Here is a 115,343-nt window from a genome sequence, read left to right as displayed (position 1 = left end):
CAGCTTTTTCTTACAGTCTTTCTTCTAGTTGCCCAGGTAGCCGCCTGCTGTAATAATAATGGCGAGAACACGTTCACAATTAAATATTAAATATAATGCAAACAGGTGTAGTAAAATTTTTTAATGAAGCTAAAGGTTTTGGATTCATTAAAATCGAAGGTTCAGGACAAGAAATTTTTGTTCACGTATCTGGTATCAAAGAAAGCATCGGCGAAAATGACCGCGTAGTTTTTGACGTGGAAGAAGGTAGAAAAGGCCCGAATGCTGTTAACGTAAGACTGGCATAATTTATTTTATAATAGTTCTTTATAAACCGCGCTGGCTTTGCCAGGGCGGTTTTTTTTATGCATAAACTTTTACGCATAAAACAGGAATGAACAGCCCCTTGCCTGTTCATTTTGTTCACTCTCTTTCCGGTGTCCTGCCAGCCAGCCTGTTTTCGTATTTTTAAGGAAACAATTTTTAAGAAAACAGGTGTATTAAACAATGGCAAAACAAACAGGTATCGTCCTTTTTACCGGTAAGCTGGAAAACCAGGTAGGTTACCGGAGAAATGGCAATTATTTTATCCGCGCAATGGCGCAAACAGTGCGGCAAACCAGCGCTACCAGGCGGTCTGCCCGGGAGTTTGGCATGGCCAGCCAAAAGGGAAGGCTGATCCGGCATGCCATCAGTCCGCTGTTGGATATGATACCGGACAATACCTGCGTAAACCGCCTCAATAAAGCACTGATCAAGGCCGGTAATAACCGCCTGCAGGATCTCGAAGGGTTTCGCTTCAACAGGTACACCCCGGTGTCACAATTTTTTTGCCGGCAGCCGCAGTTAACGCCCGCAGGAAGCTGGGATATACCCGCACAGGAGCTGCTTCCCCAGGGGAGTGCCACACACCTCCATCTCACCGCCATCGCTGTCCGCATCAGCTTTCTACAACGGCGCATCATCAGCAGCCGTACCAGTACCGTCACCATCGACCTCCATAAGCCTTTCAACGGCACAATACTCGATAATCACCTCCGGGGCAATGGCGCCCTGTTGCACGTTTTACAAATAATTACCTCCGAAGACGGGGCTATATTGGCGAACCGCCGCAATTCGGCCGCCGATATCATGCACGTGGTACCCGCGATAACCGGCAAACAAAAAATCGCCAAAACCCTTACTGCCAGTACAGTTCCTGATCAAGTCCACGTCACCTCCACGTGAACTCCGCCTTTACTCCATGTCATCCCCATTCCCACCGTATTTCCTATCCCATCGCCACGTAATATCCCTGCTATAGCCATGTATATCCAATAACAGTCCCTTTCTCGCCGGAATAATCAAATCAGTGAAATCAGCGTAATAAGTTTAATCCTGCTCCAAGACAATTTAAAAGCGCCGAAGGCGCCCGGCAATCCCCACCTCCGGGAAATAAAAAACCGCTCCACAAGGGAACGGTTCTCTTATACAAGAAGCTAAAAAACGGGTTATCTTAAAGCTTTGTAAACGGTGTAAATGAGTTGCAAAGATAACCGGTCAGCCGGATTTGCCGCTTTTATTTATGGCCGGTCAGCCAAAACCCGCAACCAATCGTGTTTTTTTATTTGTATGATAATTTAGTTTAAATTATCAAGTCCGGGAACCGTCGCTCCGGAACGCTTATCCATCGCGCCTTCACGGTTTTTCCTGGAGCCATACTACTTTTTGCACCGGCGTATGCGCCGCCGCAATCACTTCTCCATACAAATCAGGACGGCGTGCCAGTCGATACCGGTACCCACCGGCCTCGGTCAGCTTATTTCGTGTAAGCGTAGCCGTTACTACATCATTGTCCAGTTTCCGGCATTCTGCTATCACATCACCAAACGGATCAATGATCATAGAGCAGCCGTTTTTCAACTGGTCGTCGTCCATACCGATAGGATTGGAGAAAACAGCATACACCGCATTATCATACGCACGCGCCGGCAGCCACTTCATCAGCCAGGAACGGCCCTTCATGCCGTCAAATTCCAATCGCAGCGAAGTAGGATCTTCCCGGCGTTTTTCCCACAGTGCCGGATCCACGAAACCCGCGCCGGGCCGCGTAGATGGCGTACACATAGTTACATGCGGCATGAAAATGATTTCTGCACCCAGCAGGGCCGTTGCGCGTACATTCTCTGTAATATTATTATCGTAACAAATCAATATGCTGCATTTCCATCCCCTCAGGTCAAAAATTACATATTCATTTCCCGGTTGTAAATGCGGATTGATAAACGGATGCAGCTTGCGGTACTTCGCCACCAGCCCGTTTTTATCTACACATACATAGGCTTTGAACAGGTTATCGTCCGCATCTTTCTCAAATAATCCCGCCAGCACGGCAATATTATTTTCAGCGGCAATATCCTGTAATACCTTGATAGACGGGCCATCAGGGATTATTTCCGCCAGCTCCAGCATCAGCTCCCGCGACAAACTCCTGGCAAAGGTATATCCTGTCACTGAACACTCGTGAAAGGCCACTGCATCTGCACCATCAGCGGCAGCCTGCCGCGATAACTCCCGGATAACCCCCAGGTTATACGCTTTATCATTGCTCCTGTTTTCAAATTGCGCGGTAGCAATTTTCAGATCGTTCATATGAGAAAATTTTTTTGTTGGCAGAAAGTAAAACGAAGATACTTTACATTTGGTTACACGCAATATCTCCGCTATTTTCGCCGCTTTTTCTGTATATTCGCCCTTTCAATTTAACAGCAAATGCCCCAACCGGATAATACAAATACTATCTTTCACCTGGCGGCAGATTTCATAAACCACACACACCGCCATATCTTCCTTACCGGTAAAGCCGGTACAGGGAAAACTACGTTCCTGAAATACATCAAAGAACATACGCGTAAAAACACGGTAGTAGTAGCGCCTACAGGAGTAGCCGCTATCAACGCCGGTGGTGTTACCATGCACTCCTTTTTTCAGTTGCCCTTCGGACCCTTTATCCCCGGCACTAAAAGAGGATTTGGAATGGATGAAATCAGCAGTACAGATAAACACGGCCTGTTCCGCAATATTCGTTTTACCAACGATAAAAAAGTATTGCTGCAGGAAATGGAACTCCTCATCATCGATGAGGTAAGCATGGTGCGCTGCGATATGCTCGATGCTATCGATGTGATCCTCCGCCATTTCCGCAATAAACCACTGCTGCCTTTTGGCGGTGTGCAGGTATTGTTTATCGGAGATCTGTACCAGCTCCCGCCGGTAGTGCCCGACGCGGAATGGCGGATGCTCTCGGAATATTACAACAGCACCTTTTTCTTTGCGGCCAAAGTAATAGAACAGGCGCCGCCACTGTATATCGAACTGAAGAAAATTTACCGGCAGAATGAACAGCATTTTATTGATGTGCTGAACAGGATCCGCAATAATGAAGTGCTGCACGAAGACCTGCAGCTGCTCAATGAACATTATCAGCCGAATTTTACGGGACAGGATGAAGAATACATCGTACTCACCACCCATAACCGGAAGGCCGATGAAATCAATGCCAGGCGCCTGGCAGATATGCCCGGAAAAGTATATCGCTTTGAAGGAAAGATAGAAGGGGATTTCAGCGATAAGGCATTGCCCACGGAATTACTGCTGCAACTGAAAATAGGCGCGCAGGTAATGTTCCTCAAAAACGACCTGGCACAGCCACGCCGCTATTACAACGGCAAAATTGCCACCGTAAAGGAAATTAACGACGAAGAAATTGTACTGGTGCTGGCAGGCTCCCATGAAGAGCTTAAACTGGGAAAGGAAACCTGGCGCAACATCCGCTATTCCTATAACCAGGACGAGAACAGCATCGAGGAAGAAGAGATCGGCAGCTTCACCCAGTTCCCGATACGGCTGGCATGGGCCATCACCATCCACAAAAGCCAGGGACTTACCTTTGAACGCGCCATCATCGACGCAGGATACGCCTTTGCACCCGGACAGGTATACGTGGCGCTGAGCCGCTGTACTTCGCTGGACGGACTGGTACTGCATTCCCGCATCGGGCACGGCAGCATCAGAACAGACCGCCAGGTGATTGAATTCGCAGAAAAGGAAAACGAAGCCAATGAACTGGTAGTGCTGCTGGAAATGGAAAAGAAGAAGTTCCAGGCCACGTCCCTGCTGCAGCTGTTCGACTGGTACCGTATGCAGGCCACCATCCGCAGCCACGCCGTATGGATCCAGGATAAAAAGATCCCCGACTTCGATGCCGCCATTAAACTCAGCCGCGCCATGTCTGCCAAAGTAGAACAGCAGCAGGAAGTAGCGGCCAGGTTTGTGACACAGCTGCATCAACTGCTGGACACCGCCGTGCAAACAGGCGAAATGGAACAGCTGAAGCAACGCGTAAATAAAGCCATCGGCTACTTTACCCAAAGCATTTATGAAGACCTCATCCAGCCTTTGCAGGCGCACATTGCTGATGTGAAGAAAGCAAAGTCGAAAAAATATCTCCTCCAGCTCATGGCCCTTGAAGCCGATTGCTGGAACAAGCTGCGTCACGTTTGGGAAGTATCTTACGCGGACCTGGATTTTACCACCGGCCTTAAAGACTACACCAAACTCAGAGATGCAGATGCTGCTGCCGCCGCAGCACCTGCCGCCGCCGCAAAGGAAAAAGCCGCCAAAGGCAAAGTGGAAAAGGGCAGCAGCCGTCGCGGCACCCTGGAACTGTACCTCGCCGGTAAATCTATCCCCGACATCGCCACCACACGCCAACTCGCTGTCAGCACCATTGAAAGCCACCTGGCCCAATGCGTGGAAGCCGGCGAAATGGACATCAACCGCTTTGTTACAGAAGGCACCATGCGCCTTATCCTCCGCCATATTGGCGAATTAGGCGCTACCGCCGCAGGCCCCATTAAGGAAAGGGTTGGCGATGCCGCCACCTTCGCTGAAATCCGCGTGGTCCAGTGGTACCTCAAAAAGAAACAGGAAGAACAGATTATGAACGACTAGGAGGTTGTCTTACTCAGGATTACGCTGATTTTGCTGATTTATTTGATTTTACTTTTTGGATTTTTAAATGATTTTAAAGATTATGGGAGATATGAGCGAAAATATCCGCTTATATCTCCCATAATCATTTATAAATCCAAAAAGTAAAATCAAATAAATCAGCAAAATCAGCGTAATCCTGAGTAAGACAACCTCCGCACCGCGCCGAAGGCGCGCAACAGGACAGACCGGGTTGCCACTCTCCAAACACTGCTTTAATTTGTATCAGTGAAAAATAAGCCAGTAACCGGTAAAAAAGAGGTAGGATTACTGTCAAGTTGCCCGCTAAATTTGCAGGTCAGCAATGATCATTTAAATTACTTCACCCGTGAAAGTAGGATTATTTATACCATGTTATATTGACCAGTTCTACCCGCAGGTAGGTATTGCCACCCTGCAACTGCTGCAGAAGCTGGGTTGTGAAGTGGAATACCCGCAGGGGCAAACCTGCTGTGGCCAGCCAATGGCCAACTCAGGATACGAACATCTTACACACCAGTGCAATAGCCTGTTCATAAAAAATTTTGCTGACTACGACTACATTGTAGGCCCCTCCGGCAGTTGTGTGTTACATATCAAAGATCATCTGCACGATCCGGCAGCAGAAACAGCTGCTACACATATCCGTGAACGGATCTACGAACTCACCGAATTCCTGACGGATGTACTCAAAGTGGAAAACCTGCCGGCACGTTTCCCCTGTAAGGTAGGACTGCACCAGAGCTGCCACGGGCAGCGCGGCCTCGCCCTTGCCCAGATGAGTGAACTGGTGGCGGCGCCTTTCTCCAAACCGGAAAAGCTGCTGCGTATGGTGGAAGGAGTGGAGCTGGTACCGCTCGACAGGCAGGATGAGTGCTGCGGCTTTGGCGGCACTTTCTGTGTGACCGAAGAAGCAGTATCCGTAAAAATGGGTAAAGATCGTGTAGCCGATCACGTTAAACATGGCGCAGAGGTGATCACCGGAACGGATGTGAGTTGCCTCATGCACATGGAAGGTATCTTACGCCGGCAGCATGCAGGCGTAAAAGTGATGCATATTGCAGAAATTCTCAATCAGAATATCCATGAACAGGCAAACAGCTGATCACGCCACGCTGGCAGATAAGTTCAACGAGAATGAGCCGCGGGTCGACTGGCACGACCAAACCCTCTGGTGGGTACGCGCCAAAAGGGATAAGATGGCCTGGACCATCCCCGAATGGGAACAGCTGCGGGAAGCCGCTTCCCGCATTAAGCTGAACGCCCTGGGCAACCTGCATGATTATCTCGTACAGTTTGAACAACAGGCCATACAAAATGGCGCCACCGTTCACTGGGCCGCGGATGCAGCAGAGCATAACCGGATCGTGACAGACATATTAAAGAAACATGGGGTACACCACCTCGTGAAAAGTAAGTCCATGCTCACGGAAGAATGCCACCTGAATCCCCATCTCATCGCCAATGGCATCGATGTTATTGATACCGATCTGGGCGAACGGATTGTGCAACTCGCCAAAGAGCCGCCCAGTCATATTGTACTGCCCTGTATCCATAAAAAGAAAGAAGAGATAGGAGAGCTGTTCCACGAACACCTGGGAACGCCCGCCGGGAATGCCGACCCGCAGTTTCTCACCGCTGCCGCCAGGCAACACCTGCGCAGGGAGTTCCTGCAGGCCAAAGCGGCTATCACCGGTGTGAACTTCGCGGTAGCGGAAACCGGTGAAATGGTGGTGTGCACCAACGAAGGCAACGCCGATATGGGCGCACACCTGGCCGATGTGCATATTGCCTGTATGGGCATCGAAAAAATAATCCCGCAACGTAAGCACCTGGGCGTATTCCTGCGTTTACTGGCGCGCAGCGCCACCGGGCAGCCCATTACCACCTATTCCAGTCATTTCAGAAAGCCCCGGCCTGGCCAGGAGCTGCATATTGTACTGGTGGATAATGGCCGTTCCAGGCAGTTGGGCAGGGAAGACTTCCGCAATTCATTGAAATGTATCCGCTGTGGCGCCTGCATGAATACCTGCCCCGTATATCGCCGCAGTGGCGGGCATAGTTATCATACCGCTGTAGCAGGGCCTATTGGCGCTATCCTGGCGCCTAACCTGGATATGAAGGATTATGCCGACCTGCCCTTTGCATCAACGCTGTGCGGCTCCTGCTCTAATGTATGCCCCGTGAAAATAGATATTCATCAGCAATTGTATAAGTGGCGGCAGGTATTGGTAAAAGAGGGGTATACTACGGCCGCAAAAACAGCCAGTATGAAGGCTATGAGCGGTGTATTATCCACTCCCCGTGTTTACCGGACAGCGGGCAAAATGGGACGATGGGTAATGCGTGCATTCCCCGGTATGGTGAATAACCGTTTAAACCCCTGGTATAAACAAAGGGAGATGCCTGCGCCGCCGGCGCAATCATTCTCCCAGTGGTATGAAAAAAATAAAAAGTCATGAGCAGCAGGGACCAGATATTAGCCGCCGTTAAGCAAAATCAGCCGGAGGCATCCGTATTACCTTCCCTGGAAGGGTTATCCGGCAATATGCCCGGTACGCTGGAAGCTTACCGCAAAGTACTGGAAGGATTAGGCGGCAGTTTGTTTGAGATAAAAGATGAAAGTGAGATACCGGCATTACTGGCGGAGCATTATCCGCATCTGCAACGTATTATCATGGTAGGCAGTGAACAACGTGCATGGATACACGAAGATCCGCATTTGCTGGAGGATGTGGATATGGCGGTTGTGCCCGGTCAGTGGGGGGTAGCGGAGAATGGCGCCATATGGCTTACAGAGGCGGAAATACCGGTAAGGGTGCTGCCGTTTATATGTCAGCACCTGGCAATTGTACTGCCTGCGGATAAGCTACTTCCTACTATGCATGAAGCTTATGAAAAGATAGGCGCTCCGCAAACGGGTTTCGGGGTATTTATTGCGGGTCCTTCCAAAACCGCTGATATCGAGCAATCGCTGGTACTGGGCGCGCATGGAGCGAAAAGCCTGGTCGTATTTATTACAACAGCATAATATCTTTTACGTATACACAAGTACGTTACACTTTGTGGAAACGGCCTCACCAGTAACCGGTGAGGCCGTTTCTGTAGTGAAATCTTCTGGATGGGAATGCTAAAATTATCTACAGAATATTTTCGTTATTTTTCAATAATTGAAGCAGTATAATAAATACTTCACTAACTTTAGGCCGGGAAATTAAATAGATCCCCCGAAGTTGGTATGGTGTTTGTTCAATTGCGTGCGTTGCAAGAATCGATAGCGCAGTGATTTTTTAACCATAGTATTTATAGCCATATTTTTTAGTAGCTGCGTTAACCAGAAAAAAAGAAAGACCATGTTTCATCTACTTAACACTTTAGAGCGGCATCAGAACACGTCGTTACAGCAAAAGATCCAGGTGCATCACCACCAATGTAGCATCACGGGAGAAATCTCTTTAATAGTATGCAAAATGGACAGCATGATTGGCTGATCCGCATTTTTCGTTTAACCGACGGAGTTATTTGCCGTTATGTGCCAACTGATCAGTGTTTGAGCAAATAATCCATAGGAAAAAATGGTTGTCATAACCGCTTTGTTAGAGTGGTCGGGGAATGCGTGTGTTGTTGATCTTTCAGAAGAGTAGCAGCTGGAAATTTTTTTCAACAGTTTACTTTTTCATAACAGAACTTTTCACTTTTAGTACTTATCTTGCGCTAACTTTGAAAACCGAAAGAAAGATCGTAATCGTTTAATTCTCCGTCCTGTATTTTAACTAAGCGCCTCTATGAAAACCTTGAAACTTGCGCGACCTTAGTTGAACAGGCGAGCTTATATTTAATAACCATATCTTATTATTGAACCTATGGTGCGTAATTCATCATGGATTACCCCGTCGTGGCTAATCTTGCTATTAGACCTGGGGTGCTCTGTCATCGCAATCAATTTAGCATTTCTTCTCAGGCTGAACTTTGATGCTGAGTTATATGCAGCATTTCCTCTGGGAAAAATCGGAATGCTTGTTTTAGGTGTAAACCTTTTCCTCTCCTTATTTTTGCGTACTTATCGCGGTATTGTAAGATTTACAAGCCTCACGGATATTGGCCGCATAGCAGGATTGAATATTGTGAGTTGCCTCATCCTTTTCACCATTGGCTATAGTCATGTGATGGATCAGCAACAGAACCTCTTTCCCATTTCAGTAATCCTGATTAATTTCTTTATCAGCTCCTTCTGTTTATTATCTTATCGCCTGCTGGTAAAGTGGACGTTTAAGTACTACAACAATTTCAGGAGCCAAAGCCGGACGCGCGCCGCTATTTATTATACCGGGCATACCAGTCTTATGCTGCGCAAAGCCATCAGCGACAACCCTGAATCGGATGTGAGGATAACGGCGTTTCTGGCCGATACCAATGCCCATGCTGGCAAATCAATTGAAGGGCTGCCAGTGTATGCTTCCCGTAAGGGACAACTCTTTAAGATGGTAAAAGAGGGCAAAATTTCGTTGTTGCTCATTCCTGATGATCACCTGGATGCAGCGCATCTGAATGAACTCGTAGAAGAATGTATTGCATTGAACATAAGAGTGCAAAAAATTATTCCCGTGAGTCAGTGGACAGAAGGTTCTAACAATAACAGTATTCAATTGAAAGACATCAACATTGAAGATCTGCTTGATAGATCTGTTATCAGCATCAAAAATCAACAGCTCAGCAAAGAGCTGAAAGGTAAAAGCATTTTGGTAACGGGGGCTGCCGGTTCTATTGGCAGTGAGATAGTAAGACAACTGGTGAGTTATGAACCCTCTGTGATTGTGTTGTGCGATAAGGCGGAATCCCCGCTCCATGAGCTGGAGCTGGAAATGTCAGAAAAAGCAGTGAGCGTACCCATCATCCCATTCATCGGAGATGTATGTGATAAGGTGCGTATGCAACAACTGTTTGAAATTTACGCTCCTTCCATTGTGTATCACGCAGCAGCATATAAACATGTTCCAATGATGGAAAAAAATCCATCCGTGGCAGTGATGAACAATGTACTGGGAACAAAAATTGTGGCGGAGTTATCAGTAGAGTATGGTGCAGAGAAATTTGTAATGGTATCTACCGATAAGGCGGTGAACCCTACTAATGTAATGGGAGCTTCCAAAAGAATTGCGGAAATCTTCTCCCAATCCTTTAATAATCACCTGAACGAAAAATACCAGAAACTGGGCCCGGTGTACGGCACGCCACCAACACGTTTTATCACTACGCGTTTTGGTAATGTACTTGGTTCCAATGGATCTGTAATTCCACGATTTAAACAACAACTGGAAAAAGGCGGGCCGCTGACGGTTACGCATCCCGATATCACCCGGTATTTCATGACCATACCAGAGGCATGTCAACTGGTGCTGGAAGCGGGAGCAATGGGACAAGGCGGGGAAATATTTGTATTTGATATGGGCAAGCCCATGAAGATTGCAGAACTGGCCCGGAAAATGATCTGTATGACAGGTAAGGAGCCCGGAAAGGATATCCAGATCGTATACACCGGCTTACGTCCCGGGGAAAAACTCTACGAGGAACTATTGAACAATGCAGAAAATACATTGCCTACTTACCACGAAAAGATCATGATCGCCAAAGTAAGGGCATCTGATTTTACAGAGGTAAATGAGCAGATCAATCAGTTGATAGCTACAGCCAAAGAGCACTACCTGACGCCCACTGTTGCAAGGATGAAGGCGCTGGTACCAGAGTTCATCAGTAAAAACTCTGCTTACGAAGAATTAGATAAGGGAAAAATAACTACCTGATTCATCAGGGAATAATACCAAAACATATTTTTAATTAGTCTGTCTTAAAATGAGTATAATCTATCAGGGTAAACATTCAGCCCGACGTGTTCCAGCTCTGGCTGTATTGTTATTGAGTGTATTTAGCTTTTGTGTGAGTTCCTGTTCCGGACCTAAAAATATTACCTACTTCAGGGATGTTCCGGATTCTGTAAAGCGACAACTGGTAGATATGGCGGCTTATTCCATGCCCCTCATCCAGACAGATGATATTTTGCAGGTAACTATTCAAACACTGGACCCGGCTGCCTCCACATTGCTTAACCAGCAGAACACCGCACAGTGGCCGGTGGTAGGAACCGGAAGCGCTGCAGGGCTTTCCAATGCAGGTCCGGGAGTAAGCGGATATGTAGTAGATAAGGATGGATATATTACGTTGCCACTGGTAGGCAGGATCCTGGCAAAGGATAAAACAACAGACAGTGTAAGGAATGAAATAACAGGTAAAGTAAGCACCTACTATAAAGATCCGGTAGTAAATGTACGCTTCGCAAATTTTAAAGTAACCGTACTGGGGGAAGTAGCCAGGCCATCGTCCTATGTAATGCCCAATGAAAAGGTAACGATCATGGATGCAATAGGTATAGCCGGCGATCTGACCATTTATGGCAAGAGGGAAAATGTGTTGCTGATCAGGGAAACCAACGGGAAGAAAGAGTTTATACGTTTTAATCTCAATGACAGTAAGCTATTTACTTCTCCCTACCTGTTTCTGCACCAGGGAGATATTGTATATGTGGAACCAAACAAGGCTAAATCAGCCTCCACAGATATGGCACAGGTAAAACGTATTTCAATTTTAGCATCTGTACTTTCCTTGTTGATAGTAATTGCGACCAGGGTTAATTTTTAGAAAATGAGAGAAACATTTTATACTAACGGGAACGGGAAAATGCCTCCCAATGGGTTTATGCCTTCAGAGGAGCCAAAGGAAAACGGTTTCGAACTGAGGCAAATTGTGGATTGGGTGTGGCACTATTGGTACTGGTTTCTCATCAGTACCCTGGTTTGTGTGTTCGGCGCCTACCTGTACCTGAGATATGCCACACCAACTTATAAAATAAGTGCGAAGATTCTCGTAAGAGACGATCAGAAGGGGCCCAGCATCCCGGGAGGAGAAATCCTGGAGCAACTGGAAATATTTGACAGCAAAAGTAATGTGGATAATGAAGCTGAAATCCTCAAATCCCGCAGCCTGATGGAACGGGTGGTAAAGGATATGCAGCTGAATGTTGAATATTATGTGGAAGGAAGGGTAAAGAAAAGCGAACAATTCAATAATGTTCCCTTTGCATTTCATTGGATCACACTCCGGGATACGCTTAACAAAGAAGTAAATTATTCGCTGATCCCAGAATCTGAAACCGCTTTCCGGATCACAAGGGAAGATGGCCAGGCAAGGAAACTGAAATGGAACGATACTTTACATACCCGGGAAGGAATCTTACAGGTAACAAGAATGGCGTCTGTACCGCTGAATGAAGATGCATACCTGGTTAAAATCCGTTCGGTAGACAAAACAGTGGCCGATTACCAGAAGGTATTAAATGTGAGTGTGGCCAATAAGCAGGTAAGTACAGTAGATCTCAGTATTACCAGCTCCGTTCCCGGTAAAGGAGAAAAGATCCTGGATAAACTGATTGACGTATACCTGCACAACAGCGTGGAAGACAAAAACAGGATAGTAGACAGTACGATTGCTTTTGTGGATAACCGCCTGTCGGTGGTAAGCCGCGAACTAAGCGGGGTGGAGAAAGATATCCAGGAATTTAAACAAACGAATGAACTGGCAGATCTGACGGAACAATCCAAATTATTATTCTCCAATACCAATGATTTTGCCAAGCAACTGATAGATCAGCAGGTACGCCTGAATATAATAGAATCCCTGAACCAGTATGTGCAGGACGACAAGAACAATAAACGTATTGTACCTTCTGCCCTGGTAATGGAAGATCCTACTTTTGCCTCACTGGTAGAAAAATATAACAACCTGCAGCTGGAAAGGGAGCGGATGTTGCTGTCGAGTACCGAATCAAACCCGATGATCCGTAATATAGATCAGCAATTAAGCGGATTGCGGACAGATCTGAGCAGCAACCTGTCGTCCTTTAAACGTAATGTGGAGGTAAGTATCCGGGAGCTGAAGAGGAACGCAGATGCCGCCAACCAGCAGATCCGCCAGGTGCCGGCAAAGGAAAGAGTATTCCTGGATTACTCCAGGCAACAGGCGCTGAAGCAGGAACTGTACCTGTTTCTGCTGAAGAAACGCGAGGAATCGGCTATTTCAAAGGCATCCAACCTGGCCATTGCCCAGGTAGTAGACCCCGCAAAGAGCGACGCCCTGCCGTTTTCACCGAAAAAGCTCCTTATATTTGCGCTGGGTTTAATATTAGGCGCCGGTCTTCCTGCCTTGATATTATACCTGAAAGAAATGCTCAGCAGGCGTATCCGCTCCAGGGGAGATATTACCAATAATACACCGGTGCCTATCTTATCAGAGATCGGACACAGTGATAAACACGAAGCTGTGATCAGTAACAATACAAGAACCCCGCTGGCAGAACAGTTCCGGGCGTTACGCACTAACCTGCAGTTTGTATTGTCCGGCGCCAACGACAAAGTGATCCTGCTTACCTCCAGTATGAGTGGCGAAGGCAAGTCCTTTGTTGCCACCAACCTGGCAACTATGCTGGCCCTCTCCGGCAAAAAAGTGGTCCTGATGGAAATGGATCTGAGAAAACCCAAAATATCCACCATGCTGGGACTCAGTAACCAGGCAGGATTCAGCACTTATGCTATCGGAAAATCACTGATGGATGTTATTATCCAGCCATCAGGGTTACATGAAGGCCTTTATGTTATACCTTCCGGCCCGATTCCCCCAAATCCCGCAGAATTAATGCTGCTGGATAAAACAGAATCGCTTTTCAGGGAGCTGAAAGAAAACTTTGACTATATTGTTGTTGATACCGCCCCGATAGGTATGGTAACTGATGCCCAGTTGCTGGCCAAATGGGCAGATGCCACCCTCTACCTGGTCCGGCAGGGCTATACTTTCAAAGATCAGCTCCAGATCAGCAGGGAATTATATCTTCATAGAAAAATGCCTAAACTTAATCTCATTATCAATGACGTTAAAAGCGGCAGCACCTATGGTTATGGCTATGGATACGGGTATGGCTATGGCTACGGATATGAGGAAGAAAACAAAAAAGGCATCTTTAAAAGAATAGGAAAATCTATTTCACGAAGCTAATAAACAAGGACATAAACAGTAATTAAATTGGATATGAACAATAATGCTCCATCCGTAAAGGATGCCAGGATAGCCCTAATAGGACTAGGTTACGTAGGATTACCGCTGGCGGTTGAATTTTCAAAGAAGTACAAAACTATAGGCTTCGATATCAACAGCAGCCGGGTAAAGGAACTCAACGAAGGAACAGACAGAACACTGGAAGTTACCTCAGCAGATCTGAAAAATGTACTTACTGCAGACAACAATGCTCCGGCCGGACTTTACTGTTCCAGTACCCTGGAGGATATCCGCAGCTGCAATTATTATATCATTACAGTACCCACCCCGGTAGATAAATATAACAGACCGGATCTCACCCCCTTGTATAAAGCAAGTGAAACTGTGGGTAAGGTGCTGAAGAAAGGAGATATCGTAGTGTATGAGTCCACCGTATATCCAGGGGTAACGGAAGATGAATGTGTTCCGGTGCTGGAAAAGGTATCCGGACTTAAATTCAACGTTGACTTTTTTGCAGGATACTCACCTGAACGTATCAATCCCGGAGATAAAGAACATACGGTTGCTAAAATAAAGAAAGTTACTTCAGGCTCAACCCCTGAAATAGCAGATAAGGTAGACCAGCTATATAACTCCGTTATCACTGCCGGTACGCATAAAGCTACCTGTATTAAAGTAGCGGAAGCAGCCAAGGTAATCGAAAATGCACAGCGCGATATCAACATCGCATTTGTAAATGAACTTGCAAAAATATTTAACCGTTTAGGCATCGATACCGACGATGTACTGAAAGCTGCCGGTACCAAATGGAACTTCCTGAACTTCAAGCCCGGATTGGTAGGCGGCCACTGTATCGGTGTGGATCCTTACTATCTGGCGCAAAAGGCACAGGAAGTAGGTTACCATCCGGAAATTATCCTGGCTGGCCGTCGCCTGAACGACGGAATGGGAGAATATGTGGCGCATGAAGTGGTAAAACTGATGGTAAAGAAAGACATCGCTGTCAGAAATTCCAACATCCTTGTACTCGGTATTACCTTCAAGGAAAACTGCCCGGATGTTCGCAACACAAAAGTGGTTGATATCCTGCATACACTTAAAGGCTACGATACCAATATCACCATTTACGATCCGTGGGCAAACCCGGCAGAAGTGGCACATGAATACGGATGGGAGTCTGTTACAGAACTGAAAAATTTACAACAATTTGATGCGGTGATCCTTGCTGTATCCCACGACGATTTCAAAACACTGGATCTGGGTAAGCTCTGTAAGGAAAATAAAGTGATCTATGATGTGAAAGGGGTATTGAATGTAAACAGCATTGATGCCAGATTGTAATAACCGTCAATGGCGGTTCGGCAATTGCCTGCCGCCATTGTACATACATTGTATTCATCAGGCAGGAATTTTATCATTAAAGCAGAAAAGATAGTATTTACGAGATGATCAGTAATAGTAAAATATTAGTAACAGGGGGAGCAGGCTTTATCGGGTCCAATCTGATTGACCAGCTACTGGCGCAGAACAACACCGTGATCTGTTTGGACAACTTTGCTACCGGGAAAAAGACTAACCTGGAACCTGCACAGCAACAGCCCGGTTTTACACTCCTGGAGGGCGATATCCGCGATTATGAAACCTGCGTAAAAGCAGCGGAAGGTTGTGAATTCGTTTTTCACCAGGCAGCCCTGGGCTCTGTACCCCGTTCTATCATTGATCCCATGACTACCACAGACGTAAATATCGGTGGTTTTGTAAAAGTGCTCCATGCAGCAAAGGAAGCGGGTGTTAAACGGGTGGTATATGCCGCCAGTTCCTCTACTTATGGTGATCATCCTGATTTACCAAAAGTGGAACATAAAATTGGAAATGCACTGTCGCCCTATGCCATCACAAAATATGTAGATGAGTTATTTGCAAAAAATTTCTCCGATATCTATGGTATTGAAACAATAGGTTTGCGGTACTTCAATGTATTCGGCAGAAGACAAGACCCCAACGGGGCCTATGCCGCAGTGATACCCAAGTTTGTTTCGTCCCTGATCAACGGGGAGCAGATCGTTATCAATGGCGATGGTTCCTATTCAAGGGATTTTACTTACATAGATAACGTGATACAGGCGAACCTGCTGGCGGCCGCTAAACCATCTGCGGCATTGAAACAGGATCTGGCACGGTATTACGAAGGGATAGGCGAATCATATACCGCTGGTAAAGCAATATCAGAAGTGTTTAATGTAGCATTTGGCGAAAGAACCACTTTACTGGAGCTGGCACAGATTTTAAAAGATAACCTGTCTGCTTTTGACCCGGCTATCAGCCAGGCGGAGTTTAAACACGGAGGTAACAGGAACGGGGATATTCCTCATTCGCTGGCTTCTATAAACAAGGCAGGAACAGTTCTTGGATACCGTCCGGAATTTTCTGTGCGCGATGGACTGAAACTGGCTTGTAACTGGTACTGGGACAGCCGTCAGTAAGAAGAAGTATAATATTATTGTATAACCATATTTTTGAGTAATAGGAGAACCAGGAAGATTATCAGTTTTTGCGCTTCCTGATTCATTCTGTTGATACCATGTCTTTATTGAAACCATCACCGCCACTTCTCCCGGAGTGTGCCGGTGATGCGGTACACCAACAGAAATCCTTTCCATATTTTAAGTAAAAACTACGTACCGTATTCTTTTTTAATGACAGCACTTAGATATAAAGTACTTACAGGTACTTTTTGGTCAATGTTCGGACAAGTTGCTTACGTAGGAGTGATGTTGATTACCAACATCATTATGTCCAGGATATTATCCCCTTATGAATTCGGGCAGGTGGGTATTGTGATGTTCTTTATCGTGATCGCAAATGTGCTCACGGAAAGCGGATTAAGCGGCGCGCTGGTAAGAAAAAGTGATGCCAGTGAAACAGATTTTTCAACGGTATTCATCTTTAATCTTGTTGTAAGCATAGCGCTTTGCTTATTGCTGATCCTGTTTGCAGGAACCATTGCTGCTTTTTATAAAGATCCGTCATTGAAACGCATATTAATGGTACTGAGCACTGTACTGGTTATTAATGCGTTTCAAATGGTACAGAACGCAAAACTGGTTAAAGAGCTTTCCTTCAAAAGGAAATCAGTTTTCAATTTTGTTGCCATTGCACTGGCTTCGGTCATAGGTATTATTGCAGCATGGAAAGGGGCCGGTGTATGGGCTATGGTGTTAATCCAGATCCTTTCTTCCCTCTTCCTGACCATACTGTTATGGTACTATGAAGGACCGGTACGCAAATGGATTTTTAGCAGGGCGTCGTTTAAGGATTTATATGCTTATGGCGTAAATACCACGCTGGCATCTATTCTCAACACTGCCTTTGATAATATTTACCAGATAATAATAGGAAAGTATTTTTCAATTATGCAGGTCGGATTATATTACCAGGCAAAAAAATTACAGGATGTTCCCGGTAACGTGTTAAACTTAACCATACAGGGAGCCCTGTTTTCTTCTTTATCACAATTACAAAATGATAAGGAACAGTTTTCCCGTGCCTATAATAAAATTATTCTGTTGTTTACCGTGCTCATGGGATTAATAACATCAGTTACCTTCCTTTTTTCAAAGGAAATAATTGTATTCCTGTTTGGCGCTAAATGGTCAGACTCTACTTATTTCATCCAGATGCTGACACTGGGCTCCTTCTTTTTTCTCCAGGAAACCATGAACCGGAATATTTTCAAGGTATTTAACAGAACCAGGACCATACTGCATCTTGAACTTGTTAAAAAGGCGATACTCTGCGTCAGCCTTGTGATAGGAGTATTTTACAGGGACCTGCATATCATGCTCGTGGGTTTTGTTATTACATCAGCTATCAGTTACCTGATCAACTTCTACTATTCCCGTAAAATACTTGGAAGTGTTTCCGCGTATGAGCTGATAGTAGTGGCAAAGATCATTGTGATAGCTGCTTTTAATACACTCGCCTGGGGCCTGCTGTTTAACTACATAAATCTGAAAGGACCGCTGTTGTTGCTTTTAACACCGGTGTTTGCGGCTACTTACTTTGTGCTGCTCCGTGTTTTCAGGGTGTCCGATATTGTAAAGGAGGGTAAACAGGTATTGACGATATACAAAACAAAAAAATAACAGCAATGGCTATAGGTATTTATTTGGATAATCATAAAGATTGTAATAAATGATTGTTGAAATCATCCTGTTACTGGTATCAATTGTTATATACATGTTTGCACCCGGTGTGTATTCATACAACTATTGCGTGCTTACATTCGTCGTATTCCTGGTTTCATCGCTTTGGGTGATCCGGAAACGGTCTAATGGAAATTATTTCAATTTTCATGTGCTGTTCCTGATCAGCTACTTTTTTGTGAATTTTGTGTACCCGGTCTTTTTATTTCCTGTAGATAAGTATTATTTCCCTGTATTTAATTACGATTTTAACGAGAACCTGATCTCTAAATCTACCGCGCTCGCTATGCTGGGATCAAGCGCCTATACACTTGGCGCGGCCATGCTGAGAATAAAATCAGATTATACGTTTGAAGCGAACTACCGCCCAATGCAGTTTGCCCGGTTTACCGGGATTCTGAAGCTGCTCACATATGCCTTTTTTGGTTTGTTTCTGGCTTTTGTGGGGCGCGACTTCTTCTCCGGTATCTTCAACTCCGGCACCTCCAGTTCCAATTATTTCCTCATCGGGTTTCAGTCACTGGTCGCACTAACAGTAACAGTGGTTTGTTATACCGGCTATTACAGGTCTTCCGAAAAGATGACCTTCTGGAAATTCGTTGGGCAGTTCGATAAGGTTTTTTTAGGATTTATGTTCCTGTTCATATTGTTGTTCTTTTTTATCGGCGACAGGGGACCTGCGTTGCAGGTATTCCTGATCCTGGTAACGCTGTATGCCGTGTACGTAAAAAAAGTGAAGCTAAAAGTATTCCTGCTCGGAGCTTCTCTTGGCATGTTCCTCATGCTGTTTATTTCTTCCGCCCGCGTAACCAGAACATCCGGTTTTAACGACAGCAACTCCATCGGGGGATTTCTTGAGCGGGGTTCGAGCAATATGAAATTCAACTCCATTTTTGATTTGGGAATGGACCTGACGATGAACAACAGGAACCTGTATGTAGCGGTGGATTATGCCGACAAGAACGGCATCAACTACGGCAAAACCATGATCACCCAGGTAGTAGGGATCGTGCCTGGTTTACAACCTGTTGTATTGTCGGTGCTTGGGATGACGGAAGACGAGATGTCTTCAGGAAGGATTATCAATAAACTTACCATCGGCGATGATGCCACCTGGGGGGTAGGAACCAACCTGATAGGGGATATTTACCTGTCGTTTGGCGTGCTGGGAGTGGTGGCATTCATGTTGTTTTTCGGATATATACATACAAGATTTCAGCAGAAGATGCTTTATTCACAGGATATTAATTATGTGATCGCTTATGTGATCTCCATGTCGTTCGCGATTTATTATCCAAGAGCATCCTATTTCTCTGCGTTCCGTAATATTTTATGGCCCATTATTTTGCTGGCCATTATCAGGTTCATGACCTATAAGCGTCAAAGGACAACAACAAAATTGATATTCCATGAAGATATTAGTTATCAATAGTAATGCGATGTTTGAAGATAGTAAGGGGCTATATATCTATAAGGAAACAGGAAAATTTCTGAATGAACTGAATCATGTTTTCCAGATAGAGAACTTTCATTATAAGCGTCCTTTCAACGGGAATGACGCTATGGCCAATTACAATCTGAAAGAAACGCAAATACAGTTAACGGCATTAAAGATCAGGAAAAGTAAGGTACTGTCTTATGTAGTGGCTTATACCACCGGTTTAAAACGGTTAATGAGCAATGATTTCCTTTATCTGTTTTATCCCAACAGTTTCTTTTTACTGGGATTTGCAGCAGTGATACTAAGAAAACCTTTTGGCTTGTATGTGAGAGGAGAGAAGGGGATCAGCAGCTGGCCATCCACTTTTTTATTTAAACGTGCGGCTTTTATAGCTACCGTGTCTCCGCGGTTTACCAACAATACAAAGCCGTTCTGCGACCAGTCATATACCATCAAACCCATGATGGGGTTTGGGGCCGGGGATATCGTAACGGACAGGACTTATGAAGCAAAGCCGGTACTGCGTTTTCTGTTTATAGGAAGGGTGGAGCGCGACAAAGGTATTTACGAGCTGATAGAAGCGTTCGATAAACTGCTTGAAAGCGGCATCACCAATTTTGTAGTGGACGTGGCAGGGGAAGGAGCCGATATGGAGGCCGTAAAGCAAATGCTGCAAGGCAGCGTGCTGGCTGACAAGGTAATCCTGCATGGCCCGGTATATGATAAAGACCGTATCCGGGACTTTTACCTGCAGGCAGATGTATTCCTGCTGCCCACGCATCATGAAGGATTTCCGAGGGTACTCTATGAAGCGATGATCTTTGGTACGCCTATCATTACCACGTTTGTAGGGAGTATTTCGTACGTGATGAAAGACCAGGAGAACTGTTATGAAATACAGCCTAAAAACGGCGCAGATCTGTATGCGAAGATGTTGCCCTTTTTTAATAATTATAAAAAACACGCACAGGTGGCGGTAAACGGCACCGCTACCATAAAAAGATATCTGGAAGAGAATAGCAAATCCCACCTGGATATTGTTTTGGACGAAGTAAAAATGATTAGTAATGGCAAGGCTTAGCGGTTTTTGGAATAACAGGATAAGTGGCGTGGGAGGACTGGTAATGCTGGTGGCCTCCCGCTGTGTTGAGCAGTTCAAAGATAAGCTGGGTGGCGCCCTGGTACAAAAGAACCTGGGCAGCGTTGGAAAAGGAGTTACTATTCTCAGGGGATTCAAATACAGAAATCCCGGCAATATTTCCCTGGGAAACAATGTAACAATAGGTATGAATGTCATCTTCTCCTCAGAAATACCTGCAGGAAAAATCAGGCTGGATGATCATGTGGTGATTGGCCGGAATTGCAGGATCGATTTTAGCGGGGACATACATATAGGAGCAGGTACTTTATTATCGGAAGGCGTTATCATCCAATCTCATGATCATGGATTGGATCCCAGAAGTAAACCGGAGGGGAAGAAACTGGTGATCGGGAAAAATGTATGGGTGGGACTGAATGCCATGATCCTGTCGAATGTTTATGAAATAGGAGATAATGTAGTGATTGCCGCCGGCGCTATCGTAACAAAACCCGTTCCCGGCAATAGCATTGTGGGGGGCGCGCCGGCTAAATTAATCAAACATAAAACAGCAGTTGAATAGTATGGTGAATCAGGCGAAAATAAGTGTAATCATTCCGTTTTATACGAATGTTGACTGGCTGGCTCAGGCGATTGACAGTGTATTGGCCCAAACTTATCCGCATTATGAAATACTGGTCATTAATGATGGATCACCGGAAGATGATACCTACTTTTTGATGCAGTATGAAACTAAGATCAAATACATAAAAACAAAGAATGCAGGCCCTGCCAGCGCCAGGAACCTGGGCATAGAAATGGCAGAGGGAGAATATATCGCATTCCTGGATTCAGATGATCTTTGGATGCCGGAGAAACTGGAAGTGCAGCTTAATGCCATGATTGCGGAGAACGCAGTATGGTCGCATACCAGCTATACATCATTCTATGATGGCAGTGAAGCCGATTATAAACTGGTAGACATTTCTGACTTCAGCGGCGAAGTATTTAAGAGGGGTTTACTTTCTACGCCCATTGCCACTCCTTGTGTGATGATCCGGGCAAAATACCTGAAAGAGAACCCCGCATGCAGATTTTCAAATGTTATGAGACACGGACAGGACTGGTATTTGTGGATCATGATGGCCAGATTGTTTCCGTTGCTGGCTATTCCTGCATCTCTTACCAGGGTGCGGCTGAGAGGCGCCAATGCGGCGCTGCGGGCAAGGGTACAGATAAAGTCCAAGGCGCAGCTCTGGACGCTCTTTAATAATAACAACGCTATTAAACCGGAATTGCAAACGCTGAAGCCGGGCGTAAGGTTCAGTTATAAATTTTGTAAGGCCGGCAGCTCGCTGATTGATTTTACAGAGAAATATTTTATTAAGAACAGGAAAACACTGGAATTTATGTCAAAGGTAGTTTACCTGACACCCTATTTGATTTTAAAAATGTATTCATTAAACTATAAGAACTGATATGTTTAAAGATAAGGTATTACTGATCACAGGTGGAACAGGTTCATTCGGAAACGCTGTTCTGAATAAGTTTCTTCATACGGATCATTTCAGGGAGATCCGGATTTTTAGCCGGGATGAGAAGAAACAGGACGATATGCGCAACCAGTTGAAAAACGGGAAGCTCAAGTTTTATATCGGCGATGTGCGGGATTATAACAGCATCGAAAAGGCCATGCGTGGCGTTGACTACGTATTTCATGCGGCAGCGCTGAAACAGGTGCCTTCCTGCGAGTTTTTTCCGATAGAAGCCACCAAAACAAACGTGTTTGGAACGCAGAACGCCATCGATGCGGCAGTAGCCAATAATGTATCGAAGATAATTTGTCTCAGTACAGATAAGGCTGCTTATCCCATTAATGCCATGGGCATTTCAAAGGCCCTGATGGAAAAGGTAGCCATTGCAGCTTCCCGCAATATTCCCGAAAACGCTACCAGGGTATGTCTTACCCGCTACGGTAACGTAATGGGGTCCAGGGGCTCTGTTATTCCTTTGTTTCTTAAACAGATCAGAAACGGTGAAAGTTTAACGATCACAGATCCGAATATGACCCGTTTCCTCATGTCACTGGAAGAAGCAGTGGACCTGGTGTTGTTTGCTTTTGAAAACGGTAACCAGGGCGATCTCTTTGTAAATAAAGCGCCGGCTGGTACTATTGGCGACCTGGCAGCCGCTTTAAAAGAATTATGCCATGCGGATAACGAAATAAAAATAATAGGTACCCGTCATGGTGAAAAATTATATGAAACCCTTTGCACCCGCGAAGAAATGGTGAAGGCAGAGGATATGGGAGATTTCTACCGTATTCCTGCTGATAACAGGAACCTGAACTACAGCCAGTATTTCTCTGAAGGAGAAGTGAATGTAGCCACTGTAGATGATTATCATTCCCATAACGCGGAACAACTGGATGTGGAGGCTATGAAGAAGCTGTTGGCGAAACAACCGCTCGTGAAGGCGGAACTGATGAACAGCAAGGAAGCCGTGGCCAATATAGCATCATAGGAGAGAAACACGAACGTTCAATATTAAAAAGCAAAGGAATGATCCACTTGCCATTATATCCGCTGGTTGCCTTTAGTCTGGTTTTTGCATCTCCGGATGTAAATTCCGCCGTTGATAGCCATTGCCGGGAAACAGCAATATATAGTGTGGGTACTGCATCAGGTACACCGGATCAATCCGCCGCGTTTAATATAAAAGATGCTTTGCCACCGGGCTATGTGAAAGATGGTTCTGTCGATTATACGGATGTAATACAAAAGGCCATTGATACGCATGATGTAATCATCTTCCCTGGTTTTCCGGTATTGGTAAATGATAAGGGCCTGATCATTGGCAGCAATAAGCATATTACTTTTGAGAGTGGGGCGAAAATTATGTTGAAGCCAACCACCGCTGGGTCGTATGCGATATTAAGGATGCGTGATGTGAGTAATGTTACCATCGTAAATCCGGTGATCTATGGCGACCGGAAGCAGCATCTCGGAACAGGCGGTCAATGGGGTGCAGGAATTGGCATTTATTCCGGCAATAATATTACTATCAAAAACCCAAAGGTATACGATTGCTGGGGAGATGGTATTTATATCGGGGAAGATATGAAACTGGGCAGGGAAAGCCGGGACATCCTGATTTCCGGCGCCTATTGCAGGAATAACCGGAGAAACGGCATTTCTGTGGTGAGTGTGGACGGTCTTCAGCTGATATCGCCCTATGCGGGGTATACAAACGGCCAATCTCCTATGTGCGGTATCGACGTAGAGCCTAACAATGCAAAAAATGTACTGAAGCGCATCCGTATCACAGATGCGGTAACGGAAAAAAATGAAAGCTATGGTATCCTGATGAACATTACCCGCTTATATGGCGGGGGTAACAACCTGGTAGATGTAACCGTGCAAAACCATAATGATAATTATTCCGCCGGAGGGCTAAGGGTAGTTGCCTATCGGCTGCAGCCTGGCAACGGCGGTAATCTTGGCGGGAACATCTCGGTTATTAATCCACACTGGAACAGCAACTCAAAAAGAGCCCTTGATGCCATGGGTGTATATGAAAAGAACCTGAAGCTGAATTTCTCCGGTGTTAAAATATCCTCCGCCAACAGGAGGGTATTGGATTCCAGTCAGACCCGGAACTTAATCATCAACTCCGTTAGTAAAAAAACGGACCTTCAGTTTGTACATTAGCAATAAACAGGAAACAATAACATTGAATGAAAGAAGTAACACTCATAAAAGGAGCATCCTTCACTGATCACAGGGGAACGCTGAAATTTGTCAATGATTTCTCTTTTCCGGACGTAAAAAGATTTTACCAAATGTTACATCATGATGTCTCTGTTGTGCGTGCATGGCAGGGTCACCGGGTGGAGCAGAAATATTTTTACGTGGTAAAAGGAGCTTTTGTACTGGCATGGGTGAAAATAGACGATTGGGACAAACCCTCTCCCGGACTGAAGGCAGACCATGTGATATTAAATGAAGATGAGCCGGTAGTATTGAGTGTGCCCGCCGGATATGCCAATGGTATCAAGGCACTTATACCCGGATCAGTGCTGATGGTTTACAGCGATCTGACCCTGGAGGAATCGGCCGCCGACAGGTGGTCATTCCCGGAAGATCAGTGGTTCGATTGGCAGCATGCCAGGTTGTAAACAGACCGCATAACTATTATCATAAATCAAGTAGTTTATAAATGAAAAAAATTGGTATTACCGGACAGAATGGATTTGTAGGATCTTATTTGTTTAACAGGTGTTCGCTGTTAAAGGAAACATTTACATTGGTGCCGTTCGACAGATCCTTCTTTGATACCGCCGAAGCCCTGGAAAACTGGGCAGGGCAATGTGACGTTATCGTTCATCTCGCCGGCCTGAACCGGCATCCGGATCAGCAGGTGATCCATGATACCAATCTGGGTCTCGCACAGCAACTGGTAAATGCATTAAAGAAAACAGGCAATAAACCGCATGTCATCTTTTCTTCTTCCACTCAGGAAGAACGGGATAATCTTTATGGAAAATCAAAGAAAGCCGGCCGCGAATTATTACAGCAATGGGCTGCTACCAGCGGAGCCAAATTTACCGGGATGGTAATCCCCAATGTATTCGGGCCATTTGGGAAACCGTTTTATAATTCCGTGGTGGCTACCTTCTGCCATCAGCTCTGTAATAATCAAATACCCAAAATAGATCAGGATGGTTTTCTGAAACTGATTTATGTAGATGAACTGGCTACGGCCATCATCCATGCAGTGGAAACCGGCAACAACGACGGCGTATATGAAGTAGCGCCCACCAGTGAAATATATGTGTCTGAAATCCTGGCAAAACTGAATACCTTCAGGGAGTTATACCTGGAACAAGGTGTTTTCCCCGAAATGAAGGACCAATTCACCATCCAGCTGTTTAATACATTCCGTAGTTATATAGACCATAAAAACTATTTTCCTTTCCCCCTCAAAAAACACGCAGATAACCGTGGTGTATTTGTGGAAATGATCCGCCTCGAAGTAGGAGGGCAGGTGTCTTTCTCTACCACACACCCGGGAATCACCAGGGGGAATCACTTTCATACCAGGAAAATAGAACGTTTCCTGGTGATTAAAGGGAAGGCGCTTATCCAGCTGAGGAAATATAATACAGATGAAGTGCTGGATTTCGAACTGGATGGAGATACGCCTTCCTATGTAGATATGCCCGTTTGGTATACACACAATATTAAAAATACCGGTACAGAAGAACTGTACACAGTATTCTGGATCAATGAATTCTTTGATCAACAGGACCCCGATACTTATTTTGAAACGGTATAGCAACTAATTAATCATATAATTTTTATGAGCACGGTTACGAAGAAATTAAAAGTATTAACGGTAGTAGGCACCAGACCTGAGATCATACGCTTATCAAGGGTATTGGCGAAGCTGGATGAATCGGCAGCAATTGAGCATATTTTAGTGCATACCGGTCAGAACTACGACTATGAACTGAACCAGATTTTCTTTGAAGATCTTGGTTTGCGGAAGCCGGATCATTTCCTGGAAGCCGCCGGAAAAACAGCCACCGAAACCATCGGGCAGATCCTGATTAAAATCGATCCTCTACTGGAAACCATACAACCAGACGCCTTCCTCGTACTGGGAGATACGAACAGTTGTTTATGCGCTATACCCGCAAAAAAGAGAAAGATCCCGATCTTCCACATGGAAGCAGGTAACCGGTGCTTCGACCAGCGGGTACCCGAGGAAACAAACCGGAAAATAGTGGATCATATCAGTGATATCAATTTAACCTATTCAGATATTGCCAGGGAATATTTACTAAGGGAAGGGCTGCCGGCAGACCGTATCATTAAAACAGGCAGTCCGATGTATGAGGTGCTGCATCACTACATGCCGAAGATAAAAGCCGCTACCATCCTGGAGGAGCTGAAGCTGCAGCCGGGCCAATATTTCGTGGTGTCTGCACACCGCGAGGAGAATATCAATTCGGAACGCAACTTTAACCACCTGGTAACTTCCCTGAACAGCATTGCAGAAGTATTTAATGTGCCGGTGATTGTAAGCGCGCACCCGCGTACCCGCAAAATGATAGAGGCAAAAGGAGTGACGTTTAACCCCCTGGTAAAACTCATGAAACCATACGGTCTCAGTGATTATATCTCCTTACAAATGCAGGCCAAAGCGGTATTGTCGGATAGCGGCACTATCTCTGAAGAATCTTCCATCCTTAATTTCCCCGCGCTGAACCTGCGCGAAGCGCACGAAAGACCGGAAGCTATGGAAGAGGCGTCTGTTATGATGGTAGGACTGAATCCGGAAAGGATATTGCAGGGTCTTCAACAGCTTGAATACCAGGAACGGGGTGATCGCAGGAACTTCAGGGAGGTAAGCGACTATTCCATGCCAAATGTTTCCGATAAAGTAGTCAGAATCATTATTTCTTATGTGGATTATGTGAGAAGGACTGTCTGGAAAATAAACGACTAATGAAAAAAGACAAACGGAAATTATGGGTAGTTACTGAGTTGTTTTTCCCGGAAGAAACTTCCACTGCGTATATCATGACAAAGATCAGCGAGCATTTTGCCAGGGATACGGAAGTACATGTTATATGCGGGCCGGCGGCCTATCAGAAATCAAACCTGGTAGCCACGGAAGCACTTAACGCTAACATAACAATTACGCGGGTGAAAACGCCCGGGCTGAATAAAGATAAATTGTTGCAACGTGCGTTGCGGATGGCATTGCTAAGTATCCAGTTAACGTATAAATTATGGAGAAAAGCCGGTAGAGGTGACAACGTGCTGATCGTAACCAATCCCGCTCCCGTAGTGCCACTGGTAACATGGGTGTGCAGATGGAAATCCCTGAAGTGCTTTACCATTGTACATGACGTGTTTCCGGAGAACCTGGTGGCGGCAAAAATAATGAAGCCGGGAAGCTTGCCATATCGTTTGTTGAAATCAGTTTTTAACAAGGCTTATAGTAATATGGCGGTACTTTTTGTGCTCGGCAGGGATATGAAAGCGGTGTTTGAATCCAAATTGCAGGGGTACAAAAAGCAACCTGATATAAAGATTGTGGAGAATTGGGCGGATACGGTATCTATTGCTCCAACAGCGAAAGATGAAAACCCTGTCATCAGGAAACTGGGTGTTGCCGATAAAATCATTTTCCAGTTTGCCGGTAACCTGGGCAGGGTACAGGGGTTAATGGAATTATGTCATGTCATCAAAGATATCCGGAATCCGTTGCTGCATTTTATATTTATAGGCGAAGGCGCGGTGAAAAAGGAAATGCTGCAGTTTATAGCAAAGCATCAATTGAGTAACGTATCTATGCTGGATTCTTTCTCCAGGAGCAAACAGCAGGAGTTTCTGAACGCAACTGATGTCGGTATCGTGTCTTTACAGGAAGGAATGGCAGGATTGGGAGTACCGTCGAAGTCATATAACATTCTGGCTGCAGGCAAGCCCATATTGTTTATTGGCAATGCCAACAGCGAGATTTCACTCATGATAAATGAACACAATGTAGGGTGGACTTTTGATGTGTCTGAATCAGCGGCCCTGCTTGATTTTTTCAATGGATTATCCGTTACTGATGTAGCACAGCTTACACAGAAAGGTAAGAATGCAAGAGCCCTGGCAGTTAATAATTATGCACAGGACATCATTTTGGATAAGTATGTAAAACTGACAATGAGTGAAAACTGATATTCTATTGACCGGGGCATCCGGTTTTCTTGGAAAGGTGATATACGAGGTTCTTTCTTCGCAGCACCTCATTACCACTGTGGGAAGAGGACCTGCTGTAGCAAACGGCGGGCATCTGACCGCCGATTTTTCAAAGGAACTGATTACCGGCCTGCCTGATGTTGATTGTGTAATTCATTGTGCAGGGAAGGCCCATAGCGTGCCAAAAACGGAAGAGGAAAAGGAAAGCTTCTTCCAGGTAAATTATCGTGGAACAGTAAACTTGTGTCAGTCGCTGCAACAGGAAGGTAAAGTTCCCCGGTCCTTTATTTTTATCAGTACGGTGGCAGTTTATGGGAAAGAAGAAGGAGTGCTTATCAGCGAGGATGATCCGTTGGACGGCACCAGTCCGTATGCAAAGAGTAAAATTATGGCAGAAGAATACCTGCAGGAATGGGCGGCCGTTAACAATGTTAAACTGGGCATATTACGGCTGCCGCTGATAGCCGGACCCACTCCTCCCGGCAACCTTCAGGCAATGATAAATGGCATCCGTACCGGTCGGTACCTGAGCATCGGTAAGGCAGATGCCCGCAAAAGCATGGTATGGGCATACGATGTGGCAATGGTTATACCTGCAGTTGCGCAAAGGGGAGGTATCTATAATCTGACTGATAGCCGGCATCCTTCCTTCAGGGAGCTGGAATATAAAATAGCCGAAGGCCTGGGTAAAAAAGCTCCGCTGACAATTCCGCTTCCGCTGGCAAAACTGCTGGCTCTAGCCGGAGATGTAATGGGAGACAAATTTCCTATTAATACGGATAAATTAAAAAAAATAACAGCAACGCTGACTTTTGATGACGCCAGGGCGAAATCTTCGCTTAACTGGAGGCCATCGCCGGTTGCAGAAAAAATACGATTTGTTGTATGATCTACCTTGTTTTAGCGCTGGTTTTCTTTCTTACTATTAAAGTATATTTTAAAATAGCCGCGCATTATAACATTATCGACAAACCCAACGAACGCAGTTCCCATACCACCCTTACTATCCGGGGTGGTGGAATCATCTTTGTTGTTGCCGCCCTGGCAGCGCTGGTTTGGCACTTTGATGAATACTGGCTGCCCGTACTGGGTATGCTGATTATTGGTACCGTTAGTTTCCTGGATGATATCTACAGCCTTCCTAACCGCGTCCGGATGATATTCCAGGTGGCCGCCGTAACCATGATGCTTTACTACCTGCAGGTATTCGCCAACGTAAATATTTTTATGGTGATCCTGTTGTATATCCTTGTTATAGGTATTATTAATGCCTATAACTTTATGGACGGCATCAATGGTATCACCGGCTTATACAGCCTGGTAGTACTGGCGGCGATGCAGTATGTAAATATCCGGCAACAGGCTTTTATCAGTGAAGATCTTATCTGGTTACCGGCATTGGCATGTGTTGTGTTTCTGTTCTTTAATTTCAGAAAAAAAGCAGCATGTTTCGCCGGCGATGTAGGAAGCGTTACCATTGCCTTCTGGATCGTTACCATGTTGCTGAAACTGATATTTACTACCGGCGACTGGAAGTATCTCTTGTTCCTTTCTGTATATGGGGTGGATACTATCTTAACGATCATTCACCGGTTGTCATTACGCCAGAATATTTTTAAAGCACACCGTTTGCATTTTTACCAGATACTGGCTAATGAAAGAAAAATACCACACCTGGTAGTAACGTCTTTATATGCAGCGGCCCAGTTGCTGGTGAATTTTTTTGTAATCGGCAATGCCACTAACCTGATGGTAAATATCTTAGTGGTATGTTTGCCGCTGGTGCTGGTGTACATTGTTGCAAAATCAAAACTGATGCATAAAACTGTTTAACAATGGAGTCGTGTCTTATTTATGGTGCTGGTGGCCACGCAAATGTACTGGCTGATCTGGTCATGTTGTCAGGCGGATCCGTTCCCGTAATGTTCACGGATCAGGCAACAGGTGAAAGCTCCCGGGTACAGGCATATCAGCCTTCACTTTTTCCGGAGGTGCCGCTTGTATTGGGAATTGGTAATAACGAAGTCCGGCGGCATTTATCTGAAAAGGTATCGCATCGTTTTACTGCTTTAGTGCATCCGGCTGCTTATGTAGCCGGCAATGCGGTGGTGGGTGAAGGCAGTGTTGTACTGGCCAAGGCGGTAGTGCAGGCCAACAGCATTATTGGAAATCACTCCATCATCAATGCCGGGGCTGTTGTGGATCACGACGCGGTGATAGGTGACTATGTTCATATTGCAGGTAATGCCTATATAGGCGGAGGCGCTGTTATTGGTAATGGCGCACTGATAGGCCAGGGTGCCGTTATAATGAGAAATACCGTTATTGCACAGGGCGATGTGGTACCACCACTAACAGTGGTAGGTGATTAATCCTGTTTTTATGCTGAATCCTTATACCACTGTGTACGCTGGAAAAAAACTGCACGGATATCAATGAAGTATTCGTTACATTAGTCATGGTGGATAATATAAATACTTTTCAACCGTTATTCCCTCAACCGGGAGAATGTACATGTGATCAGTATCCTGTTTTTGAAATTAGTATTATCTATGAAGACCATATCCTGTATAGTGCATATCGCATTATTGAAAGCCCGTGCAGACGCTTCTTTAATAAGCAATAGCTTGTTAAGGAAAGTTGTTTGTGTGGCAGCTTTCCTTTCCCTTTTTTTAACATCCGCCTTTGATACTGCTGCACAGGATATTGTAATAGATAATCCCTCATTGGAAGGAAAGGTAACGGTGTCAGGACGTTTACCCAAGCCCTGGCTGGTGATAAGCCAATCGCCGGATCAGCAACCGGGAATTGCCGGTTTTTCTTTTCCTGCGTCAGCCGGAGATTTTTATATTGGCGCAGTGCTTACAAATGATTGGCAGGAACTTTTTGGACAAAATCTTCGCAGTCCGCTAAAAGCAGGTAAAACATATACGCTTTCAGTAGACCTTGCTTCTACCACATTTTATACGAGAGATATTTGTAATGGCTCTTTCGCTATTTATGGATGTAATCCCGGCGAACAACCGGAACTGCTCTGGGAATCCGGTAATTTTAATCACACCACCTGGAAACGTTACGCTCCGGTTTTTACGCCTGAAAAAGATTACCGGCAGATCATTTTCGGACCTAATTCAATATTTAAATGTAAAGAGAGAAGTTATGCGGCTGTATTGGTGGATAATTTCTCTCCTACTATCCGCGAGGTGCCACAGGTATCAGTAACCACTACCACCACCTGTAAAAATGCCAGTACCGGCGAAGCATCCGTGAAGCTGCTCAGTGCCCATAATCCGGTCACCTATTTATGGATGCCTGGCGGGCAAACGACCTCTCATGTCAGTGGCTTGTCTGCCGGCACTTATAAGTTGACTGTTACTGCGCTTAATGGCGCTTCGGTTACTGTAGATGTGATCATTAAAGAAACGGATCTGAAAAGCGTTGTAAACATCATCATCTCAAAATGTAACGGGGATAACGAAAATGGAATTGCGCTCACAACCAGCGGCGGGATTCCTCCTTACCGTTATTATTTAAATGACGATACGCAACCCAGTTACACACCTGCATTTAATCAGCTGCATCCCGGTACTTACCGCGTGACGGTAAAGGATGAACAGGGATGTGAAGATCCGTATGAAAAAATAGATTTGAAAGAACCACCGAAACTGCAACTGTTGAGCGTTACCACGAAAGCAGCCAGTTGCAGCGAAACAACTGATGGCAGGATCTTTTTACAGGCAAACGGTGGCACCCAGCCCTATGCGTATCGTTTGGAAGGCACTGAATGGCAGATGGACAGCATACTTGGACACCTTGACAAAGGCAGGTATTATTTTCAGGTAAAAGATAAAAACGACTGTGAGGTGAAAGGATCTGCAGATGTTGATAAAAACATCCGCCAGTGCGCCGTTTTCGTTCCCACCGCATTCTCCCCCAACGGCGACGGTCAGAATGACCTGTTCCGTGCAAAAGTACACGATGATGTAACTGACTACAAGCTGGAAGTATATACCCGCTGGGGACAAACAGTATTTAGTACTAATAGCCCGGATGGCGCATGGGATGGCCTTTTCAAAGGGAAAATGTTACCGGCGGCCGCTTATGTGTGGGTACTTTTGTATACTGATAGCAAGCAACAGGCGAGAAAGCAAACCGGTACGGTGATGCTGATCCAATGATATTATAATGCGGCGTTGCCAAAGGAATAGGCTTCCAATGCCTTGCGGAGCTTCGTATTTTTGGCTATGCCGGCAATGGCACGGAGGTGTTTTTCATGATGAAGATCGGTACCGATAAGATCAAATAAACCAGCCGCCATCAGCTTTTCGGCGGCCTGCTGTACATGTTTTCCGTAATAACCGGTGAGCGACAGCAGGTTAAGCTGCAACAGGCAGCCCTGTTGTTTCAGTTGTTCGTACTGCGGTATGTTTGCGTGATAGTAGCCATATCTCTCGGGGTGGGCCAGTACGGGCTGATAGCCGGCGGCCTGTATATCAAACAGCCATTGCGCCAGTTGCGGCGGAGCCGACATAAACGATATTTCCACCAGCACCCTGTTCCCGGAGATGGTTAGCAAAGGTTGCTGCATCAGCGGCACAAACTGTTCATCCAGATAGTATTCTGCAGCAAAGTGAAAAGGAAGGGGACTGTTTTTCCGGAGCAACTCCTGTTGTACCTGTTGATATGGATTGGTTAATGTACCGGCGGAATTTGGGTACCGGTCCATCATAATATGCGGGGTAGTGATAATTTTCCGGATCCCCATCGCCTGCAGCTGTTCAATAAAATGTAACGACGTAGCCACGTCAGGTACGCCATCATCCACTCCCGGCACCAGGTGGGAGTGGATATCTGTAGCCATGAACGCCAGCAGGTCTGCAGGCGGCGTTGTTTCGGTATTTTTTTTCCTGAAAAAAAGCATAATAATGGTCTCTCAATAAAGCGATGATACGAAAATCCGCTTTGCTATCACACAATCAGTGCCACAATTTCTTCCAGGTATTGCTGGTCAGTAACATCAAAATGAGAAAGATGCTCACTGTCTGCATCCAGTATCGCCGTTACTTCGCCGTTACGGATCAGCGGCACCACGATCTCAGATTTCGATAAGCTGCTGCAGGCAATGTGCCCGGGAAAGGCTTCCACATCAGGTACAATCAGTGTTTGGGCCTGTGCCCAGCTGCTGCCGCAAACACCCCGGTTCTTACGGATACGGGTACACGCTACCGGGCCCTGAAACGGACCGAGTACCAGTTCATCTTCTTTTACCAGGTAAAAACCTACCCAAAGCCATCCAAACTGCTCTTTCAGCGCAGCGGCCACATTGGCCATATTGGCCACCAGGTCGGTTTCCCCGTCCAGTAATCCTTTTATCTGGGGGAGAAGAGAAGTGTATTGCTCCGCTTTATTTCCTTTGATGATTTGTAAGTCTTCTGCCATTTTTTTGTGGTTGTTAATATTGCAAAAGTCCGGAAAATTTATATTATATTTATCTAAGTAACCGTTAAAGTATTGCTGTTAACCACTCAACCAATTATTATTTGTTTAAGCATAGTTTTTTGATTCTTTGTCCTATTTTTTATCTGCCGGAAGCGTAAATCAAATATCTTTGACAGTCTATGAAATCACCGGACGTAATATTAGTGAACGAACAGGATGAGGCTATTGGGACGATGGAGAAGATGGAAGCCCACGAGAAAGGATTACTTCATCGCGCTTTTTCTGTATTTATCATCAATGATGCAGGCGAGATTTTATTGCAGCGCAGGGCACTGGAGAAATATCATTCTGCCGGACTATGGACCAACGCCTGTTGTAGCCACCCGTATCCAGGTGAAGATACTGCTGCTGCCGCGCACCGGCGTTTACGGGAAGAAATGGGTTTCGATTGCGATCTGCAGGAGATTTTTTCTTTTACTTACAGAACCGGTTTTGATAACGGGTTAACCGAACACGAATTTGATCATGTATTGCTGGGTACCTATAACGGCAACATATTTCCCGAAGCATCCGAAGTGTGTGATTACCGCTACCTGTCTCCCGGCGAGATACTGGAATTAATGAAAAAAGAACCGGCTGCATTTACCATCTGGTTTCATCGTGCACTGCCAATGGTATTACAATACCTGGGTACGCCGATCAGCGCTGTATAATTAAACTTTTATTTTACTATGCCAATTTTGCTGTTAACCGGATCATTTTAATTAAAATGATGATAGCACCTACCTGCCTTATTTACTGCTTTAAGTAGCGGCTGCTTCCCTGTGCCCGCTCCTTCACACTTTTCCGGGATTCCCGCCCGGTAATGCCAACGTCATTTTTATTACCCACCATAGTTAACTATTAAATCCAAAGACACATGACAACCATCCAAATGCCAACTGTCAGTTACCCTTTCCCTTCCGGCGTTAACCAACACGCAGATGAAGCCCAGCAACACATTGTTTCCTGGGTACAAGCTTATGGTCTGATCACTTCTGAGCTGGCCTGGCGGCGCTTTGAGAAAGCCCGGTTCGCCTGGCTGGCTGCCAGGGCCTTTCCTGATGCCGCTTTGCACGAGCTTTGCATCATCGCGGATTTCAACACCTGGCTGTTTATCCTTGATGATCAGTGCGACGAAGCCTCCATGGGCCGCAAAGCCGACTATCTCAAAAGCATGATGGCGGGGTTAATGGACATCCTGCATCACAACCGGGTAGTAACCCCGGAAACCGGTGGCCCGCTGCCGGCGGCCCTGAGCAGCATATGGGAGCGCATGCGCGCCATCAGCAGCCCCGCCTGGCGCCTTCGTTTTATCCGCAGCATGGACGATTATTTTACGTCCTGCATCTGGGAAGCCGAAAACCGGGAGGCCGGTATTGTTCCCTCCGTGGCGGATTATGTGCACATGCGGCCCTTTACCGGCGCACTCCTGGCGGATATTGAAGCCATAGAAATCATCGAAAAAGTGTATCTCAGCCGGGAAGTGGTCGAACAACCCCTGATCCAGCGCATGATCCAGGCCTGCAACAATATTGTTTGCTGGGCAAACGACCTGTTTTCCTGTACGAAAGAAGCGAAGCAGGGCGACGTGCACAACCTGGTGCTGGTATTACAACACGCCCGGCAATGCAGCCTGCAGGAGGCGATTAACGAAGCTGTCCGGATGCACAATGAAGAAGTAGCCATTTTTGTTACCCTGGAAAAACTCCTTCCCCTGAAAGGAGCGGAAACCGATTATGAACTGTTGCGGTACGTGTCGGTGCTCCGGTCCTGGATTACAGGAAATTACGACTGGAGTGTGAAAGATACCGGCCGGTATGGTATGGCCGTAGGAGAGGTGGTAGCAGCCTAGAAGAGCGCCTGCGGCGCTGGTTTTTCAGAAAGAAGCATTTATTTTTTCAGAAAGAAGTATCGCGCCGCAGGCCTTTTTTATTTTCGTTCAGTTCCCTGTTTCATCCGTCTTTCAATGAGCCGCCCTACCCACCAGAAGGATAACGCCAGGATGCCGAAGAAGAGTCCTTTATTGGTAAAGTCCCAGAGATATTCAAAGTAGCGGGTATACAGGTCCAGCAACAGGAAGGCAACACCGAGGTCGCGCAACAGGTCGTCTTTTAGCTTGAGACCCAGCAGCAATACGCCCGCACACAGCACGGTGTAAACGATCACCCATTGCAACAGGTGAACCTGCCGCAGTTGCTGCCATTCATCCCAGGTACCGCAATTCCCGAAAATAGAGATCAGCCAGCCGGAAATAAGCAGCAGCAGCCAGCCTCCGCTCCACGTAATGTCTTTGATGGGTGCATATACTTTAAATTGACGGAGTATCCAGGCCACGCCCGTGAGCAGCACCCCCAGCAGGGCCATGCGGCAGGGAAGATTCATGCCCAGGAAATAAGCTGCGTCGCCGGTAAGGAAATAAGTGAGCTTTACATAAGCCGGGATCAGGCAAAGCAGGGTGGCAATCCATAACAGGCGGGAGTGAAGCGTAATGCCCAACACGCCGTAGCAGGCCGTAGCCAGCAACCAGAACGCGCCATAATTGCCTTCCAGGTAGTTAACGCTTTTGCCCAGGTAAACCACGCTCACGCCTATACTAAGAACCGGCAGCAGCCAGAAAAGCTCCCGGTTAAACGAAAACAGCGGCTGATGTTTATTGCGCCGCCAGCCCTCATAACAAAGAAAAATGGTCAGCGCACCAAATACCAGGGCAATCACGCTATCGGTCAGCGAAAACTTCTTCCGGATAATCTCTATCCACTTCTCATCCAGGACCAGTGATCCAAACGCCATCAGCGCACAGGATATAGCCGCAATAAAAATATAAAGCGTAAGCGTTTGCCAGTCGGTGTTCACCACCTTGTAGCTTTTCTGCAGCTCGCCGGCCTGCTCATCGCTGATGAGCCGGTCGCGCTGCCACGACTGAATCGCCCGTTGTACTATCTGTGCTTCCTTTTTGTCTAGTTCTAACATAGGCCGCTTTTTCAGTTGTTTGCCCCCATTTTGTGTACCAGGCGGAGCGTATTACGTTTTTTTATCTTTAAACGGAAATAATTAAACAAAGCCAGCGCAGGTATCAGCATATAACTGATACGCTGGTACGCCGTATTCTCCGGATACAGGAAATAAGTCATCGCTATACAGGTGAAACCCGTTGCCATAGTGAGAAACCCGTATTTAAACCGCTGGTATAACAGTTCTTTTTCCGTGTGATGACCGGCAACGGCCAGGTCCGGATTTTTCTGGAATACATAATAGCTGATCCAGAACAAAGCCGCCAGGCAACCCGCCAGGTTGCACAGGTAGATAAAGAAAGGAAGCATAAAGTGGGAACTCGTATGCAGCAAGGCAGAAGTAGAAAAAGGAAACGTCACAATAAAAAATAAAAAGAAAAGATGACGATGAATCAATCCTTCATTGTAATTTTGGAGAAACCGGCATAATTGAAGATGCCGTACCCAGAAGTTTCCAATAAACACAAAACTCACTACGAAAGTTAAAAACTCAATAGCAGTAGGCTCAAAAAAATCCCAGTAACCGTTGGCAGGCATTTTTCCCGGAAGGGCAGGCAGTTTTATTCCGATGATCAGTAAAGTAATGGCAACGGCAAACACCGCATCACTGAAAAACATCAATCGATCCAGCTCAAACTCACGATGAAACGGTTTGGGTTCTTTTATAACAGACATAGACATAGTTAACAATAACTTTTCCGAAAGATACGAAAATAGCTTTTAGCCGGCAGTTATTAGGCATGTTGTTCATTTTCCGGAGCCTTATAATAGCCGGCTCGTCAACAGAACCTTTTTACCTGTTTGTTGTTAAGTATTTATCAATCATCATATACTTTCAAAGTAATACGTATGCATTGTCGTCTTTTTCTATTCACCTTTGTTTTACTTTCAGGGATAACAAGAGCTTACGGGCAAACAGATACAGCGCAACAGGGACCCTTTGCTTTTAATCTGGCGAATTGCATACAGTACGGCCTGGCTCATCAGAACGATGTCGTAAATGCCCGGCTGGATATCAATTTCTCCCAGGAACAGATCAAGGAAGCCACCGGGAAGCTGTTACCCCACGCAGATGTCAATGCCAGCTTTACAGATAACCTGAAACTGGCCACCTCTTTGATCCCCGATCTGACCAACCCGACTTCCGGTGTAAGAATCCCCGTTCAGTTTGGAACCCGGTTTGCCTCTGCTGTAACAGGACAGGTAAACCAGACTATCTTCAACAGCGACTACTTCCTCGGGCTGAAAGCCGCAAAAGTATATGGCGGCCTGGCAGAGAAATCCTATAAAAGAACGGAGATCGACACCCGCGTGGCTATTACAAAAGCCTACTACGCCGTGCTGGCCAACGAAGAAAGTATCCGCCTTTCCAAAGCCAATATGGACCAGCTGGAGAAAACCTTGAAAGATACCCGGGCCCGCTATGATGTAGGTGTGGCAGAAAGAGTAGATGTAGACAGGATCCAGGTGTCTTACAATAATGTGGTAACCGATATTGAAACCCAGATCCGGTTACTCGTTTATACGACCCAGTTATTAAAGTTCCAGATGGGCATGCCCCAGGAAGCAAAACTGGATCTTACACAAACCGTGCAGGACCTCAACGTGGAATCGTTTATCAGTGATACCGTTGATTACCAGGTACAGGACCGCGTAGAATACGGGATACAAACCACCCAGATCGCCCTGAATGAACTGAACCTGAAAAGTAAGAAGATGAGCTTCCTGCCATCATTAAATGGTTTTGTGAACTATGGCTGGAACTATTTCTCCTCAGATTTCGGGGATTTGTATAAAACCGGTTTCGGCGCCTCGGCTCTCGGACTTACCCTCGCATGGCCCATTTTTACTGGTACGGAAAGAATACACCAGATCAGGCAGAACAAAATTACTTTGGAGAAATCAGAGAACGACCTCAGTTACCTGTCCCAGCAGATTAAACTGGAAGTTACCAACGCCAATACGCAATACCTTAATAACAAGTCCAGGTTCGTTACCCAGAAAACAAATATGGGACTCACCCAGGGCATTTATGAACGTATTGTGCTCAAATTTGAACAGGGAGTAGCCAGCAGTCTTGATGTGATCTCCGCAGAAAGTGAACTGAAACAGGCGCAGGTAGATTATGTGCAGGCCCTGTTAAACACCCTGATCAGCAAAACAGAACTGGATAAAGCCATGGGCAAAATCAAATAAAGTATCAGCATTCGTAATTCGCAATCAATTTCTCATATGTATCTAATAAATTACAAGCGGACCTTTTATGTGGCAGGAATGATACTCTGTGTGGCCTGTGGCAACAGCAAAAAGCAACAGCAACAGGCTGCTATGATGGGGAAGATGAAGCCAACGGTGGTCGCTGTTGAAGTAGTACCGGCCGTATATACCGTGTCGGAGAAATTCCCTGCTACCCTCATGGCCCATGATGTTGTGCAGCTGAAGCCGGATGTTTCCGGTTACCTGGAAGCCATCCGGGTGGCCGACGGCAGCAATGTAACAAAGGGCCAGCCCCTGTATGATATTGACAGAAGCCGCTATGCTGCCGCCTACGGACAGGTAGCCGCTACCCAGCAACAGGCGGAAGCCGACCTGGCACAACGGCAACGCGACTACGAAAGATATAAATCCCTCCTGGACCATGATGCGATCTCCAAACAAACGGTAGATCAGGCTTATACGGCTATGTTAACCGCCCAGGCCAATGTGGCCGCGGCAAAAGCTTCCGTGGCAAGGGCCGGTACCGATGTAAACCATGCCGTGGTGCGGGCGCCCGTAACCGGCAAAATCGGTATCGCACAAATAAAGGTGGGAGACGTGATCAATGCCGGTCAAACCCTCATCAACACCATCGTAAATGAACACCCCATGTTTGCGGATATGGATGTTCCACAGGCCCGCCTGCCGGAATTCCTGCGCATTCAGCAAGGCAAAGGCGGTGATCAGAAATTCTATATCCAGTTTGGCGATGGCACCCGCTACGGCGAAGCAGGCAAAGTGTTAACCATCAATAATATTGTGGATCCGCAAACCGGTACCGTACGGGTGCGACTCGTTTTTGAAAACAAGGAAAATATGCTGAAGTCAGGTATGAGCATCGTCATCGTAATGCAATACGGCACTCCCGCCACCCAGCTGGCAATTCCGGCTAAAGCAATTATCCAGAACTTGTCAGAAACCAGTGTATATACTATTTCAAAAGACAATGTAGTTGGCGCTACGGACATTGTTCCCGGGCCGGTTACAGATACCATGCAGCTGGTTACCAGCGGACTGAAAGCCGGCGACAGGGTCGTGGTGGACGGCATCCAGCGGGTGAAACCGGGAGATACCGTGAATATCGCCGGAGCAGGAGCAGGGGCAAAACAATAAATCCTAAATCACCATCACAGTATGATCTCAAAAACATTTATAGAGCGAAAGAATACTACGATCGTAATTGCTATCATTATTGTGATTGTAGGGCTCATCTGTATGTTTAACCTCCCGATTGCACAGCTGCCGGATATTGCACCGCCGGTAACGGATGTAAGGGCCAACTACGTGGGAGCCAACTCCACAACGGTAGAGGAAACGGTGACCACCCCCATAGAAAACCAGGTGAATGGTACACCAGGCGCCATGTACATACAATCCGTAAGTGCAAACGATGGCTCCATGAGTATTACCGTCAGCTTTAAACTGGGCACCAATCCGGATATCGCTACCCTGGATGTGCAGAACCGGGTAAGTCTCGCGTTGCCAAGCACCCCCGATGAAGTACGTCGTGTAGGGGTAACCGTTAAGAAACGTTCCAATGATATGTTGATGGTAATCGCGCTGAACTCTCCCAAAGGAAAACACTCGCGCGAATTCCTCGATAACTACCTGAACATTTACCTGAAACCCGAGCTGGCCCGTGTATCCGGTGTGGGTGACGTAAATGCCTTTTCCCAGGATTATAGTATGCGTATCTGGCTGAACCCGGATAAAATGGCCGCCCTCGGATTAACCGCCGGCGATATTGCCCGGGCCATCACAGAACAGAACCAACAGGTGCCGGCTGGTAGTGTAGGCGCCGCACCTATGCGCAGTACGCAGGCTTTTGAATATACGGTGAGTGTAAAAGGCCGTTTGGCTACCACCGAAGAATTTGGCAACGTGGTAGTAGCTACCAGTCAGAATGGTAGCCTTGTTCGTCTCCGTGATGTAGCCAGGATCGACCTCGGCTCGTTTACCTATGCCATCGAAGCAAAAGCAGATGGTAAAACCGGCAGTGGTATGGCTATTTACCTGGCGCCTGGTGCAAATGCACTGGACGTAAACGACCTGGTAATGGCCAAAATGGAGGAAATGTCAAAACGTTTCCCGGAAGATGTGAAATGGCTGGTGCCGTTTGAATCTACCTCTTTCGTGAAAATTTCTATCGAAGAAGTAATAGAAACCTTTGTAGAAGCCCTGATACTGGTGGTGATCGTGGTATTTGTATTCCTGCAGAACTGGCGGGCCACCATTATCCCCATCCTGGTAATCCCGATTTCACTGATAGGTACCTTTATATTTTTCCAGTTGCTGGGCTTCTCCATCAATACCCTCACGCTGTTCGGTTTTGTACTGGCCATCGGTATTGTGGTGGATGATGCTATTGTGGTAGTGGAGGCCGTGCAGCATCATATCGATGCTAACCTGATGTCGCCGCGTGAAGCCACGTTCAAAGCGATGTCGGAAGTACAGGGACCGGTAATCGCCATCGCCCTCATCCTGGCAGCGGTGTTTGTGCCGGTGGCCTTTATTCCCGGTGTAAGCGGACGGCTATACCAGCAGTTTGCCTTAACCATCGCCTTCTCGGTGTTGTTGTCGGCATTCCTGGCACTAACGTTAACGCCTGCACTCACGGCTATTCTCTTGAGGCCCGCGCATCTTACGCAGAAGTCGACAGGACTGAATAAGCTCTTCTTCAAATTTAACCAATGGTTTGAAAGATTTACTAACCGCTATGGTAAAGGCGTGATGTTCAGCATCCGTAAAACGCCGGCAGTACTGGTGATTATGGCTGTACTGTTTGCCGCGGCATTCTATCTCTTTAAGAAAACGCCCACCACCTTTGTTCCCCAGGAAGATATGGGCGCCATGTTCATCGCACTGGAGCTGCCGGAAGCATCTTCTTCCCAGCGAACAAAAGAAGTAGTAGCGCAAATCAGCGATATCCTGCTGAAAGACAGTGCCGTGCTGCACTTTTTTGGTATAACAGGGATCAACTTCGTGGCAAATGCCACCAAGCCCAACTCCGGCACCTTTTTCGTGAGCCTCCGCCCATGGGATGAGCGATACAAGCACGGGGATAATATGGGGACCGTATTGGGAAGAATTCAAATGGCGACCAGTCGTATCATCGGGGCCAATATCATCTGTATCCCTTCACCCACACTGCGTGGATTAGGTAATACCGGTGGGTTCTCCTTTATGCTGGAGCAGCGGACGAATCCTGATATCAACCAGTTCCTGCAGGTAATGGGACAGTTCCTGATGGCTGCCAACCAGCGGCCGGAAATAGCGAGGGCATATGCTTTCTTCAGCGCCAACACCCCGCAATTCAACGTGGAGGTGGACCGCGACAAATGTAAACAACTCGGTGTAGCCGTCAGCGATGTGTTCAATGCATTGCAAACTTTCCTCGGAGGGTTGTATGTAAACGACTTCACCAAATTCAGCCGGAGCTTCCGCGTAGTACTGCAGGCAGATTCTACCTACCGTACCAGCATCAATAATCTTAACACTTATTATGTCCGCAATGCCACGGGGCAGATGGTGCCGCTCAGCGCACTGATCACCACCAAGAAAGCATCCGGAGCCCCGGTAATCAATCACTTTAACCTGTACCGCTCCGTTGAAATCAATGGTGATACCAAACCAGGTTACAGTAGCGGGGATGGTATCAATGCGCTGAAAGAAGTGGCTGCACAGGTGCTGCCGGAGAACTTCTCTTTCGAATGGGCGAACGTATCCCTGCAGGAAATTGAAGCGGGTAACAGTAGTGTACTCATCTTTGGATTGTCTATCCTGTTTGTGTTCCTGTTGCTCACCGCGCTGTATGAGAGCTGGTCGGTACCGTTCTCCGTATTGCTGGCGGTACCCATCGCGTTGTTCGGGTCTATCCTGGCGCTGTCGTTAACGAAACAATCCAATAGCGTATACTCCCAGATTGGTTTGATCACCCTGATCGGTTTGGCGGCAAAAAATGCCATCCTGATCGTAGAGTTCTGTAAAGAGCGTGTAGACAGGGGCATGCCATTGTTAGACGCCACACTGGAGGCCGTAAAACTGCGTTTACGTCCAATCCTGATGACTTCCTTCGCATTCATACTGGGAGTGTTGCCATTGTGTCTGGCACAGGGCGCCGGCGCGGCTTCCCGTGTCAATATCGGCTTTACCGTAGTGGGAGGGATGCTTGCTGCTACCTTATTGGGAATCTTTACCGTACCCGTTTTGTATGTGCTGATCACGAAAGTATCTTACGGTAAAAAGAAACTGGCTGACCTCGAAGCCCATGGTAATGAAGAGAAAAAGCCAAAAGGATTAGGAGAATAACCCTAACTTCATTACGATGAAAAATACTGAGCGCTTCAGCACCCGCGTAGATAACTATATCAAATACCGGCCACATTATCCTGTGGCCATTATTCCTTATCTCGAAGCCGAAACCGGCTTAACACGCCATACTATTGTGGCCGACATCGGTGCGGGTACCGGCATTTCTGCGCAGCCATTCCTCGACAATGGTAACAAGGTATATGCCGTGGAACCCAACAAAGATATGCGGGAGGCCGCGGAAAGATTGCTGAACCGGTATCCGAACTTCACCGCCGTTAACGGCAGCGCAGAACATACCACCCTCCCGGATGCCTCCGTAGACCTGGTGGTGGCCGGCACCGCTTTTCATTGGTTTGATCAGCAGGCCGCCGCCGCAGAATTCCGCCGCATCGGCCGCGAAAATACAAAGGTAGTACTGATGTGGAATGTACGCCAGGCCGACCTGCCGTTTGAAAAAGGTTACGAAAAACTCCTCCATCAATACGGCACCGACTATAAAGATATGCAGCACAGAAACGTTGGGGCGTCGCAGTTAGCCGGCTTTTTTCAGCCCGGCACCATGCAGGAAAAAGTATTTCAGAACGCCCAGCTATTCGATTTCCCCGCCCTCAAAGGAAGATTACTCTCCTCCTCCTACGTCCCCGAACAGGACCACCCGTCGCATATCCCCATGATGCGCGACCTCGAAGACCTCTTCGGAAAATACAAGGAGCAGGGGATGGTGAAATTCCACTACGAAACGAAACTCTATGTGGGACGCGTATAACGCGGATTTTGTCTTGGCTCAGGATTACGCTGATTATACTGATTACCTGGATTTTTACTTTTTTGATTTTATAAAGGATTATGGGAGATAGAAGCGGATATATTCGCTTTTATCTCCCATAATTATTATTTAAATAAAATCAAAAAAATCTAAAAAAATCCAAAAGTAAAAATCCAGGTAATCAGTATAATCAGCGTAATCCTGAGCCAAGACAAAATTCGCGTTAGGCCAAACTGTTGTACAATATCTCCACAGGATGCAGCGCTTTCACACCCGTGCCATCTTTCACCTGGTGGCGGCAGCTGGTGCCTGGTGCGGCTATAATGGTGCCCTGCGCCGCATTGCGGACGGCGGGGAATAACACCATTTCGCCGATTTGCATGCTCAGGTCGTAGTGTTCTTTTTCGTAACCGAAGGAACCGGCCATACCGCAGCAGCCGGAAGGGATTACTTCTACTGAATAATTTTGTGGTAAAGAAAGCATTTTTTTGCTGTGCAGGGCAGACGATAACGCCTTCTGCTGGCAATGGCCATGCAATTTGATATGTTGTTTATTGGCAGTAAACTGTTGGGCGGTGATATGACCTTTGTCTGCTTCTGCTGCAATGAATTCGTCTATCAGGAATACATTTTTAGCCAGTGCTTTCGCCTGTTCGCGGAGCCCTTCACTTACAAGATCCGGGTATTCATCGCGGAAACTGAGGATAGCAGAAGGTTCTATGCCGAGCAGTGGTACGTTTTCATTAATAACGTTGCTGAATATACGAACATTGCGGTCTGCATATTCGCGTGCTTTGCGCAGTAATCCTTTCGACATATACGCGCGGGCGCTTTCAGGATGTTCAATCATTTGTACGTCGTAACCCAGGCGGTGCAGGAGTTGTACGGCTTTGATACCGATGGTGGTATCGTTATAGTTGGTGAACTCGTCACAGAAAAGATATACTTTTTTATTACCGGCAGCGCCTTGTTTTTCCTTCGGCCATTTTTCGTGGAACCATTTCCGTAAGGTAGTGCTGTGCAGGCCGGGCAGCGAGCGTTTGGCCGCAAAGCCGGAGAACTTACGGATGATGCCACCGGTGAAGGAGTTATTGATCATCGCATTATAAACGCCGGGAGCAATAGCCGCCAGTGAAGTTAGTTTGGTGAAGTTGCCGATCATATTGGCCCGCAACGGAACGCCGTTGGCGTCGTAATAATGCTGCAGGAATTCCATTTTCAGCTTAGCCATATCCACGTTGGATGGGCATTCTGACTTGCATCCTTTACAGGCCAGGCAAAGATCCAGCACGTCATAAATTTCTTTATGGTCGAAGCGGTTTTCTTTGGTGCTGTTGGTGAGGAACTCGCGCAGGATGTTAGCCCTGGCGCGGGTGGTATCCTTTTCATTGCGGGTAGCCATGTAGCTGGGGCACATGGTGCCGCCGCTGAGCTGCGTTTTACGGCAATCGCCGGAGCCGTTGCACTGCTCTGCATGTTGCAGCATGGTTTGATCCGGGAAATGAAAAATGGTTTTCAGTTCCGGTGCTTTTTGTCCGGGTTCGTAGCGCAGCATCGTGTTCATGGATGGCGTGTCTACGATTTTGTTGGGATTGAAAATGTTTTCCGGGTCCCAGGTATATTTGATCTGGCGGAGCAGTTCATAATTTTTGTTGCCCACCATCTGTTTAATAAATTCGCCTCTGAGCCTGCCGTCGCCATGTTCCCCGCTGAGGGAGCCATTATATTTCTTTACGAGGGTGGCTATTTCTTCTGCGATTTTACGGAACAGTAAATTTCCTTCTTCCGTTTTCAGGTTGATGATTGGACGGAGGTGGATTTCACCGCTGCCGGCATGTGCGTAGTGCACCGCGTATAATTTGTATTGCGCCAGGATATCGTTGAAGTCGCGGATAAAGTCCGGGAGGTCTTCCACGGCAACGGCGGTATCTTCAATCACGGGTACGGCCTTTTCATCGCCGGGGAGGTTGCTGAGTAAACCCAGACCTGCTTTACGGAGCGCCCAGATCTTTTTACTGTCGTCGCCGAATAACAGCGGGAAATGATATCCCAGTCCTGCTGCGCGCAGCGTGGCTTCCAGGCGGCCTGTAATTTCAATGATTTCTTCGCGGGTATTGCGGCAAAACTCCACCACCAGGATAGCGCCGGGATCCCCCTGCACAAAGAAACGGTTCTTGCTTTGTTCGATGTTATCCTTGGTGCATTCCAGGATGTAGTGGTCAATGAGTTCACTGGCGCTGGGTTTGTATTCCATTACCAGGATGTTGGCCCGCAGGGATTCATCGATATTATTAAAATGTATGCAGAGCAGGCCTGTTTCCTTTGGAGGAAGCGGGTCTACATGCAGTTTTATTTCCGTGAGAAATGCCAGGGTACCTTCTGAACCGGCGATGAGTTTACAGAAGTTAAAGTCTTCCGTGCCGGCGGTGAAGGGATTTGTTTCCAGCAGCATGTCTACCGCATAGCCGGTATTGCGGCGGGGAATGCTTTTTTTCGGGAATTCTTTCCGGATTTCCTCCTGGTAGCTGTAGTTACTAAGACTGGTACGTATCTGCTTATAGATACGGGTTTCGAGCGTATCGGGTCCTTCGCATTTCTGGTGGAAGCTTTCTGCGTCGAGGCTGCCAAAGGTTACTTCTTCTCCGTTGCTCAGGAGGGCTTTTACTTCCAGCAGGTGTTCGCGGGTGCTGCCATATACTACGGAGTTGGAGCCGCAGGAGTTGTTGCCCACCATACCACCTATCATGGCGCGGTTGGCGGTGGAGGTTTCAGGGCCAAAGTAAAATCCGTGCGGTTTGAGGAACATGTTCAGTTCGTCACGGATAACGCCCGGCTCTACCCGTACCCATCCTTCTTCTTTATTAAATTCCAGTATTTTGGTGAAAGTGCGGGAAACATCTGTAATGATCCCGTTGCCCACTACCTGGCCGGCCAGCGAAGTGCCGGCAGTGCGTGGTATGAGGGATGTTTTATTTTCACGCGCAAAACTGATCAGTGTCTTAAGATCGTCGATATGCTGCGGAATAGCTACTGCCAGCGGCATTTCACGGTATGCCGACGCATCGGTGGCATAAAGTGTCCGCATCGTATCATCTGTATAAAGCGTGCCTTCCAGTTTCCCGGCTAATTGCTCTAGCTTGTCGCGCATCATGGTAAAAAACCTGTTTTGAGAGGGCGAAATTAATATTTCAGTCCGTCTTTTTCATCCCTTGTAATGTATTCGTAAAAAAAAGCGCTATTCTTTTACAAATCGGGGCTTTTTTACGTCTATCCCGCAAACGGCTTCCAGTTTGTCTACCAGGTACACGGCCAGCTCGGGCGAGGTGGCTTCATCGTGCATGTGCATGAAGAAATAAACCTCCTTCAAACCGTTGTCCAGCCAGTATTTGATGCGGTTGGCCCAGTCGTCGATGCGGGTATAATCCGTTGGATGCAGGCTGTTGCCTACAAACCGGATAAATACTTTCGGGATGGTGAGGTGCATATGTGCCACATCGCGTCTGCCGGCGGTATCGGTAATAATGAGGCCCACATTGAGTTCGTTGAGCTTTTCGTACAATTCCAGCCGCACGGCCTCGTCTTCAAACCATTCCTTATGGCGTAGTTCCACGAAAAACTGCAGGTCGGTGGGCAGGGAGGCGAGGTATTCGTATAGGTTTTCCCGTTTGGCCGGGCCAAATTTATCACTCAATTGTAAAAAGATGGGTCCCAGGTGTTTACCAAAGGCCAATACCCCTTCCAGGAAGGAAGTGGTTTTGGCGCCGGCATTAATTAAGGTACTGAAATGACTGATCGACTGCGGTACTTTAGGGCAGAACTTAAAATCCATTCCCTGTGCTTTGGCGTCCCATTTGGAAATGGTTTCGGGGCCGTAGATCTGGTAATGCGTGGCATTCAGCTCTATGCTGTTGAAGTGTTTTACATATTCCTCCAGGAAGTTAGCCTCCTTGGTGCCCTTGGGATATATTTTCCCGATCCATTCCTTTCGCCCCCATTTGGCGCATCCCAGCCAGGCCTGCGGCTTTTTCACGGGTTTACCTTTCAATACCTTCTTATTAAAGACAGGTTCTGCGGGCAACTTAAAATCAATGTCCATCAGCATATCCGTGGGAACGCGACCAAAATCCATGAGCATTCAGCATTTAGAGGTGAGACACATAACAATTCGCCGTTACAAATATAAACTATCACAACGGGTCCTGTCCCCGCCAGCGGGGATATTCATAATAATCGTAAAAAATCACGGTTAAGTTTTTGTTTTCTTATTTTTCCAGTTTAACTTAATAAGGATTTCAACTAACCAGCATGGAGATTTTACACATCAGCGCGGAATGTTACCCGGTAGCCAAAGTAGGTGGACTAGGTGATGTGGTAGGGGCGTTGCCCAAATACCAGCACCAGCTTGGCAACTTTGCCAAAGTAGTGATACCGGCCTACAGGAATAAATATTACCACACCCACGAATTCGACGTGGTACACCAGGCCGGCATGTGGCTGGGACACAACTGGTACCACTTTAACGTTATAAAGGAACGCAGCAATGAGCTGGGTTTCGACCTTTACCTCGTAGATATCCCCGGCTTACTTGACACTCCCGGCGTTTACGGCTATCCCAACGATACAGAACGGTTCCTGGCCTTCCAGATTGCCGTGCTCGACTGGATCAACGAATGGCAGCATCAGCCGGATGTGATCCATTGCCATGATCATCATACCGGGCTAATCCCGTTCCTGCTCAATTATGGTTATAAATATGAGCGCCTGAAAAGTATTCCCACTGCACTTACTATTCACAATGCACAGTACCAGGGCCAATTTGGCTGGGATAAACTCTACCTCATTCCATCTTTCGATTTATGGAAGTCCGGTATACTGGACTGGGGCGGCGCTATCAATCCCCTCGCATCGGCTATCAAGTGCGCCTGGCGCGTTACTACCGTTTCCCCGGGCTACCTGGAAGAGCTGTATTATAATGCCAATGGCCTGGAAGCGCTTATCAACCAGGAAAGAGGGAAAATGGTGGGCATCCTGAATGGTATCGATAATGTGGTATGGGACCCGGCTACCGACCGGATGTTACCCCTTAATTATGACCTGGATACTATCACCGCAGGTAAACAAACGAACAAGCAGCACCTGTGCGAACGCTTCGGGCTGGATGCCTCCCTGCCGCTGATATCTTTTATAGGCCGCCTGGTAGGCGACAAAGGCGCCGACCTGCTGCCGGAAATAATTGGCAGATCCCTGCATGAACTGCCGGGGGAAGTAAATTTCCTCGTACTGGGGAGTGGTGACCCACATATTGAATGGTCCCTGCAACAAACCCGTGCAGTAGTAAGCTATGGCTTCAATGTGCACATTGGTTACGACGAATCATTATCCCATCAGATATATGCCGGCAGTGACTTCCTGCTGATGCCGTCCAGGGTAGAGCCCTGCGGCCTCAATCAGATGTATGCGCTGCGTTATGGAACCGTTCCCGTAGTGCGCAGCACCGGCGGACTGAAAGACACGGTTATTGACTTTGGAGACCAGGATGGCGTAGGCATCCGCTTTAACCAGGCCAGCGTTGCGGATGTTTGCTATTCCGTAAAACGGGCCATCGAATTGTACCAGGATGCCAGGCACCTGGATGAAGTACGATTAAGAGGCATGAACATTGATAATTCCTGGGACAGTTCGGCACTACGCTACCTGGAAATGTACAAGAGTATGAAATAGCTTAGAATAATTGAGTGATGACTTTCTAAAACCAATTCCCATTATGACTAACGATGTAATATCCATTATTCTCGGAGGAGGGGCCGGCACCCGCCTGTATCCGCTTACCCGTCGCCGCTCAAAACCAGCGGTGCCCCTGGCAGGTAAATACAGACTGGTGGATATTCCTATCTCCAATTGTTTGAATGCAGAACTGAACCGCATCTTTGTATTAACGCAGTTCAATTCCGCCTCCCTGAACAAGCATATTAAAAACACTTATCACTTCAGCAATTTTGATAAGGGGTTTGTAGATATCCTGGCAGCGGAGCAAACCCCCGATAATCCCACCTGGTACCAGGGAACGGCCGATGCCGTAAGACAATGCCTTCATCATATGGAGAACTTTGAGTTTGAATATATACTCATATTGTCCGGTGACCAGCTGTACCAGATGGATTTTAAAAAGATGATCAAACATCATATCGACACGGGCGCGGAAATATCTATCGCTACTATTCCCGTGAGCGCAAAGGATGCTTCTGATTTTGGTATTTTAAAGGAAGATGAAAGCGGCGCTATTGTGTCTTTTACAGAAAAGCCTTCCCAGGCCGTTCTTCCACCATGGGCGTCTGAAGTAAGCGAGGAAATGCAGAAAGAAGGACGCGTATACCTGGCGAGCATGGGCATTTATATCTTCAGCCGGCAGGTACTGTTCGATATGCTCAATGCACAACCGGAAGCCGCCGATTTTGGTAAGCAGCTCATCCCGCAGGCCATCGAAAACAAACGCCGGATTTTCAGTTATCAATATGAAGGCTACTGGACAGATATCGGGAACATCCAGTCTTTCTTTGAAGCCAATATCGGCCTCACGGATGAAATCCCCTTGTTTAACCTCTTCGATGAATCCCAAACTATCTTTTCACGTGCCCGCATGCTGCCGCCTACAAAAATTTCCGGCCACATGGAGAAAACAATGATCGCCGACGGTTGTATTATTATGGCAGATAAACTGGAAAGAGTAGTAGTGGGTATCCGTACCCGCATCGGTAAAGGCAGCGAAATCAGCAATGCCTATATCATGGGAAGCGATTACTACCAGACACTCGACGAAATAGAAAAGTCACGCGCAGAAGGAAGCCCGTTGATGGGAATAGGAGAGAACTGCGTGATCAGTAATGCCATCATTGATAAAAACTGCCGCATTGGAAACGGCGTACATATAAATGGCGGAAAACACTTAGCTGATGGGGACTTTGAAAAATATACGGTAAAAGACGGCATTGTTGTTGTTAAAAAAGGAGTGGTCCTGGAAGACGGATTCAGTATTTAACAAACAAGATAACCATGCGATTGTCCATAGAGCGGAAGAGTACAAAAATTTATCCTGACCTTAAGAGGGTAGTAGCCAGGTTTTTTTTCAACGGGGAGGCCCGGGCCAAGTCTATCATTCAACAGGTGGCAGCAATGAGCGACCCCGAGGTGGATATAACGGTCATGCCTATACTAAGAGAATTTTCCCGGCGACACAGGAACATCACGAGGATATTTGAACGACATGCAGACCGGCTGAGACATTTGTTTCCCGGTTTGCAGATCGAGTACGAAGGGCTCTCGCTCAAACGTAAATTGCTCACCGGTTCTTATTTCACCAACGAATACTCCATTGAATCAGCCGCGTTCTTCAACCCTTCCCTCGTGGAAGATGTGGACCAGAGCGGGCTGGAAGAAGGACAAAAGCGCGTCATCATGAGCTTTCGCGCAGTAGGTGAAGGACACGTATCTTCCATTGCCTTCAGATCCGGTATCATCGACAAAAACAATGAAATCTCACTGATAGCACCCGGTAACTATGTGGATGAAGCGGAAATTATCCGCAACTCCATGTACCATAAACAAACGTTCTTCCAGAATGCGGTATCCATCCGGCTGCCGGATTCTGTGATGCGTGAAATACAAAACTCCCTGCCGGACCAGTTTGAATACCTCGCCCTTAAAAAGGTGATCCGGGAAATGCAACAACGGTTCCAGGTAGATCATCTCCTTAAAAAAGGACTGGAAAGGGTACTATGGCTGGCAGACTCCTACTATGAGCTGAACTTTTCACTTGATACCGACTTGTCTGACCGCGTAATTTTTCCTTATTCAGATGCAGAAAGCAGGGGCATTGAAGATGCCCGCTTTGTAAAATACACCAGCGAAAACGGGAACATTACCTATTACGCTACCTACACGGCGTATGATGGCATTACCATCCAGCCAAAGCTGCTGCAAACAAAAGACTTCTATAACTTCAAGATCATGCCGCTCTACGGAGAAGGGGCGCAGAATAAAAACCTGGCGCTTTTCCCCCGAAAGATCAACGGCAAATATGCGATGATCTCCCGGATTGATGGTATCAATGGGTATATTATGTACTCTGATAAAATCAATATCTGGGAAAATCCCCAGATCCTTCACGTGCCTAAATATGCGTGGGAATTTGTTCAGGTGGGCAACTGCGGTTCGCCCATTGAAACAAAAGACGGCTGGCTGGTGATCACGCACGGAGTAGGTCCCATGCGTACGTATTGCATTGGCGCCAGCCTGCTGGACCTGGAAAATCCTGAAAAGGAAATAGGCCGCCTGCGTGAGCCCCTGCTTATGCCCAATAAAGACGAACGGGAAGGATATGTACCTAATGTACTGTACTCCTGCGGCTCTATTATCCACAACGATGAACTGATCATTCCTTACGGTTTGTCGGATTATGCTTCCGGCTTCGCCACCGTCAACCTGGAAAAACTGCTGACGCAGATCAAGGAAGACGGCGTGTAGCGAGGCTATCTATAATTGGTTATATACGGCGATATACTTCTCCGTCATGATTTCCGCGCTGAAATTATTTTTCGCGTGCAGATGGCAATCCTGGCGGTTGATCAGTGTGAGATCTTCCACACAGGCGGCGGCTTCGTGTAAATTATTTACAAGGAAACCTGTTTTACGGTCATTGATCAGCTCTGGCATGGAGCCGCGGTTGTACGCGATAACGGGCGTGCCGCACAGCATGGCCTCCGCTACGCTTAAACCAAAAGGTTCATCAAAAAAGATGGGATGCAGCAGTGCATTGGCTTTTCCCAGCAGCAGGCTGCGTTCTTCCCCGCCTACCGCGCCGATATAAATGATCTGTTCATCATCTATATAGGGCTTTACCTTTTCATTAAAATAGGCTTCGTCCTGTATGATGCCGGCTATGATCAGCTTGCGGCGGGAGTGAAGGGCGATTTGTACCGCATCATGCGTGCCTTTATCCGGATGGATCCTGCCATAGTATAAGAGGTAGCTGTCCGGCGTAGGCTCAAACGCAAAATCTTCCGTGCGGATACCATTATACACCGTGGCTGCGTAATTCAGCGACGGATGGCGGTCGGAGTTACTGATAGACACATATCTTCCTATATCATTATACCGCTGGTATACCGGTAATATTTTAGGAGAGGAAAATCCGTGAATAGTGGTTACCATAGGCGTTTTAATCAGCCTGGAGTAGGTAAGGGGGAGGAAATCGAAGTGATTATGGATGATATCGAAATCCCTGGCCTGCTCCATCAGGTAACTGATATGCATACACTCATTTACTTTGGCATCTGCCTCGCGGTCTTCCTCATACCCTTTGGCGCAAATGGCCGCCAGGGTACCGGAAGTGAGCGAGTCGGCCGTGGCAAAGAGCGTTACATCCATTCCTTTGGCTACCAGGCCTTCCGCCACGTTAGCCGCCATCTGTTCCCATGGGCCGTAATGCCTTGGAGGCGTACGCCAGGCTATCGGCGCCAGTATTGCTATCTTCATAATGGTATATTTTCCAACATTAGCGCACTAAGGCGCCTGTTGTTTGCAGCATAGCTGTCAAAACAAGCGCCAAAGAAACCGGTGTACCGGAATGATGACCGGTCAACCAATAATCTGATCAACCAATTGACTAATTACCTAACTTCGTACATTCAAAAATTTCGATGTGTTGGCACTGCATCGTTTTGTAATTGGTAATTTGTAATTCGAAACTCAATATGCCCGAATATATTCCTTATGGGAAAACTGGTTATTTTAACCAGCTGGTAACAGATTTTTTAGCAGAACGTCCGCAGATCAGACCATTTTATACCTATTCTCCTGTACATCCGGACTTTGCTGCCGCAATAGCCGCCCGTCAAAATTTTGATACACCAAGAACCGCACTGGTAGCCGCACTGGAACAGCAATACACTTCCCTGGAGCCCGTAAAGGCAGTACAGGATAATATCACCGCCCTGTTGCAGCCTAATACCTTTACAGTATGCACCGCACATCAGCCCAATATTTTCACCGGCTACCTCTACTTCGCTTATAAGATCCTGCAAACCATTAAGCTGTGTCATGAATTGAAACAGCAATACCCGCAACATAATTTTGTACCGGTATATTATATGGGCAGTGAAGATGCCGATCTCGAAGAGCTGGGCAGCATCTACCTGGAAGGGAAAACCATCACCTGGAATACCAGTCAGCAGGGCGCAGTAGGGCGTATGAAGCCGGAAGGACTGGAAACGCTGATCGCTGAAGTGAAGAAAACGCTGGGATATGCACCTCACAGCGACGAACTGACAGACCTCCTGCAAAAGGCCTACCTGGAACATGAAAATATCCAGGAAGCCACACTGTACCTTGTACATGCGTTATTCGGCCGCTTTGGCCTGGTGGTACTGATACCGGACAACGCCGCATTAAAACGTTTATACCTTCCCGTTATAAAGGACGAATTGTTTAACCAGGCGTCGCATGCCATTGTCAGCGATACGTTGGCGAAGCTGGGGGAACATTATAAAGTGCAGGCCAATCCACGCGAAATAAATCTTTTTTATTTACAGGAAGGGTCGCGGGAGCGCATCGTTCAGGACGGTGATCAGTGGAAAGTATTACACACGTCGTTGACTTTCAACGCCGCTTCGCTGGAAGCAGCCCTGGAAACACATCCTGAAAATTTCAGTCCCAATGTTATTTTACGGGGAATGTTCCAGGAAACCATCCTGCCCAATATTGCCTTTATTGGCGGGGGTGGTGAAATTGCCTACTGGCTGGAATTGAAAGGACTTTTTGCACACTATAAAGTGCCTTTCCCTGTTTTATTGCTGCGCAACTCCCTGTTGCTTACCGATGCACTTTCCCAACAGCGGATCAATAAGCTGGGACTCACCACCACTGATCTTTTCAAGGGAACGGAAGATATCGTAAACGATTACGTGAAGAAACACACCAATGCTTCGCTGGTATTGAAAGATGAATATGCGGCCATCGAGCAGTTGTTTGATTCCCTGGAAGAAAAGGCTCGCAGCATTGATGTCACACTGATTGCCACTACCGCCTCTGAAAGAAAGAAAGCGCTGAAGTCGATCGGTAAACTGGAACATAAGTTCCTGCGTGCCGAGAAGAAAAAGTTCGCCTGGCAAACAGATCAGATCCGCCAGATTAAGAATAAATTATTTCCTGCCGGTTCGTTACAGGAGCGCAAGGAGAACTTCCTGCCCTGGTACGCCCAGGAAGGCCCCGCCTTCTTCGACCGCGTGCTTGCTGCGCTGACACCGGTAACCGCGGAGTTTACCATTTTAGCGGAGTAACGCGGATTTTGTCTTGGCTCAGGATTACGCTGATTTTACTGATTACCCTGGATTTTACTTTTGGATTTTTTTTGATTTTAGATTTTCTTATAATAATTAAGGGAGATAAGAGCGAATATATCCGCTTCTATCTCCCTTAATCCTTTATAAAATCCAAAAGTAAAAATCCAGGGTAATCAGTAAAATCAGCGTAATCCTGAGCCAAGACAAAATCCGCGTCACTCCGCTTTCAGCGCTTTGCTCATGTCTTTTACGAGGGAGAGGATGGCTACAAGCTGGTCGTGCACCTGTTTGGTTTCCAGCATTTCGTCGCGGGTGGGTGTAGGGCCTTTGCCTTCATTGATTTCCTGTTGACGCAGATGTACGAGGCTTTCCAGGTGGGCGTCCAGCCGGTCGAAGGCATGTACCTGCGGGGAGGGTTGGGCGCTGCTGCTGGTGGCGGGATCTGTGAGCAGGGTGAGCTGGTCCATATAATGGAGGAGATAATCCGTTATTTCGCGGTATTCCGGGCGGGGAAACTGCACCCCGTGATGCAGGCTGTAGGCCGCCAGGGTGGCGGTATGCGAGGTGAGTGTATGATTCAGTACCACGAAATGATATACTTCTGACGCGTTCTTTTGTTTGCTTTTGGGTTCCGATAACATACGCTGGAAGGCCGACATCATATTGGCGGCGGCCACGTAGGTGTCTTTCCTGGCCAGTTTGAAATCTGTAATGGATACCTTTTCATTGGAATAGGCGCGCATCACCAGTTCAAAATATTTCCGGTTGGCTTCCATCATCTTTTTCATGTAGTCCGGGAGGAAGTTATGCTCCCAGGTAGGCCACAGCAGCATGTTGGCAAAGAAAGCGATGCCTCCGCCAATGAAAGTGTCCAGTACCCGCTGCGTTACATTGTAGAGGTCTGAAGGATGAAGGAAATGCAGCAGGAAGATGATAAACGGCGTCACAAAAAATACGCTGACGGTATACTGGAAGCTCATAAAGCTGTAGGCGCCCAGGATGCAGATCAGCATGACTATAAAGATCACCGTATCGTTGTGCGTAAGGTAAAGCAGGCCGGCGGCAAATAAGGCGCCGGTAACGGTACCGATTAAACGTTGTATGCTGCGTGATTTTGTAAGCCCGAAGCCTGGTTTCAGGATCACCACGATGGTTAGCAGGATCCAGTATACCCGGTCGAGGTGAAGGGCAATACCCAGCCCGTAACCCAATACGGTAGCCAGGCTCACGCGGATGGCGTGCCGGAAGATATGTGATTTGAAAGTGAGGTTATCCCGGAAGGTTTCAAAATCGTATTTCTGGCGGGTAGTGAATTTCGACAGCTCCAGTTTTGGATCTATGGATTCGTCTTTCAGTCTTTCCAGCCGGGTAAGCCTATGCAGGTTATAAATGCGCTGGGCCATGTCCTGCAGGTTTTGCAGGATGTTGCTCAGCGGGATGGTACGGGTTCTTTCCTTGAGGGTAGGCAGCTTCATGGTAATGTCGGCAATGGCCTGTTTTACCTTTTCCATCTCAAACTTCAGGTTGGTTTTGGGCAGGGAGCGCTGACCCGCTGCCACGGCCATCCCGATGTTTTTCAGCTCCTGGGTGAATTCAAGGATGAGAGCATGGAATTTTTCCAGGATCGCCAGATCTTTAAAATCGGCGTGCAGGGCGTTATAGTCGGTTTGAGAGGCCATGATCTGTTCCTGGAGATCTACCATATCCAGGAAAATGAGTACCATGCTTTTATTGAGACTGGTAGTGCCCTGTTGGGCGGATCTTCTTTTCAGCAGCAGTTCGCGCACATTTTCCTGTTTTTCGTTGACGATCACCTGCTGGTCCAGTACGGCCTTGTAGTTTTCGCTGACATTTACGCCGGGCGTGTAGAAGTTGGCCCTTACCTCGAGGTAGCGGGCGGTTTGCAGGATACAGTCGCCCAGTGCCTGCTGCACATTGAGGTAGGGTCGGATCTGCCAGAGGATGAGGGCCAGCACCGCGTACCAGATACTGCCCAGCAGCACCATAGAGGAGTGGAGGAGGGTAAGCTTCGGCGTGAGCTGGGTTTCCCCGAGAATAGACACTACTACCAGCAGGCAGCCGGTACCAATATTACCTCCCCGGTTACCATATACCAGCAGCATGGCAAACATAAAACAGCACACCGCTATCCAGATAGCCATGGGTATTACGTAAGGAATGAGCAGGCCGGTGCCCAGCGCGGAAAAAAAGATCAGGATGGTGCTGATGATAAGGCCGTTCCGCTTGTGTACAATGGTGCCGGGTACATCGCTGAGGGCCGTACACAAGGCGCCCATCGACATAGCGATACCCAGGTCCAGCATGCCAAAGTAAGCGCATACCAGTGAAGGCACTACCACGCTGATGGTGGTACGCATACCGTTGCTGAAATGATAACTGTAAAGGAAACTTTTTATATTATTGATCCGCTGTTCTGTACGCAAACGTAAAAGGGTTTTTGATGGCGCAAAGATAAGCGGATTTTGTCTTTCTCAGGATTACGCTGATTAAACTGATTATCTTTTTTCTTATCCTTTAAAGATGAATATATTACTTTTGACTTTAATTTAATGCAGGGTTCAGAAGATATCTCACGTTAATCAGTATAATCAGTGTAATCCTGAGAAAGACAACATCCGCGTAATTTTCTAACAGGGAGTTAAATTCTAATTGTTCTTTTTACTATATTTATAACCAGTCTTTTAGACTTTAGTTGCGTGCTGCGGACAGGGGCAAATGACCGGTAATTGTGTATAAATAATTACTGTATATTATTGCATCTCACTTAAATTACTTTTTGATTCGGGTAAAATTATATCTTTGACGCCTTAAAAAACCTCGGAGTACGACGTGCGCTTAAAAACACTAGAAATTAAAGGCTTTAAAAGTTTTGCAGATAAAACCGTTTTGCAGTTTGATGAGGGCATCACTGGGGTAATTGGGCCAAACGGTTGCGGCAAAAGTAATATTATCGACTCCATCCGCTGGGTAATCGGCGAGCACAAAATCAGTAACCTCCGGTCTGATAACCAGGCAGGACTTGTGTTCAATGGTTCTAAAAGCCGCTCTGCAAGCGGTATGGCGGAGGTTAGTCTCACTTTTGAAAACACCAAGAACGTACTACCCACCGAGTTCACCACGGTGACGATTACACGCAAATTTTATAAGAACGGCGACAGTGAATACCGCCTCAACGATGTGGCCTGCCGCCTCAAAGATATCCATAACCTGTTCATGGACACGGGCGTAAGTACCGATTCCTATGCCATCATCGAACTGGGAATGGTAGACGATATCATCAAAGACAAGGAAAACAGCCGTCGCCGTATGCTGGAACAGGCGGCAGGCATCTCCATATATAAAACCCGCAAAAAAGAAGCTAAATCCAAACTAGACGCCACTGAAGGAGACCTGAACCGTATTGAGGACCTGTTGTTTGAAATCAATAACAACCTTAAAACACTGGAAAGCCAGGCCCGTAAGGCGGAACGCTTCTACGAAGTAAAAAAGGAATACCGCGAAATCAGCATAGAACTTGCCAAAGCCGCCCTGGAAGGCTTTAACGTAACCTTCAAGGAACTGTCGGATACCCAGCAAAATGAAAGCGACCGCAAACTGGCGCTGGAAACCGAGATCCTCACCGCAGAAGCGGCCGTGGAGCAGGATAAACTGCATTTTGTGGCAAAAGAAAGAGAACTGCAAACCATGCAGAAATCTTTTAATGAGCTGGTATCCACCATCCGCACCAAAGAAAACGATAAGAACCTCGCCACGCAGCAACTTACTTATCTGCGCGAGCGGGAAAAAAATATCAGCGACTTCCTCAGCAATGCAGAAGGACAACTGCAGGGACTTACTTCTTCTATCGAATTCACCGAAAAACAGGTAGAAGAAGAAGGGGAAGTGTTTGAAACCATGGCCGACGAACTGGACACCCTCCGCGATATGGTGGAGGAAAAGAAAGAACGCTTCCATCAGAAGAAACAGGCCCTTGAAACCTTGCGCAACGACCAGCAACGCTGGCAGCGTCAGCAATTTGAAGCCGAAAAGAAAGTAGCCGTTGCCGATACTTCCGTAATGAACCTGCAACGCAGCATGCAGCAGCTCCAGGAAGAAAAGACCAGCCGCCTGCAGCAGATCGCCCAGCTGGAAACAGAAAAGGAAGCCCTGCAGCAAACACTGACCGGCGGCAAAACGGAACTGGAAAACATGGTCCGTTTCCAGGAAGAAACCAAAAGTAAAATACTCGCCACCCAGTCCGATATCGAAGGATTGCGTGATAAACTGGTAGACGAAAACCGTACCCTCGATTCCAAAAAGAACGAGTTCGACCTGCTCAAGTCGTTGGTCGACAGCCTCGAAGGCTACCCGGAGAGTATCAAATTTCTCAAAAAGAATCCCGACTGGAACAATAACGCCCCCATCCTGAGTGATATATTTTTCTGTAAAGAGGAATACCGCACCTGCGTGGAAAACCTGCTGGAACCTTACCTGAGCTACTATGTAGTGAACAACGTACATGAAGCCGTACAGGCCATCCAGTTGCTCGATAACAACAAAAAAGGAAAAGCCAATTTCTTCATCCTCGATCAGTTCCGGACTGATTACAGCCCGCTGCTGGCGCCGGCAGGCACCATTCCTGCGCTGGAAGTAGTGGAAATTGAAGAGAAGTACCGGGGACTGGGACAGCATCTCCTTGGAAAAGTATTTATCGGGGAAGACCTCACCCGCCTGGAATTCAGCCAGGTGGCGGACGAAAGGATGCTGCTGGTGGAAAAATCCGGCCGCATGCATCGTGGTAAATACAACATTAGCGGAGGTTCTGTAGGATTATTTGAAGGTAAAAAGCTGGGAAGGGCCAAAAACCTGGAAAAGCTGGAAATAGAGATCAAAGATCTCGAAGGAATAGTGGGCCGCCTGAAAGTGGCGCTGCAAAGCAAACACGACGAAGTATTAGGCTACAACAGCCAGCTGAATGAAAATAATATCAATGCTGCGCGGGAAAGGGTAAACCAGCTGAGCAATCAGCTGTTTGGCTTACAGAACAGGATTGAAAACTTCCACCACCTCATTGAAGCCGGCGATAAACGCCTCGAAGAAATGCAGCAATCCCTGGAAACCAACCAGGAAAGCATTTCCGGTGTGAAAGACGAACTGGAAAGCCTGAACGAAAGGGTCACCGAGCTGCAGGACAGCATCGCGGATGCCGACAGGATGGCCCAGGAAGCGGAACAGCAGTTTAATATGGCTACGGTGCAGTTTAATAACCAAAACCTGCAGCATACCCGTCAGCAAAGTAAAGTACAGGCCCTTAAACAGGAACTGGAATTTAAGCGTAAACAGCTGGCAGACCTGCACATACAGATCACCAGTAACAAATCGCAGTTGGAAGACGCCGTGGCCAACATCGCGGCTGCCGTGGATAAACTGAGCCACGCAGACGACGGACTCGTGGAATTATTCCGCCAGCGCGAAGAAGAAGAAAAGGCACTCAACGAAAAAGACCAGGAATACTATAACTTCCGTAACCACCTCCAGGAACTGGAAACCACGCTGAGAACAAAACAGCGCGCCAAACAGGAACTGGAGCAGCAGCTGAATACCATTAAGGACAAGGTAAATGAACTGCGGCTGCAACTGGCCTCCATGAAGGAAAGGCTCAGCGTGGAGTTTAAAGTGAACCTCGATGAAATTATAGATGAGCAACGCAACTCAGAACTGTCGGTGGATGAGCTGACGGGCAGTGCAGAGCGACTGAAAAAGCGCATGGAGAACATGGGGGAAATCAACCCCACGGCCATTGAAGCTTACCAGGAAATGAAGAAGCGCTACGAGTTTATCCTGGAGCAGAAAACGGACCTGGTAAATGCGAAAGATTCCCTGCTGGCCACTATCCAGGAGGTAGAGTCCACCGCTAACCAGAAATTCCTGGATACCTTTAACCAGGTGAAGGAAAACTTTATCCGGGTATTTAAAGCCCTGTTTACGGAAGAAGACCAGTGCGATATGATCCTGAGTGATCCTGAAAACCTGGCGGACACTGGTATTGAAATTATCGCGAAGCCAAAAGGCAAGCGGCCGGCGGCGATTACACAGCTGTCCGGTGGAGAGAAAACACTGACAGCCACCGCATTGCTGTTCGCCATTTACCTGATTAAGCCGGCGCCGTTCTGTATCCTGGATGAGGTAGATGCGCCATTGGATGATGCCAATGTGGGTAAGTTTACCAACATGATCCGCAAGTTTTCCGATAATTCACAATTTATTATTGTAACACATAACAAGCAAACGATGGCGGCTGTAGACGTGATCTACGGCGTAACGATGCAGGAACCGGGAGTGAGCAAACTCGTTCCGGTTGATTTCAGGAGTTTGAACTAGCCGGTTGGTTTGGTTGTTGTAAAGAGAGTTCATTACTTTTATTCTTTATTCTAAAAAAATAAAAAAACGTAAACACTATGGGCGCATGGGGCACCAGAAATTTTGAAAATGATGGATCACAGGATTGGATTTTTGACCTGATTGATAATAAAGACGGTGGTTTGGTGTCTGACACGTTAGCGCGTGTCATCAACAACATCGAAACACTGGAAGTTTCGGATTGCGAAGAGGCGTTGGCCGCTGCAGAACTGGTGGCAGCATTGGTAGCACGCCCAAGCGAAGATTTCCCGGAAGATCCTTTGGATCAGCTGGATGTGCTGAACCTTATTGGTACGCGCGCACTCAGAAACCAGGCAATCGCCGCTGTAAATAAAATTGTGGCAGCCTCCGAAATGAAGAATTACTGGGAAGATGCGGGTCAGGGTGAAGCCTGGGCGGCTGTACAGGCGGGACTCATTAAACGCTTGGAATAACGCGCGCGGAGTTTGTCTTACTCAGGATTACGCTGATTATACTGATTAACTGGATTTTTACTTTTGGATTTTTTTGATTTTCTTAAGATATAATTAAGGGAGATAAAAGCGGATATATTCGCTTTTATCTCCCTTAATCCTTTATAATCCAAAAAGTAAAAATCCAGTTAATCAGTATAATCAGCGTAATCCTGAGTAAGACAAACTCCGCGTTAGATCAATATTCCCGCAATAGAGGCCGACATATAAGATGCCAGCGTTCCACACAACAGGGCTTTCAGCCCCAATTTAGCCAGATCAGCCCTTCTGTCGGGGGCCAGCTCACCGATACCACCGATCTGCATGCCTACGCTGCTGAAATTGGCAAAACCCGCAATAGCAATTGTAACGATGGCAATCCCTTTGGAGGTTAATACCGGTACTGTTTTATCAGTGAGACTTTTAAAAGCCACAAATTCATTAATGGTGAGTTTTTGTCCGAGCAGGGTAGCTACGCCTTGTACATCTCCCTGTGGCACGCCCATTGCCCAGGCCATCGGCATAAACACTTTTCCGAAGATCCAGTCGAGGCTGAGATCAAAATTAGGATTGAAGATATGACCGATATGAATAAGGCCCCAGTCGATCAGTGCAATGAAAGCGATAAACCCGATCAGCATGGCGATCACGTTCATGGCTATTTTAAAACCATCGCCGGCGCCGTGTGAAATCGCGTCGATTACGTTGGTATAATTGCTTTTTACTTCCATTTTAACGCGACCCATTGTTACGCTTTCCTCTGTTTCGGGGAAAACGATTTTCGAAATCACCAGTGCCCCCGGAGCGGCCATGAGGCTGGCGGTGATCAGGAAAGGTGCAATATGCAAACCAGCCTGCAATCCCATATTCACATACACCACGAGGATGCCGCCGGCAATACAAGCCAGGCTTCCACTCATGGAGGCGAGGATTTCGCTTTTGGTCATGCTTGATAAATAAGGACGGATCATCACCTGTGCTTCTACCTGTCCTACGAAGGCGCTGGCCACATTGCTCAATGCTTCCGCACCACTCACGCGCATTACATAATTCATGGCGCGGGCAATTACCGCAACCACGCGCTGCATAATGCCATAATGATATAAAACCGCTACCAGCACACACACCAGGATGATGGTGGCCGTTACGTTAAAAGCAAATACAAAACCTCCGGCGGCATAGTCCTTCAGGCCGGTGCCATCGGGCTGCGATACACCAATACCTCCATATACAAAGGCAGCGCCTTTACGGGCAAATCCTTCCAGCTTTCCCATTGCATCTCCTACCCGCTGGAAGAACCAGGTAATAGGGGGCACCTTAAATACCAGAAAGCCGATTAACACCTGTAAGCCAATACCGCTGAACACCAGCCTGTAATTGATCTTACTTCTGTTGTTAGAAAATAGAAAGGCGATACCCAGAATAAGTACGATGCCTATGATGCCCTGAAAGCGTTCCATAAATGCAAATAAATCGTAAAATGTATGCAATGAAGCGACGAAGATAAGTTTTTTTGCCGTCGCTCACATAGTAAACTGTTATCTCATATAATTTTTCAGAAAAAATATATTTAGAAATGTATTTTTATCGCTTTCGTAACCCGAATAGTAAAAAATGCAGCGTATTCATTATCGTTTAATCACCACGTTATCTCTGGCTTTATTTGCCTGTGGACAAGGAAATCAGCAGAACAACGGGAACAAGCACGAAAAAGATTCTATTGCCATGCGGGAGCAGTTTGCTGCTTCACCCGTACTGGATGGCAAAACAGCCATCAAACACATGCAATTTGATGAAGGATTGGAAGTACAACTGGTGGCCGCCGAACCAATGGTAGTGGCGCCCGTAGCCATGACTTTTGATGAGCGCGGGCGCATGTGGGTAGTGGAGATGACCGGCTTTATGCCTGATACTGCCGGTACCGGGGAAGATAAACCCGACGGTAAAATTGTGATCCTGGAAGATACCAACCGCGATGGCGTAATGGATAAACGCACCGTGTTCCTTGATTCACTGGTGCTGCCAAGGGCTATCTGCCTGATAGAAAACGGCGTGCTGGTAGCTACGCCGCCGCAATTGTGGTTTATAGAAAACAATGGCGACAAACCCGGCAAAAGAACCCTGGTAGATGATCAATACGCTGCCGGCGGAAACGTGGAGCATCAGCCCAACGGGTTGCTGCGCGCAATGGACAACTGGATCTATAATGCAAAATCGGATAGGCGTTACCGTAAGGCGGGAGATAAGTGGCTGAAGGAGCCCACGCATTTCCGCGGACAATGGGGCATTACGCAGGATAATTACGGCCGTCTTTATTATAACAATAATTCGGAAAACCTGCTGGGCGATTATTTTCCTCCAGGATTAGGCGGCACTAACCAGCAACAGAACAATGCCGCCGGTTTTGATCAAAAAATTGTACCCGATAACCGCACATACCCCGCGCATCCAACGCCGGGTGTAAACCGTGGTTACCAGAAAGGCTCGCTGGACGACAGCCTCCGCCTGGTGAAATTCACCGCCGCCTGCGGCCCGGTGATTTACCGCGGCACCTTGCTGCCATCTACCTATGCCGGTAATGCGTTTGTAGCCGAGCCTTCTGCCAACCTGATTAAAAGGAATATTTTATCAGACAGCAGCTATGTCGTGAAAGGTGTACAAGCATACCAGCGGAAAGAATTCCTGGCCAGCACCGACGAGCGTTTCAGGCCGGTGGACCTGCGTACCGGTCCGGATGGCGCTTTGTATATCGCCGATATGTACCGGGGCATCCTGCAACATAAAACCTACCTGACAGATTACCTGAAGAACGAGATAAAGATGCGTAACCTTACGCTGCCGCTGAACTGCGGCCGTATTTACCGCATCATTCCTGCCGGCAGTAAACCACAGCCGGTTACATTTGAACTTACGCCCGCTTTCCTCGGGAAAATGCTGGGTAACGATAATGGTGTTTTGAGAGATAAAGCGCAACAGCTCATCATTGATCAGCACCTAACCGCGATGGCGCCGGAACTGAGAACCATGCTGAAAGACGCGGCACACCCGCTGACACAGATCCACGCCCTCTGGACGCTGGAAGGCTTGCACAGTCTCACCGGAGATGATATCAGCGGCATCTGGCAACAGGCAGATCCTGCACTAAAAATGCAGGCGCTCGCGGCATTGCCATCTGTATTAAACAGCAGTAACATCAAAGCAACAGTAACAGCGCTGGACTCCTTGTCGGATAATTCATACCTGGCGCCGGCAGTGGCTTATATATTGCCTGCGGTAGGGAAACTGGATAAAGCAGCTGCCACCCGCCTGGAAGATAAAATGATAAAAGCGTATGCCCCTAACCGTTATGTGGCGGCAGCGCTGGTAAATAATGCGGCCAACCGGGAAGCAGCCTTGCTGAAAGAGGTCATTGCCTGGAACCCTGATACCACGCTGATATTGCGCCGTCAGCTGGAAACAGTGCTGAAAAACATGGACAGCAAAGCCAATGTGAAAAAGATGGAAGCGTTACGGAAAGAACTACCGAGAGGATATAAGATCTTCAATACCGTATGCCAAACCTGTCATGGTAAAAACGGGGAGGGCATTACGGCGATGGCGCCGCCGCTCAATGAAAGCAACTGGGTAAACGGTAACAAAAAAGCATTTATATCTATCGTATTATACGGTCTTACCGGTCCGGTGGAAGTACACGGGAAAGTGTACAAAGCCCCGGAAATAAATGGCGATATGCCGGGTATCGGCGCCAGTGATGAATTCAGTGATGCAGATATTGCACAACTGCTCACTTTCCTGCGCAGTGCCTGGAATAATAAAGCCGATAAAGTTTCCGCTGCAGATATCCAGCAGGTGCGTAAGCTGAATAATGGCCGCCAGAAGCCCTTCACAGCAGGAGAGTTAGCGAATTGACCGCTTGTTGTAAATAAAAGCCTTATCTTTGCCGGATACAATTATTCATTAATTGAATCCGGCAATTTACATATTACACTTACTCAATACACCACGTGCATCCAAACGCACGTGCGGGTTCCTGTTGCCGTTCCTATCCTGCCCAAAAGACTTCAACAATTAAGCCCGGGCAACTTTTAGTACATAAAGTGTTGTACCCGGGGGGATAACTACCTGCGTAGTGCTATTCCGCTAATATTTTCTAAAACAATCTTATCAAATCAGTTTTATCATTCATCGGATGACACGATGGGCAGTCATCTGTAAACACTGACATAAAACCCGGTTATCATGAAAAAGAAACAGATTATCGTGTCCCTGCATGATTACGAAATCCTTAAAACCCTGTGCTATCACGCACCGGGCACCGACAAGCTGAGAGAAGAGCTCGACAGGGCCACTGTCAGGAAAGGTAAGGTACCCGCTGATGTGGTACAGGTAAATTCCACCCTCAGATTCAGGGATGAGCGCAGTGGGGCTATCAGGAATGTACAGCTGGTATTGCCGGCTGCCAGCAATTTACAGCTGGGCAAATTATCGATCCTTTCTCCCATAGGCACTGCCTTGCTGGGATATAGTACCGGTGATGTGATAGATTGGGAAGTGCCTGCGGGAAAAACGCAGCTGCATATCCTAGATGTTACAAAGCCTGAAGGGAGTGTATAAAAAGAGGTTATTATATAAGCGAAGAAAGCCCTGGCGTTTGCCAGGGCTTTCTTTTTATTGGTAAGTTATTTTATCGCCGTATTTAATGTGATACTTGTCGCAGAATCCACCGTTTACCTCCAGGACGTATTTTGCTTTTTTGAAAGATGGAAGACTTTCTTCCGACAGGGGCGTTGCGTATTTCTGAATGGACACAATTTCCAGCTTATCATCTATGTAGATAATATCCAGGGAGATGTAGGTGTTTTTCATCCAGAATGCGCGTTCTTCCATGTCAGGGAAAATGAAAAGCATGCCCTGATCGTCTGTCATGGATTTGCGGAACATCAGTCCGTCGGCGCGCTGTTCGTCTGTTTGCGCCAGCTGGATATCTATTTTTCGCAGGGTATCTGCGCCTGATTTGGAAACGAAAGCCAGGGCGCCTTGTTTTTTAAACGCGATGCCATTGGATGTTTCACCGGCAGTTTCCGTGGTGGCCGCCGTATTGGTATCGGTGGCTGCGGAATTGTTGGTGCTACTGTTGTTCTGGTGACAGCCAGCGATATATAAACTGGCTATCAGTATACATTTCAGGTGTAATTGCATAAAACAGCGATACTATTTGGTCAGCAGTTCTTCATCTGAAAAAACCACATCAGTGTAATCTCTTATTTCGTTGTACACGGTATCCCGTTCAACTGGTCTTCTGCCGGCCTGTTTGATGAGCATGGTGAGCTGGGCGGTGTTCATGGAAGGGTTTTGTTCTTCCGAACCGGCCATAGAATAGATTTTCGTGGTATCATCTATGGTGCCGTCCAGGTCATTTACGCCGAAAGACAGGGTCAGCTGTGCGGTGTTTCTTCCCAGCATAGGCCAATAGGCTTTCAGGTGGGGAAAGTTATCCATATACAAACGTGCGATAGCGTACAATCTCAGGTCTTCCACGATAGAAGATTCCGGGATATGCGACATATCGTTGCCTTTATTACGGAACTTCAGGGGGATGAAGGTGTTAAAGCCACCGGTTTCGTCCTGCAGTGTACGTAAGCGTTCCATGTGGTCGATGCGGTCCGCAAAAGATTCAACGTGGCCGTACAGCATGGTGGCGTTGGTGTGCATGCCGCGGTTGTGGGCTGCTTTGTGAATGGCAAGCCATCCGTCGGCATCTACTTTATCGTGGCATATTTTAGCGCGTACTTCCGGTGCGAATATTTCGGCGCCGCCGCCAGGCATGGATTGCAGGCCGGCTTCATTGAGGATGCGCATCCCTTCTTCTATGCTCACTTTAGCTTTGCGGAACATGTAATCCAGTTCCACAGCGGTAAATCCTTTGATATGCAGATCCGGACGGTGTGCCCTGATTTTCTGGATCAGCTCCACGAAGAAGTTGAGCTGCATTTTAGGATGTACGCCACCAACAATATGTACTTCTGTAACGGGTTGGTTATCGTATTTTTTAACGATGTCCATCATCTGGTCGATACTCAGTTCCCATCCGTCTTCCCTGTTTTTATACAGGCGGGAATAGGAGCAAAAGTGGCAGGTGAATACGCAAACGTTGGTAGGTTCGATATGGAAGTTGCGGTTGAAGTAGGTCTTGTCACCGTGCATCCGCTCCCTTACCAGGTTGGCTAACGCACCTAAAAAGCCGATATCGCCTTTTTCAAATAAGATCAGCCCTTCTGCGGGTGTAATTCTTTCCTGTTGGAGGATCTTTTCTGCAATGCCCTTCAATGCTGCGTCCAGGTTAGGTTGCTGAAGGAGCGTTTGAACAGCCGGATAATCTTGTCTCATCGTCATCTTACTTTCATTAATTTGATGGTGTTGGCCCTGTTCCTGTAAATTAATTTTACAAAATAAACACCATTTGGCTCATTTACCAAATTAAAGGTCATCCGGTTGCCGGCGCCGATATCTGCTGCCGGACGGCTCATAATGAACTGTCCCTGTATATTGTAAATAGATACCTGCACCAGGTCTTCCGGTATTTCCAGGAATGTTACCCAAACGATGCCATCTGTAGGGTTAGGATTCACCAATACCCCTTTTTCCCGGAGGATTGGATTCACTGATTTGGTAACAATATTAATATTATCAATATAAATGTTATTCTCTGAGTTTGAGATGTTTCTGAAGGCTACCTGGAACTTTCCTTTATGGCTTGCAGCGGTCAGGTTTACAGAATCCCGGCGCCATTCGGTGGTGGTTGGGATGAATTCTGTTTGAACCGGTGTTGGGCGTGTAATAAGATTGGGGCCCCATTTGGAATAAAGGATTTGGCCGGTTTGGCGGCAATCGTTGGTCACGATTACCTGGAGGGTATCCCAGGCATTGGAGGTGGTAGCAGGGTCGGTAAATACGGCTGCGGCTACGTCGAAAAAGAGGAATACGGAATCTGCGCCCTGCGGATCAATAACCGGCGTGATGAGGTCATCTGTCTGGTCGTTGGTATTATATCCCAGGTTGCGCATGAGCGCGGAAGCGCTGCTGTTTTTGCCCACATTACGAACGCGTTCCCAGGTGAAGCTGCGGTCAGGATTATAGAGATCCCAGCCTGGTGGCGGGAAGCTGTCGTTTTCAAAGCCCTGTTCAAAGGGGAGGGCTGCTTCCGCGTCGTACCGGAAGCGGATATCAGCTGTATCGTTGGTAACATTTCCATCCGGCTGGCCGTTGGGTGATTGCGTATATGCTTTCAGGTTATAACTGCCGATAGCTACATTGGAAGAAGGAAGTGTAACGCTGGTTTGCTGCAAACTGGCCAAACTGCCCGTCCACTGGTAAGAAGTAAGGGCGCCGCTGTTTACCTGGTACCAGATTCTCACAGCAGTGAGGGTGTTGGCGCCGCGGTTACGCAGGGTTACTACGGGTGTAATATTGTTGGTGCATATTTTGCCATCCGGCGCGTTGACACTCACCAGGGAGGCATCGTTGTTTACCATGGAAGGTGGTACGCATCCGTTGGAGGTCATCAGGCTGGCGGTGATATTTTCCAGTACAAAGCGCATGCGGTCTACCTGCCCGGCGGTAAAGAGATGCATGCAGGCATCATCGGTATAGTCCATGTAGTTCATGAACATCACGCCCGGTGAGGTGGCGGTGCAGTTGTCGAGCCGGGGAAAGGACGGGCATCCGTAGGTATTATCGCCCTGGAGCGGTGTGTCGGTGATACCGTCATCAATGGTACATCCCCCGTTATCATCTCCCCAAACATGCTTTAAACCGAAGTAATGCCCTATTTCATGCGTGGCGGTTCTGCCGAGGTTGTAGGTACTACCTACGCTGCCGGTAGTACCAAAAGCGGTGTATTGCACCACCACGCCTTCCTGTTCAACAGGGTAGCCGGTACCCGGAGGGGCGGCCACGCCGAGGTAATTACCGGAAAGGCGGGTGACCCAGATATTAAGATATTTGCTGTGATCCCAGGCATCGGAGCCGCCGGTGCTGTTGTACTTGGCGTCTGCCGCCGCGTTGCTGATAGAAAAGCTTTGGCCGGGAGCTGTTTGCACTCTTACAACGCCGTTGGTGGGTTCATCGTCGGGCGTTCTTTGAGCGAGACAAAAATTAATGCGGCTGTTGCCGATGAGCGCCTGCCATACGGCGGGTACCTGGCTTACATCAGGGTTAGCGGCATTATAATCCCGGTTCAGGGCATCTATCTGGGAGGCGATCTGCGCATCTGTAACCAGCGCTGGGTTATCCAGCACGATGTGGATCACTACGGGAACGGATACCGCCTGCGGAATGGCTTCCACCATCGCACGCAGCTGTTGCCGTTGCTGGCCCAGCATCATTTTATCTTCGTTATTCTGTATAATCTTTTGAAGGGAAGGGATTTCTTTTACCCGCTGTTGCAGTGCTTCGGCAGTGCCGCATTTGCGTTGAGCATTGGCGGTGACGCAATAAAAAAAGGCACCCAGGGCGAGGAAGTAGTGACGCAAAAAAGTAGATTTTGGCTTTGAAGATACGCGAAAAATGTTTTGCGGATCGCCTTCGGCGATGTTAAATTGTCTTGGAGCAGGATTACACTGATTATACTGATTATCTGGATTTTATTTTGGGGATTTTATAAGGATTTGGGGAGATGTAAGCGGAGGTTGTCTTTCTGCCTGATTACGCTGATTATACTGATTACCTGGATTTTACTTTAGGGATTTTATAAAGGATTTGGGGAGACGTAAGCGGAGGCTGTGCGCTGATTTTACTTTTTTCTTTTGGAGATGGATATTTAAAAAGATGGGTGAAGATGGGATAGCCTATGCTTTACATCCGCTTTGCATATGCTTTGTATATGCCTTATACATGCTTTTGATCTGCTTTTGATGTGGAGGTGACGTGGACTTGATCGGTAATGTATTGTGTATCAATTGGCTATAGGGGGTTTGACGACATTCGTTAGACAAGTTTCAACAAAGAAAGAAACTGGATATCAATACTTTAGGTACAATATAAAGATAAACATAATCAGGCAAAAAGACAACCTCCGCTTACATCTCCCAAAATCCTTTAAAAAATCTCAAAAGTAAAATCCAACATAATCAAATCAGCGTAATCAGTATAATCAGCGTAATCAGGCAGAAAGACAATTTAACATCGCCGAAGGCGATCCACTCGCAAAAAAAGCGCTCCGGAACAAACCGGAGCGCTTTCAAAAGTCAGTTTTTATAAAATTACATATTGGCCTGTATTTTTTTATCCAGTACGGATTTAGGCACAGCGCCTACCTGTTTGTCTACCACCTGGCCGCCTTTTACGAAAAGGATAGCAGGGATGCTGGTGATACCGTAGTTTACAGATAACTGTGGGTTCTGATCCACGTTAACCTTTCCAATATTTACTTTACCAGCGTAATCTTTAGACAATTCTTCGATTACCGGACCGATAGCGCGACAAGGGCCACACCATTCTGCCCAGAAGTCAATAACAGTTAATTTATCGGAATTCAGAACTTCCGTTTCAAAGTTCGCATCAGTGATTTCTAAAGCCATATTCTTTGATTTTAAAATGTTTTTATTTTAACGATTGTTTTGATTTTTATGATTTGTTATATTACGATCAAATCTTGATCCGAGTGCAAATTACTGCATTTTTGACATCCTACTTATTGATTATCTCTATATACACATCAATATCCGGCTGTTTGTGCAGGAAACCCGCCAACTCGTCATTCATCTCGATATTCCGGTTGAAAGTATGCAGTTTTGCCTGGGTGTGATCGTCCCGGTCGGTCAGATGTACATGCAGCACACTGTTGCCCGGAAAGCGGTTTACGTTGTCTACCAGGAAGTCTACCGTTTCCTTTTTGATGAACTTAGGCATCGTGTTCAGGTACACCTGTTTAGTGTGTGTTTTCTTCACTTCCTGTAAGAGCTGGATGCTGCCTACTTTGAATTCATATTCATTGTCATTGAACCGTTTGGATTTGAAGCCGCCATTGATGAACAGGCAAAGGCCTGGTTTCAGGTAAGGGGCAAAGCGGATGAAATCTTCGCTCCACAGGGCAAATTCAAACTTTCCGGTGTAATCTTCGATGGTCATCACGCCAAACTGCCGGTTGTTGCGGGAAATCCTTTCCTGGGCATTGGTAATATATACTGCCAGGCGGAAATTGCGTTCCCTGGAGCGGCCGCCGTTGCCACCCGGTTGGGCTATTTCGGTTTGATACTCCACCAGTTCCTGAACAGTATTCATGTGGTAATACTTCATTTCAAAGCGGTAATCATCCAGTGGATGGCCGGAAATGTAGATACCGGTGATATCCCGTTCGTTGTTGAGCTTCATGATCAGCGGCCAGGCGTCGCAGGCCGGGATCTTTGGTGGCTCTACATCCGGGAGGTCATCGGCGCCGAAGAGGCTGCCCATGTTGGAAGAGCCCGCTGTTACCTGCTGTCCGAATTTCACGATTTTATCAAGGCCGGTGAGTTGTTCGCCTTCCGGTTTGTGGAAATATTGCGCACGGTGCAGTTCGGGGAAGCTGTCGAAAGCGCCCGACATCACCAGGGCTTCCAGGGATTTTTTATTGACGGCGCGTTGGTTAACGCGTTTGATAAAGTCGAATATATTTTTGAAAGGACCGTCCTTTTTACGTTCTTCCAGCAGGTTTTCGATGGCGGCTTCACCTACACCTTTCAGGCCACCAAGACCGAAGCGTACCTGGCCCTGTTTATTTACAGCGAAACCCTTGAAAGATTCATTCACATCCGGCGGCAATACGTCGATGCCCATGCGTTTGGACTCTTCCATGAAGAAGGTGATCTTTTCAATATTGCTGGCGCAGTTCAGTACGGCAGCCATGTATTCAGAAGGGTAGTGGGCTTTCAGGTAGGCTGTTTGATAGGCCACAAAAGCATAGCAGGTGGAGTGCGATTTGTTGAACGCATACGAGGCAAATGCTTCCCAGTCGGTCCATACTTTTTCGCAGACTTTTGGATCGTGGCCATTTTTGGCGCAACCTTCCATAAACTGCGCTTTCATTTTGTTCAGTACCGCGATCTGCTTTTTACCCATCGCTTTACGCAGTACGTCCGCATCACCTTTAGAGAAGCCTGCCAGTTTCTGGCTCAGCAACATCACCTGTTCCTGGTATACCGTGATACCGTAGGTATCGTTGAGGTATTCCTCCATTTCGGCGATGTCGTATTGCACCGGCTCCAGGCCGTGTTTACGGCGGATAAAGGAGGGGATGTACTCCAGTGGGCCCGGCCGGTACAGGGCGTTCATGGCGATGAGGTCATCGAACCTATCGGGTTTCAGTTCACGCAGGTATTTCTGCATACCGGGCGACTCGAACTGGAACGTAGCGTTGGTTTCACCTTTCTGGTAGAGGTCATATGTTTTGGCGTCGTCCAGCGGGATATTATCTATTTCGATGGAGATGCCATGGTTCTGGCGGATCAGTTCCAGCGCACCTTTGATGATGGTAAGGGTTTTCAGCCCCAGGAAGTCCATCTTGATTACGCCGGCAGATTCAATAATGCTTCCTTCGAACTGGGTTACCAGCAGGTCGGAGTCTTTTGCGGTAGATACGGGGATCAGGTCGTACAGGTCCTGCGGGGCGATGATGATACCTGCCGCATGGATACCGGTGTTGCGTACGGAGCCTTCCAGTACGCAGGCTTCGCGGAGCACTTCTGCCTGGAGGTCGGTGCCTTTGATGAGTTCGCGCAGCTTTTTCACATTCTCAATATCTTCACCGGCGAGGCCTTCCTTATCGGCGAGGCTCTTTTCTCCTTCGAGGGGGGCGTTGAAGATACGATCCAGCTGGATGCCGGGTTTATCCGGAACCATTTTAGCGAGGATATTGGATTCCACCAGGGGGAGGTCCATTACGCGGGCCACGTCCTTGATACTCATTTTGGCGGCCATGGTACCGTAGGTAATGATCTGCGCTACCTGGTTACGGCCATATTTCTGTACTACGTAGTCAATAACTTTCTGACGGCCTTCATCATCGAAGTCCGTATCAATATCGGGCATGCTCTTACGTTCCGGGTTAAGGAAACGCTCAAACAGGAGGTTGTACTTGATGGGATCTATATTGGTGATACCGATACAGTAGGCAACTGCTGATCCGGCGGCGGATCCGCGGCCCGGGCCGATAAATACGCCCAGTTCACGACCGGCCTTGATGAAGTCGGCCACAATGAGGAAGTAACCGGCAAAACCCATGTTTTCGATTACCTGCAGTTCAAAGTTGATACGTTCTTCAATATCGGCGGTCATTTCCATATACCGGGTACGGGCGCCTTCGAAGGTGATATGGCGCAGGTACTGGTCCTGGGTAATAAATTCTTTCGGAATAGGGAAGTTGGGCAGCAGGATATCTCTTTTAAGATCCAGCAGCTGTACTTTATCTACAATTTCGTTGGTATTATCAATAGCCTGCGGAAGATCATGAAACAGTTTGCTCATTTCTTCCGTTGTTTTGAAATAGAACTGGTCGTTATAAAAAGCAAAACGCCTGTTCTTTCCGCCGCCACCGCTATCATCGTCTGAAAAGTCTTTATTGGTGGGGGTGCTTTTCTTTTCACCGGTATTGATACAAAGGAGGATATCGTGTGCGTTGGCATCGGCCTGGTCCACATAGTGGGAGTCGTTGGAAGCGATCACCTTTACATTATACTTCTCAGCAAAGCGGAGCAGTACTACGTTTACCTGTTCCTGTTCCGGGATGCCATGGCGTTGCAATTCCACGTAGAAATCTTCTCCGAAAATATCCAGCCACCAACGGAATTCTTTTTCTCCTTCTTCTTCGCCTTTGCGCAGGATGATCCTGGGTACAGAGGCGCCGAGGCAGCAGGTGGTGGCGATAAGCCCTTTGTGATATTGTAATACGAGTTCTTTATCGATACGGGGATACTTACCATACAGGCCTTCCATATAGCCCAGGGAACAAAGTTTGATAAGGTTGCGGTAACCTTCATCATCTTTAGCCAGTAACACCTGGTGATAACGCACATCTTTTTCTTCCCTTGTAAAAGCTCTCTTGTGGCGGTTTTCCACTACATAGAATTCGCAGCCTACAATAGGTTTTACTTTCAGTCTTTTATCTTTCGGATCACCCGGGTTTAATTTATTGTTGTATGCTTCTGCCACAAACTGAAATGCGCCAAACATATTACCATGATCTGTAATCGCCAGTGCGGGCTGATTGGAAGCCATCGCTTTTTTATACAGCGATTTGATGTCGGCTGCCCCATCCAGTAAAGAGTATTGGGTATGAACGTGTAAGTGGGAAAAATTCATCTGCTAATCTGTTTCGTCAAGCGACAAAAGTAATGTAATTAGGGGAAAGGATCGCCTTCGGCGATAAAAATTGTCTTACTGCCGGATTACGCTGATTAACCGTGATTACGCTGATTTGATTATGTTTTTGATTTTATGAGGATTTTATGAGGATTTGGGAAGATATAAGAAGATATAGGTGGATATATTCGCTTACAGAATTGTTATCCTTAAAAATCCAACGTGATCAAATCCCCTTAATCAATATAATCAGCGTAATCCGGCAGTAAGACAATTTCCGTCGCCGAAGGCGACAAACGATCCCTCTCGCGAAAATCGACATTCGTAAATCGCTATATATTTGTATTTTAGCGAAAATTTAGCCAGCGCTTATGATCAGAGTAAAGGGACATCTACTTGTGAAGTTATCGATATGTGCATTATCGCTCAGTTCCTGCGCTTCATTAAAGAAAGGAAATGCTAATAAAAAAACTGCTACCACACCTGCTGCTGCCAACAACAACCGTATTCAATTTATAGATGGTATTGCTACCAGCCGTACCACCCGCAATAATACTTCTCACTATAACAGCAAAGATGTAAGCATCAGCAAAAACATCACCAGGGGCAGTGCCAACCTGGAAAATGCGCAGAGCTGGCAATTTAAATATGCACAGTTACTGGATGTTCCGGTAGAAGAGGTACTGAACCAGAAGCTGTATGGTTTTATTGACGAATGGTACGGTACACCCTACCGGTTGGGTGGGAAAACGAGAGACGGCATCGATTGTTCGGGATTTGTAAATACCCTGATGAACACCGTGTTTCAGCTGGGGCTTTCCGGAAACTCCACCGACCTGTTTTCACAGGTGAAACGATTAAAACCGCATGACCTGCATGAAGGCGACCTGGTATTTTTCAGGATCCATCATAAACGTATTTCTCATGTAGGTATTTACCTGGAGAATGATAAATTTGTTCATGCATCTACCAGTGCCGGCGTCATGATCAGCGATCTGAAAGAGCCGTACTGGAAGCGTTATTTTGCCGGCGGAGGAAGACTATAGCCACTTCTACACATTTGTTTTATTGTTATTTTTATACGATTTTTACTTTTTTAACCTAACAGCTGCGCTGCGCAGTACTTTTTTGTATTATGGAATTTGCTCCCATCGTATTATTTGTATACAACCGGCCAGAGCTGACGCTGAGCACTTTGCAACACCTGAGTGAAAACAGGGAAGCAGGGGAGAGTACGTTGTATGTATATTGCGACGGTGCAAAAGAGAATGCCACACCGGAACAGGTAGCGTTGGTTAAAAAGGCCCGTGAAGTGGTGCATAGCAGGCAATGGTGCAAGGAAGTAGTGGTGCTGGAGGCTGAGAAGAATAAAGGGTTGGCCACTTCAGTGATAGATGGTGTAACGGAGGTGATCCGTAAACATGGTAAAGTAATCGTTTTGGAAGATGACCTCGCGGTGTCCCCTTATTTTCTGCAGTATATGAACGATGGTCTCCGGAAGTATGAGCACGAAGAAAGGATGATTGCGATTCATGGCTATCTGTACCCGATAGAAATGCCGGGAGATTATAAGCCGGCTACCTTTATGATACATGATCCCGGTTGTTTGGGATGGGGGACGTGGTCGAGGGCATGGAATAAGTTTGAAAGAGATACAGAAAAGGTAATTGCGCAAATAAAGGAACGAGGGCTGAAGAAAGAGTTTGATTTTTGGGGAGGGTATCCGTTTTTCAGGATGTTGCACCAGCAGAAGAATGGAAAGGTGAGTTCCTGGGCTATCCGCTGGAGGGCCACCGCATATCTGAATGATATGTTAACCCTTTATCCGGTGAAATCACTGGTGAGGCACGATGGCAATGTAGCCAGTGCCACACACCATTTTATGGAATACGATTACACCTATACAGAAATCTACCAGGAAAGGATTCCTGTGGAAGATATTCCTGTAAGCAATTACCTGTTGATAGAAAAAAAATTCGGTACTTTCTTAAGGCGTAATGCCGGAATGACCTTTGAAGCAAAGGTTAAGCAGCGGATAGCTAAATTCTGGAAAAAAATTACTGGAAATGGTTAAGCTGGTCAGGAAGATAATAAAGCGTTTAAAAAGGAATACCGTTTCGCCGTTGTCGTGGACTAATTTAAGAAGTCTGCAACCGCTTTCCACCACTTTTGGTTTTGACCGTGGAACGCCGGTAGACCGCTATTACATTGAGCAGTTCCTGAAAGTGAACAGGACGCATATTTCCGGAAGTGTACTTGAAATAGCAGAAAGCAAATACTCCAGGCAATTTGGACAGGAGGTAAGTAAATATGAAGTGCTGCATATGAAGCAGGAACCACAGGTAACTATTGTGGGGGATTTAACCTCCCCGGCTACCTTGCCTGAAAATTGTATTGACTGCTTTATTTGCACACAAACTTTCAATTTTATATATGACTTTAAGTCGGCCATTGCCGGCGCCTATTATTTGCTGAAGCCGGGAGGAGTGTTACTGGCAACACTGGCAGGGATTACCCAATTGTCTGCCACTGATATGAAACAATGGGGAGATTACTGGCGATTTACTACCCAATCGGCCGCTAAGGCGTTTGGTGAAGTTTTTGGAGAGGAGAACATAGAAGTATCGTCATCTGGAAATGTACTTGCCTGCACTGCCATATTGCAGGGAATTGTGACAGAGGAGTTAACAGCCGCAGAATTGGATTTTAACGATCCGGTATACCCGGTAATTATCACCATTAAAGCAAAAAAAAGACTACATGGGATTGATCAGTGAAAATCTGCAGAAGATTAAACAGGTTATCAGTAATAAGTATTACCGGGAGTTTTTACGCTTACACCGCAAACATTATCAACAGCGGATAAAGGAGCAGGCGCCTGCTGATTTTCTGGACTACCATGTAAACATTGTAGACGGACCTTCTTTTGTATTTCAGTATAAGGAGATATTTTTTTCCGGCGTATACCAGTTTGAGAGCAGTAATAAAGCCCCTGTGATCTTTGACTGTGGCGCTAATGTGGGTTTAAGCTGTATCTATTTTAAATCGCTTTTCCCCGGAGCCCGGATTACGGCTTTTGAAGCGGATCCATTCATAGCGGGTGTTCTTGGTGATAATCTCCGGAAAAACAATTTTGCTGACGTTACCGTAGTGCCCCGGGCCGTATGGACGGATGAAGCAGGTATTACTTTCTACAGCGATAATGCCGATGGCGGCAGTGTATTCGGAAATGGGAGCGGAACCAAAGTAGTAGTACCAACGGTGCGCCTCAAAAGCTTACTGGAACAGGCAGGAAGCGTTGACTTTCTTAAAATGGATATCGAAGGTGCGGAAGTAGCTGTGATCAAAGACTGCGACACCGCTTTGTCTGTGGTAAAGAACATCTTTATAGAATATCATTCCTTTAGCAAAGCGCCGCAGGGATTGGGAGAAATACTCGAAACCCTTCAACGGAATGGTTTCAGGTACTTCATTGAATCGGCGACAGAAAGAGCGGCTCCGTTTGTGAATAAAGCGGTGAACGATACTATGGACATGCAGTTGAATGTATACGCCTATAAAATGTAGCATTATCTGATGGGAAACCTGAGCCAAAAAATATTTTCTGTTGCGCATTATGTAGCCAACAAAGTGCAGCAACCGGCGGTTATTTTACTGTACCACCGGGTTACCACCCTGCAACAGGACCCACAGGACCTTTCTGTTACGCCGGAACACTTCAACTCACACCTTGCGCATCTGGCCACTGACTATAATCTACTGGATGCTGAACGATTTCTTTATCATGTAAAAAATAAAAAAGCTTTCCCCGAACGCTCCGTATTTGTGACGTTCGACGATGGCTATGCAGACAATTACCTGGAGGCATTGCCTTTGCTGACAAAGCACCAGGCGCCTGCCCTTTTTTATATTACCACCTCTAAGATCAATACCGCCTTCGAATTGTGGTGGGATGACCTGGAGAGAGTATTGCTTACCCCCGGCAACCTGCCCCCTGTTCTACAGATTACCATCAATGGACAGCCGGCGCGGTATATTACAGATACGCTTGCGGCTATACGTGAAACATATTATGCGCTGCAACAGGTGCTGCGCTTTTGTAAACCGGCGGAAATTGAATCCGCCATGCAGCAGCTGTATGACTGGTCTGGTAAAACCGCTACCGGCCGCGCTTCGCACCGGTTAATGACCTGGGAAGAATTAAAAGCAATGGGCCAGGCGGCCTATGCTACTATTGGCTGTCATACCCACCGCCATCCGGCTGTGGGCATGCTGGGCTACGAAGAACAATATACCGAGATAGGGATGTCCAAAGAAATCCTGGAAGGGGTACTGGGCGCCCCGCAGGTACATTTTTCCTATCCCTTTGGCGGCAGGAAATTCCTCGGTACCAAACGCTATTACAATGCAGACAGCATCAAAGCCTGCAAGGCGCTGGGTTTACAAATGGTATGCGCCAACTACCACGGACAGGTGCACAGCTGGAGCAATCCGTATGCGCTACCCCGCATCCTGGTACGCAACTGGCCGCCGGATGTGTTCCGCAAACAAATGCAACAGTTCTTTAAATACTAGCCGGTGAAAGTACTTTTTATCAATAAATATGAGAACAGCGGTGGTGCTGCTATAGCAGCGCAAAGGATTGCAGCCGGGATGGCGGAGTATTATCATACCGCCAATGATTTCCTGGTAGGCACCCACACGGCTTCTCCCCGCGCCACGGCTACCCGTCCGGGTGCCGTGCGGAATGTTATTGAAAGAGGACTCAATGTATTAAGTAACCGGGCCGGACTGCAATATCTGTATTTTCCTTTTTCTACTTCCGCCATCATGCGGCATACCCAGGCTTATCGGCCCGATGTGATCAGCCTGCATAATATTCACGGTGGATATTTTGATGCTACCTTATTACCACGCTTATCTGCTATCGCGCCTATTGTATGGACGCTGCATGATATGTGGGCCATCACAGGCAACGCAGCGCATACCTTTGGCGATACTTCCTGGAAAAGCGGGAGGGCCGGCAAGGAAGAGCACAAACGTGCGCCTGCCATGGGATTGCCTACCGGAAATTACCTGATAAAAAGAAAACAGCGGCTCTATGCCAGCAGCGACCTGCACATTGTTTCGCCTTCACGGTGGTTGTATGACATGACCGCTGAAAGTCCGCTTACAAAGAACAAACCGCTGTATCATATTCCCAATCCTATTGACACAGATTATTTCCGCCCGCAGGATAAAACTGCTTCCCGCCAGGCACTTGGTCTTCCGGCAGATGCGCAGGTGATCACTTTTGTATCCGAGCGGTTGTTTAACAGCGAGTTTAAAGGCGGTGCAGAATTGCTGCATATTTTACACCTGCTGGATGCACAGCTCGACCGGAAAGTATACCTGCTCATGATAGGCAGGGACCAGTTGCCCGGAACATTTAAGCACCTGGAATGCGTATATACCGGCTATGTGAAGGAAACGGAGAAAATGATGCAATGCTACAGCGCCAGCGATATTTTTTTCTATCCCACCAAGGCAGATAACCTGCCCAATGTGCTGATAGAAGCCGGTAGTTGTGAAACGGCCTGTATTACCTTTGATGTAGGCGGATGCCGGGAAATAGTGCGGGATGGCGTAACCGGATATGTGGTAGCACCTGGTAACCAGCAGGAGTTTGCTGCAAAAACGCTGCATTTGCTGAACCACCCGGATATTTGCCGGCAGTTTGGTAAAGCGGCCAGAACATTTACAGAACAGTATTTTGGAATGAAAGTAGTAGCCGGGCAGTACTATCACCTGTTTCAATCCGTGGTTAGGAACCCGCAATAATCAGATACATGAACAAAGCCTCTTCACCGGTATTAAGCATCATTACGGTTTGTTTTAATGCCGGAAAATTTATTGAGAATACCATTCAGAGTGTGCTGGCGCAAACATACCCGCATATTGAATACATCATCGTGGACGGTGCTTCACGCGATAATACGATGAGCGTGATTGAAAAATACCGCTCCCGTATTGCTACCGTGATCTCTGAAAAAGACAATGGTTTGTATGATGCGATGAATAAAGGCATGCAACTTGCTACAGGGGGCTACCTGTTGTTCCTTAATGCCGATGATGTACTGGCGGCGCCAGATGTGGTGGAGAAAATGTTCGCTGCCTGTGAAGATGCGGATGTGTATTACGGAGAGGCCATGTTTATGGATGAGAACGGGCAGGATATAGGGCTGAGATCTGAGCAGACACCACACCGCGTACCGGAACAGCTCACCTGGAAGAGCCTGAAACATGGCATGGTAGTATCGCACCAGGCCTATGTGATCCGCCGCAGTTTGAGCCCGTTATACGATTTGCAATACCGGGTTTGCGCGGATATCGACTGGATGATCCGCACGTTGAAGGCATCGCGTAAAGTATGTAATACGCACCTGGTAGTGGCCAGGTTCAGGGTGGGGGGCACTTCCAAGCAGCACCAGCAGCGGGCCTGGAAGGAACGTTACCGGATATTGAGCAAATACTACGGGCATCTGCCTAATTTTGCGCATCACTTGTTTATTGGATTGCGGTATATTTTTTCGAAGAGATACTAAAGGAAACCGGGATAAAAAAAGAGGTGCCGCTATTACAGCGGCACCTCTTTTTTTATCCCGGTTATTTGTGATCCGGTACATTATTTTTTTACTTTGGCGTCCTTTGTTTGCTGAAAAAACTCCCAGCCAAACAGCAGTACTACCAGCAGTAAGAGGATCGAAGAAGAAATACCTGCGATCCTGAGGCCGGTGAAGTAAGTTTTTGGCTCAAATTTCATTTCTATTTTATGCTCTCCGGCGGGTATTTTCAGTCCGCGTAGTGCGTAGTTGGTACGGATAATATCGGTGGGTTTACCATCGATAAATGCGTTCCATCCGGCGGGGTAGTATATTTCGGAGAACACGCCGAAACCTTCCTGGCTGTTACGGGAGGTATATTCCAGTTTATTCAGGCCGTATTTGGTGAGTTTGATGGCAGCGGTGCTATCAGCGCCTGGCCTGAAGCTGCCCAATTGCTTTTCAAACCGTTTATCGATCACTGCGGAGTCGCGGGTGTTCAGCGCGTCCAGCGTTTTCATTTCTGTATTGGCATCGGGCGCCCATACGATATCACGTACAAACCATGCGTTGCCATAGGCGTCGGGGTTGCGTTGTGCTACCGGCTGACCTGTTTTCTGATCCGGAACGATAAAGTATTTTGTGTTGAGCATGTTCAGCACATGCATATTGTTTTTGGCAATCTGGTGGGAGATGAGATCCTGGTAAACCCACAATTTCGCGGGGCTGTAGCCACCGATGTTTTTGTGGAAGTAAGAAGGAGACGCATCATCAAACGGAGAAGTAGTAAGATTGAACACGCGGTAGTATGGGTCCGGGTCCTGTTTGATCTGAAGGTCGGCAGCGGATGGCTGCAGGTCCTGCATATAGCTCATATCATCCACGAAACTGTCGCTGCCGAGGTAGTTTTTATCTACCTGCCACAGGTCGATGGTAACGGCTGCGGTGATGATGATCGCTGATACCTGCCACTTCATTTTATTCAGCAGGAAAGCCCAGATAGCACCTGCAGCCACGAGGATGAAGAACACGGAGCGGAACGCATCTGTAAGCAACAGGCTGGCGCGGTCTTTCTCCAACGCGCGGATGAGCAGTTTACCGTTTTCCTCGCCACCCATCATTTGGGCGAAATATTGCAGCATGCCTTCATCGCTGGCAGATTTGAAGCCTACGAAGAAATAGCTGATGAGAATAAAGCCAAGGATACATGCGCCGGTGATCAGCGCCGACTCTTTCAGTTTTTTCAATAATTCTTTGGTGGTATGCTTGCCATTGGCAATTTCCTGCAAGCCCCAGCAGGCCAGCACCACAAAGGTGAGTGACGGCAATACCAGCGCCTGCGCAGGTGCGCGGAATTTATTATACAGCGGAAGGTAGTAAAACAGCGGATCATTGATGAACGCCATGTTTTTACCCCATGCCAGTATGAAGCCGATAACCGTTATAGCAATCAGCCACCATTTATGCCAGCTCTTCACTAACAGTAACGATAATACGAAAAGGAAGCAGATGATAGCGCCTACGTATACGGGTCCGGAAGTGCCTTTCGACTGGGCGCCGTAATAGAGTGGTAATTTCTGCTGGCTCAGGAACTGTTCTACCTGTGGTTCTGCGGCGCCAAGGCTAATCATTTGCTGGCCAAAGTTGGAGCTTACTTTCAGCTTCTGGCCGGAGGAGTTACCCACGTATCCGGGTATCAGGAGCGTTCCTGATTCTGCTTTACCATAGCTCCAGTCGTATGCGTAATCGATATCCAGGCCGGTAGACTTCTTCTGGTTTACATCATCTTTATCCAGCGTAAGTTCCGATTTGCTGCCACGCATGGTGTAGTCGGTGTATTCACGCAGGATCATGAGACTGTCCATAGAAGTAAGCACCGCCAATATACCAGCCACGGCCAGTAAGGCCGAAGCTTTGAAGAACTGGAGCAGTTGTTTCTCCCGGAAAAAATGTATAAATGCACACACGGCCAGGCAAAACACCATGATCAGTGTGTAGTAAATGATTTGCAGGTGGTTATTATAAACCAGCATGGCTGTGGCCAGGGCGGTTAACGCAGCGCCGGTGAGCAGGCGGCCACGGTAGGTGAGGACAATGCCTGCGAGTACCGCGGGCATCAGGGCAATGTCGTACATCTTGGTAACGTGACCTACATCAATGAGGATCACATTATAGGAGCAGAAAGCAAATGCAATGGCGCCCATTACCCTGATCCAGTATTTGAAGTCCAATATACAGAGGAGCAGGTACATGGATATCATGGCCAGAAACAGCATATTAACGGGATCCGGCGTATTCAGCGTCACAACTCTGTTCATGTACGCTATTTTATTGGCGCCGGGACCTGTAAATATCACATAGGAGGGCATACCGGAGAACATACTGTTGGTCCATAACGGACGTTCGCCGGTTGCTTCATAATAGTCCTTTGCCTCTTTCGCCATTCCTTTTACATTCTTCATGTCGCTCTGATTCACCACCTTGCCTTCAAGGACAGGAGCGCAATACACAAATGCCAGCAGGAGGAAGATCCCTATTGCTGCAACATGTGGAAGAATGGCTTTTAGCCAGTTTTGCTTCATCGGATATTTTGGATTTAGTTTTAAAGAAACAAAAATAACTGTAATTTATCCGAAATTTCAATATGCGCTGGATCCGGTTCCTCTTAAAATTTGCATTTATATGCAATCTGTGCTTCATAACCAGTGAAATCCTGCGCATCACGGCTTATGATCATTCTTTTGATAACGTAGTGAATCACATACTGGTATTGGGTGTAGGCATTGCTTTTCCGCTGAATGCCGTTTTGTGTGTGCTGACGGGCGTGTTATTATTGTTAAAAAAAATACAATGGAAAACATTGCCACCCTGGTTATATTTGTTCAATATTGCTATCCTTATATTTCAACTTATAGTTAATTACTAATGCTCAGAAATCTGTTAAACGATAAGCCCACTAAACTGTTCGTGATATTTACCAGCTTCTTTGTGGCCAATGCGCTGATTGCAGAATGTATTGGCGGTAAGCTGTTTTCCCTGGAGAAGTTACTGGGATTGCCCGTGCATACTTTCACCCTTTTTGGCGAAAGCGGATTGGCGTATACCTTAACGGCAGGGGTGTTGTTATGGCCACTGGAGTTTGTGATGACGGATATTGTCAATGAATATTTTGGGCCGAAAGCGGTGCGCCGTATTTCCTATATCGCGGTGGGGTTGATCTCCTATGCGTTTATTATGTTTTGGGTAGCCATGAGCGTACCTGCAGATGGCTGGTGGAAAGGCAGCCGGGCAGATGCGGGTATTCCCGACATGCAGAATGCCTTCACCAGTATTTTTGGGCAGGGCATGTGGATCATACTCGGTAGCTTAACGGCTTTCCTCGTGAGCCAGATCGTGGATGTGACCGTGTTCCATAAAATTAAAAAACGTACCGGCGAAAAGCATGTATGGCTGAGGGCTACGGGTTCCACCATTGTATCGCAGCTGGTAGACAGTTTTATTGTACTGTATATCGCCTTTAAGCTGGGTAACGACTGGAGCTGGCAGCGGGTACTGGCTATATGCCTGGTGAACTACAGCTATAAGTTTGTGGTGGCGGTAGTGCTCACGCCGCTGATCTATTTGATAGAACACCGAATAGAGCGTTACCTGGGGCATGATACCGCTAAGCAGATGAAGGCGGCGGCGATGGGAAAGGAGCAACCGTTTGAAGAACCTGTTACGAACGACTGATAAAGAGAAAGGGGTTGTTTGATCAAACAGCCCCTTTCTCTTTTTAATATTTTGCTTTTACCAGGTCGGCCACCACCTTATCGATGGGCAGGGTAACGGCTGCTGATGAAAAGTCGTCCCAGCTGATCCAGCGGGCGCGTTCCACTTCTTCCACGCCTTCCGGTATGGTAAAGTCGAACGGGGTGGTGCTTACGGATGCCGTAAACGGCGACAGTGGCGTTACGAGGTAGTAAATAGAGATGATCTGCGTAACGTTGTCGAACGCTGAGATCTGGAAGAAGTCGGTGGTATAAATATGTTCTACCACTTTTACATCCTGGCCCAGTTCCTCCTGCCATTCGCGTACAATGCACTCCAGGGTGCCTTCCCCGAATTCCAGGCCACCGCCGGGGAATTTGGTATAATAACCCCCACGGATATATTCATCGCTCACCAGCACCTGCTTCTGATCGTTGATCATGATGCCGTATACTCTTACGTTAAATCCTGTTTGCATATGCTTAATTAAAAGGGCTTAAAACCATTTCTTCTTCATAAAATACCAGCTGATGACTACAGAAATAGCGATAGACAAGATAACCGGTATATAGAAGGCATGAAGGGTATGCTGATACGGGATATCCACGTTCATGCCATAGATACTGGCCACCAGCATGGGGAATGTAAGGATGATGGTAATGGAGGTGAGCCGCTTCATCACCACGTTGAGGTTATTGGAGATGATGCTGGCAAAGGCATCCATGGTGCTGCTGAGGATATTCGTATATACGTTGGCCATTTCCAGGGCCTGGGAGGTATCTACGATCAGATCCTGCAGGAATTCTTTTTCATCTTCGTTCAGTCCCAGGAAGTTAGTCCGTTCCAGTTTCATGAGCAGCAGCTCATTACTGCGCAGCGCGGTTACAAAGTACACCAGGCTTTTCTGGATACGCATGATACCCAGCAGTTCCTCGTTCCGGTTGGAATCATATAGTTTAGCTTCCAGCATGTTCCTGCGCTGGTTAATTTCCTTCAGGTAATCAAGGAAATTGATCACCACTTTCTCAAATATTTTCAGGACCATCATATTCCTTTTTTCGGGAGAGCGGTTATGAAAAGTATTCAGGAACTTTTTGATAGCGGTATTGTCGAAAGAATTTACCGTAATGATCTGGTGGTGGGTCAGGATAATTACGATGGGAATGGTAATGTAATAGGCTTCACTTTCATTGATCGAATTGTTTTCGGTCGGCGTTTTCAGGACAATGAGCTTTACATTGTCTTCCAGCTCAAACCTGGATTTTTCGTCAATATCGAGGGAATCTGTGAGGAAGTCCAGGGGAATATCGAGTTCCTCGGATAACTGTTCAAATTCGGCCTGTTTAAGCGGCGGGGTAATATTTACCCAGGCGCCGTTTTCCGGCTGGTGTATTTCTACAGTTTTGGAATCTATATTTGTAAAATACTGGATCATCGGGCGCAAAGGTAGTTAAAATGTTGAATCGTGTTGGCTTTTAATGTAATATTGTGACCTGAAGTTTATATTCATATCATGTCAATATTTAAATGGGAGTAATTAAAAAGCAAAGTATTATATCTACGGTACTTATCTATCTCGGGTTTGCCATTGGAGGAATCAATACTTTGTTCCTTTTTCCGCATTTTTTTACAGACGACCAATTCGCATTAACACGCCTTTTCCTGGATATTGGGGTTATAATGGTGCCTTTCTGCACATTAAGTATGGGCCCTACAATGAACCGTTTCTACCCTTATTACAGTTCGAGGCTGGACGACAAGAAAAATGACATGTTGAGCTGGGTACTTTTAGCCACTCTGGCGGGATACTTGTTGTTTGTACTTGGTACTGTGGTTTTCCAGGACCTGATTTTCCGGAAGTATTCGAAGAATGCGCCGATGTTCCTGGAGTACTTTTACCTCCTTTATCCTTTCATGTTTTGTTATTCTTTTTTTGCCATCATAGAGAACTACAGCTGGTCCAGGCATGAAACGGTGATGCCCAACTTTCTAAAAGAGCTGGTAGTACGTGTGGCCACCAGCCTGCTGGTGGTACTTTATATATTTAAGATACTCAGTTTTGTTCAATTCCTCTGGTTATTTAACCTGATCTGGGGAGTGGTTCTCCTGGTACTTCTGGGGTACCTCCGGCGAAATCACCTGCTGCATCTGAACTTCCGGGTGAGTTTTGTGACGAAAAAATTGTTCCGGCCGATGAGTGCATATTCTTTGTCGCTGTTGCTGGCTACTTCCTTCACCCTGTTGGCGAACAATATTGCCCCGTTGATCATTTCCAGTACTAACGGTCTCAAGAATGTGGCATACCTCAGCATTGCCATGTACATGGCCACTTTGATACAGGTACCGCAGCGTAGTATTTCTGCCATAGCGCTTCCTGTGCTGGCCGAAGCATGGGTAGGAAAAGATATGGATAAGATCCTGGAAATTTACCGGAAATCTTCCTTATTACAACTGATAGCGGCTATGTATATATTTCTGGGTATATGGCTGAGCATTGACCCGTTTTTCCGGTTGTTGCCGCCCGAATATGCCGTTGGTAAGTATGTCTTTTTTTATCTTGGGGTGTCAAAAATAATAGACCTTGGCACCGGGGTGAACAGCCAGTTGCTGAGTACTTCGAGATTATGGCGTTTCGACCTTATCAGCTCAATGGTGCTGGTGACGTTGTCTATTCCGCTGAACTACCTGTTGATACGTAACTATGGCCTGCTGGGATCAGGATATGCGGCCTTATTGTCAATGTTTGTATTTAACACGATCCGTTGTGTATTTATATGGAAAAAATTTGGACTGCAACCGTTTACTATTCAAACGTTGAAGGCGCTGGTAGTGGCAATCGCCGCTTACTGGGCGGTTGCCTGGCTTCCACATATGGCTCAGCCGGTTATTGATATTATTTTAAGAAGCGTCTTTTTCTCAGCTATTTTTATATTGGGAACCCTGGCATGGCGTGTTTCTGATGATATCAACAGTACGGCAGCTACTTTCTTTAAGAAGCTGGGCAGGAAAAAGTAAAGATAAAAGTTTATTTTTCGCATTAGGCGATTACAAAAAGAGACTTGTATGAATTGTAAATATTGCGGCAATCCACTGGATGTATTTTATAAGGATATGTTTGACAACCGGTATGGTTATCCTGGAAGTTATACGATGTGGCAATGCAGGAACTGTGATCATCTTTCACTGGCAGCAGACTTTACGCCGGCTATGATTGGCGACCTGTATTCCAACTACTATCCCAGGACACATATGTCGCTGGAAGAATGGCAGCCGTATAAAAAAGCAGCAGGGTTTATGGCCTGGTTTAAAGGTTTACGGAGTACCGCTTATAACTGGGTGCCGGAGAATGTGAGGATATTGGATATTGGTTGCGGTTTTGGCGAAACCCTTGGTTATCACCAAAGCCGTGGATGTGAAGTGTATGGTGTAGAGGCAGATGAAAACATTAAACGGGTAGGAGATAAATTCGGGTTTAATGTAAAGGTAGGGCTGTTTGATGCGGATGATTATCAGCCAAACTATTTCGATTATGTTACCATGGACCAGGTAATAGAACATGTCATTGATCCGCTGGTATCCCTTAAAGGCATCGAAAAGATACTGAAACCGGGTGGCACAGCGATTCTTACCACACCGAACGGCAAAGGCTGGGGTATTCCGGTGTTTGGCAAAAAGTGGGCGCACTGGCATATTCCCTACCATCTTCATATTTTCTCCAGGAAATCAATGAAGAAATATGCTGCAGAGGCGGGGCTTGTACTGGAAAAGTCGATTACCATCACCAATTCAGAGTGGCTGCATTACCAATGGTTACATATGGCTGTGTATCCCAAACAGGGAGAAAAATCGGTATTTTGGACGCAGAGCTTTGCAGAGCGAACTACTTCACAACGTATTATTATGAAGATATTGGCAGGCTTCCATCGTTTGAAGATCAATTACCTGATCACCCGCTTATTTGATGCATTTAATGCCGGCGATAATATTATCTATTTTTTAAAGAAACCTCTGTAGTGAATGAATCCGAGAGTTTATATTATCCTGCCTGTTCATAACAGGAAAGAGATCACCCGGACCTTTATTCTCTGTCTGCTTAAACAAACCTATCAGCATTATCATCTTATTCTGGTTGACGATGGATCGGTTGATGGAACCGCTGAAATGGTGAGATCTTATTTGCCGGATGCCACCATTCTTACGGGTACCGGCGATTGGTGGTGGGGAGGAAGCCTGCAGCAGGGATATAACTGGATCAAAAAGTATGTAACGGAGAAAAATGCTGTGGTGCTGATTGAGAATGATGATGTTGAATTTGAACCTGATTATTTGCAGAAAGGAGTTGAGCTTATCACCCGTGTTCCGGATACGTTGTTATTATCGCAGGCATATGGTAAGCAATCCGGTAAGTTGATTGACCTTGGCGTATTGGCAGACTGGCGTAAGATGACTTTTGATCAGGCAACCTGTGTGGAAGAGATCAATTGTCTTTCTACCCGAGGGCTATTTATGACTGTTGGCAGCTTTATGAAGACAGGAGGTTTCAGGCCATTGTTGCTTCCGCATTACGGATCGGATTATGAATTTACTATACGGGCAAGAAGGAGGGGGCTTAGATTAGCCAGTGATGAAACAGTCAAAATATTAATGAATGAAGAAACCACTGGTATTCATGGTTTAAAAGAAAAATCTCTTCGAAAATATCTTAAGAAAATATTTTCGAAGAGAGCCACCGGTAATCCTGTTTATTTTTCCTCTTTTATTTTGTTATCCTGCCCTGCTCACTTAATTCCTTATAACCTGTTTAAGGTGTGGGGAGGATTTGTAAAGAATCTTTTACTCCGGAACAAGTGATATTACCTTACCTGGATTTCCCCTTCAAACACCAGTGTGGCGGGGCCACAGAGCCAGATGTTTTCAAAAGTGCGTTCACCGGTTTTGGTAAAGCGTACTTCCAGTTGTCCGCCTAAAGTTTGTACCGGCACTGTGTATTCCTTTGTTTCTGTGCCGGCAAAAGTAAGTGCGGCGGCGGTTACGCCGGTGCCGCAGGAGTAGGTTTCATCTTCCACGCCTCTTTCGTAGGTGCGGACAAATATCCCGCTTTCAAATTTCTGTACAAAGTTCACGTTGGTACCTTCTGCTGCGAAGCGGTCGTTGTAACGGATGCCGCGGCCTTCGTTAAACACATCTACTGCCTGTACATCTTCCACAAATTTTACAAAATGTGGTGAGCCGGTATTGAGGTAGTAGTAGAGGGGGCCATGTTCCACATCATCTACATCCTGCATTTTCAGGTTTACCCAATTGTTACCGTCCATGGTAGCCTGATGTTCGCCATCCACTGCGATGAAATAGAGGTTACCGTCGCCTACGCCCATTTTGTGGGCGAAAGCCGCGAGGCATCTGCCGCCATTACCGCACATGGTTCCTTCGCGGCCATCGGCGTTGTAATATTTCATGGCGAAGTCGTAGTCCTCGCTTTTATTGAGCAGCATCAGGCCATCTGCGCCAATACCGAAGCGGCGGTCGCATAGTTCATTCACCTGTTCGTCTGTCAGCCAGTCGTATTGTCCGTCCCGGTTATCCATAATGACAAAGTCATTACCGGTTCCCTGATATTTATAGAAGTGGATTTTGTTCATGGGTACAAAGATAAAAAATTAACCGATGCGCGGATTTTGTCTTTCTCAGGATTACGCTGATTATACTGATTAGTTTGATTTTTACTTTTGGATTTTATAAAGGATTAAGGGAGATAGCAGCGGATATATTCGCTTTTATCTCCCTTATTTATTATTAAATCTGAAAATCCAAAAAAATCCAAAAAGTAAAATCAGTAAAATCAGCGTAATCAGTGCTTCAGACAAAATCCGCACTGTTAAATGGCGGCAACGATGCCCAGTCCTTTTTCGACCAGGGCGGCCACTGCTGCGCCGCCATCTTTACTGAATTCCTGGCGGATGCGGTTGGCAACGATGGCGCTTATGGAAAGGCATTCGTGTCCGAGTACGCGGCCCATGCCATAGATGGCAGAGGTTTCCATTTCGAAGTTAGTGATGTGGTGGTGCTCGTAGCTGAAGCTGGTGAGTTTATCGATCAGGTTTGGATTAGACAGGGCGCCACGGAGTACGCGGCCCTGCGGTGCGTAGAAACCGGGGCAGGTAACGGTGATGCCTGTATGAAAACCATCTGTGAAATGTTCCTGTAATTTTGCAGATGCTTCAAAGAGGCAGGGGTTGGCGCCGCCGGGCTGCAGGAATACCTGTCCGCGGAACGACTCCATCAGCTGCTTTTCTGCGTTGGTATTTTCAAACACGTAATAGTTCATGAGGTTGTCGAGGCCCAGGCCATGCGAGGATACCACGAAACTATCCACCGGTATGTTTTCCTGCAGGGCGCCGGAAGTACCGAGGCGGATGATTTGCAGGGAGGTGAGGGTTGATTTCACCTGGCGTGTTTCAAAATCTATATTTACGAGTGCGTCCAGTTCATTGAGCACGATATCGATATTATCGGTGCCAATGCCGGTAGAAACTACGGAGAGGCGTTTGTTGCCGATATAGCCGGTATGTGTTACAAATTCACGGTGCTGGTATTTGCCTTCTATTTTATCAAAGTGTTTGCTTACTGCGCCTACACGGTCAGGGTCGCCTACGGTGATGATGGTATGGGCCAGTTCATCCGGTCTTACATCAAGATGATATACGGCTCCGCGGTTGTTGATGATCAGTTCTGATTCTGCAATACGGTTATCCATTGTACTAATTTTTATTATTCGCAAATCAACATTTCCAGTGTCAATATTCCTTTGTTCTGCTATATTATCAAAATATTTTTTCAGATATTTTTTAAATAATATTTGGTGGTTGTTAGAAATTCACTACTTTTGCAATCCCACAAAATGAATGAGATGTACGCCAGTGGGGGACTTACGGCGAACATTTTGAAACTGATGGTTCCGTGGCCGAGTGGCTAGGCAGAGGTCTGCAAAACCTCGTACAGCGGTTCGAATCCGCTCGGAACCTCCACATATCTCTTTCTTAAAGCCGCGTACACCGCGGCTTTTTCATTTCCGGTAAAACTGTAATAGATTTTTGTAATGGCAACCGGCATATTATGTGCCACAGTGGCTGATGGAATACGGGGGTATCTGGGAAGTATAGGTGTGTTTGAAGCGAAGATGCCCGCTGCTGGCTGACTTCAGGGGTGAAAAAGAAATAATGCCAAGTGTGTTGAAATATCAATTCAAAAGATTATATTGCATACCCCGCAAGAGGCAGGTGAGGTTATCAGAAGGCAAGAGATTTATCAATAATTTACTATAGCTATCTAAACACAGCGTGTGTAATTGATAATAAAGATATCGGCGGCATTTTCTATTAAAATATGGAGCTGCCATCATTTTCCGGTCAACAAGCCTTCTGCATGCAGAAGGCTTGTTGCGTTTTATATACATTAAAAAGAAGTGGTTATGACAGAGATTATTAAAGTAACCGCCGAAGATTCCAAGCACCTTAACCAGGTGAAGCTGCTTTTCCGCGAATATGCCAATTGGCTAAATGTAGATCTTAGTTTTCAACAATTTGAAGATGAGCTGGCGAACCTGCCGGGTGTGTATGTGCCTCCAACCGGCGCATTGTTCCTTGCATTGGTAGATGGACAGCTGGCCGGATGTGTGGCCGTGCGGTCATTCGACAACAGTACCGCAGAAATGAAGCGTCTTTTCGTAAAGGATGCATTTAAAGGACACGGCGTAGGAAAGGCCCTGGCCAGTGCCGCCATTGCAGAGAGCCGGGAGCTTGGATACAAGCGGATCCTGCTGGATACATTAGCGCATATGCGTCCTGCAATTGATTTGTATACCTCACTCGGATTTCAGCCGATCGCAGCGTATTATGATAATCCGATCAGCGACGCAGTGTATTTATCGCTCAATATTGAAGAGGACAGTTTAACTTAAAAAAAATGCAGCGGAGGATTTTCCTCCGCTGCATAACATATAAAAGGATGATAGCTTACAGGGGTCTTATCCAGATATTCCTGAAGCTTACCGGATTTCCATGATCCTGCAGTGCGATGGATTTGGCACCGTGTTTTACATAGGTTGGTTTGCCGATATATTCTGTTTTGCCTTCCAGCTCCACATTATTCTGCACCAGTACGCCATTTTGCAGTACAGTGGCTCTTGCAGGAGATTTCAGGGAACCGTCGCCGTTAAAGCGGGGAGCGGTCCAGATTACATCATAGGTTTGCCATTCGCCTGGTTTTTTACAGGCATTTACCAGCGGAATTTTTTGTTTGTAAAAGCTGCCGGCCTGCCCGTTGGAATAGGTGCGGTTGTTATAGTTATCCAATACCTGCAGTTCGTATTGTTCCTGCATAAATACACCGCTGTTGCCGCGGCCCTGGCTTTCGCCTTTTACTTCAGCAGGGGTGCGCCATTCGATATGCAGCTGGAAGTCTTCAAACTGTTCCTTTGTTTTAATAACACCACCTCCTTTTACAACTGTCATAGCATCATCTTTCACCTCCCATTTTGCGGGTCCTCCCTTTTCTGATTCCCAGCTGTCGAGGTTTTTGCCATCAAACAGTATGATCGCATCTGATGGCGCCGTAAGGGTTTCAGTACCGGGTGTAATTACTTTTGGTACCGGCTCCCATACTTCCGTGGCTTCGGGTTTTATCTGCTCTTTGTTTTGCGCTGTTGCGGTAACGGCGAGCAGGGTACAGGCAGATAGCAGTAGCGTACGCATGTGTCTTTTTATTTTTGTTAGGTAGATGATATTTAAATATGTGTTTTCGTTCAGGCGGTAACGTTAGGCAGATGGTACCCGTTATGGTATTGGGCTGCTAACAGTTTATTGGCATCGCTGTCGGTAAATTTACCTGTTTGCTGATCCCAGTATACTTTTTTACCTGTGCGATAGGCGATATTACCCATTTGTGCGGTGGTGGCTACGAGGGAGCCCACCTGTACGGAGGCGTGGAGGTCGTCGAGTTTCCTGGACTTCACTACTTCCACGAAATTGGTGGTATGGAGGTCGAGGCCGTTATCGACGGATTTTTGACGTGGTACGGCTTCCATTTTTCCTTTTTCGGGGATTACTTCCCATCCGCCGCGGTCCAGCACCAGTGTACCGTTGTTGCCGATGAAGGCAATACCGTGATCGCGTCCGTAAGGGCCGCCATCGATGCCTATAGCTTGTTCCCACTGGATGTTATAGTCATCGAATTCATAAACGGTGGTAAGTGTATCCGGTGTTTCGGCGGCATCATCGGGGTAGGCGAACTTACCGCCTGCGGCCATGATGGATTTTGGTGCGCCGGATTTCATACCCAGCAGGGCATAGTCGAGGAGATGCACGCCCCAGTCGGTCATCAGGCCGCCCGCATAATCCCAATACCAGCGGAAGTTGAAATGGAAGCGGTTGGGGTTAAAAGGCCGGGTAGTGGCCGGCCCCAGCCAGGCTTTATAATCCACACCTTCGGGCGGGGTGCCGTCTGGTTTTACAGGGATGGACTTCATCCAGCCCATATAGGCCCATGCTTTTACCAGGCGTACTTTGCCCAGTTTGCCGGAGTGTACAAACTCGATGGCGTCCTGAAAGTGTTTTTGGCTGCGTTGCCATTGACCCACCTGTACGGCGCGGTTATATTTCTGTTGGGCGCCTACCATAGAGCGGCACTCTATGATGGAGTTGCCCATGGGTTTTTCTACATATACATCTTTGCCGGCGGCGCAGGCGTCTGTCATTTGCAGGCAGTGCCAGTGGTCGGGTGTACCGATAACAACGGCGTCGATATTTTTGTCTTCCAGGAGCTTGCGGTAATCGCTGTAGGCTTTTACCTTGATGCCTTTCTGTGCGAGCTCGGCAACCCGTTTATCCAGCACGTTTTTATCTACGTCGCAGAGGGCAACGCATTGTGCGGCAGGGTTTTTCAGCATGGAGGTGAGGTCGGCCCATCCCATACCGTTAATACCGATGGCGGCGATATTGAGCCGGTCGCTGGCGGCTACTGTCCGCAATGGGAATGCCTGCAGTCCGGCTGGCAGTGCAGACACCAATCCTGCTCCTGCCACCAGGGTGGAGGCGGATTTGATAAAGTTTCTACGGGAGTTATTCATGTAATAAAACGTTTTGTGGAATGTGGAATTGTTAAAATGACAATTAAAAATACAAAATAGGGAAAAAAGTGGAGTTTATCGCCTTCCACGCGAATTTTGTCTTGGCTCAGGATTACGCTGATTTTACTGATTAACTGGATTTTTACTTTTTTGATTTTTTTTGATTTTTTTGATTTTATTAAAATAATAATTAGGGGAGTTAAAAGCGAATATATCCGCTTCTATCTCCCTTAATCATTTATAAAATCCAAAAGTAAAAATCCAGGTAATCAGTAAAATCAGCGTAATCCTGAGCCAAGACAAAATTCGCGGCGATTACTCCTCCTCCGGCTCGCCGCTTTCGCCGCCGAGGCTGAAGTTCATCATGGTGCCCAGCAGGTCGCTGAAGCGGGTTTCGTTTTCCACCACTTTTTTGCTGATGAGTGAGTAGGACGACAGGCCGTGCAGCACGAATTCCATGAGCAGCAGGGCTTCTTTGCTGTTGGCTTTCGGGAAGCGGGCTTTGATGAGTTCTTTCAGTCCGTCTACTTTGCTGAGGGTAGCGTCGTATTGTTTGTCGCTGATATCCTGCAGGAGCTGAACGGAATTGCCTTTATCGAACCACTGGATAACGCTGCGGTAGGGATTTTCAGCAGGTGCGCCGGCTTTCTTTTTCTTGAAGGAATCCGGGTTGGGGAAGTAGATGGCGAAGAGGGTACGGATGGCTTTGTCGAGCAGGTTATGGGCTACCTGGAGCGGGCCTTCCTGTTCGCCTTCGTATACCAACTCTATTTTGCCGGTGATAGCAGGGATGATGGCCTGCAGATCGGCGATGCGCACCTGTGTTTCCTTTTCCTTGTTGATGATGGCGCGGCGTTCGCCGGCGCTCACCGCGTTTTCGTAGGCGGCGATGGTTAAGCGGGCGGAAACACCGCTTTTCTTGTCAACGTATTCGCTGGAGCGGGCTTCAAAGGACACCTGTTCGATAAGGCGTTTTACCATATCGGCGATTTGTACTTTGGCTTGCTGATCTTCGTGGATATCGGCTTCCTGTTCTGTGATGAGCAGGGAATTTTCTATTGTTTTCGGGTAGTGGGTAATGATCTGGCTTTCGATCCTGTCTTTCAGCGGCGTTACAATAGAACCGCGGTTCGTATAGTCTTCCGGGTTAGCGGTGAAGATAAACAGGATATCGAGCGGCATTCTCACTTTGAAGCCCCTGATCTGTATATCGCCTTCCTGGAGGATATTAAACAGGGATACCTGTATACGTGCCTGGAGGTCGGGTAGTTCGTTGATGACGAAGATGCCGCGGTTTGACCGGGGGATGATCCCGAAGTGGATCACTCTTTCATCTGCGTAGCTAAGTTTGAGGTTAGCGGCTTTGATAGGGTCTATATCGCCTACGAGGTCGGCAACGGAAACGTCTGGTGTAGCCAGCTTTTCGCCGTACCGTGCGCTGCTGTGAAGCCACGTGATGGGCGTCTGGTCGCCTTTTTCGGCGATCAGGTCTTTTGCGTAGCGGGAGAGCGGGTGGAAGGGATCATCATTTACTTCAGATCCTTCCACTACGGGAATATATTCATCCAGGAGATCGGTCATCTGGCGGGCCATGCGTGTTTTGGCCTGGCCGCGTAAACCGAGGAAGAGGATATTATGTCTTGACAGGAGGGCTCTTTCGGTATCGGGGATCACCGTGTCTTCATAGCCGATGATGCCGGGGAAAGTGCTTTCCTTTTCTTTTAATTTTCTGATCAGGTTACGCCTGATTTCTTCTTTTACGGAAACTGGTTTATAGCCGCTTTTTTTGAGTTCGCCTAGTGTTTTTATGTTTGTGTTCATCTTTAATAATTACGCATTACAAATTGGCAGTAGCTGTTGGCGGATGCGGGGATCCGTTTTTTGTCTATGCTGCTGTTTACTATTAATAAAACTTTCTTTTGCCGCTTTCGAAGTCACGGAAAAGAAACTGTCCCAGTTTATCGGTGCCGGAAAAGAATGCTTTACCGTTGTTGGTTTCGGTAAATTCTGTTACGAACTTCTGGAGCCACGGATCGGTGGCTACCATAAAGGTGGTGATGGGAATTTTCAGCTTTTTGCATTGGGCGGCCAGGTTGAGGGTACGGTTGAGTATTTTCCTGTCGAGGCCAAAGCTGTTTTTATAATACTGTGATCCTATTTTCAGGCAGGTGGGTTTTCCATCTGTGATCATAAAGATCTGTTTGTTCGGGTTGCGCCTGCGGCGGAGCAGGTCCATGGCCAGTTCCAGTCCTGCTACGGTATTGGTATGAAAAGGGCCGACCTGCAGATAGGGAAGGTCTTTGATTTCTATCTGCCAGGCATCATTTCCAAACACAATGATGTCGAGGGTATCCTTCGGGTAGCGGGTGGTGATCAGTTCTGCCAGGGCCATGGCCACTTTTTTTGCGGGCGTGATCCTGTCTTCCCCGTAAAGGATCATGGAATGGGAGATATCGATCATCAGGGCGGTTGACGTTTGTGTTTTGAAGTCGGTTTCTTTTACTTCCAGGTCGTCCTGGCTGATAGAGAAACTGTCTATACCGTGATTGATCTGTGCGTTACGGATGGAGGCGGTAATATCCAGCTGATCCACGCCATCGCCAAATTCGAAGGGGCGTGTTTCGGCATTGAGCTCGTCGCCCATGCCTGATTTGCGGACATTATGATTGCCGGTAGCTGATTTTTTCAGTTTACCGAAGATTTCTTCCAATGCGTTTTTACGGATGGTTTGTTCTGCTTTGGAAGTAATTTCTATGGCGCCGCTTTCCTCGTTTTCGCGGATGTATCCTTTATCTTTCAACTCCTGTATAAAATCGCCGATACCATATTCCTGGTTGGTGAGATTATATTCGTTGTCCAGCTCAGTGAGCCATTGCAGGGCTTCTGACACGTCTCCGCTGGTGTAGGTAAGGAGTTGGGTAAAAAGGTCCAGTAATTTCTGGAAAGGTGGTTTTTTGTTCTCGTCCGGGTTGAACCTGGTAAATTGTATTCCTCTCATAGCTTAGCTCATCTTCTGAATTAAATTTACCACTTTTCGCGGAGAATCGCCTTCGGCGATTTTTAAATTGTCTTACTGCCTGATTACGCTGATTATACTGATTAGGATGATTTGATTATGTTTTGATTTTTTTTATGATTAATAATAATCAGGAGAGATAAAAGCTGATATCCGCTTATATATTCCTTCATCCTTTATAAAATTCATTATAATCAAAACATAATCAAATCATCCTGATCAGTATAATCAGCGTAATCAGGCAGTAAGACAATTTAAAAATCGCCGAAGGCGATCCTCCGCGGATTTTTCTTCGCTTAAAACTTGCATTTTAGATTGAAACCAATTACTTTCAATCATCAAAAAAATAGCTATATGAAAAAACTGAGAAATGCGTTGATCCTGGCAGGTGGCCTGGCGGTTGCATTATTTGCAAAATCGGCAGTTGCCCAGAGCAGGGCAGATGCATTGGGATGGAAGCTGGGAGCGCAGGCGTGGACATTCAATCATTTTACGCTGGCGGAGGCGCTGGATAAAATGGACAGCTGTGGTATCCAGTACGTGGAAGCATTTCCCGGACAAGTGATTGGCGGTGGTATAGAAGGTAAATTTGATTACCATATGTCGCCTTCCAAACAGGAAGAAGTAAAGGCGTTGTTTAAGAAAAAGCACAAGGTGCTGCAGGCATTTGGCGTGGTAGTGCCGGAATCGGCTGCCGAATGGCGTATGCTGTTTGATTTTGCCAACAGGATGGGTATCCAGAGCATTACTTCTGAGCCCAAGCCGGAAGACCTGGACCTGATCTCTTCCCTGTGTGATCAGTACCAGATTAAGCTGGCGATACATGATCACCCGAAACCGAGCCGTTACTGGAACCCTGAAACGGTACTGGAAGCGATCAAAGGCAGAAGTAAATTAATGGGCGCCTGTGCGGATATTGGTCACTGGGTACGCTCAGGCCTCGATCCGGTAGAATGTATCAAAAAGCTGGATGGTCATATTGTAAGCCTGCATTTCAAAGATCTGAACAACAAATCTGCTGATTCCCATGATGTAGTTTGGGGTAACGGTGTTTGCCAGATGCCGAAAGTGCTGGAAACATTGAAAAATCAGAAGTTCAAAGGTTTGTTTTCTGCGGAATACGAATACAACTGGGATAACAATGTTCCTGAAGTGAAGGCCAGCGCTGCATTCTGGAGAACGATTGTAAGCAACCTGTAATAAATTATTGTTCTTACGGACAATTGATCCGGAGATAACGGCCTGGCCGGGATCTCCGGATTTTTTTATGGATGTTCGATACCGGACATTCCCTGTTCTTTACTGAACATTCGCACTGCTTCTTTTTTTTATATCTCTTTGAAAATTAAACAAATATATTCCTGTCCCGGTTTTTGCAGGCAAAGCGGCAATACTTCCTGTTATGATTAATAGTTACTTCAAATTGTCATTCAGAACTCTTTGGAGAAAGAAATCTTTCTCCCTGCTCAATATCGTAGGGTTGGCCGTGGGCATCGGCGCCAGCCTGCTGATCTTCCTCGTGATCCGCAACGAAATGAGTTATGATACTTATCAAAGTAAGCGCGAAAGAATTTTCCGGGTAGTGACCACTTTCACCAACCGCAGCACCGGTGAAAAGTGGAGGCATAGTATGGTGCCGGCGCCGCTGGCATCTGCCATGCGACGGGATTTTCCTTCCCTTGAAAAAGTAGCGGTTGCTGAATATATCGGCGGCGCACAGGTATATGTTCCGGGGGAAAACGGCGGCGAAGAGAAAAAATTTAAAGAAAGCGGGGGACTCTTTTTTGTAGAACCAGCTCTTTTCGACATATTCGATTTTACCTGGCTCTATGGAAGTGCAGCGGAGTTAAAAGAACCGAATACCGTGGCGCTTACGCAAAGTATGGCTGAGGCCTATTTTGGCAACTATAAAAACGCCATTGGCAAAATAATACAACTATGGTCTTACCGCGTGCCACTGCGTGTGACCGGCGTTTTTAAAGACCTGCCATATAATACAGATCTGCCGGTACGTATGGCAGCATCTCATGCTACCTGGCTCAGGATGGACGATCATGAACGTCAGACGCGGGAAGACTGGCGCTCGCTTAGTGGCGGAACACAATGTTTTGCGCTCACCTCCCCGAAAGATGATATAGGCAAGCTGCAGGCGCAACTGCCGGCGTTTGTGAAAAATAATTACCGGGAAGATGTGAATCAGACAACAGGCTTTAGCAGCCTGACTTTTCAGCCGCTGAAGGAAATGCATCTCGACAAACGTTATGCTACCGTAAAAGACGACTCCCTGTCGGCCACAGAACTATGGGCGTTGGCTATCATCGGTCTGTTCCTGTTAATGGTGGCCTGTATCAACTTCATTAACCTGGCTACAGCACAATCGGTTAACAGGGCCAAAGAAATTGGTATCAGAAAAGTACTGGGCAGTAACCGTCTCCAGTTATTAAAACAGTTCCTGGGAGAAACTGCCCTGATCACGGCTTCCGCCATCATATTGGGCAGCATAATGGCCTGGCTGGCTATTCCTTACCTGAGCAACCTGGTAGGAAAAACGCTGGAGTTGAACCCGCTGCGCCATCCGTCGATATTACTCTTTTTAGTATTATCCGGCGTGATCGTTACTTTCCTGGCTGGTTTTTACCCTGCTATTGTGCTCTCGGGATTCAACCCGGTGGCTGCTATTAAGAGCAGGATCAGCATCCGGCCAGCAAACGGTATTTCCTTACGCCGGGCTTTAGTGGTGTTCCAGTTTGTGGTAGCGCAGTTGCTGGTAATAGGCACGCTGGTGGTGGTAAAGCAAATGAAGTATTTCAGGGAAAAACCCATGGGCTTTGAAAAGGAAGCGGTGGTGTTGCTTGACCTGCCCAGCGATAGTACTTTAAGACTAAAATATTCCCATTTGAAATCGCGGCTTTTGCAGCTGCCTGGAGTAGAAGCGGGCAGTTTATGCTCTATAGAGCCATCTTCCCATTTCGGACGGTTCACCGATTTCTATTATAATAACGAAGCTAAGAGGCAGCCTTACAGCGTGAAGCGGATCAATGCCGATACCGGTTATTTCAATACCTTCCGTTTGGGCCTGGTGGCAGGACGTTATCCATTTTCCGATGATAGCACAAGGGAAGTACTGGTAAATGAAACGGTGGTCAGAAAACTGGGATTGCGTTCTGCAGAGGATATTATCGGGAAGATAGTTGCGGTTGATAACGGCTCCCGTAAATTCCCGGTGGCGGGCGTATTACGCGATTTTAATAATAATTCACTGAGAGATGAGATTTCACCATCTGTAATTTCGTCTGATAATAATGATTATGGCACGCTGGCACTCCGGCTGGATCCTGAAAAAGTACCTGCTACGTTAAAGCAGGTAGAGCAGATATTCACTGCCGTATATCCTACTTACATTTATGATTGTACTTTTTTTGATGACCAGATAGGGAACTTCTACAGGGCTGAAGCCATTACTGCAGCGTTGTTCAAGGTATTTGCCTTCCTGGCCATTTTTATTTCCTGTCTTGGATTATATGGGCTGGTTTCTTTTATGGTAGTACAGAAAACCAAAGAGGTAGGTATCCGTAAAGTACTGGGGGCTTCTGTACAAAGTATATTGTACCTGTTTTCCAGGGAGTTTACCACGTTAATAGGTATTGCATTCCTGGTGGCAGCTCCGGTGGGATATTATTTTATGAAGAAGTGGTTACTTGGTTTCCACTATCATATAGACATGGGCTGGGGCATTTTTGTATTGGCTATTGTATTGTCCGTGTTAATTGCGTGGATAGCGGTAGGGTATAAGGCCATCAGAGCTGCCTTGGCCAACCCGGTTAAGAGTTTAAGAGCAGAGTAATTATATTGATAAAAAAGAGAGCCCGTACCATTGGTACGGGCTCTCTTTTTTATATCCGGAAGTACGGTTACTTCGCTGAATCAGCCGGCTTTGGCACCGGTGTAGAATCTTCCGTATTTACTTGTATGGCGCCGGCGCCGTCTTTGTTTCTTTTGGTACCATTAGGGCCAAACTCGCCTTTCATCTGGTTTAACCAGGTGATGAACTGTTGTGCATTCTGGCCATCGCGTTGTAAGTCGTTGGTCATTCTGTTTGGCGGCAGTGAGCTGTAGTAGCGCAGTTGCTGCTCACAGTCTTTGATCACCTGGTTCGACAGTTCTTCTGCTCTTTTCGCATCACCGGCCATATAGTAGGCGTAGATGGTTTGAATAGAAGTATAGTTGTGCATGTTACCCGGAGTGGTCATGGCATAAGGGAAGTTGGTTTCCATTATGTTTTTGTCCATGTAGCGGAGCACGTTGAGGGCGCTGTCTTTAGAGGCGCCTTCCTGCGTCATGGCTACAGACAGTTTGGTAAATGCCTGACGGAGGTACATGATCATTTTCCTGTTGGGCTCATCGAAGTAGGTACCGCGTGTTTGAGCGCCACCGAATTCAAATTTGTGCATCAGGTTATCATACATCACGCCTACGTTCGCGTTGATGTCCATGCCCAGCGGATCGGTAGATGTAGCTTTAGGCAAAGGCACCAGGTGGTAGGTAAGACCATCGGTTTGCATGTATTCATTCAGGCCAAGATCGGTAGGGCTGGTGAAATAGATAGGCCGTTTCCAGTCGTTGGCAGCGATGATATCATATACTGCGAGGTCGTTTTTCAGCAGGTAGCTTTTGGTGATTTTGAAAGGCATGGAAGGCAGGATCTTCGCACTGTCTTTCGCCGCTACTACGCCGTTGGCAAGAATCGTTTGTTTGTCGACCGGAATAAACAGCTGACGGGTAGGCAGGAAGTTTTCTGCGCCGCCGTCCTGCGTGGTTACTTTACTGTTTACATCATCGCTTCCCATGAAGTTCATGATTTCTTTCAGGTTAAAGTATTTGTCGGCAGGAATATTTCCCGGATCGAAGAAGCGGATATAGTTGCGGTTTTCACCTTTATATTTATCGGCAGACCAGGTCATTGGGATGGCAGGGCTTTGGTTTACGGCTCTGCGCATCTGATCGATGTACCAGTCGACCCCGAGGAGGCTGAGGTTGATCACCCTGATATCGGGGCGGATGCCTTCTACTTCCTGTGCGTACCAGAGGGGATAGGTATCGTTATCTCCGACGGTGAACAGGATCGCATTTTTCTGACAGGATTCCAGGTAATCTTTGGCCACATCCCTGGCTACGTATTTAGTGGAGCGGTCATGGTCGTCCCATTCCTGGAAGGCCATTAATACCGGTACGGCGAGCAGGCAGATAGCTGTAGCCAATACGGGGGTGATGGCGCTTTTGATCCTCTTTTTCAGGAAGCTGTATACCGACAGTACGCCTAAACCGATCCAGATAGCAAATGCGTAGAAGGAGCCTACGTAGGCGTAGTCACGTTCACGCGGCTGGTTACCGGCCTGGTTGAGGTAGATGACGATAGCGAAGCCTGTGAAGAAGAACAGGAGAGATACGATGAGGGTATCTTTACGGTGATTATTATATTGATAGAAGAAACCGATGACCCCGAGAATAAATGGCAGGAAGAACAGGGTGTTGTGAGCCTTGTTATTTTTCAGACTGTCCGGTATCATGGACTGGTCGCCATATAAGAAGTTATCGATGAACGGAATGCCTGAGATCCAGTTACCGTCACGTACGTTGCCGTAGCCTTGTGTATCGTTTTGTTTACCTGCAAAGTTCCAGAGGAAGTAGCGGGCATACATGAAGTTCACCTGGTATTGCAGGAAGAATTTGAGGTTATCGCCAAATCCTGGTCTTTCACCTTGCTGGAGGCCCAGCCAGGTGCGGTAGTAATCGGCGTGGCCCTGATCGTTGCTGGCGTCCCAAACACGTGGAAAGAGCATCATATCAGCCGGGTCATATTCCGGTTCCATTTTCTTGCCGGCGATTTCATATTTTTTTGCACCGCGTGCGTAGATGTTACCGCCTTCTTTGTAACCTGTTGGGCGGGCAGTGAACACCTGGCCGTATACCAGCGGGAAGTCGCCGTATTGTTCACGACCGAGGTAACCTACCAGGGAGATGGGGTTATCTACGTTGTACATATCTACTGAAGGATTGGCAGTAGAGCGTACCATGGTGGTAATATAAGTAGAGTATCCTACGAGCATGAACAGCACGAAGGAGATGGTGAGCCGGCTGAAGTGTGCTGTTCTGGATATATCCATTTTCACGCCTACTGCTTTCAGCAGGTATGGGATGGCTATAAAGAAAGCGGCCAGCAGGAATTTGAAGAAGATGGCACCGGAGCCTGCCTCGTTAAACGCGGGTACCAGGATGATGGTAGCGATTACGATGAAGGGGGCGTAGATACCGAACTTTGGCTTCTGGTAACCGATTACCAGCAAGGCTATGATGAGTACGAAATAGAAGGTAAATCCGGAGAAATATCCCATTCCGAGGCTATTTACGAAGAAAACGTCCATATATCCGGAGGCCTTTACGGTATCCTGGATAAGGTATTTCTGTACCAGGCCGGTGACGCCGCAACCGATAACGAAGGCCCAGAAGGTTCCCCAGCCGGTTACTTTAAAGCGTCTGAAGTAGTACACCATTACCATAGCGGGGATGGTGAGGAGGTTGAGCAGATGGACACCGATAGAGAGGCCGAGGAGGTACCCGATAAGGACGATCCAGCGGTCGGCATAGGGTTCATCGGCTTCATGTTCCCATTTCAGGATGGCCCAGAAAACGATGGCGGTAAAGAAGGAGGACATACCATATACTTCACCTTCCACGGCGGAAAACCAGAATGAATCGGAGAAGGTGTATGCTAAAGCGCCTACGGCGCCTGCGCCCATGATAGCGATCATTTTTTCACGTGAGATCTCTTCACCGGCTTTCACCATGAGTCTGCGTGCGAAGTGGGTGATGGTCCAGAACAGGAACAGGATAGTGAAACCACTGGCCAGGGCTGTCATGGTATTTACGCCCAGGGCGGCCTGAGATGGTTTCAGGAACATACTAAACAATCTTCCAAGCAACACGAACAATGGCGCTCCGGGCGGATGGGGAATCTGTACTTTGTAAGCACTTGAAATAAACTCGCCGCAGTCCCACAAGCTGCCTGTAGCTTCCATCGTTTTAATGTAAACAAAGCAGGCGATGATGCAAATGACCCAGCCGACCATGTTGTTGGTCCTTTTAAAATTCATAAGGTTGTTTTAAGGTCCGACAAAAATATAAAAAACAGCAAATTATGCTAATCTGGCGAACAGTTTTAACTTTTTGTAAATATCTTTTTAGCTGTTACCCTTTTGGCTAGCCGCATCCGGGCGCCGGAAGGGAGTTTTCCGGGAGATTAAAAAAGCATTATAATTCAATGATCAGGCGCTGTTGGTTACAGGCTCACGGCAGTTTGGACGGTCCAGGCGGCAGGTTTTGCATTGAAAAGCGCTTTGGTGGCGGCCCAGGTTTCCCGGAAGAGGGGGGATTGCCGGTACTTTTCGAGTGCCGTTTCAGATTCCCACTGGCTGAAGGTGAACCAGGTATTTCCGGAGGCGGCGTGTTCCCACAGTTCGAGGTGGAGGCATCCGGGGAAGTGGCGGATGAGTTCCTGTTGTTTGGCAAAGAGTTCCCGGAAGGTGTTTACTTTTCCCGGGTCGAATTCCATTTTAACGATACGGTTAATCATTGAAAAATTATTCTAACAGTTTGGTAGTATGACAGTTGCTGGTACCCGGCTGGCTGTGTGAGCTGGTCGCGGCGGAAGCCTTGCAGGCCGAATAGGCCGGCGGCATTTCCTTTGTTGATGGCTATTTCCAGGTAGCCGGCAGCGTTGAATAGGGCGAGCTTGGTGCCTTCGGGAACGTCTGCATAGGTTTCGCTGATCTGGCTGATGACTTCATCGCGTCGGAAGAAGATGCGGAACTTCCGGTTTTTGCACTGCATATCGAACTGTTGCCGGGTGATGTTCACGACAACGTTTTCGAAGCTGTCGATATGAATGATCTGTCCTTCTATGAAGTCGTCGCCCACAAGTGGCTGCAGGTTGTGTTTTACGTGGATCTGCTGGGTGAGCGGGCCGAGTTCACCGAGGGCTTTGCCGCGGCTTAGCTCCCGGGCGGCGGATGCCAGCAGCTGGATGATGGTAAATGTGTTTTTGGGTGCATCCGGCGGAAGGGGCAGTTTAATGACCTTCTCCGGCATACCTCCGGCAATCATGGTGAGCAGGCCATTGTCTGCGCAGCCGATGTATTGCCCGTTATGTTCTGCTACCAGCACATGATCCGGGCGTTTATCGAATAAATTGATTAATACAAAGTGAAAGGTGCCGAGCGGGAAATAGGCAAAGGCGCTTTTACAGATATAAGTGGCCTGTGGTAGATTGAAGGGGCTGATATGGTGTGTGACGTCCGTAACATGACATTCCGGGCAGTATTGCCAGAGCTGCCCTTTGATGGCACCTACCAGGTAATCCTGCATTCCTATGTCTGATGTTAAAGTTATAATGGACATGCCCGAAAATCTAAATCCAAATCCCAGTGTTCAAAACCCACGAATCAATTCCCGTCCTCACTCGTCTATCCGTTTTTCATTTATCCGGAATGGCAAATTAAAAGTGCGCTTTCCTTCCAAAAAAGATGCCATTGGGGGTTAAGTGAACTAAACTTAGTGCAAATAAAGACAAAAAAGCCGAGGCGATCGTATTTTAAGCGGAATTTTTTGCACTAACGTTAACGGCTACAGTGAAAAGAATGGTTGCTTACTGAAGAGGGGAACCGGGTTCTTTTTTAAAGTGATTATAAACCATTTTGTCCAGGAAGCCGGGGAGGAGTTTACTTAACAGCACGGTGAGTTTGCCCTGGCCGGTGAGTACCAGCGTACGTTTACGTTTGGCGATAGCGGTGGCAATAGCGGCTGCTACTGCTTCTGCGCTCATCAGCTTACCTTCGTCCAGCGGGGTTTCGCTTTGTGCCTGTCCCTGTGGATTGAGTGCGGTGTTACGTATATTCGAGGCCGTGAATCCGGGGCATACCCACATCACGTTAACGCCTGTATGTAAATTTTCGGTGCGCAGCGCTTCCAGGAAACCCTGCATGGCGAACTTGGAAGCGGAGTAGCCGGTACGTGCGGGCAAGCCCCTGTACCCGGCAATGGAAGATACTCCCACAATCGTTCCCTTGTTAGCCTGAATTGAGGGATATGCAAATTTGGTACAGTATACGGTTCCCCAGAAATTGATATCCATAAGTGATTTCAATACGCTTACATCCAGATCGCGGAACAGGGCGCGCATGGAAATGCCTGCATTGTTGATAAGGATATCTATTTTTCCGAATTGACTGATGGTACTTTCGATAAAGGCTTTACATTCGGCCTCTACACTAACATCTGCGACGAAAGTAAACAGCCGGGTGTTATTGACTTCCTGTTGCAGGTCATTGAGGGCAGCCTGCTTTCTGCCGCAAACAGCCACATGAGCGCCATGTCCCAGTAATTCTGTTACAAGGGCTTTTCCAATTCCTGACGATCCGCCTGTGATGACAACCGTTTTATTCTGAAAGTACGTTTTCATGGGTATAATTTAGCTTCACAAAAATAGGTGAGTAACATCAATTTATTACAAGGCATTTACAGAAATGTAATGAACTATTTTTGGGTGGGAGGTGTTATAATACTTTGTGGTGCCCGGTTTGGGATATTTTTGAATAAAAATTTGGCAGGAATAAAAATATTCCTATTTTTGCAACCGCTTAACAGCAAAGGATCTCCTAGCTCAGTTGGTAGAGCAATACACTTTTAATGTATGGGTCTTGGGTTCGAGTCCCAAGGGGATCACAGACAACTTACAAGCCTGCGCATAGCGCGGGTTTTTGTTTTTAGCCGAGTTCGATTGTATAACCTCTTTACAACCTATGTATTTATCATTTAACCAGGTGCAATTTTCCTGCGTAGTGGCTCATAGTGCCCCATATCTTTTCAAATCCTGTCAGCAATTTTTTGTTCACACCATTCAGTCCTTCCAGTTCTGTATTGGTGATTAATAACATGCCATAACCTTTGGTGGGGCTAAAGAAAAGGAAAGCAGTAACTCCTCCATCGCTGCCACTATGCCCGATGATACCATTTTTTTTCATGGCATAGAACACACCAATATTAGGCTCTCCTGGATCTATATTCTTTGGATTATAAGCAGTTGAAAATGCAGGTTGTAACATGGTGGTGTAGGAGGCAGCAGTAAGAATTTTTCCTTTGCCTTCCTGCCCTGCAATATTTTCTTTCAGAAAAAGACTCAGCTCATGACAAGAAGTGGTAAGCCCGCCATCTGGATAAGTAACGGAACTGTATTTTGGATAAGGGACTTTGAGGCCGGTGTATAAGGTTGCCAGCTTTGTCTGGTCTGCGGTGGCGGTAGACCAGGTGGTATGTGTCATCTGCAATGGCTGCAGAATGTATTGTTGTGTGTACTGAGCGAAGGAAATACCTGATTTAAGTTCTATCAGCCAGGCCGCCAGATCAGAACCGATATTGGAGTACTCATATCTTTTACCTGGTGCGGCTTTATCAAAATTATTATTTGAATAATAAGTGCCGGACGCGCTTAAATAATCCTGGAGAAATGCGCCTAAAGTAGTGTCTTGGCCTTTTGCACCATAACCTTTTGATTTCAGTAGACTATAGATGGGATTGTCTTCCTGCAAGGGGGTATTGTATAAGTATGTCTTTTTGTATGCAACAGGGTTATCTGTTATCCCTGAAGTGTGCGTAACGAGTTGTTTTAACGTGATGGGTATTTTAGGCGCGTACGGATGTTGTACTTTAAAAGGTAAAATACTGTTGATGTCAGTGTCCAGTGTAAACAGGCCTTGTTCGATAGCTTTCATCACTGCCATTCCAATAAATAGTTTGCTGATAGAAGCAATCGGTTGTACCGTAGTAGTGGTGTAAGGAATGTTTTTTTCAAGGTCAGCGAATCCGAACGCATGTTCGTATAAAATGCTATCACTGTTTACAATAGATACGCTGAATCCCGGAAAACCGTTTTGCTGGTATTGTGTAGTTAGCGCGGCTGTTAGCGAATCAGCTGCTAACTGTCCCCTGACAGGATCAGCATTACAGATAAACAAAAGAAGGAGAAAGAGTTTTCCGACGATTTTTTCAACAGAATCCTGGTGTATACCTTTCATATTAAGAATATATTTCTTACCATAAAGAAAGGTTATTTTAATGAGAACTTTTTTTAGGAAAATGAGGTTGGCCGAATGCCTGCGATTACTGTATATTTTACAAAAGTACGAATGTACAGTTAGGCTATTTCGGCCAATTTTCGTAAATCAAAGACAAAAAGGTTCGGGTTTTGTACCATAGGGATCACTGGAAGATTGAAAGCCTTCAAGTCGCAAGATTTGAAGGCTTTCTCTAATTTAATTTATGAACTTTATGGTGTTGAAACTAAAAGATTGAAAGAGGCTGTAAGAAGAAATATAAGTCGGTTTCCTGAGGATTTTATGTTTGAAATGAACAAAGAAGAGTTTGAGAATTGGAGGACGCAATTTGCGTCCTCTAAAGAAGTGTTTAAGGGACTTCGCTAGGCACCTTTTTGCTTTAGTGAGCAAGGTGTGACTATGCTTTCCTGTGTTTTGAACAGTGAGAGAGCCATAGCTGTAAATATCCAGATAATACGGATATTTCATCGGATGCGGGAGATGATTTCAACTCACAAGGACATTTTATTGAAGCTGGAGCGACTTTTCTCTAAAGGATAGCCAGTGTTACCGACAATCAAAACACGTGTTTATCATTACAGGAACGGAAGGCACGCACAATGGTATCGCTGATATTTTGGGCGATCTGTCCGGTAGTATCGAAGCGGGGGTTGAAGATGGTGACATCAAAACCAATGATCCTGCCGGTACGTAGAAGTTGGTGAATAAAATATTCCGACTGCTTAAAATCAAGGCCGCCGGGCAGGCGATACTCTACTGCGGGGTTCAACTCATCAGACAACACGTCGGTATCAAAATGCATCCAATAGCCCTCCAGGCCGGGATCAAGGTTTGCTATTGCAGCAGCAGTAACTTGTTCTATTCCGTCCTTTTCAATGTTTTCCAGGTCATAACGGATGATAGTGGTTTCGCGGATATCCTGCGAGCCGTATTTTTTTGTCTCCTCCCAATCCCGCTGGCCGATATGAATCACGTGGTCATCCTGCACATAGGGCTTTGAGTTGTTGATGTTGGTAAGTATATCCGGTCCCCGACCGGTAACAATCGCCAGGTCCATGTCCGCCACTTCGCCGGTTACTGATTTTTCGGGTTGGTAGAAGTCGGCATGTGCATCTATAAAGATCAGCCCATATTTACCACGGGTTTTGAGACCTGACATGATACCCAGGAGGATGCTGCAATCGCCGCCCAATATAAGCGGGAAGCGGTCTTTATCCAGCAGTAAATTGACGGCTTTTCCCAGCTCGATAGAGAAATCACGCAGCGGCACCGGGTTGAGACAGTGGGTATCAGGGTCTCTTTTATCACTGTACTGCCCGTTGAGGGTAGCCAGGTGCAGCACCGGATGTTCAGGCTGCAGCCGGCCGAGGCCGGCTTCCAGCAGGGCAGCTGCCAGGTCCTGCACGCCATTCGTGCGGAGCCCCAATATGGAAGGTGCCGCCAGGATCTGTATGTTGAGATTTTGTGTACTCATATACGGAATACCAGGGCACAAAATCTATTCCAGATCAGCTGCCCACTACCAGGGTATTTCTCCTGTTTCAGGATTATTTTCCTCACTGAAAAATTTTCCTGTAGGGCCATCATTGTCAATCAGCGCATATTTTACGATCCGTTTTCCGGCGTCTTTAACCGTTCCGGGTCCACGATGTCCATTAAAATCTGTTTTTGTAAATCCAGGGCAAACGGCATTTATTTTGAAAGGAGAATTTTTAAACTCGTATGCTAAAACCACCGTGTACATATTCAAGGCTGATTTGGAAGAAAGATATACAGCGCCTTTGTAGTCGTAGTATTTATATGTTGGGTCGCTGTGGAGGGTAATTGAACCCTGACTTGAACTTACATTTACAATGCGGGGTGCTGACGACTCTTTCAATAAATCAATAAATGCCTGCGTAACCCGCACTGCGCCGTAGATATTTGCGTCATAAACTGCCTTAAACTGGTCAATCGTTGAATCAAGTGCCGTTTGTGGGGAACCACCATAAATACCCGCATTATTAATAAGTATGTCCAACACGTTTGTTTTTTTACCTATTTCTTTACGGGCTTTAATTACTGATTCATCGTCTGTAATGTCAAGCTGAATAGCTTCTGCATTGTTTAATCCCTTTGCTTTTAGTTTACCAACGGCTTCAACGCCGTTTTCTAAATTACGACTGCCGAGGTAAACATACATTCCTTCCTGAGCAAGTTGCTGTGCAACTTCAAAGCCAATGCTTTTGTTGGCTCCTGTTACTAATGCAAATTTCATGTTGTATGAATTTTATAAAGCAAAAGTAGAGAGGCCAAAAATAGCGGGGATGGACAAATCTGTTTATTCTCCCGACAAATCTTGCCTGGGTAAAAATTCACTGGCGCTTTTTCCTGTGCTTTTTTTGAAGAGCCTTGAAAAATAATCGGGGTCATTAAAACCCAATTCGTAGGCCAATTCTTTGATGGAAATATTAGAATACCGCAATTTTCTCTGAGCTTCCGCCATCAGGCGGTTAATAAAATAGTCTTTGGGCGATGTGCCGGCGTATTCTTTTACAATCCGGTATAAACTGTTGGTAGATAAAGCTAATTTTTCTGCTATTGCGTTGATAGAAGGTTGCTCTGTAAGGGATGTTTCCACAACTAATTTGAATTCAATAAACTTTGAAAGGTTTGCATTTAAGATATTGCCGTGTTCTTTATTTTTGAAATAGGCGCTGTTTAATTCTGATAGCAATAAGTTCAAATAAGCTAATATTATTTCAGTATCGGTTTCATATTTATCTAAATACAGTATCTCATTTAAAATTCCAAAAACCTTTATAACTCTTTCTTTTGCAGCACTGTCAAGAGCTATGGTCGGTGCGTTTAAAGGGTTGACTAAAAAAGGAAATTGTTGTGGCAACAAGGCCAATGTATTTTCATCAAACAGTAATTTGAAATATTTGAGATTGTCTGTTTTAGCGGGTGGCGTCAAAATTTGATTGGGCATTGCAAAAAGCAGGTGCCCGTCAGTAAGCGTAAAGTCTTGTAAGTCTATATTGTATGTAATGGAACCGCTTTCAATTAATACAATAAAATAAGAAGATAATCTGCGGGGTTGCAGGATCTTGTTTTGAATATCAGCTGAAAGATAAGGATTGTCGTTTGAGCGAACCTTTATTCCCAGTTCATCATGCTGTAAGCCTTCATATTTCCCTTTTTGTTCCTGCATATTATTTGCTCAAAGGTATTACAAAATACGTATTCTTTTTTTATATTTCATAATCACTTTTTTATTCCCTGAAGAGTATATTCCATTTGGTTGTTTACGGGAGCGCTTAAAAATCTTGTCAAACTCTTGCGCAATCATTTGAATCTTCTAGTCCCTTTGATTGTATTTAGAAAATAATTTTCAAATTATTTCCTATATTAGTCTGATGCCACGGATTTGTTAATTTGTTTAAACCCGACACTACTATTATGCTCACGACTAAGTTTCTCCAACTTTTTAAAAGGCGCACTTCCGGATCTTTAAAAGAAGGAAAGTCAACATTTACGGATGATTGTGTGAGGAAAGTCCATTGCACAGGTAATAGACAATGGATCAGGAAATTAAATACCCAATGGAAAAAATTCGTAACTGAAACAGAACCTTTTCCTGCCCGTTTTTCAGGAAGAGGAATTGTAATTTGCGCCGGGGGCGTGAGTTATTTTACCTGTGCCTGGATCAACATCAATATGTTGAGAAGAAATGGCTGCACACTCCCGATAGAAGTATGGTATACCGGAATAGAGCTGAATGCAGAGGTCATCACGGCATTGGAAGGATTGGATGTAAGGTGCAGGAATTGCCAGGATTACACAACAACCAATCTTGCTGCACTCACGAGCTACGCCATGAAGCCATTTGCCATTCTACAAAGTGATTTCAGGGAAGTGTTATACCTGGATGCCGATAATAATTGTATCTCAGATCCTGCATTCCTGTTTGACAGTAAAGAATACCAGGAATATGGAACGGTTTTTTGGCCCGACTTCTGGACAACAGACCGCCATAACCCTATTTGGAAAATTATTGATTCCGGAGAGGATGGTTCGATAGAGCAGGAGAGCGGACAGCTATTGATTGACAAAGAAAAATGCTGGAAAGAGCTGAACCTTTGCCTCCATTTTAACCTGAATAAAAAAGACTATTACAGGATGTTATTGGGAGATAAAGATACCTTCAGATTTGCGTGGAAAGCGCTGCATACTCCTTATTATATGATTGCAGATGGCGTAGGACTATGTGGAATGGAAGAGTCTACCGTTGGCTTCTGCGGTATGTCAATGGTACAACATGACCCGGCCGGAAAAATATTATTTCTCCACAGAAACTGGTTCAAATGGGACATTATGAAGGATGACGAGATCATGTGGACAACCATCAAAAGATACCAGCCGGGAACCAATAGGTTATTCAGGTTGAAATTTTTGACAAGAGGAAAAATCAAGTTAAAATTTCTGGATCTGGGAGGGGATGTCGAAACTGTTTCATTCCGGGAATTATTCGGCGACTATGAAATCAAATGTCTCGAAATACTTAAGGATCTCAGGTCCAGTGAGCTTTACAGCCGGTTCCTGCAACATACCTATTTTTCTTTGTCAAGGCCAGCTTACGCAGATGGACATACGGAGAACATTTTTTCCGAATCCCAGATGGCTGCCTTATCTGATTAATGATTTATATCGTTTGGTCAGGTTAACTACCGGTCACAGTAGCCTCCGCTTCTGTCAGGTTCAACTCTCCCAGGCCGGGTGCAAA

General features: G+C 46.7%; 89 protein-coding genes and 2 tRNA genes (1 of these 91 running past the window's edge). 58 read left to right on the top strand and 33 right to left on the bottom strand.

Features of this window, described 5'->3' with window-relative positions; genetic code table 11:
• Positions 1-95 precede the first annotated feature (95 nt).
• On the top strand, positions 96-287 hold the full coding sequence (locus tag ACLHR0_RS17000) for a cold-shock protein (protein WP_079472790.1): 192 nt from the start codon (positions 96-98) through the stop codon (positions 285-287).
• Positions 288-486: 199 nt separating this feature from the next.
• Complete coding sequence (locus ACLHR0_RS16995; RefSeq protein ID WP_436488142.1) at positions 487-1,206, top strand: hypothetical protein; 720 nt, start codon at positions 487-489, stop codon at positions 1,204-1,206.
• A gap of 450 nt (positions 1,207-1,656) precedes the next feature.
• On the opposite strand, the gene ACLHR0_RS16990 is transcribed toward ACLHR0_RS16995, so the two are convergent.
• Positions 1,657-2,610 (bottom strand): nitrilase family protein, encoded by a 954-nt coding sequence (locus tag ACLHR0_RS16990; protein WP_436488140.1) that lies wholly within the window; start codon positions 2,608-2,610, stop codon positions 1,657-1,659.
• A gap of 120 nt (positions 2,611-2,730) precedes the next feature.
• Here ACLHR0_RS16990 and ACLHR0_RS16985 point away from each other — a divergent pair, with 120 nt between their 5' ends.
• The 24 genes from ACLHR0_RS16985 to ACLHR0_RS16870 all read left to right on the top strand — a co-directional run bounded on the left by ACLHR0_RS16985 (position 2,731) and on the right by ACLHR0_RS16870 (position 32,753).
• Positions 2,731-4,971, top strand: a complete 2,241-nt coding sequence (locus ACLHR0_RS16985) for a helix-turn-helix domain-containing protein (RefSeq protein WP_436488138.1) — start codon at positions 2,731-2,733, stop codon at positions 4,969-4,971.
• A 367-nt stretch (positions 4,972-5,338) separates the two neighbouring features.
• Positions 5,339-6,094 carry a (Fe-S)-binding protein gene (locus ACLHR0_RS16980; RefSeq protein WP_429049561.1) on the top strand — a complete coding sequence of 252 codons (756 nt, stop codon included), beginning with the start codon at positions 5,339-5,341 and terminating at the stop codon, positions 6,092-6,094.
• Positions 6,075-7,451 carry a lactate utilization protein B gene (locus ACLHR0_RS16975; protein WP_436488136.1) on the top strand — a complete coding sequence of 459 codons (1,377 nt, stop codon included), beginning with the start codon at positions 6,075-6,077 and terminating at the stop codon, positions 7,449-7,451. Before ACLHR0_RS16980 ends, ACLHR0_RS16975 begins: the two co-directional genes overlap by 20 nt.
• Positions 7,448-8,020 carry a LutC/YkgG family protein gene (locus ACLHR0_RS16970; RefSeq protein ID WP_436488134.1) on the top strand — a complete coding sequence of 191 codons (573 nt, stop codon included), beginning with the start codon at positions 7,448-7,450 and terminating at the stop codon, positions 8,018-8,020. Before ACLHR0_RS16975 ends, ACLHR0_RS16970 begins: the two co-directional genes overlap by 4 nt.
• A gap of 982 nt (positions 8,021-9,002) precedes the next feature.
• Positions 9,003-10,790 (top strand): polysaccharide biosynthesis protein, encoded by a 1,788-nt coding sequence (locus ACLHR0_RS16965; RefSeq protein ID WP_370907431.1) that lies wholly within the window; start codon positions 9,003-9,005, stop codon positions 10,788-10,790.
• A gap of 133 nt (positions 10,791-10,923) precedes the next feature.
• A complete protein-coding gene (locus ACLHR0_RS16960) occupies positions 10,924-11,682 on the top strand; it encodes a polysaccharide biosynthesis/export family protein (RefSeq protein ID WP_370907430.1) in 759 nt (252 codons plus the stop codon).
• Positions 11,683-11,685: 3 nt separating this feature from the next.
• Entirely contained in the window at positions 11,686-14,088 is a 2,403-nt protein-coding gene (locus ACLHR0_RS16955; protein ID WP_436488131.1) for a GumC family protein, read from the top strand.
• Between the two features lie 33 nt (positions 14,089-14,121).
• Positions 14,122-15,429: a nucleotide sugar dehydrogenase gene (locus ACLHR0_RS16950; RefSeq protein WP_429049552.1), complete on the top strand. Its 1,308-nt coding sequence runs from the start codon at positions 14,122-14,124 to the stop codon at positions 15,427-15,429.
• A gap of 104 nt (positions 15,430-15,533) precedes the next feature.
• On the top strand, positions 15,534-16,571 hold the full coding sequence (locus ACLHR0_RS16945) for an SDR family oxidoreductase (protein ID WP_429049550.1): 1,038 nt from the start codon (positions 15,534-15,536) through the stop codon (positions 16,569-16,571).
• 147 nt (positions 16,572-16,718) lie between these two features.
• On the top strand, positions 16,719-18,233 hold the full coding sequence (locus ACLHR0_RS16940; protein ID WP_429049547.1) for a lipopolysaccharide biosynthesis protein: 1,515 nt from the start codon (positions 16,719-16,721) through the stop codon (positions 18,231-18,233).
• A gap of 49 nt (positions 18,234-18,282) precedes the next feature.
• Positions 18,283-19,725 carry an O-antigen polysaccharide polymerase Wzy gene (gene wzy, locus ACLHR0_RS16935; protein ID WP_429063701.1) on the top strand — a complete coding sequence of 481 codons (1,443 nt, stop codon included), beginning with the start codon at positions 18,283-18,285 and terminating at the stop codon, positions 19,723-19,725.
• Entirely contained in the window at positions 19,703-20,815 is a 1,113-nt protein-coding gene (locus ACLHR0_RS16930; protein WP_429063703.1) for a glycosyltransferase, read from the top strand. Before wzy ends, ACLHR0_RS16930 begins: the two co-directional genes overlap by 23 nt.
• Positions 20,802-21,395 (top strand): acyltransferase, encoded by a 594-nt coding sequence (locus ACLHR0_RS16925; RefSeq protein ID WP_436488127.1) that lies wholly within the window; start codon positions 20,802-20,804, stop codon positions 21,393-21,395. Before ACLHR0_RS16930 ends, ACLHR0_RS16925 begins: the two co-directional genes overlap by 14 nt.
• Before the next feature lies 1 nt (position 21,396).
• Positions 21,397-22,290 (top strand): glycosyltransferase family 2 protein, encoded by an 894-nt coding sequence (locus ACLHR0_RS16920; RefSeq protein ID WP_370907422.1) that lies wholly within the window; start codon positions 21,397-21,399, stop codon positions 22,288-22,290.
• A 1-nt stretch (position 22,291) separates the two neighbouring features.
• Entirely contained in the window at positions 22,292-23,335 is a 1,044-nt protein-coding gene (locus ACLHR0_RS16915; RefSeq protein ID WP_370907421.1) for a polysaccharide biosynthesis protein, read from the top strand.
• Between the two features lie 38 nt (positions 23,336-23,373).
• The gene (locus ACLHR0_RS16910) at positions 23,374-24,522 is read left to right on the top strand and encodes a right-handed parallel beta-helix repeat-containing protein (RefSeq protein ID WP_436488125.1); all 1,149 of its coding nucleotides are present in this window, start codon (positions 23,374-23,376) and stop codon (positions 24,520-24,522) included.
• 26 nt (positions 24,523-24,548) lie between these two features.
• Positions 24,549-24,989, top strand: coding sequence for a WxcM-like domain-containing protein (locus ACLHR0_RS16905; RefSeq protein WP_436488123.1), 441 nt, complete (start codon positions 24,549-24,551; stop codon positions 24,987-24,989).
• Between the two features lie 41 nt (positions 24,990-25,030).
• On the top strand, positions 25,031-26,149 hold the full coding sequence (locus ACLHR0_RS16900; RefSeq protein WP_370907418.1) for a polysaccharide biosynthesis C-terminal domain-containing protein: 1,119 nt from the start codon (positions 25,031-25,033) through the stop codon (positions 26,147-26,149).
• Positions 26,150-26,173: 24 nt separating this feature from the next.
• The gene (gene wecB, locus ACLHR0_RS16895; protein ID WP_370907417.1) at positions 26,174-27,325 is read left to right on the top strand and encodes a non-hydrolyzing UDP-N-acetylglucosamine 2-epimerase; all 1,152 of its coding nucleotides are present in this window, start codon (positions 26,174-26,176) and stop codon (positions 27,323-27,325) included.
• Positions 27,325-28,554 carry a glycosyltransferase family 4 protein gene (locus ACLHR0_RS16890; protein WP_436488120.1) on the top strand — a complete coding sequence of 410 codons (1,230 nt, stop codon included), beginning with the start codon at positions 27,325-27,327 and terminating at the stop codon, positions 28,552-28,554. Before wecB ends, ACLHR0_RS16890 begins: the two co-directional genes overlap by 1 nt.
• Positions 28,544-29,464, top strand: a complete 921-nt coding sequence (locus tag ACLHR0_RS16885; RefSeq protein WP_436488119.1) for an NAD-dependent epimerase/dehydratase family protein — start codon at positions 28,544-28,546, stop codon at positions 29,462-29,464. The genes ACLHR0_RS16890 and ACLHR0_RS16885 overlap by 11 nt, the downstream gene beginning before the upstream one ends.
• A complete protein-coding gene (locus tag ACLHR0_RS16880) occupies positions 29,461-30,408 on the top strand; it encodes an MraY family glycosyltransferase (protein ID WP_429049524.1) in 948 nt (315 codons plus the stop codon). Before ACLHR0_RS16885 ends, ACLHR0_RS16880 begins: the two co-directional genes overlap by 4 nt.
• Before the next feature lie 2 nt (positions 30,409-30,410).
• Positions 30,411-30,947, top strand: coding sequence for a hypothetical protein (locus tag ACLHR0_RS16875; protein WP_429049521.1), 537 nt, complete (start codon positions 30,411-30,413; stop codon positions 30,945-30,947).
• A gap of 180 nt (positions 30,948-31,127) precedes the next feature.
• Entirely contained in the window at positions 31,128-32,753 is a 1,626-nt protein-coding gene (locus ACLHR0_RS16870) for a gliding motility-associated C-terminal domain-containing protein (RefSeq protein WP_436488116.1), read from the top strand.
• Between the two features lie 2 nt (positions 32,754-32,755).
• Here the strand turns inward: ACLHR0_RS16870 and ACLHR0_RS16865 are convergent, their stop codons facing one another.
• Together ACLHR0_RS16865 and ACLHR0_RS16860 are read right to left on the bottom strand one after the other, a co-directional pair.
• Complete coding sequence (locus ACLHR0_RS16865; protein WP_436488114.1) at positions 32,756-33,496, bottom strand: tyrosine-protein phosphatase; 741 nt, start codon at positions 33,494-33,496, stop codon at positions 32,756-32,758.
• Positions 33,497-33,543: 47 nt separating this feature from the next.
• Positions 33,544-34,014 carry a GAF domain-containing protein gene (locus ACLHR0_RS16860; RefSeq protein ID WP_436488112.1) on the bottom strand — a complete coding sequence of 157 codons (471 nt, stop codon included), beginning with the start codon at positions 34,012-34,014 and terminating at the stop codon, positions 33,544-33,546.
• 179 nt (positions 34,015-34,193) lie between these two features.
• On the opposite strand from ACLHR0_RS16860, the gene idi reads away from it, so the two are divergent.
• Both idi and ACLHR0_RS16850 read left to right on the top strand, forming a co-directional pair.
• Positions 34,194-34,727: an isopentenyl-diphosphate Delta-isomerase gene (gene idi / locus ACLHR0_RS16855; RefSeq protein WP_429049512.1), complete on the top strand. Its 534-nt coding sequence runs from the start codon at positions 34,194-34,196 to the stop codon at positions 34,725-34,727.
• Positions 34,728-34,933: 206 nt separating this feature from the next.
• On the top strand, positions 34,934-35,908 hold the full coding sequence (locus tag ACLHR0_RS16850) for a terpene synthase family protein (RefSeq protein WP_436488110.1): 975 nt from the start codon (positions 34,934-34,936) through the stop codon (positions 35,906-35,908).
• 77 nt (positions 35,909-35,985) lie between these two features.
• Here ACLHR0_RS16850 and ACLHR0_RS16845 read toward each other — a convergent pair whose 3' ends face one another.
• Both ACLHR0_RS16845 and ACLHR0_RS16840 read right to left on the bottom strand, forming a co-directional pair.
• A complete protein-coding gene (locus tag ACLHR0_RS16845) occupies positions 35,986-37,026 on the bottom strand; it encodes a hypothetical protein (RefSeq protein ID WP_436488108.1) in 1,041 nt (346 codons plus the stop codon).
• 11 nt (positions 37,027-37,037) lie between these two features.
• Positions 37,038-37,742, bottom strand: a complete 705-nt coding sequence (locus ACLHR0_RS16840; RefSeq protein WP_429049505.1) for a TMEM175 family protein — start codon at positions 37,740-37,742, stop codon at positions 37,038-37,040.
• Between the two features lie 174 nt (positions 37,743-37,916).
• Between ACLHR0_RS16840 and ACLHR0_RS16835 the strand changes: the two genes are divergently transcribed.
• From ACLHR0_RS16835 to ACLHR0_RS16820, 4 genes are read left to right on the top strand one after another with little or no spacing between them, the layout of a single operon-like run.
• Positions 37,917-39,263, top strand: coding sequence for a TolC family protein (locus tag ACLHR0_RS16835; protein ID WP_370907405.1), 1,347 nt, complete (start codon positions 37,917-37,919; stop codon positions 39,261-39,263).
• 36 nt (positions 39,264-39,299) lie between these two features.
• Positions 39,300-40,436: an efflux RND transporter periplasmic adaptor subunit gene (locus ACLHR0_RS16830; RefSeq protein WP_429063707.1), complete on the top strand. Its 1,137-nt coding sequence runs from the start codon at positions 39,300-39,302 to the stop codon at positions 40,434-40,436.
• 21 nt (positions 40,437-40,457) lie between these two features.
• Positions 40,458-43,631 (top strand): efflux RND transporter permease subunit, encoded by a 3,174-nt coding sequence (locus ACLHR0_RS16825; protein ID WP_436488105.1) that lies wholly within the window; start codon positions 40,458-40,460, stop codon positions 43,629-43,631.
• Between the two features lie 16 nt (positions 43,632-43,647).
• On the top strand, positions 43,648-44,400 hold the full coding sequence (locus tag ACLHR0_RS16820) for a class I SAM-dependent methyltransferase (RefSeq protein WP_436488103.1): 753 nt from the start codon (positions 43,648-43,650) through the stop codon (positions 44,398-44,400).
• A 223-nt stretch (positions 44,401-44,623) separates the two neighbouring features.
• On the opposite strand, the gene ACLHR0_RS16815 is transcribed toward ACLHR0_RS16820, so the two are convergent.
• Both ACLHR0_RS16815 and ACLHR0_RS16810 read right to left on the bottom strand, forming a co-directional pair.
• Positions 44,624-47,548, bottom strand: coding sequence for an FAD-binding and (Fe-S)-binding domain-containing protein (locus ACLHR0_RS16815; RefSeq protein ID WP_429049494.1), 2,925 nt, complete (start codon positions 47,546-47,548; stop codon positions 44,624-44,626).
• Positions 47,549-47,635: 87 nt separating this feature from the next.
• Positions 47,636-48,529 carry a DUF72 domain-containing protein gene (locus ACLHR0_RS16810; protein ID WP_429049492.1) on the bottom strand — a complete coding sequence of 298 codons (894 nt, stop codon included), beginning with the start codon at positions 48,527-48,529 and terminating at the stop codon, positions 47,636-47,638.
• A gap of 176 nt (positions 48,530-48,705) precedes the next feature.
• On the opposite strand from ACLHR0_RS16810, the gene ACLHR0_RS16805 reads away from it, so the two are divergent.
• The 3 genes from ACLHR0_RS16805 to ACLHR0_RS16795 are packed head-to-tail and all read left to right on the top strand — an operon-like array spanning position 48,706 to position 52,920.
• Entirely contained in the window at positions 48,706-50,121 is a 1,416-nt protein-coding gene (locus tag ACLHR0_RS16805) for a glycogen synthase (RefSeq protein WP_436488101.1), read from the top strand.
• A gap of 43 nt (positions 50,122-50,164) precedes the next feature.
• Positions 50,165-51,436, top strand: coding sequence for a glucose-1-phosphate adenylyltransferase (locus ACLHR0_RS16800; RefSeq protein ID WP_436488099.1), 1,272 nt, complete (start codon positions 50,165-50,167; stop codon positions 51,434-51,436).
• Positions 51,437-51,450: 14 nt separating this feature from the next.
• Positions 51,451-52,920, top strand: a complete 1,470-nt coding sequence (locus tag ACLHR0_RS16795; RefSeq protein ID WP_370913184.1) for a glycoside hydrolase family 130 protein — start codon at positions 51,451-51,453, stop codon at positions 52,918-52,920.
• A 9-nt stretch (positions 52,921-52,929) separates the two neighbouring features.
• On the opposite strand, the gene ACLHR0_RS16790 is transcribed toward ACLHR0_RS16795, so the two are convergent.
• On the bottom strand, positions 52,930-53,931 hold the full coding sequence (locus ACLHR0_RS16790) for a glycosyltransferase family 4 protein (RefSeq protein ID WP_370913185.1): 1,002 nt from the start codon (positions 53,929-53,931) through the stop codon (positions 52,930-52,932).
• Positions 53,932-54,149: 218 nt separating this feature from the next.
• On the opposite strand from ACLHR0_RS16790, the gene bshC reads away from it, so the two are divergent.
• Positions 54,150-55,733 (top strand): bacillithiol biosynthesis cysteine-adding enzyme BshC, encoded by a 1,584-nt coding sequence (gene bshC / locus ACLHR0_RS16785; protein WP_436488097.1) that lies wholly within the window; start codon positions 54,150-54,152, stop codon positions 55,731-55,733.
• Between the two features lie 218 nt (positions 55,734-55,951).
• Here the strand turns inward: bshC and ACLHR0_RS16780 are convergent, their stop codons facing one another.
• Entirely contained in the window at positions 55,952-58,180 is a 2,229-nt protein-coding gene (locus ACLHR0_RS16780; RefSeq protein WP_370913187.1) for an FUSC family protein, read from the bottom strand.
• 406 nt (positions 58,181-58,586) lie between these two features.
• Here ACLHR0_RS16780 and smc point away from each other — a divergent pair, with 406 nt between their 5' ends.
• Positions 58,587-62,117, top strand: a complete 3,531-nt coding sequence (gene smc / locus ACLHR0_RS16775) for a chromosome segregation protein SMC (RefSeq protein ID WP_436488095.1) — start codon at positions 58,587-58,589, stop codon at positions 62,115-62,117.
• A 77-nt stretch (positions 62,118-62,194) separates the two neighbouring features.
• The gene (locus ACLHR0_RS16770; RefSeq protein ID WP_436488093.1) at positions 62,195-62,590 is read left to right on the top strand and encodes a DUF4259 domain-containing protein; all 396 of its coding nucleotides are present in this window, start codon (positions 62,195-62,197) and stop codon (positions 62,588-62,590) included.
• Between the two features lie 212 nt (positions 62,591-62,802).
• Here the strand turns inward: ACLHR0_RS16770 and ACLHR0_RS16765 are convergent, their stop codons facing one another.
• Positions 62,803-64,068, bottom strand: a complete 1,266-nt coding sequence (locus ACLHR0_RS16765; RefSeq protein WP_436488091.1) for a NupC/NupG family nucleoside CNT transporter — start codon at positions 64,066-64,068, stop codon at positions 62,803-62,805.
• 154 nt (positions 64,069-64,222) lie between these two features.
• On the opposite strand from ACLHR0_RS16765, the gene ACLHR0_RS16760 reads away from it, so the two are divergent.
• Both ACLHR0_RS16760 and ACLHR0_RS16755 read left to right on the top strand, forming a co-directional pair.
• A complete protein-coding gene (locus ACLHR0_RS16760; protein ID WP_436488089.1) occupies positions 64,223-66,517 on the top strand; it encodes a DUF7133 domain-containing protein in 2,295 nt (764 codons plus the stop codon).
• A gap of 330 nt (positions 66,518-66,847) precedes the next feature.
• Positions 66,848-67,222 carry a GreA/GreB family elongation factor gene (locus ACLHR0_RS16755; protein WP_429049473.1) on the top strand — a complete coding sequence of 125 codons (375 nt, stop codon included), beginning with the start codon at positions 66,848-66,850 and terminating at the stop codon, positions 67,220-67,222.
• 54 nt (positions 67,223-67,276) lie between these two features.
• On the opposite strand, the gene ACLHR0_RS16750 is transcribed toward ACLHR0_RS16755, so the two are convergent.
• The 5 genes from ACLHR0_RS16750 to dnaE all read right to left on the bottom strand — a co-directional run bounded on the left by ACLHR0_RS16750 (position 67,277) and on the right by dnaE (position 75,943).
• Entirely contained in the window at positions 67,277-67,807 is a 531-nt protein-coding gene (locus tag ACLHR0_RS16750; RefSeq protein WP_429049471.1) for a DUF192 domain-containing protein, read from the bottom strand.
• Positions 67,808-67,819: 12 nt separating this feature from the next.
• On the bottom strand, positions 67,820-69,001 hold the full coding sequence (mqnE, locus tag ACLHR0_RS16745; protein WP_429063719.1) for an aminofutalosine synthase MqnE: 1,182 nt from the start codon (positions 68,999-69,001) through the stop codon (positions 67,820-67,822).
• Positions 68,998-71,139 (bottom strand): M43 family zinc metalloprotease, encoded by a 2,142-nt coding sequence (locus ACLHR0_RS16740; RefSeq protein WP_436488086.1) that lies wholly within the window; start codon positions 71,137-71,139, stop codon positions 68,998-69,000. Before ACLHR0_RS16740 ends, mqnE begins: the two co-directional genes overlap by 4 nt.
• Before the next feature lie 729 nt (positions 71,140-71,868).
• Entirely contained in the window at positions 71,869-72,186 is a 318-nt protein-coding gene (gene trxA, locus ACLHR0_RS16735; protein WP_079472839.1) for a thioredoxin, read from the bottom strand.
• Between the two features lie 109 nt (positions 72,187-72,295).
• The gene (gene dnaE / locus ACLHR0_RS16730; RefSeq protein WP_429049462.1) at positions 72,296-75,943 is read right to left on the bottom strand and encodes a DNA polymerase III subunit alpha; all 3,648 of its coding nucleotides are present in this window, start codon (positions 75,941-75,943) and stop codon (positions 72,296-72,298) included.
• 371 nt (positions 75,944-76,314) lie between these two features.
• Between dnaE and ACLHR0_RS16725 the strand changes: the two genes are divergently transcribed.
• From ACLHR0_RS16725 to ACLHR0_RS16695, 7 genes are all read left to right on the top strand, one after another.
• Positions 76,315-76,989, top strand: a complete 675-nt coding sequence (locus ACLHR0_RS16725; RefSeq protein ID WP_436488083.1) for a C40 family peptidase — start codon at positions 76,315-76,317, stop codon at positions 76,987-76,989.
• 89 nt (positions 76,990-77,078) lie between these two features.
• Positions 77,079-78,017 carry a hypothetical protein gene (locus ACLHR0_RS16720; protein ID WP_436488081.1) on the top strand — a complete coding sequence of 313 codons (939 nt, stop codon included), beginning with the start codon at positions 77,079-77,081 and terminating at the stop codon, positions 78,015-78,017.
• The gene (locus ACLHR0_RS16715) at positions 78,010-78,720 is read left to right on the top strand and encodes a methyltransferase domain-containing protein (RefSeq protein ID WP_429049457.1); all 711 of its coding nucleotides are present in this window, start codon (positions 78,010-78,012) and stop codon (positions 78,718-78,720) included. Before ACLHR0_RS16720 ends, ACLHR0_RS16715 begins: the two co-directional genes overlap by 8 nt.
• Positions 78,704-79,510, top strand: coding sequence for an FkbM family methyltransferase (locus ACLHR0_RS16710; RefSeq protein WP_429049454.1), 807 nt, complete (start codon positions 78,704-78,706; stop codon positions 79,508-79,510). Before ACLHR0_RS16715 ends, ACLHR0_RS16710 begins: the two co-directional genes overlap by 17 nt.
• 9 nt (positions 79,511-79,519) lie before the next feature.
• On the top strand, positions 79,520-80,518 hold the full coding sequence (locus ACLHR0_RS16705) for a polysaccharide deacetylase family protein (protein ID WP_436488079.1): 999 nt from the start codon (positions 79,520-79,522) through the stop codon (positions 80,516-80,518).
• Between the two features lie 3 nt (positions 80,519-80,521).
• The gene (locus ACLHR0_RS16700; RefSeq protein WP_436488077.1) at positions 80,522-81,763 is read left to right on the top strand and encodes a glycosyltransferase; all 1,242 of its coding nucleotides are present in this window, start codon (positions 80,522-80,524) and stop codon (positions 81,761-81,763) included.
• A gap of 8 nt (positions 81,764-81,771) precedes the next feature.
• Positions 81,772-82,527 carry a glycosyltransferase family 2 protein gene (locus ACLHR0_RS16695; protein WP_429063727.1) on the top strand — a complete coding sequence of 252 codons (756 nt, stop codon included), beginning with the start codon at positions 81,772-81,774 and terminating at the stop codon, positions 82,525-82,527.
• An 80-nt stretch (positions 82,528-82,607) separates the two neighbouring features.
• On the opposite strand, the gene ACLHR0_RS16690 is transcribed toward ACLHR0_RS16695, so the two are convergent.
• Complete coding sequence (locus ACLHR0_RS16690) at positions 82,608-85,106, bottom strand: YfhO family protein (RefSeq protein WP_436488075.1); 2,499 nt, start codon at positions 85,104-85,106, stop codon at positions 82,608-82,610.
• A gap of 343 nt (positions 85,107-85,449) precedes the next feature.
• Between ACLHR0_RS16690 and ACLHR0_RS16685 the strand changes: the two genes are divergently transcribed.
• Complete coding sequence (locus tag ACLHR0_RS16685) at positions 85,450-86,256, top strand: queuosine precursor transporter (RefSeq protein ID WP_370913273.1); 807 nt, start codon at positions 85,450-85,452, stop codon at positions 86,254-86,256.
• A 43-nt stretch (positions 86,257-86,299) separates the two neighbouring features.
• Here ACLHR0_RS16685 and ACLHR0_RS16680 read toward each other — a convergent pair whose 3' ends face one another.
• Both ACLHR0_RS16680 and ACLHR0_RS16675 read right to left on the bottom strand, forming a co-directional pair.
• The gene (locus ACLHR0_RS16680; protein WP_370913274.1) at positions 86,300-86,752 is read right to left on the bottom strand and encodes an NUDIX domain-containing protein; all 453 of its coding nucleotides are present in this window, start codon (positions 86,750-86,752) and stop codon (positions 86,300-86,302) included.
• A gap of 18 nt (positions 86,753-86,770) precedes the next feature.
• A complete protein-coding gene (locus ACLHR0_RS16675; RefSeq protein WP_370913275.1) occupies positions 86,771-87,709 on the bottom strand; it encodes a magnesium transporter CorA family protein in 939 nt (312 codons plus the stop codon).
• 281 nt (positions 87,710-87,990) lie between these two features.
• Here ACLHR0_RS16675 and ACLHR0_RS16670 point away from each other — a divergent pair, with 281 nt between their 5' ends.
• Genes ACLHR0_RS16670 through ACLHR0_RS16660 form a run of 3 tightly spaced genes read left to right on the top strand, consistent with a single transcriptional unit; the run spans position 87,991 to position 91,125 of the window.
• Entirely contained in the window at positions 87,991-89,289 is a 1,299-nt protein-coding gene (locus ACLHR0_RS16670) for a lipopolysaccharide biosynthesis protein (RefSeq protein WP_436488072.1), read from the top strand.
• Positions 89,290-89,337: 48 nt separating this feature from the next.
• The gene (locus tag ACLHR0_RS16665) at positions 89,338-90,288 is read left to right on the top strand and encodes a class I SAM-dependent methyltransferase (protein WP_436488070.1); all 951 of its coding nucleotides are present in this window, start codon (positions 89,338-89,340) and stop codon (positions 90,286-90,288) included.
• A gap of 3 nt (positions 90,289-90,291) precedes the next feature.
• Positions 90,292-91,125, top strand: coding sequence for a glycosyltransferase family 2 protein (locus ACLHR0_RS16660; RefSeq protein WP_436488068.1), 834 nt, complete (start codon positions 90,292-90,294; stop codon positions 91,123-91,125).
• 2 nt (positions 91,126-91,127) lie between these two features.
• On the opposite strand, the gene dapF is transcribed toward ACLHR0_RS16660, so the two are convergent.
• Together dapF and ACLHR0_RS16650 are read right to left on the bottom strand one after the other, a co-directional pair.
• Complete coding sequence (dapF, locus tag ACLHR0_RS16655) at positions 91,128-91,913, bottom strand: diaminopimelate epimerase (protein ID WP_436488066.1); 786 nt, start codon at positions 91,911-91,913, stop codon at positions 91,128-91,130.
• Positions 91,914-92,149: 236 nt separating this feature from the next.
• Entirely contained in the window at positions 92,150-93,028 is an 879-nt protein-coding gene (locus tag ACLHR0_RS16650) for a nucleoside phosphorylase (RefSeq protein ID WP_436488064.1), read from the bottom strand.
• 197 nt (positions 93,029-93,225) lie between these two features.
• Between ACLHR0_RS16650 and ACLHR0_RS16645 the strand changes: the two genes are divergently transcribed.
• Together ACLHR0_RS16645 and ACLHR0_RS16640 are read left to right on the top strand one after the other, a co-directional pair.
• Positions 93,226-93,299, top strand: a tRNA-Cys gene (locus ACLHR0_RS16645).
• Positions 93,300-93,742: 443 nt separating this feature from the next.
• Positions 93,743-94,231: a GNAT family N-acetyltransferase gene (locus ACLHR0_RS16640; protein WP_370913279.1), complete on the top strand. Its 489-nt coding sequence runs from the start codon at positions 93,743-93,745 to the stop codon at positions 94,229-94,231.
• A gap of 55 nt (positions 94,232-94,286) precedes the next feature.
• Here ACLHR0_RS16640 and ACLHR0_RS16635 read toward each other — a convergent pair whose 3' ends face one another.
• The 4 genes from ACLHR0_RS16635 to ACLHR0_RS16620 all read right to left on the bottom strand — a co-directional run bounded on the left by ACLHR0_RS16635 (position 94,287) and on the right by ACLHR0_RS16620 (position 99,395).
• Positions 94,287-95,024 (bottom strand): 3-keto-disaccharide hydrolase, encoded by a 738-nt coding sequence (locus tag ACLHR0_RS16635; RefSeq protein WP_436488063.1) that lies wholly within the window; start codon positions 95,022-95,024, stop codon positions 94,287-94,289.
• Positions 95,025-95,074: 50 nt separating this feature from the next.
• Entirely contained in the window at positions 95,075-96,397 is a 1,323-nt protein-coding gene (locus ACLHR0_RS16630) for a Gfo/Idh/MocA family protein (RefSeq protein ID WP_436488061.1), read from the bottom strand.
• 315 nt (positions 96,398-96,712) lie between these two features.
• Positions 96,713-98,218 (bottom strand): sigma 54-interacting transcriptional regulator, encoded by a 1,506-nt coding sequence (locus tag ACLHR0_RS16625; RefSeq protein ID WP_370913282.1) that lies wholly within the window; start codon positions 98,216-98,218, stop codon positions 96,713-96,715.
• 82 nt (positions 98,219-98,300) lie between these two features.
• A complete protein-coding gene (locus ACLHR0_RS16620) occupies positions 98,301-99,395 on the bottom strand; it encodes a vWA domain-containing protein (protein WP_436488059.1) in 1,095 nt (364 codons plus the stop codon).
• Between the two features lie 372 nt (positions 99,396-99,767).
• Here ACLHR0_RS16620 and ACLHR0_RS16615 point away from each other — a divergent pair, with 372 nt between their 5' ends.
• Both ACLHR0_RS16615 and ACLHR0_RS16610 read left to right on the top strand, forming a co-directional pair.
• Positions 99,768-100,613, top strand: a complete 846-nt coding sequence (locus tag ACLHR0_RS16615; RefSeq protein ID WP_429049426.1) for a sugar phosphate isomerase/epimerase family protein — start codon at positions 99,768-99,770, stop codon at positions 100,611-100,613.
• 202 nt (positions 100,614-100,815) lie between these two features.
• Positions 100,816-103,257 carry an ABC transporter permease gene (locus ACLHR0_RS16610; protein ID WP_436488057.1) on the top strand — a complete coding sequence of 814 codons (2,442 nt, stop codon included), beginning with the start codon at positions 100,816-100,818 and terminating at the stop codon, positions 103,255-103,257.
• 67 nt (positions 103,258-103,324) lie between these two features.
• Here the strand turns inward: ACLHR0_RS16610 and ACLHR0_RS16605 are convergent, their stop codons facing one another.
• The 4 genes from ACLHR0_RS16605 to ACLHR0_RS16590 form a co-directional block, all read right to left on the bottom strand.
• On the bottom strand, positions 103,325-106,564 hold the full coding sequence (locus ACLHR0_RS16605; RefSeq protein WP_370913286.1) for a glycosyltransferase family 117 protein: 3,240 nt from the start codon (positions 106,562-106,564) through the stop codon (positions 103,325-103,327).
• A 185-nt stretch (positions 106,565-106,749) separates the two neighbouring features.
• Positions 106,750-107,022, bottom strand: a complete 273-nt coding sequence (locus tag ACLHR0_RS16600) for a putative quinol monooxygenase (RefSeq protein ID WP_436488054.1) — start codon at positions 107,020-107,022, stop codon at positions 106,750-106,752.
• A gap of 17 nt (positions 107,023-107,039) precedes the next feature.
• The gene (locus ACLHR0_RS16595) at positions 107,040-107,867 is read right to left on the bottom strand and encodes an SAM hydrolase/SAM-dependent halogenase family protein (RefSeq protein WP_370913288.1); all 828 of its coding nucleotides are present in this window, start codon (positions 107,865-107,867) and stop codon (positions 107,040-107,042) included.
• A 247-nt stretch (positions 107,868-108,114) separates the two neighbouring features.
• Complete coding sequence (locus ACLHR0_RS16590) at positions 108,115-108,927, bottom strand: SDR family oxidoreductase (RefSeq protein ID WP_436488052.1); 813 nt, start codon at positions 108,925-108,927, stop codon at positions 108,115-108,117.
• A 190-nt stretch (positions 108,928-109,117) separates the two neighbouring features.
• Between ACLHR0_RS16590 and ACLHR0_RS16585 the strand changes: the two genes are divergently transcribed.
• A tRNA-Lys gene (locus ACLHR0_RS16585) sits at positions 109,118-109,190 on the top strand.
• A gap of 86 nt (positions 109,191-109,276) precedes the next feature.
• On the opposite strand, the gene ACLHR0_RS16580 is transcribed toward ACLHR0_RS16585, so the two are convergent.
• On the bottom strand, positions 109,277-110,539 hold the full coding sequence (locus ACLHR0_RS16580) for a serine hydrolase domain-containing protein (RefSeq protein ID WP_436488050.1): 1,263 nt from the start codon (positions 110,537-110,539) through the stop codon (positions 109,277-109,279).
• Positions 110,540-110,734: 195 nt separating this feature from the next.
• On the opposite strand from ACLHR0_RS16580, the gene ACLHR0_RS16575 reads away from it, so the two are divergent.
• Positions 110,735-110,944 (top strand): ORF6N domain-containing protein, encoded by a 210-nt coding sequence (locus ACLHR0_RS16575; protein WP_436488048.1) that lies wholly within the window; start codon positions 110,735-110,737, stop codon positions 110,942-110,944.
• Positions 110,945-111,134: 190 nt separating this feature from the next.
• Here the strand turns inward: ACLHR0_RS16575 and ACLHR0_RS16570 are convergent, their stop codons facing one another.
• The 3 genes from ACLHR0_RS16570 to ACLHR0_RS16560 all read right to left on the bottom strand — a co-directional run bounded on the left by ACLHR0_RS16570 (position 111,135) and on the right by ACLHR0_RS16560 (position 113,771).
• Positions 111,135-112,052 carry an arginase family protein gene (locus ACLHR0_RS16570; protein WP_436488047.1) on the bottom strand — a complete coding sequence of 306 codons (918 nt, stop codon included), beginning with the start codon at positions 112,050-112,052 and terminating at the stop codon, positions 111,135-111,137.
• Between the two features lie 45 nt (positions 112,053-112,097).
• Positions 112,098-112,835, bottom strand: coding sequence for an SDR family oxidoreductase (locus ACLHR0_RS16565; protein WP_436488045.1), 738 nt, complete (start codon positions 112,833-112,835; stop codon positions 112,098-112,100).
• A 63-nt stretch (positions 112,836-112,898) separates the two neighbouring features.
• Complete coding sequence (locus tag ACLHR0_RS16560) at positions 112,899-113,771, bottom strand: helix-turn-helix domain-containing protein (protein ID WP_436488044.1); 873 nt, start codon at positions 113,769-113,771, stop codon at positions 112,899-112,901.
• Between the two features lie 248 nt (positions 113,772-114,019).
• Here ACLHR0_RS16560 and ACLHR0_RS16555 point away from each other — a divergent pair, with 248 nt between their 5' ends.
• Positions 114,020-115,258 (top strand): hypothetical protein, encoded by a 1,239-nt coding sequence (locus tag ACLHR0_RS16555; RefSeq protein ID WP_436488042.1) that lies wholly within the window; start codon positions 114,020-114,022, stop codon positions 115,256-115,258.
• Positions 115,259-115,280: 22 nt separating this feature from the next.
• Here the strand turns inward: ACLHR0_RS16555 and ACLHR0_RS16550 are convergent, their stop codons facing one another.
• On the bottom strand, positions 115,281-115,343 hold the end of the coding sequence (locus tag ACLHR0_RS16550) for a transglycosylase domain-containing protein (protein WP_436488040.1). The gene runs 1,443 nt beyond the window's last position; only the last 63 of its 1,506 coding nucleotides appear in the window; its start codon lies off the right edge, out of view; it ends in the stop codon at positions 115,281-115,283.

It is taken from the genome of Chitinophaga sp. ARDCPP14 (assembly GCF_051362515.1).
Classification (GTDB): Bacteria; Bacteroidota; Bacteroidia; order Chitinophagales; family Chitinophagaceae; genus Chitinophaga.
This window is presented reverse-complemented; position numbering and strand designations above follow the sequence as displayed.

Bases quoted from the DNA above. Each gene is read 5' to 3' on its own strand.
- ACLHR0_RS17000 (WP_079472790.1), top strand. From the start codon at position 96: ATGCAAACAGGTGTAGTAAAATTTTTTAATGAAGCTAAAGGTTTTGGA.
- ACLHR0_RS16995 (WP_436488142.1), top strand. From the start codon at position 487: ATGGCAAAACAAACAGGTATCGTCCTTTTTACCGGTAAGCTGGAAAAC.
- ACLHR0_RS16990 (WP_436488140.1), bottom strand. From the start codon at position 2,610: ATGAACGATCTGAAAATTGCTACCGCGCAATTTGAAAACAGGAGCAAT.
- ACLHR0_RS16985 (WP_436488138.1), top strand. From the start codon at position 2,731: ATGCCCCAACCGGATAATACAAATACTATCTTTCACCTGGCGGCAGAT.
- ACLHR0_RS16975 (WP_436488136.1), top strand. From the start codon at position 6,075: ATGAACAGGCAAACAGCTGATCACGCCACGCTGGCAGATAAGTTCAAC.
- ACLHR0_RS16970 (WP_436488134.1), top strand. From the start codon at position 7,448: ATGAGCAGCAGGGACCAGATATTAGCCGCCGTTAAGCAAAATCAGCCG.
- ACLHR0_RS16965 (WP_370907431.1), top strand. From the start codon at position 9,003: ATGCTTGTTTTAGGTGTAAACCTTTTCCTCTCCTTATTTTTGCGTACT.
- ACLHR0_RS16955 (WP_436488131.1), top strand. From the start codon at position 11,686: ATGAGAGAAACATTTTATACTAACGGGAACGGGAAAATGCCTCCCAAT.
- ACLHR0_RS16950 (WP_429049552.1), top strand. From the start codon at position 14,122: ATGAACAATAATGCTCCATCCGTAAAGGATGCCAGGATAGCCCTAATA.
- ACLHR0_RS16945 (WP_429049550.1), top strand. From the start codon at position 15,534: ATGATCAGTAATAGTAAAATATTAGTAACAGGGGGAGCAGGCTTTATC.
- ACLHR0_RS16940 (WP_429049547.1), top strand. From the start codon at position 16,719: ATGCGGTACACCAACAGAAATCCTTTCCATATTTTAAGTAAAAACTAC.
- wzy (WP_429063701.1), top strand. From the start codon at position 18,283: ATGATTGTTGAAATCATCCTGTTACTGGTATCAATTGTTATATACATG.
- ACLHR0_RS16930 (WP_429063703.1), top strand. From the start codon at position 19,703: ATGAAGATATTAGTTATCAATAGTAATGCGATGTTTGAAGATAGTAAG.
- ACLHR0_RS16925 (WP_436488127.1), top strand. From the start codon at position 20,802: ATGGCAAGGCTTAGCGGTTTTTGGAATAACAGGATAAGTGGCGTGGGA.
- ACLHR0_RS16920 (WP_370907422.1), top strand. From the start codon at position 21,397: ATGGTGAATCAGGCGAAAATAAGTGTAATCATTCCGTTTTATACGAAT.
- ACLHR0_RS16915 (WP_370907421.1), top strand. From the start codon at position 22,292: ATGTTTAAAGATAAGGTATTACTGATCACAGGTGGAACAGGTTCATTC.
- ACLHR0_RS16910 (WP_436488125.1), top strand. From the start codon at position 23,374: ATGATCCACTTGCCATTATATCCGCTGGTTGCCTTTAGTCTGGTTTTT.
- ACLHR0_RS16905 (WP_436488123.1), top strand. From the start codon at position 24,549: ATGAAAGAAGTAACACTCATAAAAGGAGCATCCTTCACTGATCACAGG.
- ACLHR0_RS16900 (WP_370907418.1), top strand. From the start codon at position 25,031: ATGAAAAAAATTGGTATTACCGGACAGAATGGATTTGTAGGATCTTAT.
- wecB (WP_370907417.1), top strand. From the start codon at position 26,174: ATGAGCACGGTTACGAAGAAATTAAAAGTATTAACGGTAGTAGGCACC.
- ACLHR0_RS16890 (WP_436488120.1), top strand. From the start codon at position 27,325: ATGAAAAAAGACAAACGGAAATTATGGGTAGTTACTGAGTTGTTTTTC.
- ACLHR0_RS16880 (WP_429049524.1), top strand. From the start codon at position 29,461: ATGATCTACCTTGTTTTAGCGCTGGTTTTCTTTCTTACTATTAAAGTA.
- ACLHR0_RS16875 (WP_429049521.1), top strand. From the start codon at position 30,411: ATGGAGTCGTGTCTTATTTATGGTGCTGGTGGCCACGCAAATGTACTG.
- ACLHR0_RS16870 (WP_436488116.1), top strand. From the start codon at position 31,128: ATGAAGACCATATCCTGTATAGTGCATATCGCATTATTGAAAGCCCGT.
- ACLHR0_RS16865 (WP_436488114.1), bottom strand. From the start codon at position 33,496: ATGCTTTTTTTCAGGAAAAAAAATACCGAAACAACGCCGCCTGCAGAC.
- ACLHR0_RS16860 (WP_436488112.1), bottom strand. From the start codon at position 34,014: ATGGCAGAAGACTTACAAATCATCAAAGGAAATAAAGCGGAGCAATAC.
- idi (WP_429049512.1), top strand. From the start codon at position 34,194: ATGAAATCACCGGACGTAATATTAGTGAACGAACAGGATGAGGCTATT.
- ACLHR0_RS16850 (WP_436488110.1), top strand. From the start codon at position 34,934: ATGACAACCATCCAAATGCCAACTGTCAGTTACCCTTTCCCTTCCGGC.
- ACLHR0_RS16845 (WP_436488108.1), bottom strand. From the start codon at position 37,026: ATGTTAGAACTAGACAAAAAGGAAGCACAGATAGTACAACGGGCGATT.
- ACLHR0_RS16840 (WP_429049505.1), bottom strand. From the start codon at position 37,742: ATGTCTGTTATAAAAGAACCCAAACCGTTTCATCGTGAGTTTGAGCTG.
- ACLHR0_RS16835 (WP_370907405.1), top strand. From the start codon at position 37,917: ATGCATTGTCGTCTTTTTCTATTCACCTTTGTTTTACTTTCAGGGATA.
- ACLHR0_RS16830 (WP_429063707.1), top strand. From the start codon at position 39,300: ATGTATCTAATAAATTACAAGCGGACCTTTTATGTGGCAGGAATGATA.
- ACLHR0_RS16825 (WP_436488105.1), top strand. From the start codon at position 40,458: ATGATCTCAAAAACATTTATAGAGCGAAAGAATACTACGATCGTAATT.
- ACLHR0_RS16820 (WP_436488103.1), top strand. From the start codon at position 43,648: ATGAAAAATACTGAGCGCTTCAGCACCCGCGTAGATAACTATATCAAA.
- ACLHR0_RS16815 (WP_429049494.1), bottom strand. From the start codon at position 47,548: ATGCGCGACAAGCTAGAGCAATTAGCCGGGAAACTGGAAGGCACGCTT.
- ACLHR0_RS16810 (WP_429049492.1), bottom strand. From the start codon at position 48,529: ATGGATTTTGGTCGCGTTCCCACGGATATGCTGATGGACATTGATTTT.
- ACLHR0_RS16805 (WP_436488101.1), top strand. From the start codon at position 48,706: ATGGAGATTTTACACATCAGCGCGGAATGTTACCCGGTAGCCAAAGTA.
- ACLHR0_RS16800 (WP_436488099.1), top strand. From the start codon at position 50,165: ATGACTAACGATGTAATATCCATTATTCTCGGAGGAGGGGCCGGCACC.
- ACLHR0_RS16795 (WP_370913184.1), top strand. From the start codon at position 51,451: ATGCGATTGTCCATAGAGCGGAAGAGTACAAAAATTTATCCTGACCTT.
- ACLHR0_RS16790 (WP_370913185.1), bottom strand. From the start codon at position 53,931: ATGAAGATAGCAATACTGGCGCCGATAGCCTGGCGTACGCCTCCAAGG.
- bshC (WP_436488097.1), top strand. From the start codon at position 54,150: ATGCCCGAATATATTCCTTATGGGAAAACTGGTTATTTTAACCAGCTG.
- ACLHR0_RS16770 (WP_436488093.1), top strand. From the start codon at position 62,195: ATGGGCGCATGGGGCACCAGAAATTTTGAAAATGATGGATCACAGGAT.
- ACLHR0_RS16765 (WP_436488091.1), bottom strand. From the start codon at position 64,068: ATGGAACGCTTTCAGGGCATCATAGGCATCGTACTTATTCTGGGTATC.
- ACLHR0_RS16760 (WP_436488089.1), top strand. From the start codon at position 64,223: ATGCAGCGTATTCATTATCGTTTAATCACCACGTTATCTCTGGCTTTA.
- ACLHR0_RS16755 (WP_429049473.1), top strand. From the start codon at position 66,848: ATGAAAAAGAAACAGATTATCGTGTCCCTGCATGATTACGAAATCCTT.
- ACLHR0_RS16750 (WP_429049471.1), bottom strand. From the start codon at position 67,807: ATGCAATTACACCTGAAATGTATACTGATAGCCAGTTTATATATCGCT.
- mqnE (WP_429063719.1), bottom strand. From the start codon at position 69,001: ATGACGATGAGACAAGATTATCCGGCTGTTCAAACGCTCCTTCAGCAA.
- trxA (WP_079472839.1), bottom strand. From the start codon at position 72,186: ATGGCTTTAGAAATCACTGATGCGAACTTTGAAACGGAAGTTCTGAAT.
- dnaE (WP_429049462.1), bottom strand. From the start codon at position 75,943: ATGAATTTTTCCCACTTACACGTTCATACCCAATACTCTTTACTGGAT.
- ACLHR0_RS16725 (WP_436488083.1), top strand. From the start codon at position 76,315: ATGATCAGAGTAAAGGGACATCTACTTGTGAAGTTATCGATATGTGCA.
- ACLHR0_RS16720 (WP_436488081.1), top strand. From the start codon at position 77,079: ATGGAATTTGCTCCCATCGTATTATTTGTATACAACCGGCCAGAGCTG.
- ACLHR0_RS16715 (WP_429049457.1), top strand. From the start codon at position 78,010: ATGGTTAAGCTGGTCAGGAAGATAATAAAGCGTTTAAAAAGGAATACC.
- ACLHR0_RS16710 (WP_429049454.1), top strand. From the start codon at position 78,704: ATGGGATTGATCAGTGAAAATCTGCAGAAGATTAAACAGGTTATCAGT.
- ACLHR0_RS16705 (WP_436488079.1), top strand. From the start codon at position 79,520: ATGGGAAACCTGAGCCAAAAAATATTTTCTGTTGCGCATTATGTAGCC.
- ACLHR0_RS16695 (WP_429063727.1), top strand. From the start codon at position 81,772: ATGAACAAAGCCTCTTCACCGGTATTAAGCATCATTACGGTTTGTTTT.
- ACLHR0_RS16690 (WP_436488075.1), bottom strand. From the start codon at position 85,106: ATGAAGCAAAACTGGCTAAAAGCCATTCTTCCACATGTTGCAGCAATA.
- ACLHR0_RS16685 (WP_370913273.1), top strand. From the start codon at position 85,450: ATGCTCAGAAATCTGTTAAACGATAAGCCCACTAAACTGTTCGTGATA.
- ACLHR0_RS16680 (WP_370913274.1), bottom strand. From the start codon at position 86,752: ATGCAAACAGGATTTAACGTAAGAGTATACGGCATCATGATCAACGAT.
- ACLHR0_RS16675 (WP_370913275.1), bottom strand. From the start codon at position 87,709: ATGATCCAGTATTTTACAAATATAGATTCCAAAACTGTAGAAATACAC.
- ACLHR0_RS16670 (WP_436488072.1), top strand. From the start codon at position 87,991: ATGAACCGTTTCTACCCTTATTACAGTTCGAGGCTGGACGACAAGAAA.
- ACLHR0_RS16665 (WP_436488070.1), top strand. From the start codon at position 89,338: ATGAATTGTAAATATTGCGGCAATCCACTGGATGTATTTTATAAGGAT.
- ACLHR0_RS16660 (WP_436488068.1), top strand. From the start codon at position 90,292: ATGAATCCGAGAGTTTATATTATCCTGCCTGTTCATAACAGGAAAGAG.
- dapF (WP_436488066.1), bottom strand. From the start codon at position 91,913: ATGAACAAAATCCACTTCTATAAATATCAGGGAACCGGTAATGACTTT.
- ACLHR0_RS16650 (WP_436488064.1), bottom strand. From the start codon at position 93,028: ATGGATAACCGTATTGCAGAATCAGAACTGATCATCAACAACCGCGGA.
- ACLHR0_RS16640 (WP_370913279.1), top strand. From the start codon at position 93,743: ATGACAGAGATTATTAAAGTAACCGCCGAAGATTCCAAGCACCTTAAC.
- ACLHR0_RS16635 (WP_436488063.1), bottom strand. From the start codon at position 95,024: ATGCGTACGCTACTGCTATCTGCCTGTACCCTGCTCGCCGTTACCGCA.
- ACLHR0_RS16630 (WP_436488061.1), bottom strand. From the start codon at position 96,397: ATGAATAACTCCCGTAGAAACTTTATCAAATCCGCCTCCACCCTGGTG.
- ACLHR0_RS16625 (WP_370913282.1), bottom strand. From the start codon at position 98,218: ATGAACACAAACATAAAAACACTAGGCGAACTCAAAAAAAGCGGCTAT.
- ACLHR0_RS16620 (WP_436488059.1), bottom strand. From the start codon at position 99,395: ATGAGAGGAATACAATTTACCAGGTTCAACCCGGACGAGAACAAAAAA.
- ACLHR0_RS16615 (WP_429049426.1), top strand. From the start codon at position 99,768: ATGAAAAAACTGAGAAATGCGTTGATCCTGGCAGGTGGCCTGGCGGTT.
- ACLHR0_RS16610 (WP_436488057.1), top strand. From the start codon at position 100,816: ATGATTAATAGTTACTTCAAATTGTCATTCAGAACTCTTTGGAGAAAG.
- ACLHR0_RS16605 (WP_370913286.1), bottom strand. From the start codon at position 106,564: ATGAATTTTAAAAGGACCAACAACATGGTCGGCTGGGTCATTTGCATC.
- ACLHR0_RS16600 (WP_436488054.1), bottom strand. From the start codon at position 107,022: ATGGAATTCGACCCGGGAAAAGTAAACACCTTCCGGGAACTCTTTGCC.
- ACLHR0_RS16595 (WP_370913288.1), bottom strand. From the start codon at position 107,867: ATGTCCATTATAACTTTAACATCAGACATAGGAATGCAGGATTACCTG.
- ACLHR0_RS16590 (WP_436488052.1), bottom strand. From the start codon at position 108,927: ATGAAAACGTACTTTCAGAATAAAACGGTTGTCATCACAGGCGGATCG.
- ACLHR0_RS16580 (WP_436488050.1), bottom strand. From the start codon at position 110,539: ATGAAAGGTATACACCAGGATTCTGTTGAAAAAATCGTCGGAAAACTC.
- ACLHR0_RS16570 (WP_436488047.1), bottom strand. From the start codon at position 112,052: ATGAGTACACAAAATCTCAACATACAGATCCTGGCGGCACCTTCCATA.
- ACLHR0_RS16565 (WP_436488045.1), bottom strand. From the start codon at position 112,835: ATGAAATTTGCATTAGTAACAGGAGCCAACAAAAGCATTGGCTTTGAA.
- ACLHR0_RS16560 (WP_436488044.1), bottom strand. From the start codon at position 113,771: ATGCAGGAACAAAAAGGGAAATATGAAGGCTTACAGCATGATGAACTG.
- ACLHR0_RS16555 (WP_436488042.1), top strand. From the start codon at position 114,020: ATGCTCACGACTAAGTTTCTCCAACTTTTTAAAAGGCGCACTTCCGGA.